We start from the raw sequence: 84,453 nt of genomic DNA, 5'->3' as shown, positions 1-84,453 counted from the left end.
TGAGAATAGGTTTGACGATTTGAGAGAATGAGCGTAACATTGGTGTATTACTTTTTGATTGTTTGGGGTAAGAATTACATCTTCTTACCCCTTTTTTATAACCTGAATCTGTCATTCAACACTTCTGGCTCAACCCAACTCCCAAAGGCAGCATAACCTAAGATTTAAACAAGCGAAATTTGCATCTTTGCCATGCGCTCTTTTGATGAAAATTCGAGAATTAATCACTCATAACTTTGTGATTAAAAAATGAAGAAATTAGTTCATTGATTTCAATTAAATCAACTCAGTTCTGATCTGAGAATCATGGAGCAAATGTTGATTGTTGATTCCTGAATTGGGAACTTAATTATAAATTTTGTCAACTGCTGGGATCGGATTCTAGCAATGGAGAAACGGGCGTGCTACCTTGAAAGTCCGGAAAAACTCGTAAATTAGTTCGAGCATTTCGAAGCATTACCCCTGCCCATGACCTGTCTCTGTCACGATCTTGCCCCCCTGATCCCGATACGTTGGTATCAATTTAAACCAGAAAATCTGTATTGATCAATCCTGGTTGTTCCGGCATTGCTTGTAAAGCGGCCTGTGCAAGCTAAATCCTGAGACTATGAATCAGAGAAAAAATAAAATAATCCTAAAAAAGTTGAATTGCCATCTGTTGTTGTGGTTCGGTCTGAATGACCGATCGGCCCTCGGCTCAGAGTGAGCCTGCCACTCACTGCTCCTATTCTCTTCATTGCTGAAACTGATGGCTCCAAAATGATGGTTCCCCAAAAATTTCGACCCAAACGGTTCCCACAATTTCTGTTGGTTTGCGCACTCGTTCTGAGCCTGGTGATTCATGGCTGCTTGGCCGGTGGAAATCGCGAGCTGCCGGCCTTGCGAGTAGGGATGAATAATTGGCCCGGCTACATGATTGCCCTCTACGCCAAAGAAGCGGGCCTCTTCCAAAAGCGCGGTCTCCAGGTGGAGTTAGTGCGCTTCACCAATCAGCAAGATAATATTCGGGCTACCATTCGCGGCTCGTTGGATGCCAGTTTTGTGCCCCTGTGGGAGGCAATGCAGGTAGACCCGGGGAACGATCGCCCGGCCTATGTGATGGTGGCGGACATTTCCCACGGTTCCGATGGGATTGTGGCGCGATCATCCGTGCCCTCGGTGAAAGATTTGCGGGGCAAAACCGTGGCGGCCAAGTTGGGAACCGTCAGCCATCTGATCTTGCTAGAGGCTTTGCAGTCTCAGCAACTGAAGCCAACGGACGTGAAAATTAAAGACGTTTCCAACGATATTGCCGTGCAGTTGTTGTCCAAAGGCGAAGTGGATGCGGCGGTGGTTTGGGAACCATTGCTGAGCGAAACGGCGGTCAAAATTAAAGGTAAAGTGATTTTTACCACCAAAGATGTGGATAGTTTGGTGATTGATGGATTGGCCACGCGGGCTAGCTTTGCGGCGAATCATCAAGCGGAATTAACCCAACTCATGTTGGCTTGGTTGGATGCGATTCATGCGGTGGATACCCAGCCCGATCGCGTGTTTGCCAGCATTGCGCGTCAGTTGGGCCAAACGCCCGAATCCGTTGCCAAGGACTATTCTGGCCTGCTCAAAGGTGGAGTTGAATTGAATCGCCGGATGTTTGAGGGTCGTCTTGAAGCCGCTAAAAATGAAATTGTGCAGTTGCTGAAGTTAGACCCGCGCCATCGCCAGGTTATTCGTGAAGATATTGAGTTTGATCGTGGGCCGATGATGACTGCAATTGAACAATGGAAACCCTAATTTCAAGCCAAAACCCCGACCAAAAGTCCGGGACAATCATCATTACCCCATCGCCCAAATCTCCCAAAGCGGTTGCCCCTGCCCGCAGCCTGGCTCGGCAGCTCCTCAGCAAGCTAGGAATTTCCCTGATGGCGATCGGGGTGTCCATTTTGGGCGTGAACTATCACCTGATTTCGGCCCAATTGCAAAACCAAATGGGCAAGCGGGCCTTTGCCATTACCCAAGGTTTGCAGTTTGCGACGGAAGGACTGCTGGAAATTAGCCAAGAGAGCATTTTGCGGCGAGTGGTGCAAAATTATGCCACCCTGCCAACGGTGTTGGAAATTGCCATTTTGCGACCCGATGGCACGGTTTTAACCCATAGTTCCGGCTTCCTAGAAAACCAAGCCTATGCTGCAAAATATCCTGGACTGGCGGAACCGATTCAAGGGGCAGCCGCTTCGGGGGTCGAAGCCAGTTACCCCATGCAATTGCAGGGGCGATCGGTGTTGGTGAGCCTGATGCCCTTTAGCAGCACGCTTTTTCAGGTGCAAGGGAAACGAGGGTTGGCCGTGGTGATGCTGGATCAAGAGCAAACGGCCTTGGAAATTCGCCAGAGTTTTTTGACTTCCATGGTGACTTGGGGGGCTGGCATCATTGGCATTTTGGGTTTGGGAACTCTGCTGTTGCAGCGCCTGGTGTTGCGGCCTTTGAATCAGCTTCAGCAGGCGATCGGGGTTAGCCAAGCAGGCATGACTTTCACCTTGCCTCCGCAAATGCCTGACCATGAAATCGGCTTTTTGGCAAAAACATTTGAGCAGATTTTTACCCAAAATATTGCCTTGTTGAATCAAGCCCAACAGCAAACGGTGGCCCTGGCCAAAGCCAAAGAGGCGGCGGACGTGGCTAACACGGCCAAGAGTGAATTTTTGGCCAATATGAGCCATGAATTGCGAACACCGCTGAATGGCATTTTAGGCTATGCCCAAATCCTCTTGCGATCGCGCACCATGACCGAAAAGGAGAAGCATGGGTTAACGGTAATTTACCAATGCGGCTCCCATCTGTTGAATTTGATTAATGACATTTTGGATCTGTCTAAAATCGAAGCGCGAAAGCTAGAAATTTTGCCCGCTCCGGTGAATTTTCCAGCATTTTTGCAAAGTGTGATCGAAATTTGCAAAATCCGTGCCGAACAGAAAGAACTGAATTTTATCTATGAAGCCGATCGCCCTCTACCGGAGGGGTTGCTGTTGGATGAAAAACGCCTGCGTCAGGTGCTAATTAATTTGTTGGGCAATGCCATTAAGTTCACCGATGTGGGATCGGTGACGTTGCAGGTGCAATGGGTCGATCGCCCCGTGGAAACCGCCGCAAACCCCCACCAACCAGCACAACCTTGCTTGCGGTTTGTGGTGAAAGACACGGGCATTGGCATGAGTGCCGATCAGTTGGGGCGTTTGTTCACGGCCTTTGAGCAGGTGGGCGATCGCCGCAGAAATGCCGAAGGAACCGGTTTGGGTTTGGCCATCAGCCAGCAAATGGTGCAGTTGATGGGCGGAACCATTCAAGTACAAAGTACCTTGGGCGTGGGGAGTGTTTTTTCGTTCCAGTTGTTATTCCCAGAAACCGATCGCTGGCAAGTGCCGTTGCTGGAGTCCTATAGTCAATTGGTGGTGGGCTATGAGGGGGCGAAGCGCAATTTGCTGATTGTGGACGATCGCCCCGAGAATCGATCGGTGTTGGTGGCATTTCTAGAGCCGCTGGGATTTGGTTTGGTCGAAGCAGAAAATGGACAAGCGGCCTTGAACTATTTGCGATCGCAGATTCCCAATCAACTCCCAGATTTGGTGATTACGGATTTAGCCATGCCTGTGATGGATGGCTTTGAAATGCTGAAAAAAGTCCGCAATGATCCGCTGCTCTGTCACTTAAAAATCTTGGTTTCTTCCGCTTCTGTGACGCAACTCGATCGCCAAACTAGCATCGAAGCGGGCGGTGATGACTTTCTGACTAAGCCAGTGTCAATGGCAAATTTGCTGGACAGTTTGCAGCGCCACTTGGGCGTGGTTTGGCGCTATGAATCGGAGGATGTTGCTGCGGGTTCTCAGTCCACAGCAGCCCATTTAACGAATGAATTCGCCGAACAAAAAGCCATTCATTTACCCGATCGAGCAACCCTGGAAAATCTGCTAGATCTGGCCCAGCGGGGACGCTTAAAACAACTCTTGGCAGTTATTGACCCCCTGCAAACCCAAGATCCGCAACTGCAATCCTTCTGGAAGGAATTGCGATCTTTGGCGAAAACCTTCCAAGCGGAACGGATTGAAACCCTGCTGCAAACGGCCCTGGCCAGTCAAGATCAATCGCTGCCCAGCGAAGATCACACTGAGCCGGCCATTGCTGGGTCAGCCATTACCAGTCAGCCATCAACCTTTGGAGAGTTCTCATGACCAATATGCTATCGGGTTTGATTTTGATTGTGGATGATACGCCAACGAATTTGGATGTGGTTTGTGAAGCGTTGAGCGATGCGGGACTTGAGGTGGCCATTGCCACCAGCGGTGAACGGGCGCTGCAGCAGGTGCAGCGAGAACTGCCGGATTTGATTCTCTTGGATGTGATGATGCCAGGAATTGACGGGTTTGAAACTTGCCAGCGCTTGAAGGCCGATCCCTTGACTCGATCGGTGCCAATTATTTTTATGACCGCGCTTTCGGATACGGATAGCAAAATTAGGGCCTTAGACTTAGGAGCCGCTGATTACATCACGAAGCCCTTCCAAGAACAAGAGGTGCTCGCAAGGGTCAAAACCCATTTGCAAATTCGATCGCTGACCAAAGAACTAGAACAGGATTTGGATCAAAAAAATGCGGCTCTGCAAGCTTCCCAATTGCACCTAATTCAAAGTGAAAAAATGTCTGCCCTGGGAAATCTGGTGGCAGGGATTGCTCATGAAATTAATAACCCGATCGGGTTCTTACGGGGCAGCATTGAGCACATTCAAGACTATTTGGAAGATTTGATGGAGCATTTGGACTGTTATCAACAGACCTACTCGGAAGCGAGTGCCCAAATTTTGGATCATGCGGAAGATATTGAGCTGGACTTAATTCGCGAAGACTTGCCCAAAATTCTCGATTCCATGAAGGCCGCTAGCCATCGCATCGCAGAAATTAGCACCAGTTTGCGAACTTTTTCGCGATCGGATAGTGATAATGAAGATGCTCAGGTGTTGGCAGATATCCATGAGGGCTTGGATAGTACCTTGTTGATTTTGAAATATCGCCTGAAAGCGAGCGATCGCCGCCCAGAAATTTTGATTCAAAAACTGTATGGGAACTTGCCGGAAGTGCCTTGCTTTCCGGGACAGCTCAACCAGGTTTTTATGAATTTGTTGGCCAACGCGATCGATGCCTTCGATGAAGCCACCCATCAACAATCCTTTATGGAATTGGCAACTCGGCAGCCAACCATCACGATCGAAACCCTCCTAGCACCCGATCAACAATCGGTGGAAATTTGGATTCGTGATAATGCCTTTGGAATGAGTGAAGCGGTGCAGCAGCGCATTTTTGATTGGGCTTTCACGACCAAAGGCGTGGGGCGCGGCACGGGGTTGGGTTTGGCGATCGCCCGCCAAATTGTGGTCGATCGACATCAGGGCGAACTGACAGTGAACTCAACCTTGGGAGAAGGCAGCAGTTTCTGTTTGCGGTTACCGCTGCCCTCAATGTTTTCTGATCTGACTTGGGGCAGTGGCGCGATGATGGGAGGGGTGTCGCCCAGTTCCCTGGTGGAGTCCCGTTGTTTTTGAGGGCCACCGTTTTTGCTCAATTAACCGGAGATCGTCCCTGTGGATCTGGCTCCGATCGTTTAACGGGAATTGCCCAACCTTCCTAGGTCTGCAGGGATTCCAGCACCCAGGGAGATTGTTTCGGGGGTTCCATCTTCGGATAGAGCGTTAGCACCTGTTCCAAACCCAGGCGCGATTGGGCGGCGGTGCTGAGGGGCGATTGTCGCTCCCGATCGAAATGTTCACCGGCCGCACAGGCAATCATGGCCGCATTGTCGGTGCAGAACTTCATGGGCGGGAACAAAACCCGTAGCCCCAAGGGTTCCGCCGCCGCCGCCAGGGTTGCCCGCAAGCCACGATTGGCCGCCACCCCACCCCCGATCGCGATCGTCGAAAAGCCCAGATCCTGTGCCGCCGCGATCGTCCGCTTGGTGAGGGCATTCACCACCGCCGTTTGGAAGCTGGCGGCCAAATCCGCCAAAGGCAACTCAGGGGATTCCGCTTGCAGTTTTTGCACCAATCGCAACATGGCCGTTTTCAGGCCGCTGAAGCTGCAATCGTAGGGATGAAAGCCCCCTTCCGGCAACGAAACGCGCCCTTCCGGCAACTTGAAAGCCTTGGGATTGCCCTCGGCCGCCAGGCGATCGATCACGGGCCCGCCCGGATAGCCCAAGCCCATCAACCGCGCCACCTTGTCAAAGGCCTCCCCCGCCGCGTCATCCCGGGTTTGACCCACCGTTTCATAAACACCCGAGTCGCGCACCGCAATCAAGCTGGTGTGACCCCCAGAAACCAACAGACACAGGAACGGCGGCTGTAACGTTGGCTCCATTAAATAGGAGGCGCAGATATGGCCTTCCAGGTGATGCACCGCCAAAAAGGGTTTTTGGTGCAGCATGGCCAGGGTTTTGCCCGCCGTCAGCCCCACCAACAGGGCCCCAACCAAACCGGGCGCACTGGTGGCCGCCACCGCGTCGATCGCCCCCCAATCGAGACCCGATTCCTGGAGCGCTTGGGCGATCGTCCAATTAATCGTTTCCACATGGCCCCGGGAAGCCACCTCCGGCACAATGCCGCCGTAGGGCTGGTGGAGGGCAATTTGCGACGAGACCACATTGGCCAGCACTTGACGATTCTTTACGATCGCCACCGCCGTCTCATCACAACTTGTTTCAATTGCTAAAGCAGTCGCCATCGTTGGGAATTTGGCTGATATGGTGAGGGGCAGTATTGGCCATTTGTTGAAGTCTAACTGGTTTCGGCCGAAGACTTCAAACGCGCCCTCTGCCTAGCCTTGCGCGGTCTGGTGTTCCTCCTTAAAGGGATCCAAACCCACGGGGCGATCGGGCAAAGTTCTCGCGACAAATTGCCGTGATTTGTAACAGAAACGTATTGTTTCATAAAGAAAGGAAACAATCTATGCGTCAGTTGTTTGCAATTGCGCTAGCGGTTTGCCTCTGGTTTGGGTTTGCTGCCCCGGCTAAGGCAGATTACTACGCTAACCTGACCCCCTGCGGCCAGAACGCTGCCTTCGTCCAACGCGCCAAAGCAGCCACCACGCCCCAGGCGAAAGCTCGTTTTGAAAAGTATTCCACGCTGCTGTGCGGTGAAGAGGGTCTGCCTCACTTGATCACCGATGGCAACCTGTCTCACCTGGCAGAATTCACGATCCCGAGCTTGGCTTTCCTGTACATCGCTGGCTGGATTGGCTGGGCTGGTCGTTCGTACCTGCAAGCCGTCAAGAAGGGTGACAGCCCCGAAGAAAGCGAAATCATCATCAACGTGCCTTTGGCTGTGAAGTGCTCCTTGGGTGGTGCGGCTTGGCCCGCAGCGGCCTTGGCTGAATTCAGCAGCGGTAAGTTGTTGGCCAAAGACAGCGAAATTACGGTTTCGCCTCGCTAAACCCGGTTGGTTTACCGGGGTGCGGTAAGGGCACAGGTTTATGGTGACAAATCGGATGATGACCTCGATCGGTCAGCCTCCGTTGCTGGCAAACAACTGATTCTGTGAGCGATCGCCTGGGGCTGGGAGGCACAACCAACCGACCCGGTGATCGCTTCCCTGTTATCAGCGATCGCCCCGTTTCCGTTCCCGCCTGGGCCATGGCCGATCGACCCCCACTCCCCTGTTTTTAGAGATCTGGATTCGGAGACCATCCATGAAAGACTTGCAGCGCTATTTGTCCTCGGCTCCTGTGTTGGCAGCCGCTTGGGTTACCTTCACCGCTGGCCTGTTGATTGAATTCAACCGGTTCCATCCGGATTACTTGGTGCCGCCCTTCTAAATAAAGGGCGATCGCAGTTTGGGCGTTGGGTTGGGTCTGCCAAAAGGCAGCCAGAACACCGGCCCACGATCCAAACAACCAGTTTTGAAAACGCTTTGTCCCGCTGATTGCACGCTTAACCTCTAGAGGGAAAACTATGGCTTTGGACGTGGTTTCTCATAACGGCGATCCCCAGGTCGGCGATCTGGTGACTCCGATCTCCGGTTCTGGTTTTACGAAGGCTTTGATTCAAAATCTGCCGGCCTACCGCAAGGGGCTGTCGCCGATTCGTCGTGGTTTGGAAGTGGGCATGGCCCATGGTTATTTGCTGTTTGGGCCCTTTGCCTTCACGAGCCAATTCCGCAACACCAGCTACGGCACTTTGGTGGGCTTGATTGAAGCAATTATTTTGGTGACGATTCTGTCGCTGTGCCTGTCGGTCTATGGCAACGTGACGACCAAGGCTCCTTTGGCCTCCGTGGCCGTGTCCGAAGTGCCCGCTGAGTTGGGCACGAAGGAAGGCTGGAGCGAGTTCGCTGGCGGCTTCACGATCGGTGGCATCGGCGGCGCGGCCTTCGCTTACGCGGTTTATTCCGTGGTGCAGTCGGGCGTGTTCCAAACCTTTGCGAACGGTCTGTAATTGACCCAACGTTAGGTTTTCGCTCTGAAAAAGGCGGTGGTCTTGGTGGCCATCGCCTTTTGATTTCTTGATTTTGGGTTAGTCAACGGTTGTTGAGGAATTTCTAGGCGCTGGTTTTTGAATTCCTAGTAGTAGCATGGCTACCTTAATTCACTGGATTAAATGACCTGGCTGTTACCGTCACCTGATCGTTAAGCAGCAAGGGGCTTAAGCCCCTTGTTACCACGACTGGCTCCGCAACTTTGACCCAATATTTTAAGGATGTCGCGCTAGTAGTTTTGTAGTTTTGTAGGTTGGGTTGAGGGACGAAACCCAACAGAAACAAAGCTTGTGCTGATTTTTGAATCCCTAGGAGTCGATCGCGGCGGGCAAATCCGCCAGCCAGCCGGCCGCCCGTTGCCCATTGCCGGGGCCGCTGGCCAAACCCCAAGACCCGGTTCCCGTAATCACAAACCCATTGGGGCCACAGGGAGTCACCGTTGATTGGCCATCCGCATGGACTGGCCGCGCCCCCACCCAGGGTTGCAGAGCCGCCAACGATGCCCAATCTGGGGATTCGGACTCCAAATTGGGGGAGCCATGGAGCGCCCACAGTTCCGGAAAGAACTGCGCCGCCGCCCTCAGTTGCGATCGCAGGGCCCACTGTGCGCCGGGGTGTTGTAAATCGAGGGGCCGATCGACCCCGGGATAGAACTTGCAGCCGCCGATCCGAATTTCCCAATTTCCGGCGTTGGCTCCCAGGGCTTCCGGCTGGAATCGATCGAGCCGACGTGGATCCAAAACATCCAGGGGAATGAGCCGATCGCCCCAGGCCGCGGCCCAGGTGCGATCGATCCAATCAGTAGCATCCCCGCTCATATCCAATGCCAGGCGATCGAGCGCCCGCTGCTGATCCAACCAATCGAGAAAAGCCGTCGCCGGAATCAAGGTGGGGCTGATCACCAACGGCCCGGCGCTGCCGTCCTGTTTCCAGGCCCGGCGGGGAAAGGTCAGGCCCCGGGCGATCGCCGATCGGGGAATGGCGAAGGTGATCGATGTGCCCGCGATCGGGAAGAGTGGTTGGCTGACCGCGCCGCTTTGTTCCAGCAGCGGATCAAACCCCGTGGCAAAGATGAACCGATCGGTGGCGCGACCGAGGGTGATCGCCTTGCCCCCTTGGTGGGCCCGCAATTGCTGGATTTGACCGCTGGCATCTCGATCGATTCCGGCAATTTCCGTGTTCAGTTGCCACTGAATCCGCCCCATTTGGTTCAACCGATCGGTCAATTCCGCCACCAATCGGCCCGCATGGATCGCGCCCCCCGGTTGGCGGGTGATTTGGCCCGCAAAGGCCGCCGCTCCCAGGAAAGGAGCCAAACCGGGATTCAGGGCCAAGGCCTCCGCCACCGACACCAGAGCCGCCACGGAGCGATCGCCTGCGGCCCGATGCAGCCGCGCCACCTCTTGGTTGGCCTTGGTTTCAGCCTGGGGCCCCTGATAAACCCGCAGTTTCGCCCCCAATTGCAAACCGGTGCGGGCCGCCAGGTGCGGATCTTGAGCAGCCAGCTCGCGCCAAAGGTGCAAATTGCGGAACCCCAATTGCAGCATGGCCCGCTCCCGATCGGCCGCCGTGGTTTCCTGGGCCCGCGCCCGCTCCAAAAATGCCCCGATCGCGGCTCGATCGGCCCCCTGAGCCACAAACCCTGGATAGGCATAGCCCCCCTGATCCACAGGTGTTTCAAAGGCCTGGGCCAATTGCGCGGCCGTGAGACCGCCGGCCACCAGCCCTTCGGTGGCCGTCAAGCTGCGCCCATTGCCCGCCGTCAGGCCCGCCCCCGGTGTGGCGGCGCGATCGACCATGACCAAGGGCAGTTCCGTTTGGCCCGTTTGGCGAATGGCCCAAGCGGTCAACAAACCCGCCACGCCCGCACCGACGATGTAGACCCGACGGGCGCGGGGCCCGGTGGTGCGATCGACAGGATTCAACAGAACAGAGGACATGGCAGCAACTTGGGGTCTAGGGGATGGGAGCAGGCGGGTCGATCGGGTGGGCGATCGGGGATAATGAATTCAGAATAACTATTCAACGATGAATCGATGAAAGCTTCAAGGGCTAAACAGCGGTCACCATGACCGTTGGCAACGGCCGCCGTAGCCCAAAGCTCATTTTAAAAACGATCGCCCCAACGATCGCCCATTCACGCCGCTGCCCAATCGGCCTAAGGTTCCGGTTCTGTCGCCGGAGCGATCGCCGCAAACAGCGCCGAATAGTCCGTGTTGCCCAACCCCAGAGCGATCGCCCGTTCCACCACTGCTCGCACCGCCTGCACCGGAGCCGTTTCGATTCCTTGGGTTCCCGCCGCCTGGCTAAACAAGTCCAGATCCTTCAGCAGATGCTTCGTGGGGAAATTGGGGCGATCGAAGTCCCGATCGAGCATCCGTTGCAATTTCTTGTCAAAGGTCGGCGCGTAGAGGGCGCTGGGTCGCAAAATCTGCAAAAAGGTCTCCACGGCAATCCCTTCCCGCTGCACCAGAGCCAAACTAGCCGCAAACGCCGTGGTCAGCGACCCAATCAACTGATTCATGGCCAGTTTCAGGGCCGCCGCCGATCCCACGGGCCCCACCAACAGCGGCTCAGGGCCAAAGGTTTGTAACCAAGCCCGATCGCACTCAAACTGCTGCGGCGTGGCCCCCACCATCAACAGCAACTTACCCGCGCTCAGTTCGGGAATGCTACCCAGGACGGGCGCTTCGTAATAGTCACAGCCCAAGGCGGTCAACTCCGCGCCGATCGCCCGGCTTTCCTCCGGGGCGATCGTCCCCATTTGCACCACGGTTTTGTCCGCCAACAGCGCCCCGATCGCCCGATCCAGCAGCACCGATCGAATCGCGGCCCCATCCGCCAGCCACAACACCACCCGATCGGCCGGGGCGATCGCTGCCGCCAAGTCCGTCGTGGTGTTCAGGCGATCGATCCCTTGCAACGGTTCCAGAGCCTCGGGCGATCGATTCCAAGCCACCACCTCCTGCCCCGTTGCTGCCAGCCGCCCGGCCGCAGCCCGACCCATTAACCCCATGCCCAACACGGCTACTACAGTCATTGCGCTTACTTTTGTTCTGAGCGATTAGTTTGCGTGATCCTTAAGATCGCATCAAACTGCTGAGAAAATATGAATCCTTAAATGTCAATGATCAACTGAATCGATCATCCCGTAGGTTGGATGGAAGTAAGGCTAAATTGTTATGAAATGGTTGATTTTTCTCCCATACACCGAAAATTTTGACCACTCAACCGATCGACCCGGTTGGAGGGCGTACAGCGGTACGCCCCTACCCGATCGGGCCTTGTTGATTGGAGCGATCGATGCGGAAAAATCGATCAATTTCCGTGGGGGCGCATCGCCATGGGCCCTCCGATACGTTGATTGGGCCTTGTTGATTGGAGCGATCGATGCGGAAAAAATTGATCAATTCTCGTGGGGATGCATCGCCATGCGCCCTCTGATCCGCTACACACGATTTTGAATTAATGGGTCGATCGCCCGGCTTGGTTGCACTGTTTCAGCAGTTGGTGCAGCACTCCTAACAATTCGGCTGGATTGCGATTGGAGTATAAGCCCGTTTCATAAACCTGACCGGACGAATCGAGCCGATAAAACCGCCAGCCGTCGCCATTGGTGACAATTCCCAACACTTCAATAGTTCGATCGCCATTGCAATCTTGGCAAGCTTTCATTTCCACTAAGCATTGGGCTAATCCTTGCTCAAAGTCGTCTTTTTTGGCTTCCACAATGCACAAAAAAGGGGCGGACACATAGTCTCGGCGCTCTGTGATTAAGTAATCAACATTGCCGGTGACTTGTGCTGTTTCTAGCTTAACGCCTTTCCAGATTTTGAGATTTTCTAGATCGGTAATGGCTTCTTCGCAAAATGCATCAATAATCAGTTCTTTGGATTTTTCGCAATAGCGTAAATCAAAATGGGCTTGCAGGCGGCGCAGGCGTTCTTGAAAGAAGGCGCTAGGCGATCGCGTTGGGCTGTCCAGTTCCCATGGTTTTAATTCGGTTAGGTTTAGGTGTTGATAGGCTTCTGTAAGGGTGAAGCTGGAAAAGTTTTTGCGTTTTTTAATCATTGAATTGGATCGCTTGACTCCAGATTTATTGATCATTATCGATCATTGCGAAATGGTCGATCGGCTGGTCTGGCCCTACTCCATCATTCACCGCTCGATCGACCCGTAGGGTGCATGGGAGAACGTTCGGAAGGAAATAGCAATCTCAATTCATCTCCCATGCACCGCCACCCATCGCGCATTCAACGACCATCATTCGGTTGAGTGGCGATCATTCTGCGGCGCATGGGAGTACAAATGAAGCGTTTCGTGGCCATTGGGGGTTGCTCCCATGCACCCTACAATTGGGGAAGACACTTTAATTGTCAATTCATGGCAATTGATCGACCCGGTTGGAGGGCGTACAGCAGTACGCCCCTACCTGATCGAGCCTTGTTGAATGGAGCGATCGCTGCGGAAAAATCCGATCTGCAAAATCTCTACGGCTTCCTGAAATGTGATACAAAAAGTCAGGATCTTTGCGGGTGGGATGTCCGCATTTTGGCTGGGAGATTGGGATATGTCGCGCTTGCTGATCGATCGCTACTATGCCGATTTGGCCGATTGCAAGCAATATGGCGGGCAGCTCAACGAAAGTAATCTGCGAAAATCCTTTGCCAATTTGTTAGATGGCTATTGCCGGCCTCGCAACTATCGATTGGTGGAAGAAGTTGCGACCCGCACAACCCGAGGCAACATCATCAAGTTTGATGGGGTGGTGAAAAATGCCCTGCGCTTCGATTTGGGCTATTGGGAAGCAAAAGACACCAAGGACGATCTCGATCGGGAAATTGCGGCCAAATTTGAAAAGGGTTATCCCGACGACAATATTTTATTTGAGAACACCGAAACGGCGGTTCTGATTCAAAGCGGTGAGGAAGCGTTTCGGATTGAATTGGCGGATGCGGCGGCGTTGGATCGTTGCCTCAATCAGTTTTTGGACTACGAGCGGCCGGAGGTGAAGGGATTCCGGCAGGCGATCGAGAAGTTTCGGGAGGATTTGCCGCAAATTGTGGAGGTGTTGCGGGAAACGATCGCCCAGGAAGAAACCAGCAATCAGCGATTTTTGGAGTTGCGCGATCGGTTTTGGGAAACTTGCAAAACGTCGATTAATCCGCAAATTACGCTGTTTGATGTGCAGGAAATTTTGATTCAGCATATTTTGTCTGAGGATATTTTCCTGAATGTGTTTAATGACGCGCAATTTCACCGGGATAACAACATTGCGCGGCAAGTGCAATCGGTGGTGGATACGTTTTTTACGGGTGGGTTGCGGCGAAATGTGCTGAAGTCGATCGATCACTATTACGGGGTGATTCGGCAGCAGTCGGCGGCGATCGCAGATCATCACGAGAAGCAAGAGTTTCTGAAGTCGGTTTACGAAAATTTCTACAAGGCCTATAACCCGAAGGCGGCTGATCGGCTGGGGATTGTCTACACGCCGTCGGAAATTGTGAAGTTCATGATCCAGGGGACGGATTACCTGCTGGATAAACATTTCAATCGGCTGTTGTCGGATGTGGGGGTGAAGGTTCTTGATCCGGCGACGGGGACGGGGACGTTTATCACGGAATTGATTGAGCATTTACCGAAGCGATCGCTTGCCCAGAAGTATCGGGAGGATTTGTTTTGCAATGAGGTGGCGATTTTGCCGTACTACATTGCGAATTTGAATATTGAATATTGCTATCAGCAGAAGATGGGGAATTATGAGGAGTTCAACAATATTTGCTTTTTGGATACGTTGGATCATGCGGGGTTGAAGGAGGAGCAAAAGGATCTGTTTTCGATTTCGGTGGAGAACTCGGAACGGATTCGGCGGCAAAATGCGGAAGATTTGACGGTGATTATTGGCAATCCGCCCTATAACGCTTGGCAGGAAAATTTTAATCTCCGTAATCCGAATCGTCCTTACAGGGAAATTGATAAGCGGGTTAAGGAAAGCTATATCAAAAAAGGAACAGCCCAAAATCAAATCGCTGTTTACGATATGTATGTGCGGTTTTATCGCTGGGCGGCTGATCGGTTGCGTGGTCAGGGAATCATTTCGTTTATTACGAATCGATCATTCATTAACTCTCGGGCTTTTGATGGCGTTCGGAAGTGCTTTTTTGAGGAATTTGACTATATTTACTTGCTGGATTTAGGGGGTGATGTGCGCGAAAATCCGAAGCTTTCGGGTACAACGCACAATGTGTTTGGAATTCAAGCGGGCGTGGCGATCGCCTTTTGTGTGAAGTTGCCAGTTGAACCGGGCGAAAAGCGCAATTGCCGAATTTTCTACATCGATCAGCCAGAAATGGCGACGGCGAAGGAAAAGCTGCGATTTTTGGCTGAAAGCTCACTGGAATTGTTGGCAAAGTCCGAGATGGTGCGGATTAGACCCGATGCGAAACAAAACTGGATTAATCAGACGGACAACGATTTTGATCAGTTGTTGCCGCTGGTTGATAAGGAAGTAAAGGCGGGCCGGGGTGATCGAGCAATCTTTCGTCTGTTTTCACGAGGTGTTGCAACCCAGCGAGATGAGTGGGTTTATGACTTCTCGCGTGAAAGCCTTGAGCAGAAAGTCAAGTATATGATCGCCGCCTATCAAGAGCGCCTAAAAACTGGCAAGCACCGCGAGTCTCTTGATATCAAGTGGGATCGTGAAACCGAGAAATATCTAGCAAATCGAGTCACTAAAAGCTTTTGCAAATTATCAATAAGAAAATCCCTTTATCGTTATTTTTGTGCCGAGTATCTGTACTTTGATAAACACTTCAATGGCATGACTTATCAAACTTTTGCTCTATATCCCAACTCAGAGTCTAAAAATTACCTAATTGGATTTATGGGACAGCCAGAAGGCAAACCATTTTCGGTAATTGGAACCAATTTGATACCCGACTTAAACTGCATAAGTCCAGCCTCGGGTGGTACACAATGCCTGCCGCTTTATTCCTACAATCGCGACGGCAATCGCAGCGAAAACATCACCGATTGGGCGCTGCAACAATTCCGCGAAAACTATCAGGATTCACAGATTCAACGGCTCGATATTTTTCATTACACCTACGCCGTTTTGCACCATCCCGCCTATCGGCAAAAATACGAAATCAACCTCAAACGCGACTTTCCCCGACTGCCCCTCTATGCAGACTTTTGGCAATGGGCAAATTGGGGTCGCGACCTGATGGATTGGCATATTAATTACGAGGCGATCGAACCCTATCCCCTCGATCGCACCGACATTCCCCCCGACGAAAAAGCCAACTCACCCAAACTGAAAGCCGACAAAACCAAGGGAACCATTCAAATCGATCGACTCACCACCCTCAGCAACATTCCCCCGATCGCCTGGGACTACAAACTCGGCAACCGCAGCGCGATCGAATGGGTCTTAGATCAACACAAAGAAAAGACCCCCAAAGACCCCACCATTCGCGAACTGTTTAATACTTATCGCTTTGCCGACTACAAAGAACGGGCGATCGATTTGATTCAGCGCGTCTGTACCGTTAGCATCAAAACTATGGAAATCGTGCAACAAATGCCCGCTGAATCGGTGCATCAGCCGCGAGTTTCCTGAGGCTCCAGCCAAACCGCATGGGCATAATGGGAGCCATGGCCCAAACCGCAACCGCAACACCCGCGAGGCCCACCCCATGATTGCTCAACTCGATCCGCAAACTCCTCCAGCGGTGATTTATCCCGACAGCGACGGCCAACCGATGGCAGACAACACCCAACAATTTCGCTGGATTACGGTCATTCAAGGCAACCTGGATTGGATTTTTGCCCAGAATGATCAAGTGTTTGTGGCCGGCGACCTGCTTTGGTATCCCGTGGAAGGCGACAACAAAACCCGCCAAGCGCCCGATGTGATGGTGGTGTTTGGGGTGGCTAAGGGCGATCGGGGTTCCTATAGGCAATGGCACGAAGGAAACATCGCCCCGCAGGTGGTTTTTGAGATTTTGTCGCCCGGCAATCGATTAGCAGAGATGCTGAAAAAACAGGTGTTTTACGATCGCCACGGAGTCGAGGAATATTACATCTATGACCCCGATCGCCATGAACTCAGCGGATTTTTGCGCGGGGCAGCACCGACACCCTGGCTGACCCCGATCGAGTCCATGGAAAATTGGGTGAGTCCGCGCTTGGGCATCCGCTTTGAATTCACCGAAACTGGCCTGAATCTGTTTCAGCCCAACGGTCAGCCCTTTTTGACCTATGCGGAATTGGGCGAGCAACTGGTGAACGAGCGATCGCGCGCCGAAGCCGCCATCCAACAGGCAGAACAGGAGCGCCAACGGGCCGAGGAGGAGCGCCAACGGGCAGAACAGGAGCGCCAACGGGCCGATCGCCTGGCGGAACAGTTACGCGCCCTGGGCATCGATCCCGATCGGCCAGTGGACGGGTAAGGCACTTCAGAACAGAATCGGGCCATTTTGGGGGGTGGATGGGCCTCTGCCTATACCATTTGGTTGAAAGAATCGCGGATTTGATCGCGATCGCCCTTGCTCCTGTCTCGTCCTATGTCTGAGTTTGTCGCCGTCGATGCCCCCGCTGCCACCGAGTTCGATCGGGCAATGATGCGCCGTTGTTTAGCGTTGGCGCGTCAGGCCCTGGGGCGCACGGCCCCAAACCCAATGGTGGGTAGCGTGATTGTGCAGGGTACGGAAGTGGTGGGAGAAGGGTTCCATCCCGGCGCGGGCCAGCCCCATGCGGAGGTGTTTGCCTTGCGGGCCGCGGGCGATCGGGCGCGGGGAGCCACCGTGTATGTCAGCCTTGAACCCTGCAATCACTACGGCCGCACGCCGCCCTGTTCCAAGGCGCTGGTGGAAGCGGGCGTGGCCAAGGTGGTGATTGGAACGGTGGATCCGAACCCCCAGGTGGCGGGCCAAGGGATTGCCACGTTGAATGCGGCGGGTATTGAAACCCTGGTGGGGGTGGAACGGGCCGCGTGCGATCGGCTGAATGAGCCGTTTTTTTATCGAATTCAGCAGGGTCGGCCCCTGGGCATTTTGAAATATGCCATGACCCTGGATGGCAAAATTGCCACCACCCACGGCCACAGCGCTTGGGTGACCGATGAACGGGCCCGGGCGGAGGTGCATCACCTGCGGGCCGGTTGCGATGCGGTGATTGTGGGGGGCAACACGGTGCGGCGAGATAACCCCAAGCTCACCAGCCACGGCCTGGAAAGTCACGATCCGCTGCGGGTGGTGATGACCCGGCGGCTGGAGTTGCCCCAAACCACGGCGGATGGTCGAATTTTGCACCTGTGGGAGCCGTCGGAAGCGCCAACTTTGGTGTTGACTTTGCCGGGGGCAAATCTGGAGATGCAAGCTTGGCTGCGCGATCGGGGTGTTGAGGTGCAGGAAGTGCCCGACCTGTCGCCGGCCCGGGCGATCGAGGTGCTGAATCAGCGGCAATTTCTATCGGTGTTGTGGGAATGTGGCGGGGCCCTGTCGGCCCAGGCGATCGCCGATGGATCGGTGCAAAAAATCCTGGCGTTTATTGCGCCCAAAATTGTCGGCGGTGTGGCGGCTCCGTCCCCGGTGGGCGATTTGGGGCTGACGCAAATGGGCGACGCGATCGCCCTGGAGCGGGTCACCTGGCGATCAGTGGGCCAAGACTTCGCGATCGAGGGCTACTTGCGTCCCCTCAAAAAAACCGATTAGGGGTGCATCCCTTCCGCCGCCGCCCAACCCAGCAATTCCGCCTCATCCTCGATCGCCACTTCCACATAGGCCTTCAACTGTCCCAGGTTGCCACCCGCCAGGGTCAGCGCCGCCATCAACACTTGCTCCGTGTGGGCTGTGGCGGCCGGGTCTTGGGGATAGTTCACCAAAATTCCCAGCACGGTTTCTTGCTGTTCGATCGGGAACTGGGCTTTGACGTAATCTCGAATCGCTGGGGGCAACAACATCGCAATCCTCCCGATCGTTCCCGATCGCTGAATGTGAACTCAAACCAACTCCCGCGCCCTCGCTCAAGGCTGGCTAGTTTCAGGGTAGCGAATCCCGATCGGCCTGTTTCCCACTGAATAACCTCGCCTACAAACAAGCCCCCGAAATCCGCTCAGGATCTCAGGGGTTTCAACTATTAGCTAGACAGAACTGGTTTCAGAACTGGGTTTCACCCATCCAGGCGATCGGGTCTAGTCGCGGCGGCGCTTCATGGTGCGCAGCGCAGCACCCAAAGCCACCAAGCCCATAACGCTCACAGGTTCCGGCACAGACTTCGGAGTGGGTTCCGGGGTCGGCTCAGGAGTAGGAGTCGGGGTCGGAGTGGGTTCCGGCGTAGGCTCGGGAGTGGGAGTGGGTTCCGGGGTCGGCTCAGGAGTCGGCTCAGGAGTGGGAGTCGGGGTCGGAGTGGGTTCCGGCGTAGGCTCAGGAGTCGGCTCGGGGGTCGGCTCAGGAGTGGGAGTCGGTTCCGGGGTCGGCTCAGGAGTCGGGGTCGGAGTCGGAGTGGGTTCCGGCGTAGGCTCAGGAGTCGGAGTCGGAGTGGGAGTGGGTTCCGGCGTAGGCTCAGGAGTCGGAGTGGGAGTCGGGGTTGGAGTGGGAGTCGGGGTTGGGGTCGGGGTCGGAGCGGGAGTCGGGGTGGCAATCACGAAGGACTCACTGCCGCCGTTGGCAAATCCTTGAACGTGGAAACCAATGTCAAACGCACCGGCCGTGATCGCGTCAATCAGGCTATTGAAAGTTTTGCCCGTATTGAGGCTAAACAGAAACTCAACCCACTCACCCGGGTTTACGCCGCTGGGCTGCACAGGCGCCTTGGCTTTGAAGTTGAAATCTTCATCAAATTTGACCGTGTTGCCGCCGGGCAAGTTGCCGCCACTGTCCAACGAGTCAAAATTAACACCAGCACCGGAGTCGTTGATGCCGACACCCGAGGTCTTCAGGAAGCGCGAGCTATCCACATCATCAAAATAAATCTGAGTGATTGAGGATGCCGCCGGGCCCTTGTTGCTGAACTTGAACAGCACTTTATCGCTGCCGCTAGCAGTCACATCAAGGGACAGTTGGCTCTCACCTGAGAGGGCATTGACTGCACTATTACCAGTGATATTTGTAAAGTTAAAAGTAACAGCATGAGCGCTGGCGGCAGACAGTGCTGAAGCGACGACTGCAACCGCAGCGGAGCCAACTGCACGACCCCAAAAGCTAACTAGATTGGTAGTTTGTCGTTCCATTGTCATTGACCGGCAAGGGTAGAGTAGGAGGAGTGAAGGGCTTGGTAGGTGCGGTGGAATTGACTGGCGCAATTCAAACCCAGTGCTTTATCTAAGTGAAGATGCAATGACTAACTTGAATTGCTAGTTCGACATCAGGAGCTTTTGCCGAAAACACATCTCTTCTGGGTATATAGCTAACGATATTCGATCTGTTTGGGCTATTCAAGACACTTGAACGGCTCTTCATGGAAACTTCAATTAATTTTCTTTTTAAGTATCTTTTTTGACTTAATTAATCAATTTCTCTACGGAGATCGTTAATTTTATACCTGAACTCTAATCCATGATTGGGTGATTTGAGCTATAGCCACAAAACTACGATCCAGCGCTGGATATGATCTTGGGGCATTGCTGAGTATCCCTGAAGCGATCGCGCTGTTTGTGTCTGTCGTGGAATACCTGGCCCGAGCTGGCAACTGAAGGGGGCGGGGGTTGTGTTTTTGCCGACGATCGCGATCGGGATCGAAACCAATGCACCAAGAAAGTGCGCAAAACAAAAGCGACCAATCAGATTTCTCTAATCAGTCGCTTTTTGTTTTTAAAGAGCGGGTGACGCGATTCGAACGCGCGACATTCACCTTGGCAAGGTGACGCTCTACCACTGAGCTACACCCGCTTGCGTTTGACGCTTTAGTAGAATGCCAAGAGTTTTTTGATTTGTCAAGGGTTTCAGAAAAATTTTTCTAGGAATTTTCTAGAAAGTATTCAAAAAGTCTTCAAGAGGATTCTGGGGCTGTTCCTGGGGACTGTTCTGGGATGTGTTGCTTTGAGCGGTTGGCTGCGGGCGATCGCTCCGTCAAGATCCGGACGATTGGGCCGGCTGCCGGGGGGCTGGGGGATAGAGCAGCAGGCTGAGGCCAACGCCCCGAATTAGCCCCACGATCGCCCCGCTCAGGAGGCCATTCAGCAGGGTGTAGCTCGCGGGGACAATTGCGCCATCGAGCCAGTCCAGGCTCATGGCCCCAAAAACCAACATGGGGAAAAGGTTCACGAACCAGGCCAGGGCACAGATCAAAATCCAGCGGTTGGGGTGTTGCACGCGCGATCGCAGGACGGGGGCTTGGAAGGCTCCTTGGATGGCGGCGGCGATCGGGAAGGCCGCTAGCAGAATTGAGAAATTGCCCGATGGCAACCGCTGCCCCAACCAGACCATCAGACCACCGACCGATAAACCCACCCAAAGGCCGATCGCGCTGGCCTTGGCCCAGGCTTTGCCCCGGCGCAGGTGCGATCGCAGCACGAAGCCTTGGGCCAGCCCCACAAAGGGCGCACCCAGCAAGGGCCCCAACCAGGGCAGCCAAGGGAACTGGGGCCAAGAGGCCAGGTGATGTTGCCCAAAGCCAACGGTTCCGGCCACGAGGCTGCTAACGATAGTCCATTCCAGCCAGAGGGGCAGAGGGCGAGGCCGGGGGTCAGGGAGTTGCATAGGAAGGTGGAGAGGGGATGAGCCGATCGCGTGGGAGCGCCACCTCAAAGCAGGCCCATGGCCCGTTGGGTGGTTAGGTCAGCAATGCCGGTGGGGCTGAGTCGTCGCGATCGCTGGAAGTTGATGACGGCCTGGGCGGTGAGGTTGTCATAGACTCCGTTTACCCGATCGAACCCCAAGAGACCAAGGGCAGCCAGGCGCTGTTGCAGGGCCGTGACGCGCACCCCTCGATCGCCCGGCATCAACCATCGATCATCGCTGCGGGCACTGGGCGATCGCTGGGCCAGGGGGCTGGTGTTGGGAACGGCTCGCGGGGCGGCGGCGGGCCGAGGCGATTGGAAGGCAGGGACGGCGCGGGCTGGTGTTGCCGAGTTGGGGCCAGGGCTGGCTTGGCTGCCGCTGGAGGCCCCAAACAGGGCCCTGAGGGTGGCGGGGCTGGCTTGGCCCGTGGCGGGGAGTTGGCGCGATTGCTGGAAGGCGGTGACGGCCGCTTGGGTGATGTCGCCATAGAATCCGGTGCTGCGGGCTTTGAGGAATCCCAAGGCTCGCAACTGATCTTGCAGGGCCTTGACCCGATCGCCGCTGTCCCCAGGTTTCAAGGCTTGGTAATCGGGATTGAGGGGCCGCATGGACGGGCGATCGGGTGGGTTGACCGGGGTGGCCGGTTGGGTTGGGGTGGGCTGGGTCGATCGCTGGCTGACTGCTTGGCGATCGGCGGGTTGCCTATTGGTCGATCGGGCATTGGTCGATCGGGGATTCGCCGGTTGGGCCGCCAGACGGGTTTCGATCGCCCGCAGGGTTTCCGGCGTTGCCCGGCCCGTGGCGGTCAACCCCGCCGCCTGTTGGAAAGCTCGCACCGCCCGGCTGGTGATTGGCCCATAGAACCCCGTGGGCGTGGTTGCAAAAAAGCCCAACTGGCGCAAGCGGGTTTGCAGTTGCCGAACGGCGGCGCTCCGTTGGCCGGGCCCCAGTCCATTGCTGGCTGTGGCCGGTTGGCTGGAAATCGGGCGGTTGGGCTGGGTTGGCGTGCCTTGGCCGCTGTCGGTTCCGGCTCGATCGCGCAGGGCCTGCATGGTGGCCAAGTCCACATGACCGGTGGTTGACAGGTTCAGGGATTGCTGAAACCGTTCCAGGGCTTGGCGAGTGGGGCTGTCGAAATTGCCAGTGGGTTCGGCGGCCAAAAAGCCCAACCGATTCAGGAGCCATTGCAATTCCCTGGTGCTGGGGCCCCGATCGCCCGGTTGCAGATTCGCCACCAAGGTTAAATCAGCCCCCGTGGCTTCCAGGAGCGATCGCTTCGTCACAATATCCACCGCCCCCTTGGTATAGAGACCCCGCGATCGCTGAAAGGCTTCTAGGGCAGCGGCCGTGGCGTTATCAAACTGGCCATTAAGGGGGCCGCCGTAATTACCCAGGGTTTTCAGTTGTCGTTGCAAGCGCACCACGCTGGGGCCCGCATCACCCGATCGCTGGCTGGCCGACAGGGCCCAAGCGGGCGCACCGCCCAAGACCACAACCCCGATCGCTGTTGCCACACAACTTCGCTCGATCGCTCGGCCCATGGTGGTGTCCTCCTGCTTGCTGATGCTGATGGTTAGGGGCTGGCTGTTGTTTGAACCGTGACTTGGAGCCGTTCCTGTGAATGCCTACTTTTGAAGGCTACTTTGGATCGTTGCCTCATCCCGAAGGCTGAGTCCAAGGGCTGGTTCAACGGAGCCAAGCTTGTCCTGGCCATGCTAGCTCAGGCGATCGACCGGTTTGCAGGGCCAGCGCTCTGGGCGGGCTGAAGCCCCCACGACCAACCATTGCCCGATACTATGAAAGACTCCGAAAGACTCCTTTGGCCATATGAGTGCCTCTGCCACGCCGCGCGAGATTCCTAACGCTGACTATCGGCTGCTGAACCGCGATCAGCTCACGCCGATGATGCAGCACTATGTCTCGGTCAAAGAACAACATCCCCAAGCCCTGTTGCTCTATCGAGTGGGTGACTTTTTCGAGACTTTTTTCCAGGATGCTTGCACGATCGCGGAAGTGCTGGAGTTGGTGCTGACTTCCAAGGAGGGCGGCAAAGATATTGGGCGCGTACCCATGGCCGGTGTACCGCACCACGCGATCGAGCGCTATGCGGCGCAACTGGTGGAAAAGGGCTATGCGGTGGCCCTCTGTGACCAAACCCAGGATGCTGCCGAAGCTCAGGGGTTGGTGCGGCGGGAGGTGACCCGAATTCTCACGCCGGGGACGGTGCTCGAAGAGGGCATGTTGGCGGCCCGCAAAAATAACTTTTTGGCGGCGATCGTGCTGGAGCGTCGCCATTGGGGCTTGGCCTATGCGGACATTTCCACCGGGGAATTTTGGGCCACCCAAGGGGAAGAGCCAGAACCCTTGGTGCAAGAGCTGTTGCGCTTGAGTCCGTCGGAAGTGTTAGTGCCGGTGAATGCGCTGGATCTGGTGGGGCTGTTGCGGCCGGGCGAGAGTCGATCGCACCTGAAGGGGCGGGACTTTCCCGATTGGTTACCCGGCCAGTTTTGCTATGCCCTGCGGCCCCAATCGCGGTTTGGGCTGGCGGAAGCAAGGCAACAGTTGCTCGATCGCTTCCGGCTGCGATCGCTCGAAGGGGTGGGCTGCGATCGCCGGCCCTTGGCGGCCCGGGCGGCGGGCGGGCTGTTGACCTATCTCACGGAAACCCATCCCAGCTCCGAAGACCAAACCCGCGAAATTCCGCTGCAACTGCTCAAAACCTACGAAATTACAGACTATTTAATTCTGGATTACCAAACCCGCCGGAATTTGGAAATTGTCCAAACCGTGCGTGATGGAACCCTGACCGGATCGCTACTGTGGGCGCTCGATCGCACCGTAACGGCCATGGGCGGTCGGGCCCTGCGTCGTTGGTTGCTGCAACCCCTGCTGGATTTGGATGGAATTCGGGCCCGCCAAGGGGCGATCGGGGAACTGATTGACCAGCCCGACTTGCGCCAGGATCTGCAACGGCTGCTGCGGGAAATGTATGACCTGGAGCGGTTGGCGGGGCGGGCCGGCGCGGGCACGGCCAACGCCCGGGATTTGGTGGCTTTGGCGGATTCCTTGGGTCGGTTGCCGGAACTGGCCCAAGTGGTGGGCGGGGGCCGATCGCCCTATTTCCGTGTGTTGCAACAAGTGCCGCCGTCCCTGGAGCAACTGGGCGATCGCCTACGCAGCCATTTGGTTGATGAGCCGCCCCTGTCGGTCACCGAAGGCGGCCTTGTTCGGGATGGCGTAAGCCATGCCTTGGACACCATGCGCCAACAATCGGCGGGCGATCGGGACTGGCTGGCCAACTTGGAGGCGATCGAGCGGCAACGCACCGGCATCAATACCCTAAAAGTGGGCTACAACAAAACCTTTGGCTACTTCATTGGCGTGTCCCGGGCCAAGGCGGATCTCGTGCCCGAGGACTATATCCGCAAGCAAACCCTCGTGAACGAAGAGCGCTACATCACCCCGGAGCTGAAGGAGCGGGAAGCGCGAATTTTGTCGGCCCGCGAAGACCTGAACCGGTTGGAATACGAGATTTTCTGTGAGTTGCGATCAGCTACGGGGGAGCTGGCGGATCAAATTCGCAAGGTGGCCCTGGCGGTGGCGGCGATCGATGTGTTGACCAACTTTGCCGAACTGGCGATCGCCCGGGGCTATTGCCGACCCGTGATTGATCAAGGCCGCACGATCGAGATTCGGCAGGGTCGCCACCCGGTGGTTGAACAATCCTTACCGGAAGGGTTCTTTGTGCCCAACTCGACCCAGTTGGGGTATGAACGATCGGGCGATCGGGCGGGGAGCCAGTCCGGTTCGCTGGTGGCTGCTTCCTTCGATGCATCGATTGACGAATCAATCGATGTATCAATTAATACCCGACCGGATTCGGTCGATCGTGACTTTGATCAACACTTTGATCAACCGTTTGATCGCTCAAAAAATCCACCCCTTAGTTCAGACCTTAATCCAGCCCTTGATCCGGCTGGCCATGCCACTTTTGATCCATCCCTTGCGCCCTCGCCTGGGTCATCGGCCAATCAGCCTCAGGCCGATTTACCCAACGGGCCCCATTTGCCCGATTTAGTGGTGCTCACGGGGCCCAACGCCAGCGGCAAGAGTTGCTATTTGCGGCAAGTGGGCCTCATTCAGCTCATGGCCCAGGTGGGATCCTACGTGCCAGCCCAGGCGGCCCATTTGGGAATTTGCGATCGAATCTTTACCCGGGTGGGGGCGGTGGATGACTTGGCCACCGGGCAATCGACCTTCATGGTGGAAATGAACGAAACGGCCAATATTCTCAACCACGCCACCGATCGATCCCTGGTCTTGCTCGATGAAATTGGGCGCGGAACGGCCACCTTTGATGGCCTGGCGATCGCCTGGTCGGTGGCGGAATATTTGGCCAGCGAACTGCACGCGCGATCGATCTTTGCTACCCACTACCACGAGCTAAACGAACTGGCCACCCTGTTAGACAACGTGGCTAACTACCAAGTGGCCGTCAAAGAATTGCCCGATCGCATTGTGTTTTTGCATCAGGTGCAACCGGGCGGGGCTGATCGCTCCTACGGCATCGAAGCGGCCCGCCTGGCTGGGTTGCCCCCCAGCACGATCGCCCGGGCCCGCGAAATCATGGCCCAAATTGAAAAACACTCGAAAATCGCCGTAGGCCTGCGCAAAACCGCTCAAGCTAGCTCTCGTGCTCACGCAAAGCCCCCCAATGAATCTCATGCCGCCTCAGCGCAGCCCATTGCTCAATTAGACATTTTTGGGAGTGAAAGTTAGGGGTGCGGGTTGTGGCCAGGTTTTGACTACTGGATTGACTTCTGGGTTGATGTCGGGATTGATTTTCAGGCTAATTGCTGAGTTGAATTGGGGCTGGCTTTTGGATGAAGTGTTGCGCCGGCCTGGCCGCCAGCTTTTGGGGGGCTAACGGTTGGTGGCTCGTTTTTTAGACTGAACCAGGCGCGATCATCAGTCCACTATTCAAAGACTTCAATGTGATCCTCCCATCGTTCCACTCAATTCAGACGAATTCTGTCACCGCAATCCTGAAAAGTTTCGCCAAATCCAGCGCACCCCATCAATACCGAATTAGCATCGATCGGGACTAATGCGGAGATCGATCGCCTTAACCGACCCAGGAGATAGTTTTGGCTTCTGTTCAGGCATTGACCCACCTCAGATCAATCCCTATGCTCAAAAAGATCACAAGAAATTTGGCAGCCGATCACACAGCGACAGAGGCTCCCTTGACAGGATAGAGGGGAACCCCCGTTCATCCTCAAAAGCAATCGACAAATGGCAGATCGATCGGCTAAAGATAAGACAGCAACGCGCCAAGGCTGAAGCCGTTGCCAGCAAAGCGAACCGGTTCTACGGTTGCCCATCTACCCTTGCTGAAAGTGTATCTATTTCCTTGGGATCTCATCGGAATGCCTCGCTCCGTGAAGTTTCGGACGCGCCCTTGCGGTTGATCGCTGTTGATTTCGGCAGTTTTCCCAAGATTTCTTGGGTTATCTCCGTACTTTTCCGTACTTTGTCGAATCGGTTGGCTAGGATTTGGACAGGTCTAAACCCCCTGACCCAAAATTGGCTGTGGAATCTGGATCTGCGGCCCACCCACAAAGGGCGGATAGCCTGCTGTTTGGTGTGGGGATAGGGATTAGACTCAATCGCCCCGCTACCGGTCTTGAAGGTGATCAGGGTCTCTAGGTTGGTCTACGTCTCCTAGCTCACTATCTTTGCGGATCCATGACGGAAGCGTTTAATCCCCTTCGCACTAGTTCAATCTTGACTCCGCCACCCCTGCAACTACTGGATCAACTGACTTCGCCCATTTGGGTGATTGATCTGTTCGCCATGCGGCTCCACTGGGCCAATCGATCGGGGAGCGAACTCTGGAGCCGATCGAGCCTGCGGGCTTGGGTGAAACATGCCCAGCATGGCCGCCACGAACAAGTGCGGATGCGCCTAGAGCGAATTCAGCAGGCCCTCAGCAAGCGGCAGACCTGGACAGAACATTGGACGTTTTATCGCCAAGGGGAGCTGGTGTCGCTGCCCTGTCTTTGTTCGCGGTTGACTTTGCCGGATCACGGGGAACCCCTGCTGCTGATTGAGGGGCTAGACGAACGGTTGGAACCCACCTTAGCCAAGGCCCTGCGCCTGGCGGAACAGGACTTGGAACAGCGGGATGCGACGGCGCTGGCGGTGGGGGAAGCCATGCGCTGTTTGATGCTGTTGCCCGATGGCGATCGCGCCATTACCCAAACCCTACAGATGCTGGGCAGCATGACCCAGGCCGATCGAGCCTATGTGTTTCGGAACCATCCCCACCCGGTCACGGGCGAGCTGCTCACCAGCCAGCGTTGGGAATGGACTCGCGCCGGCCTGACGCTGCAAATGGAGCATTTGGAGCTGCAAAACATTGCCTACAAAGATTTAGACCCCAGTTGGCATGAATACCTCAGCACCGATCGGGTGTTGAATTTCCGGCTGCAAGATTTGCCCGCCAACTATGCCTATCGCAGCTTTTGGCATGGGCAGACGGTTCATGGGGTTTTGATGTTGCCCATGATCTTGCAAGGGGAATTTTGGGGGTTCTTGGGGTTCGATCGCTGCCGAACCGATCGGCTCTGGACGGATGCGGAATGCAACCTGCTGCGGTTGGCGGCTGCGGGTATTGGCTGTACCATCTTGCGCCACCAAAGCGATGTGAAGCTGGCCAGCTTCAACATGCAAATTGAGAGCCTGGTGGAACAGCGCACCCTGAAGCTGCGGGCGGCGGTGCAACAACTGCAACAGGAAATTCAGGAGCGGGAACGGGCCGAATCGCAATTGCGCTACAACGCCCTGCACGATCGGCTCACCGGGTTGCCCAACCGCACCTTTTTGATGGAAGAGTTGGCCAAAACCATCCGCCTGATGCAAGTGACGGAGCAAGGGGGCTTTGCGATCCTGTTTGTGGATATTGATCGCTTCAAGGTGATCAACGACAGCCTGGGCCATCAAGCGGGGGATGAACTCTTGGTGGCGATCGCCCACCGATTGCGGCGCTGCTTGCGGCCCACCGACTCGATCGCCCGGTTGGATGGCGATGAATTTGCCATTTTGCTGCAAGACGTGACCACCCGGGCCCAGGCGGAACAGGTGGCCGAATCGATCCATCGTTCTTTGGCGCGGCCGGTGACCTTGGGCAGCCAAGAAATTTTCACCAGCGTCAGCATTGGCATTGCCCTGGGATCTCGGGAATATGACTGTGCGGAGCTGCTGTTGCGGGATGCGGATATTTTCATGCGCCGGGCCAAGGCCATGCGATCGCGCCATGAGGTGTTCGATCGGGCCGTTCACCAACAGGTGCTCACCACCCTGCGCCTAGAACATGACCTGCGCCGGGCGATCGCTCAAATTGAGGACATGGGCATTGATCGAGCCGGCCACCCGGAAGTGCCCATGCCCTTCAGCTTGCGCTATCAACCGATCGCCGAGGCCCGCACGGGCGAAATTCAGTGTTTTGAGGCCCTGTTGCGCTGGCATCACCCGGAATTGGGGCCCATTTCCCCCGATCGGTTCATTGCGATCGCTGAAGAAACGGGCCTGATCATTACCCTCGGCCTGTGGACGCTCTATCGCGCCTGCTATCAGCTTCGGGAGTGGCAACAACTTTTCCCGCAACTGGGCCATTTGCAAATTGCCGTTAATCTTTCCGCCAAGCAATTTTCCCGCCTTGACCTGATGGAGCAAATTGATCAGGTTTTGCATCGCACCGGCATCAATCCCGGAACCCTGAAGCTGGAGCTGACGGAAACCACCATCGCCGACAATTCCGATCTGGCAGCCGCCACCATGTATGAGCTGCGATCGCGCCAGATCGTCCTTTGTCTCGATGACTTTGGCACGGGCTACTCTTCCCTCAGCTATCTGCATCGGTTCCCGTTGGATGTGCTCAAAATCGATCAGTCCTTCATTTCCCAACTGGGCGGGCGCGACAACACCCAAGCGATCGTCCGCGCCATCATCACTCTGGCGGAACAGTTGGGCATGGACACGATCGCTGAGGGGGTGGAAACCGCTGAGCAACTGGTCTGGCTGGCCAACCTGGGTTGCACCTACATCCAAGGCTATTGGCTGGCCCAGCCGCTTCAGGCCAGTGCCGCCACCCAACTGCTGGAGCAGCACGATCCTCGCCTAATTGCGGATTTGGAATCTAACCTGCAAGAGAGCGATCGCCCGTTCAATTTACTGGCCCGCTCCTAGTGCGGTCGATCGAGCAGCGCGAAAAATCTTGAGCTGAAGATGATCGCTAATCGCTAGGCGATCGCCTGGAGGCTGGCATCATACCAGCGTTGTTCGCCGTTGTCTTTGTAGGACAGCAACAGCCCCGCGCCTTCGAGGGCTTCGAGTGCCTTCTCGATTTTCTCTAATTTGGCTGTGGTATTTCTGCCGCTGAATCGGCTGGTGGCGCGATCGATTGTCCATTCGCCCCCTTCGGCGCGAACCAGATCGCGGACGGCGGCGACGCGCTCTTTGAATTCCTTGGGCAGGGCGATCGGCTTGACACCGGTTGTGACGGGTTCGGTGGATGCGATCGCGATCGGGAGGTCGGTTTGTTGGCCGGTGGGGGCGGCTTGGCTGGGGGCTTGGTAGTCGGGCCGCAGCCAGCGAATGTGGCCGTTGCGTTCTTCTTCGGCGCGTTCGGCGTTGAGTTTCACGAGCCGTTCCAAAATCTGTTCATCGAGGCTGTTGGTCGGTTGCTCTGGTAGGGGCGCACCGCTGTGCGCCCGTTCCCATTGCGGGATCAGATCGTCCCAACCGTAGGCGCGGAAGACGGCGCGATCGAGGTCGTCGTGAATTTGTTTGAGGGTGGAAACGAGGGCGCGTTGATTAAATTCGCGGTCTTTGTCGGTGAGGGGTTGACCGGCGCGGATTTTTTCGAGCAGGTTATACATCCCGGTGATCGTGATGTCGGGGTGGTTGGCCTGCACGGTTTTGCGATGGGCATCGAGGCGATCGCCCAGTTCGCGAATTTCTTGTTTTAGGCGATCGTCTGGATCGGGAAATGGAAACGGATCAAAGCAGACAGTTTTGTTATAGCGCGGGTCATTTCCAACACCCAATCGCCCACCGGCTGCTAATGCCCAAGTAACATGGATTTTGCTGGAAAGAACACCTAAGAAGTAAGCATCTTCTAGGGCGATCACAACAATTTGTTGGTCTGGTATAACCTCAGAACCAAGAAAGATAAAAACTCGATGCTTGCTGGTTTGAACTGTTGCAATATATGTCTGTAGTTCTTGAATGGCACGTCGTAATTCTAGCCGAGGTCGCTCAAATCCCCACCATTTTATTTTGATCTTCTCATCTCTCTCAACAACTCGCTTAGGATATACTCTTTCAAGAAGCCATTGATAAATCGTGGGATAATCAGTCTGAAGACTTTTTTCATTTATTTCATCACAATCAATGATGTAAACTTCGCGACTTTTACGAGTCAAATCACTGCCATTCATGTATGGCTTTATGATTGTAATTTCATTTTCTGGAAAAAAGTTAATTGAATCTTGTTCTATCGTAAAACCTGATCCATACGGCTTAATTCCAGGACAGCAAATTCTTGAATTAGACTCAAGCAATGTGGCAGAAGATACTCCAATATATTGACTCAGATCATCCGAAATTTCTAAAACCTTAGTAGACTGAATTTCAATACTTTCTGCTTCAGATTCCGGACTAGAACCTATACCCTCATTTATTACATTCGATATAGTGCAAGTCCTGTTGGCTTCCATTTTTGAACAGCCAGCACTCATCGATATTCTTACTGCTGCACCTTCACTACTCCAAGGGTGATCAGGAATTGCAAAAAATAATTTGATCCCATGTTTGTTATTTAGATGAAGGTCAATGACCTTTCGTTGTCGAGACTGCCTAATAGTATTAGTTGTAATCAATCCAAAACTATATAGATTATGTTTTTCTATGCACTGAGCGGAGCGATGCCACCAGTACATAACATAATCGAGAGTATCAGGTAGTGCTGCATAGGTTTGACTTAACGCTTCAACGTAGCCATCCCCAAAAGTATCCCGCATATCACGATTACCCAAAAATGGCGGATTGGAGACGATGTAATCAGCCGCTGGCCATTCGGCAGGACGCGGATTTAGATAGCGATAAATTACTTTTTGATCACTCGGATCAGGAACCGCCTTACCCGTTACCGGATGAATCATCGTGCGCCCACCCCAGCGAGTCCGCACCTGCCCCGTTTTCGGGTCAATATCCGGCTCCACCCCGTCATAGGCCAACACCGCATCGCGATTTTCAATTTTGTTAAATGCCCGCAACACCGGCTGGTTCGGCGGCAGATCTCCAAACCGTCGAAAATGCCATTGCAAATAGCCAATCCAAACAACAAGATTCGCGATTGCTACTGCCCTCGGGTTAATTTCAATCCCTAGGAATTGGCTCGGATTAATTTGCCCAAAATCCAATCGCAACTGATCCCGTCCCGACACCTCTGCCAGCCGCGCCAACACCTCCGACTCCAACTCCTTCATCAAATTCATCGTCACATACAAGAAATTTCCCGTCCCACAAGCCGGATCAAGAATCTTAATTTTTTGCAATTCTTTCAGGAAATTTTCTAATTTCAAAATAGCCCGATCTCGCTGAGCTTTTCTGGGGCTAGAATTTGTAATTTGTTGCTGCTCAGGCTGAATAGTATTCTGCGAACTACTAAATTGAGTCTTGTCAAGCGAATTATTGTCTTCTGGATCACCAATAGTTGTCTTTATGGATCCCCAAAGCATGAACGAGCCTGTTACTTCGGCTCGCATTTCCGAAAGGGTCTGATCAACTTCGATTTGCACTAGCCGCCACCGCTCCCGTAACGGCTCTAACACCACCGGCCGCACCAACCGTTCCACATAGGCACGCGGCGTATAATGTGCCCCCAACTTGCTGCGCTCTTTCTGATCTAATGCCCGTTCCAACAACGTCCCAAAAATTGCCGGTTCCACCTGTCGCCAATCGCGTTTCGCCGCCCGCAACAAAACCGCCAACTGCTCCCCATTCAGCGGAATAGCCGAATTATCCTCAAACAAACCACCGTTGAATTGCAGCAATTCGCCATAATCCCAAAAGGGCTTCCCCTCATTCATCGCCGCCCAAAGGGCCTCAATTCCGGCTTGAAACTTGTGCGGATGGGGTTGCCAACGCTGCTCCAGATTCTCCGTGAAAATTGGGTCTTTTCTGACGATTTCACCATTTTTTGCAGACAGTAACCCCACATCCTCCGCAAACATCGTAAAAATACAGCGCATCAAGAAATCCGCCACCAATTTTGGCTCATGTCCTGCCGCTTCCAATGACTTCGCTAACTCCGCCAAATCCGCCGCCACTTCCCGCGTCACCTGCGCCGCGATCTTCTCAGGATTTTGCTTTTGTGGATCGGTAAAAATATCAAAAAATAATTCCCGAATCTCCGGCTTCACCAAATCCGCAAAGGGAATTTCTTGGCGCGCATCATAGCTGCCATAGTCCAACTCGGAAGCCGCCCCAAAATCCGACCAAATTTGGAAGCTCTCGCCAATGTCGCAAGTAATTAGAAACGGTGGACGATTTTTGAACGTTCGCGCATAGGCAACCGCCTGGTTAAAGGCCCCCTGCATCGCCTTGCGATAGGTTTCCGTGCCGCGCTTGGCCGTGCCAACTTTGCCGCCACTCGTGCCGCCCTGTTTCGCTTCCAAAATGAAGCAATTTTCTTTATAGAGATCAATAAATCCCGCGCTCTTTTTGCCGCTGGGGTGATAGATCGCCACATCCCGATCGAAACAATAGGGATCGCCCGCGATCGCCCCCTTCGGATCGGGCCGCGCCACCCCCAACAAGTCACACCATTCACTCAAAAAAAGCTGATAATTTCCCCGCTCATTGCCGCTTGACGCTTGCCACCGCTGAATGAAGGAATGAATGGCTGAAGGAGCAGGCTCAGGCATGGCGCAATGGGCTGGAGAGCGCGTCGATCTTGGGTGAGGTTCCTATTGTAACCCTAACTTCTGCCTCCTGCCCTGGCCATCCTGACTGACGCTCGGGGCTAAGTGGATTGCCCTTCTTGCTTCAGGGGCATCACGATCGTAAACGTCGATCCTGCACCCGGCACAGAGCTAAACCGAAGCTGACCCTGGTGTTGCTCCGTCACAATTTGATAGCTAATCGACATTCCCAGCCCCGTGCCTTTGCCAACCGGCTTCGTCGTGAAAAAGGGATTAAAAATTTGCGATTGGATGCTGTTCGGCATCCCCACCCCATTATCGGTAATTTGAATTTGCACCCGATCGCCCCGCAAAAGGCGCGTTTGAATTTCAATACAACCCTTAAATTGACCCCTAGCTGATGAATCAGGGTTCGTAGCGCCCAGCGGATCAGTCTGATATTTTTCAGTAATTGCCTCGATCGCATTGGCAATCAAATTCATAAAGACCTGATTTAAATTGCTGGCATAGCATTCTACTGCCGGTAAATCGCCATAGTCACACTTCACCTGAATTTCCGGGTGGTCAGGTGCAGCCTTCATCCGATGTTGCAAAATCGCCAAGGTGCTGTCAATACCTTCATGGATGTTGACCGGTTTATAACAAGCTTCATCCATTCGCGAAAAGTTGCGCAAAGAAAGGATAATTTGGCGAATTCGCTCGGTTCCTAAATTCATGGAAGATAGGATTTTAGGCAAATCGTCCTGAATAAATTCAAAATCTGATTCTGCATCTAAATCAGTGATCATTTGCACCAATTCAGGACGGTTGGAACAAGGACTAGATTGGGCCCAAGCTCGCATCTTTTCTGTCCAACCTAACAGCAACTCCACATGACTTTGCACATGTTTGAGGTTGCCATGGATAAAATTCACCGGATTATTAATTTCATGGGCCATTCCGGCCACCAACTGGCCTAAGGAAGACATTTTCTCGCTTTGCACCATCCAAAGCTGGGCTTTTTTCAGCTCATCCAAGGTGGCTTCCAGTTCGATCGTCCGTTGGCGCAATTGATCTTCGGCGCGTTCCCGTTCCTGCATTTCTCGCTGCAAACGGGTCACAACCAATTGCAAATCTTGAGTGCGTTTGGTGACCTGTCGTTCCAAATCTTCATTTGCCGCTTGCAGGGCCTTTTCGGTTTGGTGTCGTTCGATCGCCACACGGGCCAAATAGGTCGCCTTAATCAGCAATTTGCGATCGTGGGGATGGGGGCGGTGGGGAAAGGGGTTATACATGGCAAAGGTTCCCAACACCTGACCTTCACAGGACAAAATGGGCGTGGACCAACAAGCCCGCAAGCCAAAGCCGATCGCCAAATCCCGAAATTCAGCCCACAACGGATCGATCGCAATATCTTCAACAATTACGGAAGCTTTGTGATAGGCAGCCGTGCCGCAGGATCCCACCGCAGGCCCGATCGGGATGCCATCAATGCATTAGTTATAGTCGGGCGGCAGGCTGGGTGCTGCCCCATGGCGTAATCGTTGGGTTTCTGCTTCTAGTAATAAGAAAGCGCAAAAAGTTTGGCAGGACGTGTGGGCTTCAATGAGTAAAGCTAATTCCGTGAGCACGGTTTCTAAGGGTTGGCCTTGGGCAATTAGCTCCAAAATATGATTTTGACCATCTGCCAGGGCCACCAAATTTTGGTGATAGATCAGGGGAATCGTTTTACCCTGCACCGAGTCACTGACCGGGTACAAGTCCGCCACTTGAAGAGGAGAAAATTGCATAGTAATCACAATTAATATTGACTAGGTGTTTTAGGTGTTTAGGGTTGGTCATCAAAGCACTTGAAACCTTGATGCTGCTGTTAGCAAATCCTTAGGCAGTCAGGAACTTCAGACCCTTGTTGCAACGATTGGTATCGACAATTGTTACGATGATCGGAGAGCAATTCTGGAGGCAAAGAGCTTGCGAATTTTGTCTGCGATGGTTTGAACTAGAAAATTAGCGATTAGTTTGCCCACAAGAGTCAAGGCGCACCCAACGATCGATGGCTCAACAATGGCTCAACAGAGTCGCCAGTGAGAAAACCGACGAGTTTAGGTATAGCGGTCAGGGGTGAAAATCTGGTGAAAGCCGATTTTGGTTTGATGGCAAATCCGCCCCGAGTGGGTAGCGCAGAAGTTGCGTTAGAGACCTAGACACGACAAGATGGCGCTGATCCTAAACGCGAGTTTCAGCCACCAACGGTAGATTCTGATTTTTCTCTAGTTTTGACCAAAATTCCGCTGTTTTAGAGAAATTTTGGCTTTTCTGCTGAATCAGCGCACAAAAGTGCCACCTAAGCGGCAGCGGATACCGAAGGGGGCAAGCGATCGGGGCGGAATCCCAGGGCGGCCAATTGCTGTTGGGCCGTGTGGGCGGCTCGTTCCCAACTCCAGAGGCTGGCGGCTTCGGCTCGGGCGATCGCCCCGCGTTGTTGGGCCGCTTCCCGATCGTGATAAACCTGCCGCATCAAGGCCACCAGAGCATCCAAGTCCGGCTCGGCCCAGTGGCCCCAGTCCAAGGCGGGGTCAAAAAACTGCGGATCATTGACGGGAATCAGGTTTTTGACCGGAATCAGGTAAGCATTGCCCGGGTGGGCATAGGCCCGCAGGCCGCTCCAGTCCGTGACAATGCAGGGCAGTCCACAGGCCATGGCTTCCAAAATGGGCAATCCCCAAGCCTCGCCCCGGGTGGGCAACACAAAGGCATCGGCTTTTTGCAGAACTTGCACTAGGCCTGATCGTCCGGCTGGATGGCTGGGCAAAATGCGATAGGCCTCGGCCCCCAGCAGCCGCGCGGCATAGTCGATCGATTCCTGGAGGTCAAAGTGGGGAATGTAGCCGTTGTGGGCGTGCAACACCAGTTCCACGGGATCTTGGGGTTCAAAGGCTTTGGCAAAGGCTTGGATCAGCAGATCGATCCCCTTGCGTCGTTCCCATTTGCCCACACAAAGGAACCGAAAGGGCCGCTGCCGCAAGTCGCGATTCAGGGCCGAGGGGCGGTGGGGATGGGGCTGAAAGACTTGGGGGTCAACCCCTTCCGGCACAACGGCCAGGCGCTGGGGGTCAAGCCCGGACTCGATCGCCACCTGACGCTGCCAAAGGGACGGAACCCAAAGGTAATCGAACCGATCGAGCAATTGCTGAAATTTTTGATGAATGTGGGTGGTTTCCCACACAAACAGCCCAATTTGGCAGCAACCGGGAAAGGGCGGCATCGGCAACCCGGACACAATGACCAGGGTGGGGGCATTGGCCGCCGGGCTGAGACCGGCCGCTAACAGTTCCGGCACGCCCCGTTCCCAGTCGGCTAGGGGCTGGGGAGGCTGCCAATCACAAAGGGCGATCGGCTCGATCGGGTGCAGTGCTCCCGCGAGCGATCGGGCATGGGTTCCCCAGCCACCGGGGGCAAAAAAATAGCTCGCAAAATTCAACACAAGCGATCGCAGCAATGGTTGAGGACAAAAGACGCAGCTTGCTGTCTCGATCGGTTGGAATCAACTGGAATTAACAAACCTCAGAGGATGGCTGAAGCGACTGGGGGCAATGGTCAAGCCCTAACGGTCTTGGGATCAAGGGACTTGATCAGCTTTGCTTTGTCGGTGGATGAGACCCACAAGCAAGGTAGCCATTGCGGCTTTTCAAACATCCTCTCAGGCTATTTCAAGTGCATTCGCGCGATCGCCTCAATCCTATGGGGGTTCTCAATTGAACTCCATCAATTCTGTGCCAATCTGTAACTGTCTATGCCAACTTTAATTGACTAGAATTTAATTGACTGAAAGTGGGGCTGGCTCTAACAATTGGTCGCAACAAAATTGTGGCCTTAAAAAGAAAACATTTCTAAGCGTGATAGAAATTAACGGGTTTAAGTAGGGTTAAATTCACCCCTAATTGCATCACTCATTCCCGATCGGCTATTTCGCTTCCATCCAGTTTTGACCCGCATGAACTTCCACCGCCAGGGGCACACTCAAGGTGACCGCTGATTCCATGGTTTCCTGAATAATTGGGCGCACAAAGTCCCACTCTTCCGGAGGCACTTCAAAGATCAATTCATCATGCACTTGCAACAGTAAAGTTGCCTGGGTGGATTGCAACCGTTGATGGAGTTGAATCATGGCAATTTTGATGATGTCGGCGCTGGAACCCTGAATGGGAGCGTTGGCCGCCGCCCGCAGCAATTGGGCATCATTTTGACCATTGACCCGCAACCGATCGAGGTCGATCGCCTGGGGATCGGAGCCGCGCAATTGATTCAACGAAGGACTCATGAATTGAAAATAGCGCCGTCGGCCCAGGAGTGTATGCACATAGCCCAGGGCGATCGCCTCGCGCTGCATTTGTTGCAAATACTCAAAGACCTGGGGATAGCGTTGGTTAAAGCGATCGATAAATTCCTTGGCTTCCATGCGCGACACGCCCGCTTCCCGAGCAAACCGTTGCGCCCCCATGCCGTAAATCACCCCAAAATTGATGATTTTTCCCAGTCGTCGTTCTTCGGGGGTAATGTCAGGGCGATCGAGCAATAATTGCGCGGTCAAAGCATGGACATCTCGTCCCGTTTGATAGGCCTCAATTAAGACCGGTTCCTGACTCAAATGGGCCAAGATTCGTAGCTCAATTTGGGAATAGTCTGCTGCGGCCAACAGCCAGCCCGCTTTGGGTAAAAAAGCCCGCCGAATTTGCCGACTAAAGGCCGTCCGAATCGGGATATTTTGCAAGTTGGGATTGGATGAAGAGAGGCGACCCGTAGCCGTCACCGTTTGATTAAAGTCCGTATGGACGCGATCGGTTTGGGGCGAAACCAACTGCGGCAGCGCATCCACATAGGTAGACTTCAGTTTGGCTAAGGTGCGATGCTCCACGATCGCTTCCACCACGGGATGATCATCCTTTAACTTTTCCAAGGTGGCGGCATCCGTGGAATAGCCGGTTTTGGTTTTGCGAGACTTTTTGGGATCAAGACCCAATTTGCCAAACAATAATTCACTGAGTTGCTTGGGCGAACCTAAATTAAAAGTCTCCCCAGCCGCTGCGTAGGCCCGCTGTTCGATCGCCAATAAATCTGTTTCTAATTGCTTAGAAAATTCCGCCAAATAGGCCGTGTCAATCCGAATGCCTCGCCCTTCCATGGCTGACAAAACTGGCTCAAGGGGCAGCTCCACCTGCTCAAAAAGTGGCAACAAATCCTGCTCGCTAGACAGTTGCGATCGCAGGATACTGACCAAATGAAATGCACTATAAACATCTGTGCCGCAATAGTTGGCAACGGCAGCAATGCTCACCGCTGCAATGGTTTGTCCCTTCGGCACCAGATCTTGGTAGCTGGTGGCGCTGATTCCTAAATAGCGCAATCCCAAATCTGTTAGGTTATGGCTGGCTTCTGGATTCAGCACATAACTGGCAAGCATTGGGTCAAAAATTACCCCGGCCAGTTGAATTCCTTGGCTGCGCAAAATTGCTCGATCGAACTTGGCATTTTGCAGCACCTTGGGATGGTTTTCGCTTTCCAAAATTGGTTTCAGCGCTTGCAACACCAGCGATCGATCGAGCTGTTTTCCCGTACTGTGTCCCACGGGAATATAAGCCACCGTGAATTGTTCCGCATTGCCATAGCAAACCCCAATTCCTACCAAGGCCGCTTTTCGAGGATCTAGGTCAGTGGTTTCTGTGTCCCAAGCGGTGGGATAGTCACGGTTTTGGCAGCGCAACAGTGCGGCAACCAGCGCCTCCAATTGATCGGGTGTAGTAATAATTTCTGGGGTGAATTCGGCCGGTAGTGGCGGATTTTCCTTGAGCAAATCGGTCTCTTCGGCACTGAAAAACCAAGTATCTTCTGCTTCTAAGGTCGAAGCTGGGAAACTGCCCGCTAATTGGGGCGATCGGCCCACAGAACTCGTTTCATGGCCTGTCCCTGGCTCTGCTCCCAGCGTTAACTGACCATTACCAAATCGAGCCTCCAGACGTTCAATTTGCTTCAAAAACTGATTCAGTTCTAATTTTTCCAGCAGAGGGGTGAGGGCAGCGCGATCGAATCTGCTTAATTCACAGTCAGCCAAGGCTACATTCAAGGGCACATCACATTTAATTTGCGCCAAAAACTGAGAATGGTAAGCAGCGTCTCGATCGGCTTCCAATTTGCTCTTGACGGATTTTTTCAGAGAATCCAATGCCTGATAAATCCCATCCAAGGACTCATGCTCTTGCAGAAGCTGGGCGGCGGTTTTTTCGCCAATGCCTTTCACTCCCGGAATATTATCGGATTTATCGCCGCAAAGGGCTTTGAAATCCACCACCTGATCCGGACGAACGCCCCATTTTTCCACCACTTGGGCTGCACGATATTCGCTGTAGCGGGAAGATTTCACATCACGCCCACCCAAGTGCAAAACGCTGATGTCTTGCTGGTCATTAATGAGTTGAAATAAGTCCCGATCGCCGCTCAAGATTTTGACCCGATAGCCCGCCGCGATGCCCTGTTGGGTCATTGTCCCGATCGCGTCATCTGCTTCAAAACCTGGCGTTTTAACAATGGTTAAATTCAGCGCCACCAACAGGGTTTCGAGATGCTGAATATCTTCAATAAACTCCACGGGAGTTTCCGGCCGCCCATCCTTGTAGGTCGCATCGGCTTCGTGGCGAAAGGTGGGCTGGCGAGTATCAAAAGCCAGGGCGATCGCTTGGGGTTTTTCAAGGGCGATCGTGTCCAATAGGGCCTTAATAAATCCGTAGCAAATGCTGGTGGGAATGCCCGTGGAAGTGCGCAGACCACCATCTCGTCCATTCACGAAGGCATAGAATGCTCGGAAAGCCAAGGAATGGCCATCTACCAAAAGCAAGGTCTTTGCGGAGTCGGTCATGGGGCGATTGCAGAATGCTCGCCCTCAGCATAGCAGCCCCTTTGCGCACCGGGCGATCGGGCAGCTCGCCCACTGCTTGGCCCCATTGGCGATAATAGAACTAATCAACCGTTTCAGGAGTTGTGAGCAATGATTGCGATCGCCCCGCTGGCTCCCACCCAACTCATCGGCGAAAAACGTGTGACGCTGCGTGGCCTAACTTGGCAAACTTACCAACAGGTTCTCCATGCCCTGCCATTCCGTCGTTCTGCTCGCTTGACCTATGATCATGGAGTTTTAGAAATCACTATGCCCTTGGAAGATCATGAATTTTCGATTCGTCTCATTGAGCGCTTCATCGTCATCATGATCTTTGAGATGGGTCTGAAAATTAAAACAATGGGATCTACTCGGATTGAGCGTGAAGAACTTGATCGCAGCTCAGAACCTGATTGTGCTTACTACATTCAAAATCAAGCACGGGTTGCGGGTCGAAGAGTTGATTTTGCGGCTGATCCTCCGCCGGATCTGGTAGTTGAAGTGGATATCACCCACACGGATATTGACAAAAATCGGCTCTATGCTGCGATGGGCGTTCCAGAGCTGTGGCGATATAACGGCCGTGATTGGCGCATTTTTATGTTGGAAAATGGGGATTATCAAGAATCGGAATTTAGCCCCATTTTTCCTTGGGTGCAAAAAGCGTATTTATATCAATTTTTGGCAGAGGCTCAGCAAGATGAAATTGCTGCTGAACAAGCATTGCGCCAGTTGGTGCGTGATCACTTAGCCCAGTAAGCAATTTGGGCTGGGATTCCTTGGAAAATTCTGGAAAATTCATTCCTGAAGAATCAGGATCTGTGAGTCGCCGTCCCTGGGAAAAAGCGGTACGATCGAACCGGGGGCTTCTGGCGAAGTTAACCGGATTGGGTTCCCGATTCGCAGAACAATACCCTAGAGATTTGCGTCCACATCCCTAGCTCGCTTCGATGATGAAGCTGGATTGCACTGGGATCATTCCATCGACGACGGGGCTGCATCTCTGAAGTCAGCAACTGGGCTGGCAATTCCCCCAACGTCAATTTTGGGAGGTCAGAATCATGACTCAGCGAACTTTCCCTGACCGATTTCATTCTTGGGACGATGCGATCGACCTGAGGAAAATTGTGGTTGATAAGCGATCGCGGAAACGCTCGAATGCTGCTAAATCCCGCCGCCGCAATCGGCGATCGGAAAATGGATTATTGAGCAGCCAATTGCGCCACAGTTGGGAATCCATGGCCGACTGGGTGTAGGGTCAATTCAATGCAATTGCTCAAGAATTGTTCACAACAATTGCTCAAAATTGTCACTGACCAGTTCCATCGGTCAATTTTGTGGGGGTGTACGGCCGTACGCCCCCACTTGGACTGCTTGAGTTGGACTGTTTCTGTTGAGGGAATGGAACTTGCCTCAACAAAATTGGTCCAGTTGATTGATCTTTAATTTGTTGATCCAGTTCGTTGTTGATCTAGCTCGTTGATCTAGCTCGTTGATCTTTAGTTCGTTGATCTTTAGTTCGTTGTTCTTTACTGATCAAGGGCGGCTCGCAAATCCCGGCAGAATGCTTCAACGGCGGCTAGCCCCGCTTCCGGCGTGCCGTCGGCCAATCGCTTCACAAAGGCACTGCCCACGATCGCCGCATCAGCCCCCCAAGTACGCACCTGCACCGCTTGCTCCGGCGAGGAAATGCCAAAGCCCACCCCGATCGGCTTATCGGTAACCTGGCGCATGGCGGCCAAAATTTCGGACACGCGCCCGTGCATTTCGCTGCGCATCCCCGTTACCCCGGTCACACTGACCAGATAGATAAATCCTTGGGACTGCTGGGCAATGGCTTCAATCCGATCCTTGGAACTCGTCGGGGCCACCAACAAAGTGACTTCCAAGCCCGCTGCCGCCGCTGGCTTCAGCAGGCCGTCTGCTTCTTCGAGGGGCAAGTCTGGCACGACGAGGCCCGCCGCCCCGGCTGCTTTCACATCTTGAATGAATTGCTCAATTCCTCGATTCAGAATTGGGTTGTAGTAGGTGAACAGGACGATCGGGGCGGACAGTTCCGGCGACACCCGCTGCACCAGTGCCAACACATCATCAAGGCGAGTACCGTTTGCCAAGGCCCGAGTGGCGGCCGCTTGGATGGTGGGGCCGTCTGCTAGGGGGTCGGAGTAGGGCACGCCCAGTTCAATCAGGTCGGCTCCTGCCCGATCGAGTCGCCGCAGGGCCTCCTCCGTTGTTGCCAAATTCGGATCCCCGGCGGTGATGAAAGGGATCAGGGCACAGCGTTCTGCTTGGCGCAGGGTGGCAAAACGTTCAGAAACAGAGACGGTCATGGTGGCAGGCGATCGATCAACTCGGTGGTCAGGACATCAAAAACGGCCAGCAACTTCGCCCACATACTGGATTCAGAGTGAACCCTTGTTGGGGGCTGAGGATGCTGGCTTTGAATTGGGGGAACGGGCGGCGCGTTGGTGGCGAAGAATGCGGATTAGGGTGACGGATGGGTCGGGTTCGATCGATCCGTTTCCGCCGCTTCCGCTTCCAAGCGAGCTTCCAAGGCGGCCAACTCCTCTGGTGACAGTGCTTCCAACTGCTTTTGCAAAACCGCGTCTTTGTAGTCTTGCAACTGCTGGGAGTAGGTCATCTTTTGGGTCAGGGCCCGCACCAGATAGGTCAGCAACCAGCCCATCAATCCTACTACCAACGCGGCCTGAGTCCAGATGCCCGCATTGGTGGCATCAATGCCCACCAGTTGCAGGAGACCATAGACCAGCCCCCCACCCAAAAAGACACCTAACCCAATCAGAATCGCGTCAATTCGCCGCATGTTTGCTCGATCGCCCCTGTCAATTGCTCACGATTGCTCACCATCATCCAACCCATCACCCTGGCTCGATCGCCCAAGCGGGACAATCGAGGCATCCTAGGCATTAAATGGCCAGGCATTAAATAAATGGCCAGACATTAAATGGCCCGACGTTGGGGACGCAGATTCAAAAACGGCGACAACAACAGCAGCCCGGGGAAGAACAAAAACACCGCAAAGTAGGCCAAGAGCCGCTCGATCGAGCTAGCCACATACCACCGTTTTTGGAGATAAACGTAGAGGCCCAGCGGCAACACCACCAGGTAAGCCCCCGCCAGCGCCACATACAGAATCAGCGCGATCGGCAAATCCGTCAAAGCCATAAACCAGACCCTCGCCTGAACGTCATCCTGACAGCCCGCACGGACAACCGCAGCCCCTTGCAACCCATTAGCAGCCAGCGATCGGCCCCTAATTTCCGGTTGCGATCCTCAGCGCTGCGCCTTTGTCCGTAACCAGACCACAACCAGACCACATTTTATCGTTCCCCTTCCCCTTCCAAGGGCGATCGGCCCCTCAAAAAATACAATTGCAACCATTAGTCGATCGCCATTCAAGAGTGGGGACAAGGGGCTTAAGCCCCTTGTCTGTGCGGATTGCGGGGGCGCACAGAGCAGTCATTGCGACTTTTCAAAGATCTAGCCAAGAGATCCCGTCAAGACTGAGGAGTTGCTCAACTCTTGCCTCTCTTCCCCCTTTGCGAGGTATGATGGGACGGCTCAACGTTACCCGTTAACTTGAGTTGTCCTTAGGGGCGAGTCAGTTTAATTGATTCGGTCTAATTGATCGGTCTAATTAATCAATTGGCTCCACTAAGGGGGCATGGCGGAATGGTAGACGCTACGGACTTAAGACAATTGAGCCTCGGTTGAGAAATCGATCGAGTGGCAGCTCTCAAACTCAGGGAAACCTAAGGCACGGAACTAATTCTGGGACGTTGTTCGCAGATCACCCCGATCGCTACGGCAATCCTGAGCCAAGCCGAAGGCACAAAAAGCTTACGGGCTTTTTCTTCGGAAGGTGCAGAGACTCGACGGGAGCTACCCTAACGTAACCAGCCGAGGGTAAAGAGAGAGTCCAATCTTCAACGCCAAACGGTCGATCGAGCAGTTTTGCTGACTCACGAGCCGAATTGTGCAGGGGCGAAAGCCACAGGAAGATGAAAATCCGTTGACCCTAAACGGTCGTGAGGGTTCGAGCCCCTCTGCCCCCATCCTTAAACCCATTTATCATCCAAAGCTCCGGCCAGTGCTTCTGGTCGGAGCTGCGCGTGGTTAACCGGCAATTTAACTAGAGGCGCTGGTGTAGAACCGGAGGGCAAACCGCCAAAATTGATTGGACAAATACAACAGCCCGATCGCCAGCAACCCTGAAACTCCTACCAAAAACCAAGCATCGCGGCCCAAGGCAATTTCCGCCGGCACAGTGGTCATAAACAACACCGGCACAATGAAGGTAAAGAAGAAGCGAAATGCCGCCGGATAGGCCGTGAGGGGATAGCGCCCAGCTTCCAATAGCCCCCGCAATACTTCCGTGATGTTATAGATTTTGGTAAACCAAATGCTGGTGGCTCCTAACACAAACCAGAGACTATATAAAATTAGCAATCCAAAGCTGAGGGGCAACATTGCCCAGCCATATTGCCACCAGGGAAGTTGTAGATTGATCCCCGCATAGAAAATCAACCCCAAACCAAGGGCAATGTCAGGAAAGCCCCAAAGGGAAACGGCGCGGGTGGATAGCCAAAATTGGCTGCTAATGGGTTTCAGCAACACAAAATCCAGGGTTCCTAGCTCCACTTGGCGCACGATACTGTTGAGGTTGGGAGCTAAAAAGGTGTTAGAAAAGCCTTGTAAAAACAGAAAAAGACCCAACACCAAAAGTGCTTCATGCCAGTTCCAGTTTTGGAAGGTGTAGCCCGTTCGATAAAACAAAAAAAGCCCAAAGCCGCTGGCAATTCCCCCACCAATGGAGGAAATGCTGGCTAAGAGAAAGTTGCCGCGATATTCCATTTCGGCCGCGATCGCGGTGGTGATAAACAACCGCAGAAGTTTCCAGTGATGGAGCAGCATGGGTGCGAGGGTGGGAAGGGCCAATTTCATCCGGGGCGATCGGGTTGGGCGATCGCCCTCAGGATGGGTGGTTGAAGCGGATGGGCGGGAATGGCTAACCCATTACCCCACCGGCTCTAGGGACTCATCGATCGCCTGTTCAGCGCGATCGCGGGCCGACTGTTCCGCCATTTCGATCAGGAACTGGAAGGCCTTCACCATAAAGGTGGCGCAATTGTAGGGCGACGTTTCATAGAACTGTTGCCAGGCCTGACCCTTACGCTCGTTGTAAATGGGTTCATCCTCGGGATGGCGATCGAGCCAGGCCAACCGCACCGCGTGGCCCACCAACACATCCAACACCAGGTAATCATCAATTTGCAGTTCGGGGTTGCGATCGGTCAGGGCTGCCAACTCCGCCAACGCCTCCATACAAACCTGTCGGTAAAGCGGCGCACCAATCTTGTTCAGCAGGTGTTCCACTTGCAGGGCGAAGTTCTTTTCGCCGGGGGTCATTTCCGCCAACACCAAGGCACTGTCGAGCCGGTTGCGACGTTCCAGCTTGTCCCCAATCACCAGGCCCTTGCAGTGGCCCAACAGGTTCCAAACCTGGGGATAAAAATCCTTGGGCACGCGGTTCAATGCGCCGTCCAATTCCCGCTGGCGGGCCCAACTCCCGGCGGGGGGCAAACCCTCTTCCCGCTGCGGCACAATGGTCCATTCGATCGCCCGGCCCGTGGCCCGCAGGTGCAACGATTCCTGCTGTTGCAAGGCTAAGGTTGCGCCCTGATAGCCTTCCAGCACGTGGCGCAAGCGCAATTGCACCTCGTAGGGACTGAGTTCCATCAGTTGCTCGTAGGCCTCATCGGGCGTGACGAGCATTTCGCGACCCAATTCACTCACCAACAGCAGCAGAAAATAGCTGGTACGGAGGGTCAAAAAGCCTTTGAACAGGGCTGGATTGGACTTAATGAGCACGCCCAAGGCCACCAAAATTTCCTGGCTCAAGACCCGATCGCGGATGTCTTCCCCACAAAATTCATCAATCTTGGCCATGATCTCGTCGTGGGGCATGGGACGATCGATCAAGGATCCCTCGCTGTAGGCGCGGCCCACGGCGATGAACTTTTGCCGCACTAGCAAATCCGTCACCGCATCCGAAAGGTTAATGTCCGCCTTGTTCAGCAGGCCCGCCGCCCGCCGCACAATTGCCCAATAGGGCCGACGGCGAGCAATTCCGTCAGATTCCACGACGCTGTAGCCCTGAAGGGCCCGGTTATAGATTTCCTCCACCAGCAGATTGAGCGGCACGGCGCGATCGTCCCCGGCAAAGCCCGTCTCAAAATCCGGGCCCACCAATCGCCACAGGTCTTGAATTAGCTCAATTTGCTCATACAGGTTCACCGTGGCCCGCAACCGGGTGAGCAAGCTCTTGGGATTGGTTTCCGACTCCAGTTGAAATTCCTGGCGACTGCTGAGGGGTTTGGTGTCCGCTGCCGAAAAAGCCAGGTATTGGGACAGGGGCAAGGGTGCGCCATTGGCCACGGATTGCTCGAATTCGTAGCCGTGGAGAAAGTCAATCCGCTCGCTCCCGGCGGTGAGCACAAAGGATTGCAGCCGTCCCAGGCGAATCGGCACATTGTTGCATTTGCCAGCTTTGAAGTCCGCAATCAGGGAGAGCAGGGGCGATCGGGTGTCGAGGTCGGCTTCTGTGGATCCCAACATTTCCCGAGTCAGCAACAGGGTCATGGTCGGTCGCCCCAACTGTCGCCACTGGCGGGCAATGTAAGCCAGTTCGCTGCGAATTTGGGAGGTCAAAAACTCCGGATCTGCGCCCGAATAGAACTGCTCTTGATCCAGGAAGGAGGGCAGAAAGACCATGGTTTTGCCGCAAATCGAGAAAATTCGCGACGTGGTGAGGGTGCGCAGCCGCCGCAGGGGCCGCCCCGTGAGGCCCAGGGCTTCGTTGCGGCCGATTTGGGCATAGGCCGCCGAAAGATCCCGCGCGGGCCGCACCTCGATCGGGGCCACCTGATCCGGCGTTTGGGTTTCAATCCCGTAGATTGCCAGTTGATGTTGCAAGGCCGCATCTTCCGATAGCAACACCATTTGCACCAACGGTTCCCGCACGGCTCCCGGGCGCGATCGCCGGCCGAGGGGATCCAAATCCGCCACATCGATCAGCTCTTCCAACACCAACTGACCCAGCAGCCACAGGGATTGGGCCCAAACCAGGGGTACGTTGTCGTTGGGCAAGCGGGTTTGGGAACCGGGGTTGGCCTGTTCGGCGGCGATCGCCTCCTCCGGCACGTAATAGACCTCCGGCAACAGGGCGAATCCCTCCTGTTCCACGGCCACCCCTTGCAATCGTTGGTGGTAGTCCAAGGCCCTGTCCCGATCGCCCCGAAACAGGGCATCCAGCAACAAATAAGTCCAAAACAGCGGCCACTCACACTCAATATGCTCAAAGCGCTTGAGTTCGTAGGGTTCGTAATGCAGGCGGCTGGTGTCTTCAAGGACGGTTTGGTGACCATCCCGCAGGAACCGCTTGCAGCCGTAGTGCCCCTCCAGTTTTTCGACAATTTGCCGCCGTGTGCGATCGACCAAGTTTGCATCATCTACCGCGAACGCTGGGAAACCAATGATGCTCAACAGGGCCCCATCCACCTCCTTAGAGGCCGACTCGCGCGGCAACAGGGATTCCAGCGTGGCCCGCGATCGGGCAATTTCATCCTCCAGCACATGCAGCACGGATGATTGCGATCCCCTTGCCCCAAACAGATCAAAGCCATTCAGCGCTTCCAATGCCGCCTTCGCCATCCCGATCGAGCTGGCGTTCAGCTCCGGGTTGCCGTGATTAATCTTGTTGCCCCGTTCCCAAATGCCGTAATCGGCCGTGCGGTAGGCGCGTCCAATGTAATAGACCAGATTTTGGACAAAATTCACCTCGTCGGTGGTGTAAATCACCTCCAAGCCCGAGGCCGTCATTTGCGCCAGGATCAACAAAAACACTGAGGTGGCATCAATCTGTAGATGGCCCCAGCCGTCATCGGCCACCACCGTGTTGCCCGTGCCCGTGTCGTACTTGGCATGGAGCGCATCCAATGGATCTTGGGTGTGCTTAAAGCGCTCCACCTTGTGGGCTTGCCGCATCATCGATGACAACAGCCCCCGCATCAGCTTCACCACGCTCTGCTGAATTTCGTAGCCGCGCCCCGCTTCGAGTCCCGCCTTGCGATAGGCCAGCGCCAGCCCCCAGGCCGCCAAGATGCTGTAAACGTTATCGCGTACCCAAGCATCAGTGTAGTCCCCATGGATATTAACAGCGGTGCTGGCAGGCATCAGGCCGCTGATGGGGTGTTGGCGGTTCAAAATGACCTGGGAAATCAGCCGATCGAAATACTCCAGGCGATCGCGACGGGACTGAGAGGCGGTCATAGGCTACAGCAGGGACTTAAAGACACTATAGACGGTTTATTTTCCTGGATCGCGGCAACGCTGCAGCCGTTGATGAACCCTTGAGGGAAACCCAGGGGCCACAAGCTGTGCCGGGGCGATCGGGAATATCGGTCAAAGGAGTGGGGGCAATTGTGATCGGAATCTCCCTGGCTAGCCAGGCGATCGCCGTAAAATTGGCTCAAGGGGATTGCAACGGTTGTCAATTTCTTGTCAGCCCTTGGTCAGCAATATTGCAGCCACCAACGGTCAGCCGCTCCTAGCCCTGCCTCCAATAGCCCCCCAAAACGGGCCCAAGCTTCCCTATCCAGCGCTAAATTTCGACTAAATGAATGGGCCTTGCGTGTTCACGAAGTTCGAGGAGGGGAATTGAGATCTAACTCGAAATTCTACGGAGTCTTGCTCTGGGAACCGTTAGAATCGATTTCTAGATCTCAATGATGGGTCTCACCCCCCATAGGGGTTGATCGGGGGAGTCCGCACCGGGGACAACGGGGAGCCTATTCAACTTCAATGGGATGGGGGCTGGTCGAAAGTGATGCAACAAAACCGTTTGGGAGGCAAATCGGTTCGGGGAATTCGGCAAAATCGGGGTCGAATAGAGCGATCATTGCTGTTGGGGGCCGCAGAGTCCACAATCCCGCAAGAGTCTACGGCTGGGTTAAACCTTGGGGTTGCTTGTCTGATGTTGGGGGTAAAGGCGCAAGTTGATGCAAGGCTGCAACAATCTACGCGGCTCGCTATGCGGCTCTCTATGCGGCTCTGTGCGAATCGATTGAGGCATTATCCCGACCATTGCCTCGCTGCTGTGGCAATTGAGGAGTAGCAACGCAAACACCTGCCTGAGTAATTCTTGTTGGACGAGTGAATGGTTAGTAATTGCTCGCGACTAGGGCAATTTGAAGCTAGGGGTTTCACCCCTCCTATGCTTGAGTTAGAACCCTACGGGATCACACTAGGGTTAAGTTGGGCGTGGGAGTGCGCTCCGAACCATTGTCGCGAATTGATTGGTCGCCAATTAAGTCTCCAATTGATCGATCGCGAATTTATTCAGGTGCATTTGCCGTTGCTGTTGCAAATCGTTGTGCAGTCGCCATGGCAGCTTCCAAGTCAGGTTCGACCGAAACCACCGGCCGAGACCCAGGGGTCTCCAGCCGATCGGGGGCAGTGGATCGATCAACCCTGTGGTCAACCATGGGTCAGGTCAGGTCAGCGATGTTGGCCCGAATCCATTGGCCAAGGGCTGATGTGGCGGAACTATCAGGGGGCCAGGAGGGTGATCGCGTGAACTTACGCCGAAAAACCTTGGCGATTGTGGGGATGGCGGCGGTGGTGTCGATCGTGACGCTCTGCATTGCGCTGTCGGTGTTGGTCTCTGGGGACTTTCGGGCCCTGGAGGTGCAATATGCGCGCCAAGATGCTCAACGGGCCATGGATGCCCTCTCGGCGGATTTCGACAGTCTGGCGGTGGCGGCTCAGGAATATGCGGAGTGGGACGATACCTATGAATTCATTGAAACGCGCAACCCTGCCTATATCCAGTCCAATCTGATTGATCGCACGTTTACGGCTTTGCGGCTGAATGCGATCGCGATTGTGAATCGCCAGAAGCAAGTGCTTTACAGCCAAGGATTTGATGCGAAGCGGGGACGGTTGCAACCAGCCGATCGCTCCCTGCTGGACTATTTGGCTGGGCCGGGCCAAACGACGCTTTTACAACAGGATCAGCCCGATCGCGTAATTTCAGGGTTGGTGTCCCTGCCGGAAGGGGTGTTGATGGTGGCGGCCCGCCCGATCGTCACCAGTCAAGGAGCCGGCCCCATTCGTGGCGCGTTGGTGGTGGGCCGCTGGTTGGATCAGGTGGAAATCGATCGCCTGGCGGAGGGGGTGGAATTACAGCTTTCCCTGCGGCCGGCGGTCAGCCTAGAACAATTTCAGACCGCGGACTCTGGAACCCTCGGTCAGCCCATGACCCTGGAGGTGAGCCGGCCCGGTTTGGCCCGCAGCCCAATCTCCATCACGGCCCTGGAATCCTTGGATCTGTTGCGGGCGGAAATTCTGCTGCGGAACTTGGAAGGGGAACCGGCCCTGATTTTGGAGGTGACGCTGCCTCGGGAAATTGATCACCGTAGCCAACAGGCTATCCGCTACTTGGGAGCCGCCACGGTGTTTTGTGGGGTGCTCTTTGGGGGCGTGGCCCTGCTGTCGATCGAGAAATTGGTGCTTGCCCGCTTAACCCGCCTCAGCACTGCGGTGGCCACCATTGGCCAGAGCGGCAACCTGGCCACCCGTCTAGAAATGCCTGGCAGCGACGAGCTGGGTCTCCTGGCCAACAATATCGATGAGATGCTGGAGGCGCTCGATCGATTCCAACGGGAGCGATCGAGTGTCGAAGAGCGCTACCGGATCATGGCGGAGAACTCCACCGACCTGATCTCCCGGCAAACGGCCGACAATGTTTATATCTATGCCTCCCCCGCCTGCATGGCCCTGTTGGGCTATCACCCGGAAGAAATGGTGGGGCAACAACGTTGGGACTTTATCCATCCGGCCGATCGCGCTCGCCTCATTGAAGAAGACCAGCACGCCCGCGATCGCAAAGCCACCTACACTACCCAATATCGAATTCGCCGCCACGATGGGTTCTACATCTGGTTTGAAACCACCAGCCGCGCCATCTACGACTCCCACAACGGCGAATTTCAGGGCACGTTGTCCGTTTCGCGGGACATCACCCCCCGCAAACAGGTGGAGCAAGATCTGCGTGACAGCGAAAGTTCCATCCGTCGCCTCTATCAAATTGCCGCCGCCCGCCAACTGACCTTTGATGATCGATTGCAACGGTTGCTGCAAATGGGTTGCGAGCAATTTGGCTTGGAACTGGGGCTGCTGGTGGAAATTGACGATCGATTTGCCACCCTCCCGGATCCAGACCCTGCGGACTACAACGGTGGCATGGCCGCCGTGGGCGATCTGCAATGTCGCGTGGTGGGCATCTTTCACACGGGCGATCGCGCCCAAATGCCCAGCACCTGGGACTGGCAAGCGGGCGATCGGTTCCCCCTGCGCAACACCATCTTTCAAATTGCCGTTGCCCGCGAAGAGCCGCTGTATTTCGAGTCCAAATCCCTGGCCCAGCTCGGCCCCACCGCCGTCGATGCGGCCCTGGAAATCGAAGCCTACCTCGGCACACCCATCACCGTCGGCCGTCGGGGCTACGGCACCCTCTGTTTTTGGAGCAATCAAACCCGTAACCAGCCCTTCAAAGCCGTTGATATTGGTCTGTTGGAGCTGATGGGGCAATGGATCGGCGGCGAACTGGAACGCAAACAAGCCGCCGACGATCTGGCCCGGGCCCGCGACCAAGCCCTAGAGGCCACCCGAGCCAAGAGCGAATTTTTGGCCACCATGAGCCACGAAATCCGCACTCCCATGAACGCCGTCATTGGGATGACCGGATTGCTGTTGGATACGGAACTGACCAGTCAGCAGCGGGACTTTGTGGAAACCGTTCGCAGTAGCGGCGATGCCCTGTTGGCCATCATCAACGACATCCTGGACTTTTCCAAAATCGAATCCGGCAAGTTGGATTTGGAGTCGCAACCCTTCGATCTGCGCAGTTGTATTGAAGAGTCCCTGGATTTGTTAGCCGCCAAAGCCAGCGACAAGGGCTTGGACTTGGCCTACTGGATGGGATCAGCCGTTCCCAACCTAATCGTGGGGGACATCACGCGCCTGCGCCAAATTTTCGTGAACTTGGTGGGCAATGCGGTCAAGTTCACGGCCCGGGGGGAAGTGGTGATTCAGGTGGAAGCCAAGCCCCACACCACCAGCGACGAATCGAATGCCTTGCTGCAAAGCGATAGCACCCTTCCGCCAACCCGTTCCCACGACTACAACGCACCGCTTTACGACATTCACTTTGCGGTGCGAGACACGGGCATTGGTATTCCAAGCGATCGCATGAACCGCCTGTTCAAATCCTTCAGCCAAGTGGACTCTTCCACCACTCGCCAATACGGCGGCACAGGGTTGGGGTTAGCCATCAGCAAGCGGCTCTCGGAAATGATGGGCGGGCGCATGTGGGTGGAAAGCGAACTGGGCAAAGGTTCCGTTTTTCACTTCACGATCGTGGCGGCGGCGGCTCCCTATGCATCCCTGGTGGATTTCTACGAAGTCCAGCCCTATCTGCAAGGGAAGCGGGTGTTGATTGTGGACGACAACGCTACCCATCGGGATATTTTGGTGCGGCAGGTGGAGGCCTGGGGCACGGTGACCCAAAGCACCGCCTCACCCCAGGAGGCGATCGCCTGGATGATGCAAGGACAGTCCTTTGATTTGGCGCTGCTGGATTTGCAAATGCCGCAGATGGACGGCTTGCAGTTGGCCCAACGGTTGCAGGATTTGGCGCTGCCCAAAACAACGCCGTTGCGGATGATTGCCATGGCTCCGATGGGCTACCAGGAGCGCAGTGCCTCACCGGTTTTTGCGGCAGTGGTGAACAAACCCATCAAGCAATCTCAGCTTTACAACGCGATCGTGACGGTGTTGGGTGGGCGCACGGCGGAAACGGTGGCCGCTCGATCGGTCATGGCCGATGTGGATTCCCATATGGCCGAGTTCCACCCGCTGCGGATTTTGCTGGCGGAAGACCATGCGGTGAACCAAAAGGTGGCGTTGCAGATTTTGCAGCGCATGGGATATCGGGCTGATGTGGCGGGTAATGGGATTGAGGTGCTAGAGGCCCTGCGTCGTCAACCCTATGACGTGGTGTTGATGGATATGCAGATGCCGGAGATGGACGGGCTGGAAGCCACGGAGCGGATCCGACAGGAGTGGGTGACGGAGCAAGGGCCCTACATCATTGCCATGACCGCTAACGCGATGCAGGGCGATCGGGAGGCTTGTATTCGAGCAGGGATGGATGATTACATCAGCAAGCCGATCCGGATTCAGAAGCTGGCGGAGGCTTTGGGGCGCTGTCCTTCTCGGGGGTTTGTCCAAGGGGGAACCGGCGAAACTGCGCCGGAACCGCCAACCTTGTCCGATGCGGTGTTGCCTGCGGTGGCGGAGAACGGTGCGGGAGCCGTGGCGATCGCCCTACCGCAGTTGGTGACGGCCCTGGTGAGTGGTGACTCGGAACCGGTTGCCCCTGAGGCGCTAACCCATACCAGCCATGGGGAGCGAAATGGGGTTGGGTCGGAGGTTGACCTGGCGGTTAACCGAACAGCCCCGGAGCCGGCCGGGTTGCCCTTGCCCCCGGGGTGGGCGGCCAATCAGGAACCCATTTTGGATGAGCAAATCCTGAGCAGTTTGCGGGAAGTGGAGGTGCTGGATGAGGCGATCGAACTCTATTTGCGCGATTCCCCCATGCTGCTGGAAAAGGTGCGATCGGCCCTGAGCAATGGCAACACGGCCCACCTAAAGGATGCGGCCCATTCCCTCAAGTCCACCAGCGGAACCATGGGGGCCCTGTTGGTGTATCAAACCAGCCAGCAAATTGAAACCGCTGCAAAGCAAGGAGATCTCGCCCTCGCCCAGCGATGGTTACCCGCCGTGGAGCAAGAACACCAACGGGCTGTGGCCCGGCTCCAAAGTTTGGGTTTAGCGTTCCAGTCTTTGGAAGCGGAGGCTTGAGCAGCGCAGAAGTCAAGCCATTGCCATTGCATCGTGGCCTTGGACTGCTTGTCGGGATCGCTTGGATGGCTGGCATCACTCGCACTGCTGAATTGCCCCTTGGTTGAGCGGGTTGGTTCAGATCTGCCTCTGAATTAAGGCCGAGGGGCGTTGGGGGCTGCGATCGGGTGTTTTGCGATACTTGACCAGTGAAATGAAATCCATCAACGGGATCAGCGACTGGGGCCGAAGTCTGATGGATCGGTGATCCCGGGCAGAATACCTAGAAAACCACAATGCGGTTTTGCTGTGCTATGAATCACAGCGATCGGGTAGTAATGGCCATACACTAAGAAACAGGGTGTCAGACCCCCTAAAGTCAACGCACTACCCTGCTAGTAACCATGGCTGCTCGTCCTGCTTGTATTGCGCCCAACGACCTGCGCGCCCGCAGTTTGGAGTTGCTGAACGCCTATCGGGCCTGTCCCTCAACGGAACTGCGCAATCGCTTGGTTGAGCTGAACTTTGGCCTGGTGAAGAAAGAAGCAGCCCACTGGGTTGCCCAATGCCAGGAAAGCTACGAAGATCTGCTCCAAATTGGCAGCATTGGCCTAATTCGGGCGATCGAGCGGTTTGATGCTAGCAAGGGCAACGCCTTTAGCTCCTTTGCCCTTCCCTACATTCGGGGCGAAATTCAGCACTACCTCCGTGATCGCAGTAGTTCAATTCGGATTCCTCGCCGCTGGTTGGAACTCCAGCAGCAATCCGCTACCATCACCCGCAACTTACGGGACTCACTCGGCCGCCAGCCCAACGATTGGGAAATTGCGGAAGCCCTCGGGATTGAGCTGAGTGAGTGGCAGCATGTGGAGCTGGCTCGTCAAAATCGATCGCCCCTTAGCCTGGATGCGCCGGTACGCAGCGACGAAGAAGAACCGTCATCCTTGGGGGACACGCTCCCCGATCGGAAATATCGCAGCTTCCAACTGGCCGAAGAAGACCGCCTGCGTTTGAACCAAGCCTTGGTCAAGCTAGAAGAGCGCACTCGCCAGATTCTGGAATTTGTTTTCCTCCATGACTTGACCCAAAAAGAAGTGGCCGATCGAATGGGGATCAGTGCTGTGACCGTTTCCCGTCGGGTGCGCAAGGGTCTCGAGTCCTTGAAGGACATGATGGAACCCGTTGACGACTAAACGTTGACCATTCAGCAACTGCCAGAGGCCAGTTCTCAACCTGATTGAGACTGCTCTCGATGCAGCATTGCCAAACCCGAGGCCAATCGGAGATCAGGACTCAGAAAACGAGACGATCGCCTAGCCATTGGTTACAATGCTGGGCAGCTCAGTCCCTTGGACTCAACCATCCCGCGGACTCAACCATCGGAGAATTCACCTATGCCCAGCCTGGTACGGTTTGGGGCAGCCGTAGCCCTGCTGGTGGCAGCCACCAGTTGTGGTGGCCCCACAGACACTGCAACCACTGACGAGGCCAGCCCAACTGCGTCCCCCGCCAGCGGTACGGATGCGCCCACTGCCACCGTGCCCAAGGCTGACTTCAAATCGCCCATGGTTGCCGGTCGCCCCAAGACGGCCGTACCCACCATCCAGCGGTTTATTCAGCCCACCAACATTGACGCAAGGGCCAAGCAAACCCAAACCGAAATTCAGCAAAATAGCAAGAACAGTCGGCGCGATCCCTTTGCGATTCCGCTGCAAGTGCAGCCCCTGGCCAAGTTGCCGGATGGCAGCCCTGTGGGCCCCAGCGTGACCCAATCTCCCCGACCGATTGCCATTCCATCCCCCACTTGGCAAGAGCCGGAAACCGATGTGGAAGGCCGCGATTTCCGAGGCTATCCACCACCAACGCTGGTTGATCCGCCCAAGCCGCGGCCGGCGGTGCGTCGTCCCACACCTGCCCGCTCTCCGGTGGCTGCGCGGCCGCAAGTGCCGCCTGTGACGGTTCCCAGTCAGCCGCCTGCGCCTCCTTCGCCCACGGATGCCCTCAGTTTGCGGGTGACTGGTGTGGTGCAAGTGGGCGATCGATTCCAAATCATTGTGCAAATTCCCGGTGAGAACTCCGAGCGCTACGTGAATGTGGGCGATCGAATTGCCAATGGCCAGGTTTTGGTGAAGCGGGTGGAACTGAGCAAGACTCTGGATCCGGTGGTGATTTTTGAGCAATACGGCCAAGAAGTGGCGAAAAATGTGGGCGACAGTGCCCAACCGATCGCCATGCGTTAGGGATTGCTTCAGCAAAATCGCTCAAGCAATTGCCGAACCCAACTGGCTCAGCCAAATTTCCCTAACCCGATTTGCTCAGCCAGAATTGCTCAACCAGAATTGCCCAACCAGAATTATTCAGCCAAAATTACTTAATCAAGTTTGCTGAACCAAATTTGCCTGACGGTCTGTTATCAAATTTCTAAAACCCTGATGTTGTTGTTTGGGTGACTGGTGGCTGCTGATGGTTTTGGGTATCCGCAGTTCCCGACTCTTCATGGTTAAAAGCTGTGGAGAGAGTCCTCGGGTGCTCAAGGTTTAGAACGGTTCAGCGATGGTTGAGCCACGCATCCGAGCGAGGAAGAAGTGAACCAGAAAGGAGTGAGGACATGGCTGGTTTAACGCGAACAACGTGGATTCGGGCCGTTTTGGCCACAACTTGCATGGCGGCCACCGCTGCGGTGGTCATGGTTGGTAACTCGTTACCGAGCAACGCCCAGCAAAGTTGGCCGCCGGGCTTTTATCGGCGAATGAGCGATTCCACTATCCGTTGGGTTGCGGGTGATGGTCGCATGTGCCGCGTGATGAATCGCGATCAGTTGACGGCTTTTGGGGGCGATGGTGTGGTGCGAGTGGTGGGCGATCGCTCCACGTTCGATCGGGGCCGGACGGATACAGGGATTTGCCCTTGGCCCGATGGCATCTATCGCGAAACCAACTGGCGCAATATTTGGCAGTTTCTCTACACCGTGGGTAGCCGTCGGTATTACTGCAACATCACCACTCAGCAACACCTCCAGGCTTACAACCTGGTCGATGAGCAAACAAACCCTGTGATTTTGACGGTTCCCAATCGATCGCGCCTGGGCTTCAAGCGGGAATGGGCGGGAGATTGTGTTTGGCCCAACGTTGGCAACAACTAGACGGGTACGGATTCCGATCCAGGGTTCTCAGGTCAGTTCTCGAATCAGTTCTCAGATCAATAGCCCGATCGACCATGGCTTGATCAGTGCCCGAGTCAGTGTCCGAGTCAGTGCCCGAATCAACACTTGAATCAACACTTGAATCAAGGCCCTGGTTGGCTGCCCTCGGTTTAGCGAGTAATAAAACTTAAAACCTCACCCCTTTAGTCGTTGGCTGGGCGATAGTAGCCTAGAGAGCAGCCACTTCACCCTAAACGGGACTCAACAGGACTGGCCTTCTGGGCTGTCCTTCCGATGTGGGTGTGATCGTCACGGGCAGTCAGTCCGAGACTCAACATCGACGCGCCGATCGGGTTCATCCAGATTTCTGGGGGCGATCAAGGCAGCGTCAACCCATGGATGAATTAAACAGTTTCGGCTGTTTAATTTAGGGCCAAAGTCCCCAAGTCTTAAGCCTGGGGATGGGGTCAAAAGAGAGAAAAATAAACCAAAGGAAGATAAACCTATGGCGGTTCAACGCGGTGCTAAGGTGCGGGTTCTGCGCCCCGAGTCGTACTGGTATCGGGATGTGGGCACGGTTGCTTCGGTCGACCAAAGCGGCATCAAATACCCGGTAATTGTCCGTTTTGAGAAGGTCAATTACTCGGGCATTAACACCAACAACTTTGCGCCCGAAGAGCTGGAAGTGGTGGAAGCACCGAAAGCTGCTCCGAAAAAATAGGCGAATCACCGCTGCGATCGCCCGTTGGGGATGGTGGCAGCGTTGCGCAAACCAGGGCGCTGGCCTTGGTCTGATTCGTGGGTTGGTTCTTTGCAAGGCCGGGGGATGTTGTGCCAGAGCTGCCAGAGGTAGAAACCGTCCGGCGGGGGTTGGCCACAGCAACTCCCGGCTGGCTGATTGTGGGGGGTGAAGTGCTGCTCGATCGAGCGGTGGCGGCTCCGGAACCCGAGGCGTTTTTAGCGGGCTTGCAGGGCTGTTGCCTGGTGAGCTGGAAACGACGGGGCAAGTATTTGCTGGGCGAGTTGCAGCGAGCGCAACGGCCGGCCGGCTGGTTGGGGGCCCATTTGCGAATGACGGGCCAGTTTTTGTGGGTGGATCCGGCGACTCCGGTACATCAGCACACGCGGATTCGGTTGCGACTGCACTCCAACGCGATCGAGCGAGAATTGCGATTTGTGGATCAGCGCACGTTTGGGCATTTGTGGTGGGTGTCACCCGATCGCCCGATCGAACAAGTGATCACCGGTTTGGCGAAGTTGGGACCAGAACCCTTTGACCCGGCTTTTTCGATCGATTACTTTGCGGAGCGGCTGCGAAAACGCCACAAAACCATCAAAGCCACCCTGCTAGATCAAGACCTAGTGGCCGGTTTGGGCAATATCTACGCCGACGAATCCCTTTTTTTGGCAGGCATTTGGCCAGAAACAAGGGCCGCAGACCTGAGCATGGAACAGGTTGGCAATCTCCATCAGCAAATTCGGCAAGTGCTGGAAGCCAGCTTGGCGGCGGGCGGCACAACCTTTAGCGATTTTGTGAACCTGGAAGGGGTAAACGGTAACTACGGCGGGGAAGCTTGGGTGTATAACCGCAAGGGGCAACCCTGCCGCGTTTGTGGCACGGCGATCGAGCGGTTGCGGATTGCGGGTCGATCAAGCCATGTTTGCCCTCAATGTCAGCCCCGATCGCCCCAAGCCTGAACCTGGAACCATGGGGGCTAATCAATGGCTATGGCTCCAGGATGGCCTGGGCCCGATCGGCCGCTGACTTTACCAACGCGGGCAGGCTGAGGCTGCTGTAGTTGGTGGGCATCGAAGATGGCGCGGCCGTGAACCCGTTGTCCTGGGTGGCTCCCGATGGGGTAGGGGCCGTAAAGGGCAGTTGAGGGCTGGTGGTCGATCGCCCGGTGGCTGGCTCTGAGCTGGTGGCCTCTGGGCCAATTTCAAAGGAAATCGATCGGCGCGGGCCGCTGCCCATGGGGCTAGGTGTTGCTGATGGGTTTCCTGCCGGAGCCGTGATGGCCGACACGGAACGGTTGCTAGACCCCAACGCTTCATCCGTGGGGGCTTCTGCATTGCGCACCAGTTCGCTCAGTTCCACGGCGGTCATCAATTGCGCCAGTTGATCGCGTGCCGATTGACCAGTGGCTTGGATTCGCTGGCCGATCGCGCTGCCGTCAGAAGAACTGATGGGGTTAGCCCCAGCTTGAGAGGGGCGCTGAGGAGCGATCGGGGCACTGGCTACGACGGGCGAGTTGCTGGGCATCGGAGCCGCTGCGGGGCTGGGCAGGGGGGCGACCACGATCGGCGATTGCCCGTTGGTGGTTGCGGCCGATCGGGTGAAGCTCGGCAGTTGGGGTTGGGGGCGATCTCCGGTGGCTGTCAGTGGAGCCGTTGGGGCGATCGTCATTGGGAGGGCACTGGAACTAGGATTACCAGAACCGGGATTACCAGAATCGGGATTGCCAGAATCGGGATTGCTTGAAACAAAATCACCCGAGCCAGAATTGGGAGTCAGATTGGGAGCCGATCGAGCCGTCAACACCATGGATTGGGTCAGGGGTTGGTCAAACCGGCGGGAAATGTAGGTTAGCTCCTGCAAAATCTCCTTCGCCCGATCGCCCTTAGCCACCCGGGGTTGGTAGTTTTGCACCCGCACTGGCACAAAGTCCACCTTCATTTGGCGATCGCGCAGGGCCACCTTCAGCACCGCCGTATCGTAGGTGCTGCGCGAGTGGCCACCAAAAATGAAGTTACCCAGGGAATAGACGATCGCCCGATCCTTGTAAACCTCAGCGCCTTGCAGCACATGGGGATGGTGACCCACCACCAAATCCGCCCCCGCATCAATGGCTCGCCGGGCGATCGACCGTTGGTAGGGAGCGGGATAGCGTGCCAATTCTTCGCCCCAGTGGAAATTCACCACCACCCAATCTACCTGATCGCGCACGGCTTGGATATCTGCCGCCAAGGCCTCGTTTTCGCGTGGGTTAGTGCCCGCGCTGGTTTCCGTGGCCGCGTGCCAATGGGCGTTGTAATAGCCAAAGTAGGCAATCCGTTGACCCTTCACGTCCAAGATTTTGGGGCGACGGGCTTCGGTGATGTTTTCCCCGGCCCCGATCGCGTGGATGTCGCTTTGATCCAAGGCTGCCAAGGTGTCCAACAAACCCGGCCGGTTATAGTCCATCGTGTGGTTGTTGGCCAGCGTCACCAGGTCAATGCCCCCCGCTTCCAGGGCGGCCACCGATTCCGGTTCCGCGCGGAAATTGAAACGCTTGCCCGATCGCTTGCGGTCAGCATCCGTAATGGGGTTTTCCAAATTCACCATGGCCACATCGACCGATCGGGACTCGGGAAACTGGGCCAACGCCGCCGACCAATCTCCCCCTAACCGCCGCTTCACCCGATCGCTCAGGGTCACATCTCCCCCAAACATCAAGGTCACCGCCGGATCGGTGGGATTGGCGGGTGGGTGATTTACCACCGGCAACAGTTCCAAAGCTCCCTGCACCACGGGTGGCCGCACCTGCCGCACCCGATTGGCCACGGGAGCGATCGCCGGGCGCAGGGGCAAGACCTGTTCCGTGGAATTGCCGCTGCGAGGGCTGGCCAAGGGTTGTTGGGGGCGCGATCGGGTGGTATCGGGTGACGAACTAGCCAGCCACAGGGCCAACACAAAGGGCACGATCGTCGCCCCGCCCAACAGCACCGATCGCCAGATGGGTTCCAGGGCCGGATCCGTGGCCCATTGGGTTAATCCCGCTAGCCCTAACTCCCGCCGGCCCGCCGGAGCCGCAATCCGAATCGTTTGTTGCCAAAGGGGATCCACCTGCCCTGACACCGTGGCCCGAATCCGCACGCCGCTGACTTGGCCTTGTTCTGAGGCGTTGAATTGCCACAGTCGTCGGCAAATGGTTTGCACGATGTGGGGTTGGCTCAGGGATTCTGAGGTACTGTCTGAAGCGCTGTCTGAGGTGCTGTCTGAAGGGCTGCCTGAAGTGTTTGAGGTCGCCAGACTTTCCCCATCGCTGGAGATGACTTCGGCGGCCGTTGCTGCCATCGCGGCCTCTGGCGGTAACTGCACTTCCACCACCAAGCAGCGACCATTGAGCCGATCGACCGTTAGCCCAGCCCCCAAACTTTGCCCCACCGGCTGCAACCATTGGGAAATAGTGCCCAGATCCATGCCAACGGGCGATCGCCAGCGATCGCGCGTGGCCGTCGCCAGTGCTGACCAACCATCTCGCGCCACCAGCCAGCTATGGGCCAAGCGTTGCATCACCTGCTGCTCGGGCGATCGGGGCAACACCTGCTGATAATAGGCCGTGGAACTGAGGCCCGGCCGCTGCTCCAACTGCACCGACTGCTGCCACAGCAATTCCGGCTGACCCACGCGCCGGGCCATGATCCGCACCCCTTCCACCGCCGCCAAATTCAAGCCATGGAGTCGGTGGCAAATGAACCGCACCAACCGATCGCGCTCCGGTTCTTGCTGGCACTCCACCCACACATCAATCTGGCCGGTCATTTGTGCCGAAACCTTGGTGCGGATGCCATGGGGAGCCAGGTAGCGATCGAACCAACTCGCCAACGTGCCCGCATCCCACGTCAACCCGATGCTTCCCGAACCACTAACCCCAGCCGCATAAACCATTGTGTTCTAACTCCTCAACATCACGCGATCGGGCCCTGGGCGATCGGGGAATCGATCGACCGGGGTGAGCGCTGGCGATGAACCCACTCAGTTGCTTGCACTGTTTGAATTGCTTGGATTGCCGGAACTGCTGAAATTTTGGGAGTTGCGGGAACTGTTTGCCCAGCACCGCTACCCAGCCGCGATTTAAAACTTGCCCACACCAAGCTCCTATGGGCAAGCTTGTTTGAGCAGTCTTCCAACAGTATTTCAGCAGGATCGCAATCTCAATCTCAATCGGTTTTAAACGATATATGCGCAGGTTGCATGTTTTTGGGGCCGTCCCCTTGGGCGATTGCGAGCGCCTATAGCATCGCACCGATCGCTCCAAATCGGCTAACCAGCGCCCCGGCCCCACAGCTTTGCGAGCCGTTAGCCATCGCCATTCGCCAAGATTGGGAGAATGAAACCAGGAATTAGGACAAGACCTTGAGACCAGAAATTAGGCAAAAAATCAGCCAAAACCTAGAACAGGCTTTCCAGCCAATCGGCAATGCCCATCGCAATTCCCGGCTTGTCTAACATCCGCAGGGGCGATCGATCCCGGGTGACCAAATAGGCCACCTGTTCTCCCCGGGGCCCCGTCTCATTCCCCCGATTGGCCACCACTGCCAAGTGACCCCGCTGGAGTCGATCGTGGGCAATTTGCATCAGGGCTTCGTGAGTCACCCCCTCTTGATACTTGAAGCTGATCAAACCCAACTGGGGGGCCAACTCGCTCACCAGGTCAATCACCTTCTCCGTGGGTTGCAGTTGAATCGTCTTCCACTGGCCGCCGCTGGGAATTTTGCCCGGGTGAATCTGCACGGGTTGATAGTCCGCCACGGCCGCCGAAAAAATCCCGAACCGATAATCCCGCTCCTGCAACAGCGACAACACCCGATCGCGATAGTCGTGATAGGTCGGTGTAATGGTGTGGGGGATCCAGTCCGGTGGCGCGGTGCTGCCCGCCCCATGCACCAGATGCACTTGGGATCCCCGGAGATAGAGTTCTTTGGCGATTTCAATTCCCAGTTGCCCCGTGAAGCAGTTGGTAATTCGACGAATGGCATCCAAGGGAACCGGCGTTGGCCCACCGGTCACCATCACCGGCACACCGTGCAGGGGCGATCGACTCAGCACCCGACAGACCTGCACCACAATGGTTTGCGGATCGGGCAAATTGTTCTTGCCATAGGCGCGGCGGGGTTGAATCATCCGTACCCCAATCGATCGCAGGGCCTGCAACGAATCCGTCAGGAGGGAGTTGTGCATCGTGCCATGCATCGTCGGAGCCACCAACACCTCCGCGCGGCCCGCCTCCATGCGCCCAATGGCCGAAGCCAGGGTCGCCGTCACCACGCCATCGGCAATCCCCAGCCGCATTTTATTAATCGTGTCGTAGGTGGCGGGGGCCACTAAGTAAGCCGCGAAGGGGTGCGCATCGCTGAGGTGTTCGGCCGCCGCCGTGAGTTTGGTGACAACGGGGTTCGTGGTGCTCCATTCCAGGGCCTCCAAGGTGACGTAGCGGCGGGCCTCCTTCGACACAAAGGCCACCACATCCGCTCCTTGGCGACGCAGGGCCCGGGCCACATCGGGCGATCGATAGGCGGCAATGCTGCCACAAACGAGGAGGGCAATGCGCCGGCCGGCCAGATGCATCCCATCCAACAGCACCTCGCGATCCCCCATTTCGGAGGGCGGCGGAGGCGACAAATCCCAATCATCCATAGGGGGATTGATAGGTCTAAACGAGGGGTCAAAATCCCAGGAAAATGAGTCGGCAACGGTCATGGAGCGATCGGGGTCAGGAAGCTACCTGGATGGCTGGAAGGGTTGCCAACGGATGATGAAAAGTCTATTGAAAAATGGCTATGGCGTGAAAAAAGTCTTCAGAAATCGAGTCAATAGAATTCAAACGGCTGAAATAGTCGAATTAATAATTAAAAACGATTCAAAACGGTTGAATTTAAGTTGCATCTGAGCGAGATCAACTTCAATCCAAGAAAACTTACACGGAGTCATCTTGGATTTAAGCGGTGGGTTGGGTCGCGCTTCCGGCCAGTGGCTGGGGCTAGCGGCTGGTGAGACCGAACCGATCGAGCGGCCAAAACCGCCACCAGGCCCGCCCGATCGCGTTCTCGATCGGCAAAAAGCCCCACACATGGGAGTCATTGCTATTGTTGCGGTTATCACCCATGACAAACAACATTTGTGCAGGAACGGTGACGGGCGCTAACTCGTAGGTGGGTGGCTCCAGGGTGTAAGGCTCCGTGAGGGGTTGGTCATCCAAATAAACCTGGCCGTTTTTGACGGCGATGGTTTGGCCCGGAAACCCAATCACCCGCTTAATAAACGCTTGATCGCGGGGGTAACCCAGGGCTTGCAGTTGGGGCGGCGGCGCAAAAACCACAATGTCGCCCCGTTGCAGGGGCCGGAACCAGTGGGAAATTTTTTCCACCACCAACCGATCGCCCACGGCCAAGGTGGGATACATCGACTCAGAAGGGATGACGCGCGGTTCTGCCACAAAGGTGCGAATCAACAGGGCCAGCACCAGGGCAATGCCGATAATTTGCACGCTTTCCCGCCACCGCTGCCAACCGGATGGGCGATCGGGGAGGGGGCTGGATTTGGGGCGATCGGCTGAATCCTGACTCAGTGGGGCCATGAACAACGTTCTCCAAAAGTTCTGTTGATTAACCCCCAACAGCATGGGTGGCAACAATGGGGCTGTGTGCCTTGTGGGGTTCCGGACGGTGTTGCCTGAACGGTGTTGCCTGAACGGTGTTGCCTCGAAGATTAAGTGCCCGAGACAGTTACCAAAGACAGTTACCAAAGATGGCTGTCGGAGGCGATTCGGGACGATTCAGGAAACCGCAAACGGGACACTGAACGCATGGTACAGGAGCAACTACCACCCGGTGCACACCAACTGGCGAAATCAGGCTCCAAAATCGAGATACTGAACGATCTTCCCGCTACTTTTTGGATTGAGCAATTAACTATGACCGATGCTGTGCCGGCTTCCCTGACCCATGGTCCAATGGTGACCGCTCCGATTACGCCCATGGCAATGCCGATTCCCCTGGTGGATTTGTCGATGCAACACGAGAGCTTGCGGGCCGAACTCGATCGCGCCATTGCCAGCACGCTCGATCGGGGCGATTTTGTGCTCGGCCAGGCCTTGGCCACCTTTGAGGCGGCCTTTGCGGCGGCCTGTGGCGTTGAACATTGTGTTGGCGTGGGCACGGGAACCGATGCGTTGGCCTTGGGGCTAACGGCCTGTGGCGTGGGGCCGGGAGATCAGGTAATTGTGCCAGCCAACACGTTCATTGCCACGGTGCTGGGGGTGTTGCGATCGGGGGCCCAACCGGTGTTGGTGGATTGCGATCCGGACACGGCGCTGATCGATTTGGCGGCGGCGGAACGGGCGATCGGCCCCAAAACCAAGGCCCTAATTCCGGTTCACCTCTATGGGCAAATGGTGGATCCTGAAGCCCTGTTGGCGTTGGCCGATCGCACCGGTCTGTTGATTTTTGAGGATGCGGCCCAGGCCCACTTGGCGCGGCGGGGCGGGCGGTTGGCCGGCTCCTTGGGACGGGCGGCGGCCTTTAGTTTCTATCCGGGCAAAAATTTGGGGTCGATCGGGGACGGTGGAGCCGTGGTCACCAACGATGCGGCCGTGGCGGCAAAGGTGCGGATGTTGCGCAATTACGGCGCACCTCGCAAATATTTCCACGAAGAGTTGGGCATGAATTCGCGGCTTGACACGTTGCAGGCGGCGGTGTTGTCCGTGAAGTTGCCCCATTTGCCCCGCTGGAATGAAGACCGGGCCCAGTTGGCGGCGGCCTACGATGCGCGGTTGGCGGCCCTGGCCGATCGCGGCATTGTCCCGATCGCCAATCAGTCGGGGCTGGGCCATGTGTATCACCTCTACGTGGTGCGGGTGCAGCCCACCTGTCGGCTCGATCGCGATCAACTGCTGGCGGCCCTGCAACAGCAACAGATCTTTGCGGGCATTCACTACCCCATTCCCTGCCATCTGCAACCGGCCTTGCAATCCTTGGGCTACGGAGCTGGGGCCTTCCCGGTGACGGAACAGTTAGCCAATGAAATTCTCTCGTTGCCCCTGTTTCCGGGCCTGACCCTGGAGCAGCTCGATCGGGTTGTGGGGGCGATCGAGCTAGCCACCCGCTAGGGCTGCTCCCTTAACCAGCGGGCCGCGTCCACCGCGTGATAGGTCAAAATCCAATCGGCCCCGGCCCGCTTCATGCCCAACAGGGTTTCCAGCACGATCGCCCGTTCATCAATCCACCCCTGTTCGGCGGCAGCCTTCACCATGGCGTATTCCCCAGACACGTTGTAGGCCGCCACCGGCAGTTGGGTTTGGGCCTTCAGTTGCCAAATGATGTCCAAATAGGCCAAAGCCGGTTTCACCATCAACACATCCGCCCCTTCCGCCAAATCCAACAGCGCCTCCTTGAGCGCTTCCCGTCGATTAGCCGGATCCATCTGGTAGGTTTTCTTATCGCCAAACTGTGGGGCGGAATCTAGGGCATCCCGAAAGGGGCCGTAATAGGCCGAGGCATATTTGGCACTGTAGGCCAGGATGCCCGTTTGCCAAAATCCAGCCGCATCCAGGGCTTGGCGAATGGCCCCCACTCGGCCGTCCATCATGTCGGACGGGGCCACAAAATCCGCCCCTGCGGCCGCTTGCATCAGGGCCTGTTGGGTCAAGACCGCCACGGTTTCATCATTCAAAATCCGTCCCGCCTCATCCACAATTCCATCGTGGCCGTGGGTGGTGTAGGGATCGAGGGCCACATCCGTAAAGACCAATAGATCAGGAAAGGCGGCTTTGATGGCTTTGACGGCCCGGGGCACAAGGCCGTTGGGGTTGTGGCTTTCGGAGCCGATCGCGTCCTTTTGGGCGGGCGGAATCACGGGAAACAGGGCGATCGCCCCAATGCCCACCCCTTGAATCATCTGCAACTTTTCCAACAACCGATCGAGCGATCGGCGATCGCAACCGGGCATCGAGGGAATTGGCTCCACCAGCCCCGTCCCTTCCATCACAAACACCGGATAGATCAAGTCTTGGGCCGTCAACACCGTTTCCGCCACCATTCGCCGCAGGGTGGCGGATCGGCGCAATCGCCGTGGCCGCGCGATCGGTTCCGCTGTTGATTCCAGGATTGGTTCCAATGTGGATTCCGGGGCGATCGGGTCTGTGGTCTGGGTGGTTGGTGAAATGGGGGTGACGGTCATTAAAACACTCCGATTTTCAAAAGTCGTTTTCAAAAGTCAGTGCGATCGAGATGGTGCGGTTAGAGATGGCGCGGCTAGAGACGGCGCGATCGATGGGTCAGCCTCTCGCTTCAGCCAGCATCAGCGATCTGTATTAGCGATCTGCATCAGCAATTTGATGCAAAAGTGATCGCATGAGAATGATTATCATTATAATTTCTCAAGGGAAATTCAAGCCAGTTGCTCCAAATAACTGGTCTGATGCCAACCCAAGTCATGGAGCCAATGCTGGTTTCTAGGGCTGGATGGGTTGCGCCGCCCAAACTCTGAATCTCTTCAACCTGCACGCTCACCTACCCGATCGGGCTGGGTGGGCGTTTCCCAATCCACTCCAATTCACCGCAATCTCAATCCCTATGACCCTTTCGATCGAGTCACCTCGGCCCAACCTGATCACCACGGCGGCCAAACCCCCCGTCAGCCAGGCCGAGATGGAGCAAGCTGTGCGGACGCTGTTAATTGGATTGGGGGAAGATCCCGATCGCGAAGGCCTGCGCGACACCCCCAAGCGAGTGGTCAAAGCCTTGCAGTTTCTGACTTCGGGCTATCGACAATCCCTAGATGAACTGCTCAATGGTGCTGTTTTTCACGAAAACGCCAATGAGATGGTCTTGGTGCGCGATATTGACCTGTTTAGCTCCTGCGAACACCACATCCTGCCGATCATTGGCCGGGCCCACGTGGCCTACATTCCCGATGGCCGAGTGATTGGCCTGTCCAAAATTGCTCGGATTTGCGAAATGTATGCCCGACGGCTCCAGGTGCAAGAGCGGCTGACGGCCCAAATTGCCGATGCGATTCAAGGGTTGCTGATGCCCCAAGGAGTGGCCGTGGTGGTGGAAGCAACCCACATGTGCATGGTGATGCGTGGGGTGCAAAAGCCAGGATCTTGGACTGTGACCAGTGCGGTGCGTGGAGTTTTTGCGGAAGATCCGAAAACCCGCCAGGAGTTCATGGATTTGGTGATGCACCAACGAGGATTCCGCGCCTAGGTCTCTAGGCTCTAGATTTTTAGGCTAGGTCTCTAGGCCTAGGTCTCTGGGCCTGGGTCTCTAGGCTACAGATCTAGAAGTCTCTTGCTGGCGGCGACATTTGGGGGGCTGCTGGCCCCCCGCCAGCCAATCTGGTCTTTTGAGGTGGCTGATTTGGCCAAATTAGGCAACCCCAATCCATCGCCGCCAGGGCTGTAACCAGCAAGAAATTGATCCAAAAAGGAATAAATTCAATAAAAAATCAAAAATCAAAAATAGAGCAACAAAAATAGAGCAGTAAAAAAAAGGACTGCCTAGGCAGTCCTGGATGATTCCTTAGATGATGGATTCTTTAGAGATCGAAGGGAAACTTAATGTTGATTGACCAAAAGAAGACTTGCTGAGAACGGATCCCCTGAAAAATGAGAATCCGTGAGTCTTGGGGTGGTGGGTCAATTACAGGTTGGTGAGCCAAGTTACAACGCCATGGCCGGTGACCAATTCCACAGCCAGGGCAGACAGGAAGCCAATCATTGCCAGGCGGCCGTTCAGTTGTTCGGCGTATTGGGTGAAGCCCACACGCTGCACGTCGTCTACATAGACCTTGGGTTCAACGGCGAAGTTGTTCAAACGACCCAGTTCTTCCGTGGTGTAGCCGCGTTGCGTCATGGTGGTTGCTCTCGGTTGGGGTGTTGTAAACAATTGTAACTGCTTTTTAAGAAATGTAAAGAGGTTTGTAACTCGTTTTTAACTCAGGGGCTGCCCGATCGCCCCGTGATCCCAAATACCAACGCAAAACTGCCCGATCGCCCTCGGCCACCCATGCCACAATAGTCACTGGTTTTGCCGGATCGTGACGATTACTCTGGGGCCGTTTGTTGGCTGCATCCGTCACTGGCTGCATTCCCCGCCACCAGCCCCAGCCCGATCGCCCGGCCAGACAACTTTTGAACGTCCTGTCTTGTAACACAGGCTTGTGCGATGGAACCGCTTTACGAGTATGCGTGGCTCGTGCCGGTCTTGCCGTTGCTTGGTGCAGCGCTGGTCGGCCTGGGTCTGATTTCCTTTAACCAATTCACCAACAAGCTGCGGCAAATTAACGCGATCGTCATCCTCACCACGATCGGTGGGGCCATGACCATGGCCTTTGCCCTGTTTTGGAGCCAACTCAACGGCCATGAAGCCTTCGCCCGCAGCATTGAATGGGCGGCCGCCGGAGACTTCCACATCACGATGGGCTACACGATCGACCACCTGAGCGCCCTGATGTTGGTGATTGTCACCACCGTGGCGTTCTTGGTGATGATCTACACCGATGGCTACATGGCCCATGATCCGAGCTATGTGCGGTTCTATGCCTACCTCAGCCTGTTCAGCTCCTCGATGCTGGGCCTGGTGATCAGCCCCAACCTGGTTCAGATCTATGTGTTCTGGGAACTGGTGGGGATGTGCTCCTATTTGCTGATCGGCTTTTGGTTCGATCGCAAACCCGCCGCCGAAGCCTGCCAAAAGGCCTTCGTGACCAACCGGGTGGGTGACTTTGGCCTGTTGTTGGGGCTGTTGGCGCTCTACTGGTGTACCGGCAGCTTTGACTTCAACGTGATGGGCGATCGCCTGCAAGAGCTGGTGTCTTCCGGCTCCCTGAGCGCGGGCGTGGCCAGCCTGTTTTGCATCCTCGTATTCCTCGGCCCCGTCGCCAAGTCTGCCCAATTCCCGTTGCATGTCTGGCTGCCGGACGCAATGGAAGGCCCCACGCCGATTTCTGCCCTGATCCACGCGGCAACGATGGTGGCGGCGGGTGTGTTCCTGATTGCCCGGATGATTCCGGTGTTTGAGGGGCTGCCCGACGTGATGACCGTGATCGCCTGGACGGGTGGTTTCACGGCCCTGCTGGGCGCTTCGATCGCCATCACCCAAAACGACATCAAAAAAGGCCTCGCCTACTCCACCATGTCCCAGTTGGGCTACATGGTGATGGCCATGGGCGTGGGCGCATCCAGCGCGGGGATGTTCCACCTGATGACCCACGCCTACTTCAAGGCGATGCTGTTCCTCGGTTCCGGCTCCGTGATCCACGGGATGGAAGCGGTGGTTGGCCACAACGCCGTGCTGGCGCAGGATATGCGCTTGATGGGCGGTTTGCGGAAATATATGCCGATTACGGCGGGCACGTTCTTTATTGGGACGCTGGCCATTTGCGGGATTCCGCCCTTTGCCGGGTTCTGGTCGAAGGATGAAATTCTGGGTCTGACCTTTGAGGCTAACCCGGCTCTCTGGGCGATCGCCTGGGTGACGGCCGGTGTGACCGCGTTCTACATGTTCCGGATGTACTTCAACACCTTTGAAGGCGAATTCCGGGGCAATGACAAGGCGATCCAAGAGCAACTGTTGGCGGCGGCCGCTGTGCCCGTGCCCGTGGAAGTGGCCCCGAACTTCGGCCCCGGCGCGATGGATCCCAAGGAACTGAGCCACGACCACGACCATCACCACGCCCACGAGCCGCATGAGTCGCCCACCACGATGGTGCTGCCTCTGGTGGTTTTAGCGATTCCCTCGATGCTGATCGGGCTGTTGGGTGTGCCCTGGAACAACCTGTTTGAGCATTTCCTGGAGTCGCCCCACGCTGCCGAGCACGCGGAACACGCCTTTAACCTCACCGAGTTTTTGGTGATGGGCGGCAACTCCGTGGGCATTGCGCTGATCGGGATTACCTTGGCTTCCTTGATGTACTTCAAGAAGTCGATCGACCCCAGCGCGATCGCCCAAAAGATTCCCTTCTTCTATCGCCTGTCCCTGAACAAGTGGTACTTCGATGAAATCTACGATCGACTGTTTGTCCAAGGCAGCCGCCGCCTGGCCCGCCAGGTGATGGAAGTGGATTTCCGAATCGTCGATGGCGCGGTGAACCTGACCGGTTTCGTCACCCTGATTTCCGGCGAAGGTCTGAAGTACTTCGAGAACGGTCGCGCCCAGTTCTATGCGTTGATCGTGTTTGCGGCGGTTTTGGGCTTCGTGGTGCTGTCGGGCATCACGGGCTAGCGGTCTTTTGCTTTGTGGTGCTCTCGGGCATCACCCATTAACAACTGAATTGACGGTTGAACGACCTGTTGAATTGCCGGTCAATTCATCACCCCCTGAGCTGGTTCCTGGTTCAGGGGGTTTTTTGTTGAGCGATCCAAACCCTTGAACTCAGCCTGATAGAAATTCCAGTATCCCCACGTAGAGCTAGGGAATTTTCCCCAAACCCATGACAGTCAACAAAGCTTGATTGTTGAACTGTTAGTGGCTAATGGTGAAGTATTTGGGGGGTAGGGCTGACAACACTCTACCGATAGTGAATCTGAATTTGCTAGACTCGGAATATGTTCATACTTAAGTGTTATTAAGTGCCTTTTTTTACACCAATTTGCTGGTGCTCGTGGTTGCCCCCTGGTTGTCATCACAAACCTTCGCGACTGATGAGCCAGAATTGGCAGAACTTGTCAGGAATTGGCGCTGACCAATGCAAATCCCTACTGAATTGATGTTGATTAAGTTGCTCAACTGTAATCATCAAGCAGCGGCCCTCAACAGCGATCACACAGCTATCACTGAGACTGATGGCTGCGATTTCAGTGAGTGAAGGTTCCGGGCTAATGCGGCAGGTTGGTGATCAGTTTGGAATGAGCAATTTCCAACATTCAACCCCATTTAACGTATTGTTTCTGTTTCATTGCATCTACAACCGATGGGTTTTCGGCACAACTCCACCATGGACGCTCTCCTGCCCTCCTCTCCTCTTTCTGCCATGAGCGATCGATCTGCCAGCCGCCATCAGTCCGATTCTCAGGGCCTGGGAGCTTCGCCTGCGCCCAAGAGTGAACTTCCAAGCCGTTTAACGGTTCCGCAGATTCAAGACATTATTTTTCAACACCTGATTCGATCGGTGCAGAATCTTTCGCCGGAGGAAGTTCTGCACGAATTTTGCTGCTTGTTTATTAATTGCTGTGACACAACCGATAGCAAGCCTTTACATGCTTTATATCAACTAGTTTTTCTCAATAATCAAGAGGCCTTTCAAACTACTCTCAAACGGTCTTGCTACATCTTGATTAATAACTGGGCTAGTCGTCGGAATGAGGCTTTTATTTATCGCCTGATTGCGATGTTTGAGCATTCCCATGAACATAGTGATAGCGCGTCCTTATCGTTGAATCGGGTGCGCCAGTGGGTTGCGGATTTCATTAGTAGTAATGACTATGACGAGCTAAAACTTTTCATTGCGCGTCACGAGCTAGATCATTCCCAAGCTTCTGACCAAAGTCAGTCAGAAATGACGGCCACGCGCACTCGATTGCAGTCCGATCAGATTACAGCAACTGCTATTACACCTGATGAGCAGCATTGGAGCAGTCGTTACGTGGGGCAACTGTTGGTGGCCCAATCGGTGGATCCCAACAACCCCTTAGAGCAACGGGAAGCGGCGGCGGCCTATGCGCGACAGTGGCGGGAGCGTTTTAAGTTTGATTTGGCGATGTATATGGCTAAGTCTCAATCGAGCCGGAGCGATCGAGAGCGCCTGAAAAATCCAACCAATTTGGGTGATCAGGTGCTCAAAATTGTGAAATCAATTGTTTTGAGAACGGGAAAATACAGCTACTCCAGCCTGTCCAATTTGTTTCTGCAACAAACGGAAGGACTGAGGTATCACGGCTATAAAAAAAGTCTGCTGAAATACATCATATTGGAAAGTACCCAAGATCACATGACGAAGGTGGTTCGCCAAAAGTTACAAGACAAGTTAGCGAGCTTGCTGGCGGAACATCATGATGAGGTGATTACGGAAGATTTGCAGGCGGAGACCTGCCGCCACTTAATTCAGTTTCTGACGACGGAAGATTTGCATAATCCCTCGCGGCTTTTTCTGCTCATTTTGTCGAATGGCAGTGCGTTAACGCTGACCATTTTTCTGTTGAAGTTGGTTTTGATTGCCCCCAGCACCCGATCGCACTTGGATCTGTGTATTGCGCGATTGGTGAAATATTACGAACAGTTTGATGAAGAAAAATGCCGCTGGGCGATATATTTCTTTGACATTTTCAATGTGACGTTTGCGATTTACACGGAAAATGTCCAGTATAACCTGGTTTCGATCGATGGGCCGGAGCCATTACCCTTGGCCCCGGAAACCACCCAGAAGGAAGATCGGGTGGTGTTTGAAGGGTTGTATGACAATGAGTTGCGCCGCAGCCTGCGATCGGCCCAGTTAGATCGCTATCGGCTGTTTTTGCAAATGGCTCCCCATGCTCAGTTGCCGTCCACGGGGGATTTGTTGGAAACGGATCCGGTGCTCGCGGATTCGCTGATTGCCGATGGGCCCGATCGCTAGGGGGCTTCAGGCCCTTTGCGCTTAGTGATCGTTTCCGTTTCGATCGAGCCGTCCTCTTGCACCCAAGCCAGCCGCCCGATGCGACGGGCCCGGGCGCGATCGCGGGCCGACTCCCGCGTCACGGTGGCTTGCAAGTCCAATTCCACCCGAATCAAGCTGGGGGCTTCCGTGCGCAGACGACGGGCATAGACAAAGGCCGCGGCCCGGGCGCGCGGCCCCGCTGGAACCACTAACCAGTCACTGGCGGGCAGTTGATTGGGCAGGCGCTCTCCGCTGGAAAGGACGCGGTGCAAAGGTTCCAGGTTTAAGCAAAAGCCAATGCCGGGATAGCTGTTGCCGTCGGGGTCGTATAGGCCCAGCAGTTGATCGTAGCGCCCCCCTTGGCCGAGGATTTCGTGACCGGTGTCGGCGCTGCTGATCGCTTCAAAGACGATGCCAGTGTAGTAGTCAAAGGTTTGAATGAGGCTCAGATCCAGGACGATCGGCAGGGTTTGTTCGGTGGCTCGACCGTAATCTTGCAGCAGGTCAACGGTGGTTTTGAGCCGATCGAGCATGGCTTGCTGGTCGGGGGTTAAGTCCAGTTGGCCCACCTGTTGAATCACGTCCATGGGGCGGCCGCGCAGATCAAACAAAATCAAAGCCCGATCGCGCAGGGCGGGGTCAAGGGGCATGGCTTCGATGGCCAGGCGATCGAGCCGCGCCATGGCCGAACGCACCCGATCGCGCCAGGGTTGTGGGAAGGGTTCCAGGAGCGATCGAGTCAAGCCCGCCTCACTCAAAAGCAAATGCCAATCGGCTACGCCCGATCGCTCCAGGCAGTCCGTCAGCAGCAACAGCACCTCCACATCAGCCGCCACGCCCCCAACACCCAACAGCTCCACCCCCGATTGGAAAAACTCCTGCTGGCGGCTGGCGCTGCCCTTGGGGGGCTTGCGAAACACATTGGCGCTGTAGCAAAGGCGCTGGGGGTGAGTCACGCCGGCCATGCGGGTAACGGCGGCCCGGGCGATCGAAGCCGTCAGCTCCGGCCGCAGCCCCAGATCCTCACTTTCGCTGTCATAGATTTGAATCACCTTGTCCCGGCGCACCGAACCGCCCGCCACCAATGTATCGACCCGTTCCAGGGTGGACGTGACAATCCACTGATAGCCCCAGCGCTGAAACACGTCTTGCAGCTTGGTTTCGATCCAATGCTTCTGGGCCACATCAAGGGGCAACAGATCGCGCGCGCCGGTCGGGGGTTGGTGAATTGCCATGGTGTCAGGGGGGAAACGAAATCGATCGGGCAGTGAACATCGGCCCCCTACTTCTTACGGCCAAACAGGCCCCCAAACAACCCACCGCCGGGTTTATCTTTGCCGCCCCCGATTGTTTTGGGCTGTGGTTTGTTGGGTTTGGCGGTTTGGCCCGTGGCTTGGCCCGTGGCTTGGCCGCCCGTGGCGCGATCGAGTTCCTGCTTAGCGGCCAGGGCGATCGCATTGCGCGGATCAATCGCCAGCGCCCGTGTCAAATGCACCTTGGCCAAGGTTCCTTGCTTTTGAGCCAAATACACCTTGCCCAACCAGGCATGGCAATCGGCATTGTTCCCATCAATCTTCAGCGCATCCTTCAACTCCTGCATCGCCATCGCAAATTGGCCCTTCGCGGTTAATTCCTCCGCCCGTTGCAAAGCCCGCACCACAAACTGCGTATTGCTGGCGGCCCCTTCTCGGGCTCCCGTGGTTTCCCCGCCGCTGCTGGGGGTGGGGGCGGGCCGCTGGGCCGGTGGCGGTGGCGGGGGAGCAGCGGCCGGACGCGCTGGGCTGGCGCTGCCCGATGTGGTTTTGAGCAGGTAAACCAAATTCAGTTCGCTGATTTCGGCAATCCGGTTCAGCACCTGTTCCAAATCGTCGTATTGGTTGGCGGTGAGGGTTTGTAACGCCTTGAGATACGTGCCCTGTACATTGGCAGCCTGACTTAGCTCGCGGGCCAGGGCCCCTTGGATGGCCACCTTGTTGGCCTGTTGGGGCAAGCGGCTATGCAACGTGCGCAACACGGCCTCGTAATCTGCCCGCTTGGCATCGTTGGAGAGGGTAGCGTAGGCGGGGTTCACCAGCCGCGACATCAGTTGCTGGGCATAGGCTTTGCCCTGAGCATTGGCAGCGGAGCAGGTGTCGGGATGCAGTCGGGGGGCAATTTGTAAAAACCGCTTGCGCACGGTTTTGGGATCTGTCCCCAACGGAATGCCCAGGATGGCATAGTGATCCGTCACATCGTGACCAAAAAGCCCTCGTTGAATCTCGAATGACATAGCGCGCCGCCGGTGCTGTGAGTCGCTAAAGGGGGATGGGAGCAGGAGAAGTAGACGAGACAGGGGCAGAGCCTGGCCGGATAGAGCCGGGCTGAATGCCGTTGGGATGGATGCAGCCTGAGGGGCAATCGGAAAGATCGCCGTTGAATTGCTATTTGGTTAATCGCTATCTAGTATCGCTATCTAGTAGTGTATCGGGTTCCTGGGTTGACCATGGTGATCGGTGACTATGGTGATCTTGGTTGCGGGTGGGGACTGAGGAATCTGGCGGTTGATTAACCCCCAATGGGCGCTACTGACCAACTTTCGGCCAGGTGGCGGGGGGCTGGTGCCACAGGTCAAGCTTGGGAACCGTTGCCAGGGCCGCACAGAGTTGATCATGTAGGTGGCCGTTGGTGGCCACGAGTCGGCCGCTGCTGGGATTGACGGGGCTGCCATCGTAGGCGCTGACTTGGCCACCAGCCTCTTGCACCAACACGATGCCGGCGGCAATGTCCCAAAGGGAGAGTCCCCGCTCCCAATAGCCATCCAACCGCCCACAGGCCACATAGGCCAGGTCGATCGAGGCGGATCCGCCGCGTCGTACCCCTTGGGTTAAGTGGGTGAGGTAGCAGAATTCAGGATAGTTGGTGTCGTTGGTGTCGCGGCGATCGTAGGCAAAACCGGTCACCAACAGGCTGCGGCTCAGTTGATCGGTGCGTGAGACCCGCATTGGGATCCGATCGCGCGTGGCCCCGAGTCCTTTGGCCGCTCGAAACAGTTCCCCGCGCTCGGGATCGGCCACGACCCCAACGATCGGTTGACCCTGAAAGAGCAGCCCGATCGAAACGGCAAAAAACGGGTATTGGTGAGCAAAATTGGTGGTTCCATCCAGGGGATCAATCGCCCAAAGATAGTCACTGTTTTGGGTTCCCCCGATCGCCCCGGACTCTTCCGCCAAAATGGGAATTTGCGGACAGTGGCGACTCAGTACCTCAATGGTGGCGGTTTCCGAGGCGCGATCGGCCGCAGTCACCAGGTCGCCCGATCGCCCTTTTTCCTCGGCCTCAATTTTGCCCAAAAACGATCGCACCACTGCCGCTCCGGCCAGGGCCGCTTCCGTGGCAATTTCCAGCAGTCGTTGCAACGTTGCCTGATCCGGTAACTGACTCATGCTTCAATCCAACGTTTTCTAAGGTTATGCATCCTGCAAAAGCTGTTGATTAACCTCGCAGTCTGTTTCCGCCAGTTAGGAGGGGTTTTGGCGACGGAATTCGCTGGGCCGCAACCGCATGGGCGATCGGGGATCCCAAACACCCAACTCCAAAATCCGCGCATATTCCTGGGCGTAGAAAATGCGGCGATCGTACTTCAGCAGCCCCGATCGACTGGCCGGAACCGCATAGCCCGCCTTGGTTAGTTGCTCATTCACAAGCTGCCCATCCCGCCAAACATAGGCCAAGAGCCGACCGAGGCGATCGCGTGCTTCCCCGGACTCAAATTCCAACCAAACCGTTTGCCCCGCCACCAACTCCATCAGGGTTTGTTGGGCCTTAATCCCCCAGGGCTGTTGGCGCAAGTCCGGAGCATCAATGCCCAGAAGGCGGACGGTTTCCAGCCGCTTGGCATCGGCTCCCGTGCCGCGCACCTCCAGGGTGTTGCCGCTGGGCACGCGGTTCACCACCACCTGCACCCCGGTGAGGGCCGAATTGCCACAACCGGTGAGCAACCCCAGGATCAGGCCAAGGGCGATCGCCCTGCGCCAAGGCTGGCTGCGAATGACTGGGGGGAGTGGCCCGGTGCGGGGTTGAGTGGGCGTTTGGGCGAGCTGTTTGGGGCTGGTGGCTATCCCGATGCGTGGGATTGCTGATGGGGTCGCGAATGGGCTGGTTGATGGGGTGCTCGATCGCCCTTGGGGCGACGGTTGAACCCGATCCGGTGACTTAATCTTCATCCAGGGGCAGGCCGCGGCGGACTTTGCCCTTGCCAAAATAGCGGCCAAATTGCAGTTCATATACTTCGTCTTCGTCCTGGGTTTCCACCACCAGATCCGATTCGGCATAGCTGACACAGAGCAAGGCATAGCCCCGATCGCGCAAAGCAGGCGACAGACCCATAGCCTCTGGCTGGCTCAGTTTGCCTTCCAGCACGCGCACCGCACAGGCCGTGCAAGCCCCGTTGCGACAGGAAAAAGGTAGCGTTGCCCCTTGATTTTCCGAAGACTGCAAAATATAGCGATCGCCGGGCACTTGCACTTCATGAACCGTGCCCCGCTGGCGGTTATGAATCCGCACCCGATAGGTTTGGGTGGCGGTCGATCGATCTTCAGCACTGTAGGTCATGGGGGATTTGGGCATCTAGGGGCCAACCAGCACAGCGCGATCGGGTCGCAGGGATTGCCGCCGCGCTGAAGCTAGATTTTATCGTTCTCTTCCCATAACCGGCATCAGCCTGATAAGATAACGTCCTGTCATCTGGAGAGATGGCCGAGCGGTTGAAGGCGCAGCACTGGAAATGCTGTTTAGGGGTAACTCTAACGAGGGTTCGAATCCCTCTCTCTCCGTTTTTGTGATCGCGTTTTGCGATCGAGCGACCTAAACCACAAGAACGACGCTGTACTAAGCTGGCAGAGTCGTTTAGTTGCCAATCAGTTGCCAAAGTTGTCATGGTGACATCTGCCAATCAGACTCCTGAGCAGTCTGCCAATTCGGCCTTGGGTGATTCCAGCGACGGAGCAGCCCCCATCAGGGCGATCGCCCTAGAGCAGCACGAGGTGCAAAACAGCGTGCGCCAGGCGGGAATTAATCCCAATTTCTGGTATGCGGTGGCTTGGTCTAGCCAGTTGGCAGCGGGGCAAGTGTTGGGCGTGGAAGTGTGGCAGCAAAAAATAGCCCTCTATCGGGATCGATCGGGAGCCGTCCAGGCCCTCGAAGATGCCTGCCCCCATCGCGGCGTGGAACTGAGCCGGGGCAAGGTGATGGGCGACCATCTCGCCTGTCGTTACCATGGCTGGGAGTTTGACGGAGCGGGCCAATGTCGCAAGATTCCCTACTTGCCACCGAGCCAAAAGCTGCCCTGTGCCCAAGCCCAGAGCTATCGAGCGGTCGATCGCTACGGGATCATTTGGGTGTTTCCCGGCGACCAGAGCCTAGCGGATCAAATGCCGCTGCCGGAAATTCCTGAATTTGACGATCCCCAATGGCTGGCCGTGCCGGTGACGGGACAGTTTCGGGCCCATTTTTCGGTTTGTAATGAAAACTCGATGGATGTGTTCCACGGGTTTTTGCACGAAGAATTGCAGGGTTGGTTTGATCCGGTGTTGCTGAAGCTCAAGGACGAAGGCAACGCGATCGTGGCCGATTACCAAGTGTCCTATAAGGGGCAAATGGCCAAGTTTTTGGGCTTTACGGAGTCGGCCGATCAAGTCACCACCAAAACCGTGACGGTGCAATATCGCTATCCGCACTTTTTCAGTCGCCTAGAAGGGGTTTCGAGCCTTTATCTAATGCGCCTGCCGGTGGGGCTGCGGGAGAGCCGATCGTTTGCGATTTTCTTTTTGCGGTTAGGGCTGCCCGGTTGGCTGGTGCAGGCGTTGCGGCCCTGGGCTGCCAAGCTAATTGAGCAAAAAATCTTTATGCGCTTTCTGAATCAAGACATTGAAATGATGGAAAGCGAACAACGGGCGATCGATCGCGATCCGCAACGGCGGTATGTGGAAATCAATCCGGCAATTATTGCGGTTCAGCGCATGATTTTGCGCCAATATCAGCAATTTTTGAACGGCCAAGCCAAACCCTCGCGGTGAAGCAACGCCAACAAACAAACTGGATCGCCAACCTTAAGCGGATCAGAAACCTTAAGCGGATCGAAAATTTGTGATCTACATCACTCTTTGATCCTGAACGGGGGATCACCACAGCGTCCCAATCACAACCGAATTGCCCCCATGCCCAAACTCGCGATCGGGGCCAGAAAACCTTGACAGAGACCTAGCTTCCAATCCCGATCAATCGGTAAACTAGGTTACGATCGCACCGATCGAAGTCATGTTGTGGTAGAGCTTTCCTTCGATGTGATCGTTTGCCCACCGTTTACTCTTCGCCTTTAGAGGTTCCTGCTCGTGCGATCGCGAAACGCTTCCCAAATTGACTCTTCGATCGTGCCTGTGACGCGGCGCACGGGCGCTTATGCTCTGCTCGATAGCCTGTGCCGTCATGGCGTGAAGCACATTTTCGGCTATCCCGGCGGCGCGATCCTGCCGATCTATGACGAACTCTACGGCTTTGAAGTATCGGGCCAACTGAAACATATTTTGGTGCGCCATGAACAGGGCGCGGCCCACGCGGCGGATGGTTACGCCCGCGCCACCGGTCAGGTGGGGGTTTGCTTCGGAACTTCCGGCCCCGGGGCCACCAACCTGGTGACGGGGATTGCCACGGCCCACATGGACTCGATTCCCTTGGTGGTGATTACGGGCCAAGTGCCGCGCACGGCGATCGGGACTGATGCGTTCCAAGAAACGGATATTTGGGGCATTACGCTGCCGATCGTTAAGCATTCCTACGTGGTGCGCGATCCGGCCGATATGGCGGCGATCGTGGCGGAAGCGTTCTATATCGCCTCTTCCGGTCGTCCGGGCCCGGTGCTGATTGACGTGCCCAAGGATGTGGGTCTGGAAGAATTTGACTATGTGCCGGTGGAGCCAGGATCGATCCGGCCGGCGGGCTACAAGCCGACCGTGAAGGGCAATCCGCGCCAAATCACCCAGGCGATCGAACTGATTCGCCATAGTCAGCGTCCTTTGCTCTATGTGGGTGGTGGCGCGATCGCGGCTGGGGCCCACGCGGAAATTGCCCGTTTGGCCGACCATTTCCGCCTGCCCACCACCACGACTCTGATGGGTAAGGGGGCCTTTGATGAGCATCACCCTCTGGCCTTGGGCATGTTGGGGATGCATGGCACGGCCTACGCCAACTTTGCCGTGACCGAGTGCGATTTGTTGATTGCGGTGGGGGCGCGGTTTGACGATCGCGTCACCGGCAAGCTTGATGAGTTCGCCAGCCGTGCCAAGGTGATCCACATCGACATCGACCCGGCCGAGGTGGGCAAAACCCGCGTGCCCGATGTGCCGATCGTCGGTGACGTGAAGCAGGTGCTGATTGAACTGCTCGATCGGGTGCGGGAGCTGGAAATCGTCAGCGATCCGGCCCAAACGGCCGCTTGGCACACCCGCATCAACCAATGGAAAACTGACTATCCCTTGGTAGTCCCCAGCTACGACAACGAAATCGCCCCCCAAGAAGTGATCGTCGAGCTGGGTCGCCAAGCCCCCGATGCTTACTACACCACCGATGTGGGGCAGCACCAAATGTGGGCGGCGCAGTTCCTGAAGAACGGCCCCCGTCGTTGGATTTCCAGCGCTGGCTTGGGAACCATGGGCTTCGGGATTCCGGCGGCCATGGGCGCGAAGGTGGCCTTGCCAGATCACCAGGTGATTTGCGTGGCCGGCGATGCCAGCGTGCAAATGAACATCCAGGAGCTGGGAACCCTGGCCCAGTTTGGAATCAACGCCAAAACCGTGATTGTGAACAACGGCTGGCAAGGGATGGTGCGCCAATGGCAGGAAGCCTTCTATGGTGAGCGCTACTCGTCGTCCAACATGGAAGTGGGGATGCCCGACTTTGGCAAGTTGGCCGAAGCCTTTGGCATCAAGGGCATTTTGGTGACGGAGCGCAGCCAGCTTGCGCCGGCCGTCGCAGAAATGCTGGCTTATGATGGCCCGGTGCTGTTGGATGTGCGGGTGCGGCGCGATGAAAACTGTTACCCGATGGTGGCTCCTGGTAAGAGCAATGCCCAAATGTTGGGTTTGCCGGAAGTGAAGCGGGAAACCCCCGTGAGCCACCAAACTTGCACCAACTGCCAAACGGATAATCACCCGAGCCACCAGTTCTGTTCCCATTGCGGGGCCAAGCTGTAGGGCTTGAGAGTTGGCTAGGAACTGTTGAAAAAGCCTGTTGGATCTATTGGATCTATCGGAGTTGGCTCTAGTTGGATCTAATAGACCGCTTTTGATGAGTCTATCCGATCAAAAACAATCAACAGGTTTCAACGGCCCGGCGCGCAATCACTGCCCAAGTCTGAAATTACAGCGGCGATCGACCCATTCTCCATACCCAGATCTACGCGATCGGGCTGGAGATGAGTTGATGGCCGCTCTTTGTTGTGGGTTTGGATTCCCGGTTTCCCGATTGCCTGGCCCTCGCTGACGATCGCGTTACGGATCGTGCTCTTCAATCTATTTGATCTATTCAGTTTGATCTATTCAATGTTTGTTTGATGATTTGATCGATACTCCTCCTGGATATGGTTGCCATGCCCTCTGATTCGCCCTGCAATTCCCAAGCCCCATCCCCGATCGCCCCTGGAACCCCGATCGAGACTGAAACACCCAAGCGGCAATTACGGATAGAAAATAACGATCTAGGTAATGATTTATACATCTCCTGGGAGGACTATCACCGGGCGATCGAACGGCTAGCCTGTTCAGTGCATCAATCGGGCTGGGCATTTGACCAAATTGTCTGTTTAGCCCGTGGGGGCCTGCGAGTGGGTGATATTTTCTCGCGCCTGTTTCACAAACCCTTAGCCATTCTGTTTGCCAGTTCCTATGCCGGAGAGTTGGGGCGGGAACGGGGGCAGCTCAAATTTGCCCAAAGCTTGGCCATGACGGGCGATCGCCTGGGGCCGAGGGTGTTGGTGGTGGATGATTTGGCCGACTCGGGAGCAACCCTGAAGGCTTCGATTCAGTGGCTGCGCGATCGCTACGATCTCAGCGACCTGCGCACGGCCGTGATTTGGTACAAGGGCTGTTCATCAATCGCCCCGGATTATTACGACTGTTATTTGCCCCATAATCCCTGGATTCATCAGCCATTTGAGCGCTACGACGTGATGGAACTGGCTGAGCTTGCGCTAAAAACAATGGAAGACTGAGCCTTCATTTTTTTACAGTTAACCCTTGAGCCAATTTTAGTAGTGCCGTAATTCAGGAATAATGAACGAGTCACGGTTTTGCTGCGCAAGCAATAGACCTCTTGCATCAATCAAAACCCTCACCCTAATCCCTCTCCCAAGTCGGGAGAGGGATTTGGCAACCAACAACGAAATCGCCGTTATTCCCGATTTCTGGCTCCCCTTTGCCCTCCTTGGGAGAAGGGGTTGGGGGATGAGGGCTGTTAGCTGATTCGCGCAAGAGGTCTAATCTTTTACCAAACTTTATTACCTCATACAGCTTGTTCAGTACTGAATTAGTACAGTAGACACATCCGACATGGTTCTAGCCTGAGAAAAAGCCGTTGCATGTATTTCTTGAACAAGCTGTAAGCATTAGCCTGATTTGTTGACCTACTGCAAGAATTTTCACTCATCAAAAGGTATGAATGAAATGTAGAAATGAAAGGCTAGTTTCTAGCTCGCATTGGCGGTAGTGCCTGTGAAGTAATGATGGACTATGAAGCGACTGGCAATGAGGCATTGTAGTGGTGAATAAATCGCCAAATCGCTGCTTCGTGATTGACCAAGGATTTGGAAAAAGACAGGGTGCGCCGCACTAAACGACTAATCCGCTGACGCAAGGTGTTATTCAATCGCTCCACGTAATTCGTTAATCCGGTTTCTTTGCCCACAGGCCGATGTCGTTTTCTGGGAATCACGCTGCGATAGGCTTCCCAAAAATCGGTGTAGCAGACTGCACATTGGCGATAGACACCCGGCAAGCTCTCCCATAGCTTTTGGGCTAACTGGGCTGAACGATTCCCCATGACCATCCCAACAACCTCGCGAGTCACGGCATCCAGCGCTAGCCAGATCCAGACTTTTTGCTTCTTGGAACCCACAAAAGACCAAAGCTCGTCTAGTTGCAGGATTAAACGGCTTTTTTTTAGGGCGCACTTGCGCCTGGCGAGGGATGCGACCGGCTTCGACTGCCACATAGGATTCAATCCAGGATTCAGAGACCTGTGCGACCCGCGCAATCGCGGCTTGGGAGAGACGCTCTAGGAGCAAACGATCAATGAGGGCGATCTGCTCAGGTGTGACTCGTTTCTGAGTGGGGTGCTCAATGAACTGGCGGCCACAGGCTTTGCATTTGAAGCGCTGCTTGCCGTTGTGGATACGACCATTTTTAACCGTGTGACTGGATTGGCATTGAGGGCAAGCAGGCATGAGCTGGAGCGGTGAATGACTATTGCTAGGCTAGCATCATTACTTCACAGGCACTACCGCATTGGCTTCTCAATACCTAAAGCATCAGCAATTTGCTCAAAGCCCTGAGCATCTTTGTATTGCTCGATTTCTGTTTCCAATCCTCGCAAGCGAACTTTTTGCCATGATGAGTTGGGATGATGATGTTCTCTAATAAACTGATTGGGCAGAGTATAAAATTCGATGGTTTCAGCTCCGTAAGAGCCATCATGATTTCTATTAAATCTCCCAATATTCAGAAAGACAACGACCAAGAAATCGAATGCATCTAAACTGTTTTCCTTGATAGGGAAAGCTCGATCACAGTCTGTTGCGTAGCGACTTTTAACTTGAACTCTAACTTGAGCCATTTCACAATCTCTTATC

The 84,453-nt window shown here is 55.5% G+C and carries 60 protein-coding genes, 2 tRNA genes and 1 pseudogene (1 of these 63 cut by a window edge); 30 read left to right on the top strand and 33 right to left on the bottom strand.

Features of this window, described 5'->3' with window-relative positions:
* The first annotated feature begins 759 nt into the window (after positions 1–759).
* From H6F46_RS09115 to H6F46_RS09105, 4 genes and pseudogenes are all read left to right on the top strand, one after another.
* The gene (locus H6F46_RS09115; RefSeq protein ID WP_190354520.1) at positions 760–1,773 is read left to right on the top strand and encodes an ABC transporter substrate-binding protein; all 1,014 of its coding nucleotides are present in this window, start codon (positions 760–762) and stop codon (positions 1,771–1,773) included.
* Positions 1,761–4,205 carry an ATP-binding protein gene (locus H6F46_RS09110; RefSeq protein ID WP_190354272.1) on the top strand — a complete coding sequence of 815 codons (2,445 nt, stop codon included), beginning with the start codon at positions 1,761–1,763 and terminating at the stop codon, positions 4,203–4,205. The genes H6F46_RS09115 and H6F46_RS09110 overlap by 13 nt, the downstream gene beginning before the upstream one ends.
* Positions 4,202–4,576: pseudogene (locus H6F46_RS19830) on the top strand (response regulator); the annotation flags it as partial. The gene H6F46_RS09110 and the pseudogene H6F46_RS19830, both read left to right, overlap by 4 nt.
* A gap of 93 nt (positions 4,577–4,669) precedes the next feature.
* Positions 4,670–5,569, top strand: coding sequence for a sensor histidine kinase (locus H6F46_RS09105; protein WP_370567114.1), 900 nt, complete (start codon positions 4,670–4,672; stop codon positions 5,567–5,569).
* Positions 5,570–5,651: 82 nt separating this feature from the next.
* Here H6F46_RS09105 and tsaD read toward each other — a convergent pair whose 3' ends face one another.
* Positions 5,652–6,743 (bottom strand): tRNA (adenosine(37)-N6)-threonylcarbamoyltransferase complex transferase subunit TsaD, encoded by a 1,092-nt coding sequence (tsaD, locus tag H6F46_RS09100; RefSeq protein WP_190354276.1) that lies wholly within the window; start codon positions 6,741–6,743, stop codon positions 5,652–5,654.
* Between the two features lie 224 nt (positions 6,744–6,967).
* Here tsaD and H6F46_RS09095 point away from each other — a divergent pair, with 224 nt between their 5' ends.
* The 4 genes from H6F46_RS09095 to H6F46_RS09085 all read left to right on the top strand — a co-directional run bounded on the left by H6F46_RS09095 (position 6,968) and on the right by H6F46_RS09085 (position 8,451).
* A complete protein-coding gene (locus H6F46_RS09095; protein ID WP_099532392.1) occupies positions 6,968–7,450 on the top strand; it encodes a Photosystem I reaction center subunit III in 483 nt (160 codons plus the stop codon).
* A 104-nt stretch (positions 7,451–7,554) separates the two neighbouring features.
* Positions 7,555–7,683 (top strand): hypothetical protein, encoded by a 129-nt coding sequence (locus tag H6F46_RS19555; RefSeq protein WP_255508539.1) that lies wholly within the window; start codon positions 7,555–7,557, stop codon positions 7,681–7,683.
* 23 nt (positions 7,684–7,706) lie between these two features.
* Entirely contained in the window at positions 7,707–7,832 is a 126-nt protein-coding gene (psaJ, locus tag H6F46_RS09090; protein WP_099532391.1) for a photosystem I reaction center subunit IX, read from the top strand.
* Between the two features lie 136 nt (positions 7,833–7,968).
* Positions 7,969–8,451: a photosystem I reaction center subunit XI gene (locus H6F46_RS09085; protein ID WP_099532390.1), complete on the top strand. Its 483-nt coding sequence runs from the start codon at positions 7,969–7,971 to the stop codon at positions 8,449–8,451.
* A gap of 348 nt (positions 8,452–8,799) precedes the next feature.
* Here H6F46_RS09085 and H6F46_RS09080 read toward each other — a convergent pair whose 3' ends face one another.
* From H6F46_RS09080 to H6F46_RS09070, 3 genes are all read right to left on the bottom strand, one after another.
* On the bottom strand, positions 8,800–10,431 hold the full coding sequence (locus H6F46_RS09080; protein ID WP_190354278.1) for an FAD-dependent oxidoreductase: 1,632 nt from the start codon (positions 10,429–10,431) through the stop codon (positions 8,800–8,802).
* A gap of 218 nt (positions 10,432–10,649) precedes the next feature.
* Positions 10,650–11,531 (bottom strand): NAD(P)-dependent oxidoreductase, encoded by an 882-nt coding sequence (locus tag H6F46_RS09075; RefSeq protein WP_190354280.1) that lies wholly within the window; start codon positions 11,529–11,531, stop codon positions 10,650–10,652.
* 425 nt (positions 11,532–11,956) lie between these two features.
* Entirely contained in the window at positions 11,957–12,562 is a 606-nt protein-coding gene (locus H6F46_RS09070; RefSeq protein WP_190354282.1) for a hypothetical protein, read from the bottom strand.
* Positions 12,563–13,061: 499 nt separating this feature from the next.
* Here H6F46_RS09070 and H6F46_RS09065 point away from each other — a divergent pair, with 499 nt between their 5' ends.
* The 3 genes from H6F46_RS09065 to ribD all read left to right on the top strand — a co-directional run bounded on the left by H6F46_RS09065 (position 13,062) and on the right by ribD (position 18,207).
* Positions 13,062–16,112, top strand: a complete 3,051-nt coding sequence (locus H6F46_RS09065) for a type ISP restriction/modification enzyme (protein ID WP_190354521.1) — start codon at positions 13,062–13,064, stop codon at positions 16,110–16,112.
* Positions 16,113–16,188: 76 nt separating this feature from the next.
* On the top strand, positions 16,189–16,944 hold the full coding sequence (locus H6F46_RS09060; RefSeq protein ID WP_190354284.1) for a Uma2 family endonuclease: 756 nt from the start codon (positions 16,189–16,191) through the stop codon (positions 16,942–16,944).
* A gap of 114 nt (positions 16,945–17,058) precedes the next feature.
* Positions 17,059–18,207: a bifunctional diaminohydroxyphosphoribosylaminopyrimidine deaminase/5-amino-6-(5-phosphoribosylamino)uracil reductase RibD gene (ribD, locus tag H6F46_RS09055; RefSeq protein ID WP_099532422.1), complete on the top strand. Its 1,149-nt coding sequence runs from the start codon at positions 17,059–17,061 to the stop codon at positions 18,205–18,207.
* Here the strand turns inward: ribD and H6F46_RS09050 are convergent.
* The 5 genes from H6F46_RS09050 to H6F46_RS09030 form a co-directional block, all read right to left on the bottom strand.
* Positions 18,204–18,455 (bottom strand): hypothetical protein, encoded by a 252-nt coding sequence (locus H6F46_RS09050; RefSeq protein ID WP_099532386.1) that lies wholly within the window; start codon positions 18,453–18,455, stop codon positions 18,204–18,206. The two genes, ribD and H6F46_RS09050, sit on opposite strands and share 4 nt — an antisense overlap.
* 231 nt (positions 18,456–18,686) lie before the next feature.
* Positions 18,687–19,541, bottom strand: a complete 855-nt coding sequence (locus H6F46_RS09045) for a PEP-CTERM sorting domain-containing protein (RefSeq protein ID WP_190354286.1) — start codon at positions 19,539–19,541, stop codon at positions 18,687–18,689.
* Between the two features lie 769 nt (positions 19,542–20,310).
* Positions 20,311–20,382, bottom strand: a tRNA-Gly gene (locus H6F46_RS09040).
* A 180-nt stretch (positions 20,383–20,562) separates the two neighbouring features.
* Positions 20,563–21,192, bottom strand: a complete 630-nt coding sequence (locus H6F46_RS09035; RefSeq protein WP_190354288.1) for a hypothetical protein — start codon at positions 21,190–21,192, stop codon at positions 20,563–20,565.
* A gap of 44 nt (positions 21,193–21,236) precedes the next feature.
* Positions 21,237–22,754: a peptidoglycan-binding protein gene (locus tag H6F46_RS09030; RefSeq protein WP_190354290.1), complete on the bottom strand. Its 1,518-nt coding sequence runs from the start codon at positions 22,752–22,754 to the stop codon at positions 21,237–21,239.
* Positions 22,755–23,040: 286 nt separating this feature from the next.
* Here H6F46_RS09030 and mutS point away from each other — a divergent pair, with 286 nt between their 5' ends.
* Positions 23,041–25,992: a DNA mismatch repair protein MutS gene (mutS, locus tag H6F46_RS09025; protein WP_190354292.1), complete on the top strand. Its 2,952-nt coding sequence runs from the start codon at positions 23,041–23,043 to the stop codon at positions 25,990–25,992.
* A 969-nt stretch (positions 25,993–26,961) separates the two neighbouring features.
* The gene (locus tag H6F46_RS09020; RefSeq protein WP_190354294.1) at positions 26,962–29,463 is read left to right on the top strand and encodes a bifunctional diguanylate cyclase/phosphodiesterase; all 2,502 of its coding nucleotides are present in this window, start codon (positions 26,962–26,964) and stop codon (positions 29,461–29,463) included.
* A 53-nt stretch (positions 29,464–29,516) separates the two neighbouring features.
* Here the strand turns inward: H6F46_RS09020 and H6F46_RS09015 are convergent, their stop codons facing one another.
* The 5 genes from H6F46_RS09015 to polA form a co-directional block, all read right to left on the bottom strand.
* A complete protein-coding gene (locus H6F46_RS09015) occupies positions 29,517–33,206 on the bottom strand; it encodes a DNA methyltransferase (RefSeq protein WP_347278294.1) in 3,690 nt (1,229 codons plus the stop codon).
* A 98-nt stretch (positions 33,207–33,304) separates the two neighbouring features.
* A complete protein-coding gene (locus tag H6F46_RS19825) occupies positions 33,305–34,648 on the bottom strand; it encodes an ATP-binding protein (RefSeq protein ID WP_190354298.1) in 1,344 nt (447 codons plus the stop codon).
* Positions 34,649–34,678: 30 nt separating this feature from the next.
* Complete coding sequence (locus H6F46_RS09005; protein ID WP_190354299.1) at positions 34,679–34,972, bottom strand: hypothetical protein; 294 nt, start codon at positions 34,970–34,972, stop codon at positions 34,679–34,681.
* 554 nt (positions 34,973–35,526) lie between these two features.
* Entirely contained in the window at positions 35,527–36,681 is a 1,155-nt protein-coding gene (locus H6F46_RS09000) for a glycosyltransferase family 4 protein (protein ID WP_190354300.1), read from the bottom strand.
* A 465-nt stretch (positions 36,682–37,146) separates the two neighbouring features.
* Positions 37,147–40,092 carry a DNA polymerase I gene (gene polA / locus H6F46_RS08995; protein ID WP_190354302.1) on the bottom strand — a complete coding sequence of 982 codons (2,946 nt, stop codon included), beginning with the start codon at positions 40,090–40,092 and terminating at the stop codon, positions 37,147–37,149.
* A 129-nt stretch (positions 40,093–40,221) separates the two neighbouring features.
* Between polA and H6F46_RS08990 the strand changes: the two genes are divergently transcribed.
* Both H6F46_RS08990 and H6F46_RS08985 read left to right on the top strand, forming a co-directional pair.
* Positions 40,222–40,869: a Uma2 family endonuclease gene (locus H6F46_RS08990; RefSeq protein WP_190354304.1), complete on the top strand. Its 648-nt coding sequence runs from the start codon at positions 40,222–40,224 to the stop codon at positions 40,867–40,869.
* Positions 40,870–41,171: 302 nt separating this feature from the next.
* Positions 41,172–41,366: a hypothetical protein gene (locus H6F46_RS08985; RefSeq protein WP_099535395.1), complete on the top strand. Its 195-nt coding sequence runs from the start codon at positions 41,172–41,174 to the stop codon at positions 41,364–41,366.
* A gap of 273 nt (positions 41,367–41,639) precedes the next feature.
* Here H6F46_RS08985 and trpA read toward each other — a convergent pair whose 3' ends face one another.
* The 5 genes from trpA to H6F46_RS08960 form a co-directional block, all read right to left on the bottom strand.
* On the bottom strand, positions 41,640–42,440 hold the full coding sequence (gene trpA / locus H6F46_RS08980; RefSeq protein ID WP_099535391.1) for a tryptophan synthase subunit alpha: 801 nt from the start codon (positions 42,438–42,440) through the stop codon (positions 41,640–41,642).
* Between the two features lie 155 nt (positions 42,441–42,595).
* Entirely contained in the window at positions 42,596–42,934 is a 339-nt protein-coding gene (locus H6F46_RS08975; protein ID WP_099535389.1) for a DUF3007 family protein, read from the bottom strand.
* A 137-nt stretch (positions 42,935–43,071) separates the two neighbouring features.
* A complete protein-coding gene (ndhL, locus tag H6F46_RS08970) occupies positions 43,072–43,296 on the bottom strand; it encodes an NAD(P)H-quinone oxidoreductase subunit L (protein WP_190354306.1) in 225 nt (74 codons plus the stop codon).
* Between the two features lie 963 nt (positions 43,297–44,259).
* Positions 44,260–45,042: an ABC transporter permease gene (locus H6F46_RS08965; protein WP_190354522.1), complete on the bottom strand. Its 783-nt coding sequence runs from the start codon at positions 45,040–45,042 to the stop codon at positions 44,260–44,262.
* 105 nt (positions 45,043–45,147) lie between these two features.
* Positions 45,148–48,462: a glycoside hydrolase family 15 protein gene (locus tag H6F46_RS08960; protein WP_190354308.1), complete on the bottom strand. Its 3,315-nt coding sequence runs from the start codon at positions 48,460–48,462 to the stop codon at positions 45,148–45,150.
* Positions 48,463–49,575: 1,113 nt separating this feature from the next.
* On the opposite strand from H6F46_RS08960, the gene H6F46_RS08955 reads away from it, so the two are divergent.
* The 6 genes from H6F46_RS08955 to H6F46_RS08930 all read left to right on the top strand — a co-directional run bounded on the left by H6F46_RS08955 (position 49,576) and on the right by H6F46_RS08930 (position 58,936).
* The gene (locus tag H6F46_RS08955; RefSeq protein ID WP_190354310.1) at positions 49,576–54,117 is read left to right on the top strand and encodes a response regulator; all 4,542 of its coding nucleotides are present in this window, start codon (positions 49,576–49,578) and stop codon (positions 54,115–54,117) included.
* Between the two features lie 383 nt (positions 54,118–54,500).
* Entirely contained in the window at positions 54,501–55,289 is a 789-nt protein-coding gene (locus H6F46_RS08950) for an RNA polymerase sigma factor SigF (protein ID WP_190354312.1), read from the top strand.
* Positions 55,290–55,490: 201 nt separating this feature from the next.
* Positions 55,491–56,336 carry a hypothetical protein gene (locus tag H6F46_RS08945; protein WP_099535376.1) on the top strand — a complete coding sequence of 282 codons (846 nt, stop codon included), beginning with the start codon at positions 55,491–55,493 and terminating at the stop codon, positions 56,334–56,336.
* Between the two features lie 368 nt (positions 56,337–56,704).
* Entirely contained in the window at positions 56,705–57,238 is a 534-nt protein-coding gene (locus H6F46_RS08940) for a hypothetical protein (RefSeq protein WP_099535374.1), read from the top strand.
* A 505-nt stretch (positions 57,239–57,743) separates the two neighbouring features.
* Positions 57,744–57,959 carry a photosystem I reaction center subunit IV gene (locus tag H6F46_RS08935; protein ID WP_190354314.1) on the top strand — a complete coding sequence of 72 codons (216 nt, stop codon included), beginning with the start codon at positions 57,744–57,746 and terminating at the stop codon, positions 57,957–57,959.
* 110 nt (positions 57,960–58,069) lie between these two features.
* Positions 58,070–58,936 carry a DNA-formamidopyrimidine glycosylase gene (locus H6F46_RS08930; RefSeq protein WP_190354316.1) on the top strand — a complete coding sequence of 289 codons (867 nt, stop codon included), beginning with the start codon at positions 58,070–58,072 and terminating at the stop codon, positions 58,934–58,936.
* Between the two features lie 28 nt (positions 58,937–58,964).
* Here the strand turns inward: H6F46_RS08930 and H6F46_RS08925 are convergent, their stop codons facing one another.
* Positions 58,965–61,889 (bottom strand): CapA family protein, encoded by a 2,925-nt coding sequence (locus tag H6F46_RS08925; protein WP_190354318.1) that lies wholly within the window; start codon positions 61,887–61,889, stop codon positions 58,965–58,967.
* 64 nt (positions 61,890–61,953) lie between these two features.
* On the opposite strand from H6F46_RS08925, the gene H6F46_RS19550 reads away from it, so the two are divergent.
* The gene (locus H6F46_RS19550; RefSeq protein ID WP_255407566.1) at positions 61,954–62,079 is read left to right on the top strand and encodes a hypothetical protein; all 126 of its coding nucleotides are present in this window, start codon (positions 61,954–61,956) and stop codon (positions 62,077–62,079) included.
* A gap of 314 nt (positions 62,080–62,393) precedes the next feature.
* Here H6F46_RS19550 and H6F46_RS08920 read toward each other — a convergent pair whose 3' ends face one another.
* Complete coding sequence (locus H6F46_RS08920) at positions 62,394–63,638, bottom strand: phosphopantothenoylcysteine decarboxylase (RefSeq protein WP_190354320.1); 1,245 nt, start codon at positions 63,636–63,638, stop codon at positions 62,394–62,396.
* Positions 63,639–63,981: 343 nt separating this feature from the next.
* A complete protein-coding gene (lepB, locus tag H6F46_RS08915; RefSeq protein WP_099535361.1) occupies positions 63,982–64,578 on the bottom strand; it encodes a signal peptidase I in 597 nt (198 codons plus the stop codon).
* Positions 64,579–64,968: 390 nt separating this feature from the next.
* Here lepB and H6F46_RS08910 point away from each other — a divergent pair, with 390 nt between their 5' ends.
* Complete coding sequence (locus tag H6F46_RS08910; protein WP_370567113.1) at positions 64,969–66,108, top strand: DegT/DnrJ/EryC1/StrS family aminotransferase; 1,140 nt, start codon at positions 64,969–64,971, stop codon at positions 66,106–66,108.
* Here H6F46_RS08910 and hemB read toward each other — a convergent pair.
* Positions 66,105–67,178 carry a porphobilinogen synthase gene (hemB, locus tag H6F46_RS08905; protein ID WP_190354322.1) on the bottom strand — a complete coding sequence of 358 codons (1,074 nt, stop codon included), beginning with the start codon at positions 67,176–67,178 and terminating at the stop codon, positions 66,105–66,107. The genes H6F46_RS08910 and hemB overlap by 4 nt on opposite strands.
* Positions 67,179–67,573: 395 nt before the next feature.
* On the opposite strand from hemB, the gene folE reads away from it, so the two are divergent.
* Positions 67,574–68,209: a GTP cyclohydrolase I FolE gene (folE, locus tag H6F46_RS08900; protein ID WP_190354324.1), complete on the top strand. Its 636-nt coding sequence runs from the start codon at positions 67,574–67,576 to the stop codon at positions 68,207–68,209.
* Between the two features lie 435 nt (positions 68,210–68,644).
* Here folE and H6F46_RS08895 read toward each other — a convergent pair whose 3' ends face one another.
* Both H6F46_RS08895 and H6F46_RS08890 read right to left on the bottom strand, forming a co-directional pair.
* Positions 68,645–68,857: a chlorophyll a/b-binding protein gene (locus H6F46_RS08895; protein ID WP_099535357.1), complete on the bottom strand. Its 213-nt coding sequence runs from the start codon at positions 68,855–68,857 to the stop codon at positions 68,645–68,647.
* Between the two features lie 46 nt (positions 68,858–68,903).
* Positions 68,904–69,158 (bottom strand): hypothetical protein, encoded by a 255-nt coding sequence (locus H6F46_RS08890; protein WP_190354326.1) that lies wholly within the window; start codon positions 69,156–69,158, stop codon positions 68,904–68,906.
* Between the two features lie 11 nt (positions 69,159–69,169).
* Here H6F46_RS08890 and H6F46_RS08885 point away from each other — a divergent pair, with 11 nt between their 5' ends.
* Both H6F46_RS08885 and H6F46_RS08880 read left to right on the top strand, forming a co-directional pair.
* The gene (locus H6F46_RS08885) at positions 69,170–71,227 is read left to right on the top strand and encodes an NAD(P)H-quinone oxidoreductase subunit 5 (protein WP_190354327.1); all 2,058 of its coding nucleotides are present in this window, start codon (positions 69,170–69,172) and stop codon (positions 71,225–71,227) included.
* A 748-nt stretch (positions 71,228–71,975) separates the two neighbouring features.
* Positions 71,976–73,556 (top strand): hypothetical protein, encoded by a 1,581-nt coding sequence (locus tag H6F46_RS08880; RefSeq protein ID WP_190354329.1) that lies wholly within the window; start codon positions 71,976–71,978, stop codon positions 73,554–73,556.
* Here the strand turns inward: H6F46_RS08880 and H6F46_RS08875 are convergent.
* The 5 genes from H6F46_RS08875 to H6F46_RS08855 all read right to left on the bottom strand — a co-directional run bounded on the left by H6F46_RS08875 (position 73,553) and on the right by H6F46_RS08855 (position 78,167).
* Entirely contained in the window at positions 73,553–74,812 is a 1,260-nt protein-coding gene (locus H6F46_RS08875) for an ATP phosphoribosyltransferase regulatory subunit (RefSeq protein WP_190354331.1), read from the bottom strand. The genes H6F46_RS08880 and H6F46_RS08875 overlap by 4 nt on opposite strands.
* A gap of 47 nt (positions 74,813–74,859) precedes the next feature.
* On the bottom strand, positions 74,860–75,846 hold the full coding sequence (locus H6F46_RS08870; protein WP_190354333.1) for a J domain-containing protein: 987 nt from the start codon (positions 75,844–75,846) through the stop codon (positions 74,860–74,862).
* A gap of 292 nt (positions 75,847–76,138) precedes the next feature.
* On the bottom strand, positions 76,139–76,999 hold the full coding sequence (locus tag H6F46_RS08865) for an inositol monophosphatase family protein (RefSeq protein WP_190354335.1): 861 nt from the start codon (positions 76,997–76,999) through the stop codon (positions 76,139–76,141).
* 75 nt (positions 77,000–77,074) lie between these two features.
* Complete coding sequence (locus tag H6F46_RS08860; protein ID WP_190354337.1) at positions 77,075–77,779, bottom strand: thermonuclease family protein; 705 nt, start codon at positions 77,777–77,779, stop codon at positions 77,075–77,077.
* A complete protein-coding gene (locus H6F46_RS08855; protein WP_099535405.1) occupies positions 77,769–78,167 on the bottom strand; it encodes a 2Fe-2S iron-sulfur cluster-binding protein in 399 nt (132 codons plus the stop codon). Before H6F46_RS08855 ends, H6F46_RS08860 begins: the two co-directional genes overlap by 11 nt.
* Before the next feature lie 134 nt (positions 78,168–78,301).
* On the opposite strand from H6F46_RS08855, the gene H6F46_RS08850 reads away from it, so the two are divergent.
* The 3 genes from H6F46_RS08850 (at position 78,302) to ilvB (ending at position 81,802) form a co-directional block, all read left to right on the top strand.
* Positions 78,302–78,388 (top strand) — tRNA-Ser (locus tag H6F46_RS08850).
* Positions 78,389–78,490: 102 nt separating this feature from the next.
* Positions 78,491–79,630, top strand: coding sequence for an aromatic ring-hydroxylating dioxygenase subunit alpha (locus H6F46_RS08845; protein ID WP_190354339.1), 1,140 nt, complete (start codon positions 78,491–78,493; stop codon positions 79,628–79,630).
* A gap of 315 nt (positions 79,631–79,945) precedes the next feature.
* Entirely contained in the window at positions 79,946–81,802 is a 1,857-nt protein-coding gene (gene ilvB / locus H6F46_RS08840) for a biosynthetic-type acetolactate synthase large subunit (RefSeq protein ID WP_190354341.1), read from the top strand.
* A 128-nt stretch (positions 81,803–81,930) separates the two neighbouring features.
* Here the strand turns inward: ilvB and H6F46_RS08835 are convergent, their stop codons facing one another.
* Positions 81,931–82,119 carry a hypothetical protein gene (locus tag H6F46_RS08835; RefSeq protein WP_190354343.1) on the bottom strand — a complete coding sequence of 63 codons (189 nt, stop codon included), beginning with the start codon at positions 82,117–82,119 and terminating at the stop codon, positions 81,931–81,933.
* Between the two features lie 78 nt (positions 82,120–82,197).
* Between H6F46_RS08835 and H6F46_RS08830 the strand changes: the two genes are divergently transcribed.
* A complete protein-coding gene (locus H6F46_RS08830; protein ID WP_190354345.1) occupies positions 82,198–82,818 on the top strand; it encodes a phosphoribosyltransferase in 621 nt (206 codons plus the stop codon).
* Between the two features lie 515 nt (positions 82,819–83,333).
* On the opposite strand, the gene H6F46_RS08825 is transcribed toward H6F46_RS08830, so the two are convergent.
* A protein-coding gene (locus H6F46_RS08825; RefSeq protein ID WP_242027857.1) for an IS1 family transposase occupies positions 83,334–84,048 on the bottom strand; the annotation gives its coding sequence in 2 pieces (ribosomal slippage) (positions 83,334–83,763 and positions 83,762–84,048; 717 coding nt in all).
* A gap of 53 nt (positions 84,049–84,101) precedes the next feature.
* Positions 84,102–84,453 carry the 3' portion of a hypothetical protein gene (locus H6F46_RS08820; protein WP_242027856.1) on the bottom strand. It continues 191 nt past the right edge of the window, so 352 of the gene's 543 nt are visible here — the last part of the coding sequence; its start codon lies off the right edge, out of view; its stop codon occupies positions 84,102–84,104.

The sequence above is a fragment of the Limnothrix sp. FACHB-1083 genome (assembly GCF_014696485.1).
Lineage (GTDB): Bacteria > Cyanobacteriota > Cyanobacteriia > CACIAM-69d > CACIAM-69d > CACIAM-69d.
Note: the sequence above shows the minus strand (reverse complement) of the source record. Positions and strands in the feature narration are given on the sequence as shown.

What these genes read in the sequence shown, in the direction of transcription:
- H6F46_RS09115 (WP_190354520.1), top strand. Translation starts at nt 760, where the DNA reads ATGATGGTTCCCCAAAAATTTCGACCCAAACGGTTCCCACAATTTCTG.
- H6F46_RS09110 (WP_190354272.1), top strand. Translation starts at nt 1,761, where the DNA reads ATGGAAACCCTAATTTCAAGCCAAAACCCCGACCAAAAGTCCGGGACA.
- H6F46_RS09105 (WP_370567114.1), top strand. Translation starts at nt 4,670, where the DNA reads ATGTCTGCCCTGGGAAATCTGGTGGCAGGGATTGCTCATGAAATTAAT.
- tsaD (WP_190354276.1), bottom strand. Translation starts at nt 6,743, where the DNA reads ATGGCGACTGCTTTAGCAATTGAAACAAGTTGTGATGAGACGGCGGTG.
- H6F46_RS09095 (WP_099532392.1), top strand. Translation starts at nt 6,968, where the DNA reads ATGCGTCAGTTGTTTGCAATTGCGCTAGCGGTTTGCCTCTGGTTTGGG.
- psaJ (WP_099532391.1), top strand. Translation starts at nt 7,707, where the DNA reads ATGAAAGACTTGCAGCGCTATTTGTCCTCGGCTCCTGTGTTGGCAGCC.
- H6F46_RS09085 (WP_099532390.1), top strand. Translation starts at nt 7,969, where the DNA reads ATGGCTTTGGACGTGGTTTCTCATAACGGCGATCCCCAGGTCGGCGAT.
- H6F46_RS09080 (WP_190354278.1), bottom strand. Translation starts at nt 10,431, where the DNA reads ATGTCCTCTGTTCTGTTGAATCCTGTCGATCGCACCACCGGGCCCCGC.
- H6F46_RS09075 (WP_190354280.1), bottom strand. Translation starts at nt 11,531, where the DNA reads ATGACTGTAGTAGCCGTGTTGGGCATGGGGTTAATGGGTCGGGCTGCG.
- H6F46_RS09070 (WP_190354282.1), bottom strand. Translation starts at nt 12,562, where the DNA reads ATGATTAAAAAACGCAAAAACTTTTCCAGCTTCACCCTTACAGAAGCC.
- H6F46_RS09065 (WP_190354521.1), top strand. Translation starts at nt 13,062, where the DNA reads ATGTCGCGCTTGCTGATCGATCGCTACTATGCCGATTTGGCCGATTGC.
- H6F46_RS09060 (WP_190354284.1), top strand. Translation starts at nt 16,189, where the DNA reads ATGATTGCTCAACTCGATCCGCAAACTCCTCCAGCGGTGATTTATCCC.
- ribD (WP_099532422.1), top strand. Translation starts at nt 17,059, where the DNA reads ATGTCTGAGTTTGTCGCCGTCGATGCCCCCGCTGCCACCGAGTTCGAT.
- H6F46_RS09050 (WP_099532386.1), bottom strand. Translation starts at nt 18,455, where the DNA reads ATGTTGTTGCCCCCAGCGATTCGAGATTACGTCAAAGCCCAGTTCCCG.
- H6F46_RS09035 (WP_190354288.1), bottom strand. Translation starts at nt 21,192, where the DNA reads ATGCAACTCCCTGACCCCCGGCCTCGCCCTCTGCCCCTCTGGCTGGAA.
- H6F46_RS09030 (WP_190354290.1), bottom strand. Translation starts at nt 22,754, where the DNA reads ATGGGCCGAGCGATCGAGCGAAGTTGTGTGGCAACAGCGATCGGGGTT.
- mutS (WP_190354292.1), top strand. Translation starts at nt 23,041, where the DNA reads ATGAGTGCCTCTGCCACGCCGCGCGAGATTCCTAACGCTGACTATCGG.
- H6F46_RS09020 (WP_190354294.1), top strand. Translation starts at nt 26,962, where the DNA reads ATGACGGAAGCGTTTAATCCCCTTCGCACTAGTTCAATCTTGACTCCG.
- H6F46_RS09015 (WP_347278294.1), bottom strand. Translation starts at nt 33,206, where the DNA reads ATGCCTGAGCCTGCTCCTTCAGCCATTCATTCCTTCATTCAGCGGTGG.
- H6F46_RS09005 (WP_190354299.1), bottom strand. Translation starts at nt 34,972, where the DNA reads ATGCAATTTTCTCCTCTTCAAGTGGCGGACTTGTACCCGGTCAGTGAC.
- polA (WP_190354302.1), bottom strand. Translation starts at nt 40,092, where the DNA reads ATGACCGACTCCGCAAAGACCTTGCTTTTGGTAGATGGCCATTCCTTG.
- H6F46_RS08990 (WP_190354304.1), top strand. Translation starts at nt 40,222, where the DNA reads ATGATTGCGATCGCCCCGCTGGCTCCCACCCAACTCATCGGCGAAAAA.
- H6F46_RS08985 (WP_099535395.1), top strand. Translation starts at nt 41,172, where the DNA reads ATGACTCAGCGAACTTTCCCTGACCGATTTCATTCTTGGGACGATGCG.
- trpA (WP_099535391.1), bottom strand. Translation starts at nt 42,440, where the DNA reads ATGACCGTCTCTGTTTCTGAACGTTTTGCCACCCTGCGCCAAGCAGAA.
- H6F46_RS08975 (WP_099535389.1), bottom strand. Translation starts at nt 42,934, where the DNA reads ATGCGGCGAATTGACGCGATTCTGATTGGGTTAGGTGTCTTTTTGGGT.
- ndhL (WP_190354306.1), bottom strand. Translation starts at nt 43,296, where the DNA reads ATGGCTTTGACGGATTTGCCGATCGCGCTGATTCTGTATGTGGCGCTG.
- H6F46_RS08960 (WP_190354308.1), bottom strand. Translation starts at nt 48,462, where the DNA reads ATGACCGCCTCTCAGTCCCGTCGCGATCGCCTGGAGTATTTCGATCGG.
- H6F46_RS08955 (WP_190354310.1), top strand. Translation starts at nt 49,576, where the DNA reads ATGGCAGCTTCCAAGTCAGGTTCGACCGAAACCACCGGCCGAGACCCA.
- H6F46_RS08950 (WP_190354312.1), top strand. Translation starts at nt 54,501, where the DNA reads ATGGCTGCTCGTCCTGCTTGTATTGCGCCCAACGACCTGCGCGCCCGC.
- H6F46_RS08945 (WP_099535376.1), top strand. Translation starts at nt 55,491, where the DNA reads ATGCCCAGCCTGGTACGGTTTGGGGCAGCCGTAGCCCTGCTGGTGGCA.
- H6F46_RS08940 (WP_099535374.1), top strand. Translation starts at nt 56,705, where the DNA reads ATGGCTGGTTTAACGCGAACAACGTGGATTCGGGCCGTTTTGGCCACA.
- H6F46_RS08935 (WP_190354314.1), top strand. Translation starts at nt 57,744, where the DNA reads ATGGCGGTTCAACGCGGTGCTAAGGTGCGGGTTCTGCGCCCCGAGTCG.
- H6F46_RS08925 (WP_190354318.1), bottom strand. Translation starts at nt 61,889, where the DNA reads ATGGTTTATGCGGCTGGGGTTAGTGGTTCGGGAAGCATCGGGTTGACG.
- H6F46_RS08920 (WP_190354320.1), bottom strand. Translation starts at nt 63,638, where the DNA reads ATGGATGATTGGGATTTGTCGCCTCCGCCGCCCTCCGAAATGGGGGAT.
- lepB (WP_099535361.1), bottom strand. Translation starts at nt 64,578, where the DNA reads ATGGCCCCACTGAGTCAGGATTCAGCCGATCGCCCCAAATCCAGCCCC.
- hemB (WP_190354322.1), bottom strand. Translation starts at nt 67,178, where the DNA reads ATGACCGTCACCCCCATTTCACCAACCACCCAGACCACAGACCCGATC.
- folE (WP_190354324.1), top strand. Translation starts at nt 67,574, where the DNA reads ATGACCCTTTCGATCGAGTCACCTCGGCCCAACCTGATCACCACGGCG.
- H6F46_RS08895 (WP_099535357.1), bottom strand. Translation starts at nt 68,857, where the DNA reads ATGACGCAACGCGGCTACACCACGGAAGAACTGGGTCGTTTGAACAAC.
- H6F46_RS08885 (WP_190354327.1), top strand. Translation starts at nt 69,170, where the DNA reads ATGGAACCGCTTTACGAGTATGCGTGGCTCGTGCCGGTCTTGCCGTTG.
- H6F46_RS08880 (WP_190354329.1), top strand. Translation starts at nt 71,976, where the DNA reads ATGAGCGATCGATCTGCCAGCCGCCATCAGTCCGATTCTCAGGGCCTG.
- H6F46_RS08875 (WP_190354331.1), bottom strand. Translation starts at nt 74,812, where the DNA reads ATGGCAATTCACCAACCCCCGACCGGCGCGCGCGATCTGTTGCCCCTT.
- H6F46_RS08870 (WP_190354333.1), bottom strand. Translation starts at nt 75,846, where the DNA reads ATGTCATTCGAGATTCAACGAGGGCTTTTTGGTCACGATGTGACGGAT.
- H6F46_RS08865 (WP_190354335.1), bottom strand. Translation starts at nt 76,999, where the DNA reads ATGAGTCAGTTACCGGATCAGGCAACGTTGCAACGACTGCTGGAAATT.
- H6F46_RS08860 (WP_190354337.1), bottom strand. Translation starts at nt 77,779, where the DNA reads ATGAAGATTAAGTCACCGGATCGGGTTCAACCGTCGCCCCAAGGGCGA.
- H6F46_RS08855 (WP_099535405.1), bottom strand. Translation starts at nt 78,167, where the DNA reads ATGACCTACAGTGCTGAAGATCGATCGACCGCCACCCAAACCTATCGG.
- H6F46_RS08845 (WP_190354339.1), top strand. Translation starts at nt 78,491, where the DNA reads ATGGTGACATCTGCCAATCAGACTCCTGAGCAGTCTGCCAATTCGGCC.
- H6F46_RS08830 (WP_190354345.1), top strand. Translation starts at nt 82,198, where the DNA reads ATGCCCTCTGATTCGCCCTGCAATTCCCAAGCCCCATCCCCGATCGCC.